The sequence below is a fragment of the Trichocoleus sp. ST-U1 genome, from assembly GCF_039961835.1.
Lineage (GTDB): Bacteria > Cyanobacteriota > Cyanobacteriia > Cyanobacteriales > FACHB-T130 > FACHB-T130.
This window is the reverse complement of the sequence record NZ_JAMPJZ010000002.1, coordinates 115,343-205,560: the sequence shown is the minus strand read 5'-3', so window position 1 is coordinate 205,560 and position 90,218 is coordinate 115,343. Positions and strand designations below refer to the sequence as shown.

Sequence of the window (90,218 nt, the reverse complement as noted above, 5' to 3'; positions counted from 1 at the left end):
AAAATGGTTGATACTTTGCTTGCTACTGCACTTGATTTAGTCAATCCAAAACACCTACGCAACTGGTTCACAAACTGCTGCTACTGTACTTCATGAACTTGCAATCTGCTGTAAAGAGGAAGAAACTGCCTTCAAGGTTGCTTGGAGTGCGTAAAGCGCGATTACGAAAAGGGAGATGATGGGAACTGGCATAAAAAGCCGGAATAGATATGACAACAATAAAATCAGGTTTGCCTGAATGGAGCTTATAGGGAGCTTTTTCCAGGTAAATGGGCGCAATGCGCGATCGCTCTCTCATGTTTGCGAGCGATGCGTAGAAAATAACATCGACTGGTTTATCGATGCGATCGCCTCCTGAAGAGCCAGCTGAAGCCGCTCAAGCAGAAGTGACAACAGCTCAAGCCGAAGCTGCTGCGAAGCAACGAACAGCACTTCATGCAAACGCGATCGCAGTAGAAAGAGATGCGCTCGCGCTTATTAACATCTGCAAACAACTCTGGAGTCTGGTTCCTCCAATAGGTAGACAATAGTGCTTCATACCCAAAGTACAGAGGTCACAATGTCTGAACCCACAAGAAGTCCCCAACCAATCATTTTAATTCGAGGTTTTGGTGGACTCGACGTTGCCGACGAGAAAAAAGACACCTACCAGAGATTTAATGTTGGTACCGTTTACCCTCAAAAACAAGGTGAAAACTACATCTACGAGGGGCTAATTCTGCGGTTTATGAAGTCGAACTGGAAGTACCAAGACACCACTAACGTCGTCGGGTACTACGGTAAAACTTATGCCTACGAACCGCTGCTACCGGAGAAACTGAAGCGCTCCACAGATAAGGATATCGTGGAAAAATTTATGCGCTTGAAGGAGTTGGGCTATTTTTCTGGCAATAAGATCATTATCGACCCCGGCATGGCGCTACATCTGCTGGAAACGGTGGAGCAACCCTGGCAAACTCTCTGGGTATTTCGGTACTACGACTTGGACGAGCGAAAATTTAACGTGTATGGTGAAGCTCTCGTTCGCTTGATCGACTTTATTCGGGAACTCACAGTCCAAAAGGAAGGCTTTAAGCCCAAGGTGAATATCATTGCCCATTCAATGGGTGGACTCATCGCACGCGAGGCAGTTCAACGCACTTATCCAACCTCGAAGCAACAGAAGGCAGAGAATTACATTAACAAAATTGTCACCCTCGGTACGCCGCACCAAGGCATCAGTTTCCAAATTCTCAAAAATTGGATCAATATTAGTGCGGAAGATGAGTTAAAGCATTTTAATCCTGATTTTCAAAAAGACCCTAGAAATGATGCGGCTTTCGTTAATTTTCACAACTATTTTCCCGCAGAACGACTGCTGACAGTGGTTGGAACAAACTACCGTAGCTACGACGCCGCGATCGCATCTCGGTTAAATCGCGCCTTCTCCCTAGAGGGCGAGTATGGGGCAAACTACAATCGCAGCGATGGTTTAGTCAAACAAACTTCGGCGCAAATCCCCGGCACACCGCGCACTTTCGTCCACAAGTGCCACGGGGGTGACGACTCGCTGATTACTTCACGAGAAGCGTTTGAAGTGGCAACCCGCTTCTTTTTTGGGAACGTGCGATCGCGTCTGCGCTTGGTGAAGGGAAAAGTTACTCGTGGTAAGGATTTCTTCGGCAAGAGCGAATTTTTTCTGGGCGTTTCTATCAAGCCGCGGGGTGTAGATTTCGAGCTTTTCCATCAAAGTAAAGATGCCGAAAATTGCTATGGCCCCTTTAGTCAAGTTGATCCACTTGACAAAAATGTTAACTTTTCGGAAGCCAATCAGAGTCTCGGTTTTCCTTGGGCAGATACTAACAAACTCATCTGGCAAGGATACCTCGACACGAAAAAGAGCCTCAGTACCAAAGATATGGTGTTGCGCGTAGAATTTTATATTGGCGAACGCGATCTTTATGGCTTTGGTTTCTCGGACAACAAGATTTTCAACAAGCAGTACTACGTCCGTGCCTTGCTACCAACCAATCTACAGCCCAACCTGAAACTCTACCTCCATGCCGATGAGCAGTTTATGCGGGAAGGCTTCCAGCCTTCGCCGCAGGAGGAGATGCAGAAGGTGAACGGCGGCTGGCAGTTTGATGTCAGAGAAACCGGGTTCGAGGGGACTTTCCGGATCGAACTGGATAAAATTCCCGAAAATGGTCAGCCAATCCCGTTTGTATAGGTAATTCTTGTCACCTTTCCCCAACCTCTCTCCAGAATGGGAGAGCTTTCAATTGTCCTCCTTCCCATGTAAGGAAGGGGATTAGGGGGTTAGGTGTATCTTAAGTAGCGATCGCAGAGTGGGGGCTGAGGACAGTTTGCTTTTCTTTACGAAACTCACAACACTTTTGGTCGGATCTACCTCCAGAATGGTTTTGAGTAACAACGCCGATTACAGCAATCATCATGTCTCAGCCCACAATAGAATCCATCCTTCAAGAAAAACGCTTATTCCAGCCACCGGCTGAATTTTCACAAAAGGCACATATTAAAAGCCTGGAGGAATACCAGCAACTTTATGACCGCGCGAAGGCTGACCCCCAGAAGTTTTGGGCAGAACTTGCAGAACAAGAGTTGCACTGGTTCCAGAAGTGGGATACGGTGCTGGATTGGCAACCGCCTTTTGCCAAGTGGTTTGTGGGTGGTAAAACAAATATTTCCTACAACTGCCTGGATAGACACTTAACTACCTGGCGCAAGAACAAAGCCGCTTTAATTTGGGAAGGGGAACCGGGCGACTCGCGGACCCTGACTTATTCCCAGTTGCATCGGGAAGTTTGTCAATTTGCGAATGTTTTGAAACAGTTAGGCGTGGAAAAAGGCGATCGCGTCGGGATTTATATGCCGATGATTCCGGAAGCCGCGATCGCGATGTTAGCTTGTGCCAGAATTGGGGCAGCCCACAGCGTCGTTTTTGGCGGTTTCAGTGCAGAAGCGTTGCGCGATCGCTTAATCGATGGACAAGCCAAAGTAGTTGTCACCGCTGATGGCGGTTGGCGCAAGGATGCGATCGTTCCCCTCAAAGAGCAAGTTGATAAAGCTTTAGCTGATGGCGCTGTCCCCAGCGTGCAAAACGTCCTAGTTGTCAAACGCACTGGACAAGAAATTTATATGCAGACAGGCGGACGCGACCATTGGTGGCATGAGATGCAAAAGACTATCTCCGCCGATTGTCCCGCCGAACCGATGGATAGCGAAGATTTGCTGTTCATCCTCTATACCAGCGGCAGTACCGGCAAACCGAAAGGCGTTGTGCATACCACTGCTGGTTACAACCTCTACACCCACATGACCACCAAGTGGATTTTTGACCTTCAGGATACGGATGTCTACTGGTGTACTGCTGATGTGGGCTGGATTACCGGACACAGCTACATTGTCTATGGTCCCCTATCCAACGGTGCCACCACCGTAATGTACGAAGGTGCGCCTCGTGCCTCGAATCCCGGCTGTTTTTGGGATGTCATTGAAAAACACGGTGTCAACGTTTTTTATACCGCACCGACGGCAATTCGCGCTTTCATCAAGATGGGCGAAGACTTACCCAACGCCAGAAATCTCTCTTCCCTACGATTGCTGGGAACCGTAGGCGAACCAATTAACCCGGAGGCGTGGATGTGGTATCACCGCGTAATTGGTGGCGAAAAGTGTCCGATTGTCGATACCTGGTGGCAAACTGAGACGGCTGGCATTATGATTACGCCGCTACCTGGGGCAATTCCCACTAAACCCGGTTCTGCTACCCTTCCTTTTCCTGGAATCCTCGCTGATATTGTGGATTTGGAAGGCAACCCAGTCCCCGCCAGCGAAGGTGGATATCTGGTCGTTAAGCATCCTTGGCCTGGGATGATGCGAACCGTCTACGGTGACCCCGATCGCTTCCGCCGCACCTACTGGGAACACATCCCCCCCAAAGATGGGCATTATGTCTACTTTGCCGGAGATGGTGCCAGACGCGATGAGGATGGTTATTTTTGGGTGATGGGGCGTGTGGACGATGTGCTGAATGTGTCAGGACACCGCTTAGGCACGATGGAAGTGGAATCCGCTTTAGTTTCTCATCCTGCGGTTGCTGAAGCTGCGGTTGTGGGTAAGCCGGATGAACTCAAAGGTGAAGAAGTAGTCGCTTTTGTTACTTTAGAAGGTACGTATAGTCCCAGTGAAGAACTGAGTAAAGAACTCAAAAAACACGTTGTCGCGGAGATAGGCGCGATCGCGCGTCCCGGTGAAATTCGCTTCACCGACTCCTTACCCAAAACTCGTTCGGGTAAGATTATGCGGCGACTGTTGCGAAATCTCGCTTCTGGTCAAGAAGTCTCCGGCGACACCTCTACGCTAGAGGATCGCGGTGTGTTAGATAAACTCCGAGAAGAAGCGTAATTTTTTTAACGCAAAGGTACGCAGTAGGGGCAGGTCTTAAACCCGCCCCTACCCCAAAGGTTCGCCAAGGAAATTCTCTGCGAACCTCTGCGATTTCCTTAGCGTACCTTTGCGTTTAAAAAAGTGTTGGCAGACATTGCCCACTCTACAATTCAACTATTTTGAAAATAGACTATTTTGGCATAGCTTCATAAGAAGCTAAAAAGCCACTGGAAGTCAGCATTTATTCAACCCCTTATCTGCATAAGTATCGGCATCCTTGCGGGAATCAGCATATCCCCTGTAGTGCTGGTTCAAACAAGTGTTATCTCTGAGAATGGTGATAGATATTTGTTGTCTTACCCATGTGCAACAGAAGATGCGATCGCTATCTTTAACTCCACTTCAGAGGGGAGAATTAGCGAAGTTAGCACAATGCGTTGTATCTGATTCTGACCCTAATTAAGGCAGAGATTTATGTCCAAAAAACTGGTACTCATGGATCACGATGGCGGCGTTGATGATTATCTTGCCACGATGCTGCTGATGACAATGGATGACGTTCAGCCACTTGGCATCGTTGTGACGCCAGCAGATTGCTATGTTCAGCCAGGGGTGAGTGCTACGCGCAAGATTTTAGATTTGATGGGGCGTTCAGAAGTGCCAGTGGCAGAAAGTACAGTGAGGGGGATCAATCCATTTCCACGCCTATTTCGCCGCGATTCGTTTGTTGTCGATCATCTCCCAATTCTTAACGAACGAGAAACAATTCAGACACCGCTAGTGCCAGAATCGGGTCAGAAATTTATGGTGCGATCGCTCCAATCTGCACCCTCACCCGTAACACTGATGGTAACTGGCCCTTTGACAACAGTAGCCACTGCACTGGATATGGCACCGGAGATTGAAGGGAAAATCGAGAAAATTGTTTGGATGGGAGGTGCATTAAATGTTCCGGGTAACGTTAGCCGCGATATCGAACCAGGACAAGATGGTTCGGCTGAATGGAATGTCTACTGGGACCCCATCTCAGCAAATCGAGTTTGGGAAACATCAATCCCCATCGTACTTTGCCCGTTAGACCTGACTAACAATGTGCCGGTGACATCAGAAGTAGTGTGCCAATTAGGTAAACAGCGGCGCTATCCTATTTCCGATTTAGCAGGGCAATGTTATGCGCTGGTGATTCCTCAAGATTATTATTTTTGGGATATTTTAGCTACGGCTTATCTTGCCCATCCGGAGTTTTATGAAGTGTTAGAAGAGGAGACAATAATTATCACGACTGGCCTTAGCCAAGGGCGAACCAAAGTGGAGCCTAGCGGGCGGAAAATTCGGGTGATGCAAAAGGTAGATAAGGAGCGATTCTACGATTACATTTTGCAGCAATGGGCGCGTTAAGGAAAATCATTCCAAGTTTCTGAAAGTAAATAAAAATAGAGGGTTTCCGGAACGGGGCTTTCCTAAAGAGAAGAAAAAATATATATCAGATTCTCGTTCGGAAACCTCTATGTTTACCTCTATTGATTTGAGTCTATCTACCTTACCTAATGGCGTTGCTTCTGGGGATACAACACAAACCTCAACCGTTTTGTGGACACGCAGCACCGCCAAAGGGACAGTTTTCTTTGAATACTCAATTCAGCCGAACTTCTGCACCATTCTTGGCACTGCCAGCGGCTTAGTTACCGATTCCAACCAACCTATAAAGGTAGAGTTAACTAACTTAAAGCCTAGGACAACTTATTATTATCGAGTCACCGACGCTGCTGGAACGTGTGCTGGTGGTCAGTTCCGTACCGCCGCTGAGTTGGGGACTCCTGCTGGTTTGCGGTTCGGGGTGGCGGGGGACTGGCACGGCGATTTAGCACCCTACCCAGCGATCGCTAATGTACCAGAACGTCAACTAGAGTTCTTCGTTGCACATGGCGATACTGCTTATGCTGACCTGAAGACGCCGGATTTAGACAGACCCGCTTCTACCCTTGACGAGTTTCGCATCAAGTTCAACGAAGTTTATTCCGCCCGTTTGGGGTTAAATACATGGGCGGATCTTCGCGCCTCTACTTCCATCCTCGCTACAATTGATGACCACGAAGTTGATGATAATTTTGCAGGGGGCGCACCAGCATCCTCTCATCGGAATGTGCGCTTCGGCACAGGTGGCGAGTTAATTAACAATACCGAACTGTTTAAAAATGCTCTACAAGCATTTCAGGAATACCATCCTCTACGCGATGAATTTTATGGGGAAACGGGCGAAGAACGCACGACAAATAAGCGCAAGCTTTATCGTTACAACACCTATGGCAGTGACGCGGCTGTTTTCATCCTAGATACCCGCTCTTTCCGCGATGCTAATTTGCCGCTTTCTTTTAACCCTACTAAGGAACAAGAAAAAGAGTTTTTAACTCGTTCTTTTGAGCCAAATCGCACGTTCTTAGGTCAACAACAACTTACGGACTTACAACGGGATTTGCTAGATGCCCAAAATAACTGCATTACCTGGAAGTTTATTTTGATTCCCGAACCCATCCAAAATTTGGGCATCCCCGTTGCCAACGACCGCTATGAAGGTTTTGCAGCAGAACGCACCCAACTGCTGCGTTTTATTAAAGAAAATTGCATCAAAAATGTTGTGTTTATCTCTGCTGATTTTCATGGCACAGCGGTGAACAATCTCACCTATCAAGAGTCTCCCGATGGGGTTCAGATCCCGGTTGATGCCTTTGACATTATGACGAGTCCGGTGGCATTCTATGAGCCGTTTGGGCCTACTAGCGTAAGATTTTCCAGCCTCACGTCAGAGGAAAAAGCTGCTTATGAGGCTCTGCCAACTATCCACGAGAAGGATGAATTTGTCAAAAATTTAGTGGATGCCCGTCTTATCCCCTTCGGCTACAATCCTCTAGGGCTGGAAGGTTCGGGAATTGATGCTACCCTGCTTAAAGGTAGCTATGTGGCGGCTCATGTCTATGGCTGGACTGAGTTTGAAGTAGATGCCTCCACGCAACAATTGCGCGTAATAACCTATGGAATTGAACCCTATTCCTTAGAGCAACTAACAGCAAATCTCAGCACTATTATCAGCCAGACGCCCATTATTATTAGTGAGTTTATCGTTAATTCTAAGAATTAGAAAATAAGCGCGATCGCTTTCAGCATCTTTTTTTTGGGACTCACTCACTAGCTAAACTCAAATCTTCTCAAAACGAATCATTACAGCAATATAAAACACTAGAGACGCGATTAATCGCGTCTCTACTCATAAATAGACGATTCGGTAACAAGCGGCTTAACTTAAAAAGTAATTCTTCCCTCATTGAGCAATTTGTAGCCGCCAGCCAAAGCAGCAAATCCGACAAAGAAGTTCCAGAGGCTAGTTTGTCTTAAAATTACGCCACCGCTCATAAAAACTAGCACAATTCCTAAACCCAACAAAAATGCTCCAAAGGTGCCCGTTTCTCTTCTAAAAAACATCAGACAAATCACACCGCCCATAATGGCTAAAACGGAACCCATTGCTGGTAAGTTCCGCCAATAGTAAGGGAAGTAGTGACTAGCAAAAATAATATTTTTACCTAAAAAGTAAACTCCAGCCAGAAGCAGGATGAATCCTATTAATTTGATGAAGAGTCTAGTCATAATTTTGGCTATGGTTTCTAACTAAAGTTATTGTATGCAGCCGAGTCAGTACCGCAACCCTTAGTTTTACCGAACTCTTATCTCAGGTTGTAACTTCCGGTAGAGGAAATTACTTAAATGTAACACTACATGATAGCTAGCCAGAGTGAAGAAAGGGTGTAGAACCCTCTGCTGGACAAATAAATCAGCAAATTTATGAGAATCGTTGATTTAAGTTAACATTCGTAAATATTTGTTCTCCGATTGTCAGAAATCAGTAAAAATACTGAATACTCAATCTTAATTAAAGAATTTGTATAACTTTTGTAAAAAGTTGGTAAAATACAAAACCATTTTCAAGTTTTGTATTTTTGGCAACAGACTCGGATAACCCTACTGTGTGTTAGCTTGATTTTTCCAGATTGAGAAACCTTGGCTGAATTGCCTTGGATGGCTAAATTTCCCTTTTTTTAACAATTTTGGATTTTGTGATGACTCCCTCATTAGCATCTGCTCCGGCTAAAGTTCAGTCTCCTCACGTTGCAATCCGCAACTCATCAAAATCGAATGTTCATTCTCTGGCAGCACTGTGGGCACGAAAATACTATCGTGCAGTTACAGTGGACTATGATACCGAGCATCTAAGACAAAATGAATTTTTAAAAGAAGTAACGTCCAAGGAAGGTCGAGCTTGCACAGCGAACAAGCTAATGCAAAACCTGACTTTGGCGAGTGCTAGAGCCTGGACTAAGACAGAAACGCTGTTATCGGAAGAGATTCGGCGTCATGGCATCAACCCAGACTTAATCAATCCATTAGAAATTGCTGCCGATACTCGCTACTTATTTCAAAAAGTTTTGAATGGTTATGCTGAGCGAGCTACAGCACAACGGGTGTCAGTGATTGCAGGTAGTGACTTTGGGCAGGTACGCGACAAATACACTAACGTCGATCCCCGTGCCATCGGCTTTGTAAGTATGCAGTTTCATTACACAGGTCAGATGTTACTGGAGTGGCTTTCGCCGCCAGAGAAAGCGCTGTGGATGCCGTACTTAAAAATGATGGACGATCATATGTATATGCCGCTACGAGCTGCCTACTCAGCAGCGGCTAACTATAATTATGATTCTCCAGTTTTAGCCGCAGTTCAGCATCTTCTACCGATTAGTAGCAAAATTGCCGAAACGGTTTGTAATCAGGTTTGCCGCCTACATTCCAACCATCGCACTTACAGCGGATCTCTGAGCGAAGCAGTCGTCAGAACCGCCAGCATTCGCGATGCTGAGATGTTTCAGGTTTATCTGTGTTTATGCGTTTTGGAACATGATATCTGCTCCGTACAGCGAGAACTGTTTCCTTTATGCGTGATGTTATATCCTCGCTTAAATGTGAGCTGGAGATTGGTGCAAGATATGCTTCAGGCAATGGGTTGGGCAATGCACTCCCATCTGAGCGCTGATGATATGGCAATCTTGTTACCTTATTTACGGACGATGACGGAAATGTTTTCTTTGGAAGTGTTTCAGGGCGGCTGAGGTGATGAGTAATTAGTGAGTAGTCATTCTTAACGAATGACTACTCATAACCTTCTAAGCTTTCCGAAAAGCTTATGTATTACCGATAAGTTTCACAATCCTTTAGCTGCAACCCTGCCAGATTTCAAGAGATGTGGGTCATGCATAGACCGAAAAGCGATGAGGGAGAATATCGATACCCTTTCGCCTAAAGGTCGCCACAAATAAATTTTTGGAAGTGCCTACTGGCAGAGATGGAATAACCCTAAGGAGTTCACAATTTGGATTGAGAACTCGAAAATCTAAAACGCAGTTCCTTTATCAATTCACTTCAACTGAGCGAATAGAGGCAGCGTCTTTAAATTGCTTTGTCTCAGCCAATCCGCCCGATCCTGATTTTGAAGAATAAACTCCTATCAAGCTTGCATCATTAGCATTTCCAAGACGGAAGGAGATACTCTTAGCTGGTTGATTGGCAAACCGGACGTATTCTCTGCCTTCATTGTCAAGGTTGTAAGACAAGGTAGCGTCTCCGTAGGCTGCCTCTGCTTGTTTGAGAGAGGTTCCGGGACCAACTCCTTTTTCAGTTTTATAGTTAGAATTTTCGGTTACTAAAGCATCGATTTTGCCCGAATCAGTGAGGGGGTTCCCGGCTGGGTAGAGGATGTAATATTGCACCTTTCCATTTTGGCTGACAGCGATCGCATCAAAATCCACGATGTAAGGCGACTGCACCTTAAATTCAGCTTTTGAACCCAGCTCTTTTTTGAGTTCGCCTAAAGTCATTCCCAGCTTAGCCGGGCCAATCCCTGTGGCTGAAATTTTTTGGCTTTCAGAAATTGTTTCCGAAACTGGGCTAGGACTTGGAGATTCCGTAGCCGGGGTGGGACTAGGCGACCCTTGTACTGTCTGAGGTGTCGCTGTGCTGGTAGGTGAAACGGATGCTTGTGGAGTTGGCGGCGTCGCCGTGCTACAACCCACGAGTGTCATGAGCAAAAGCAAGGAACTAGAGAGAAAAAATCGAGCTTTCACGGGCTAAACCTAACGCAATTATGTATCGAGTCTGTTATTGAGATGAGGTAATGAGTAATTGTCATTTTTCCTTAGCCCTTAGTGCTTATGTTGCTACTAACTAAGAACTAAAGGCTAATAACTAATTTTAGGGTTCATCTACTTCTTTCTCCTCAGTTAGAGCTTCAGCCGGAATTTCTAGCGCTAACTGATAGAGGTGGCGGCGGGAAAAAGAGGTGGCTTTTGCTAACTGGCGACTGGCTTGCGATCGCGAGATTCCTGCTTGCAGGAGATGTTGTAACTCGGCTTTTAGCGCCTCTTCCGACAGCATTGGCATCGTTAACTCGGCACCGGCAACGACGAGGGTAAATTCTCCTTGGGGTTCGCGGGTGGCATAGCGATCGCTTCCTTCCCTAATGGTGCCCCGCCAAAACTCCTCGTGCAACTTGGTTAACTCCCGCGCCAGTACAATTTGGCGGCTGAGTCCCAATACAGCCCCTAAGTCTTGCAGCGTTTGTCGTAACCGATGAGGAGCTTCGTAAAATACAATCGTGCGGTTTTCGCTTTGTAAAGCTTCCAAACGTTCTTGCCGTTCTTGACCTTTTGCGGGTAAAAAGCCTTCAAACACAAATTTGTCTGGGGGGAGTCCGGCGGCACTTAAGGCAGTCGTGACGGCAGTACAACCAGGGACGGGAACGACGGAAATGGCTGCTTCGATACAAGCTTTCACCAGTTCGTAGCCTGGATCGGAGATTCCCGGCATTCCGGCATCGGTGACAAGTGCGATCGCTTTCCCGATTTTGAGTTGTTCCAACAACTCTGGAATCCGCTGCTGCTGGTTGTGTTCGTGGTAACTCCACTGGGGAGTTTTAATTTGAAAATGCTGCAACAGCTTCCCCGTGTGGCGCGTATCCTCGGCTGCGATCGCGTCCACCGTTTGCAAAATTCGCACTGCCCGAAAGGTCATATCTTCCAGGTTGCCTATCGGTGTCCCGACGATGTAAAGTGTCCCCAATTTTGGCTCAGTTTGCATCAAATCAATTAAAAATTAACAAGTAAAATTAAAAAAGAACAATTTCCTTTTTAATTTTACATTTTTAATTGAATTCTAGTGGCTGGGGTTTGGCAATGACATAACCTTGGGCATAATCTATTCCTAAAAATTTTACCTTCTCTAAAATCGAGTCATTCGTGACAAACTCAGCAATTGTTTTCAGACCCATGACGTGCCCAACGCGGTTAATCGCTTCCACCAGTGCCAAATGAATTGGGTCATCGGCAATATCTTTTACAAAACTTCCATCAATTTTTAAGTAATCTAGTGGCAGATATTTGAGATAAGCAAACGAGGACATCCCGCTGCCAAAATCATCTAAAGCAAAACGACACCCTAAAGCTTTAACTTCCTTAATTAACCCTGAGACTTTACTCAAATTTGCAATCGCAACACTTTCAGTAATCTCAAAGCAGATCATCTGTGGGGGGATTTTATAGACGGAAAACTGCTCTTTAAGGAATTCTATAAACTGGTCGTCATTAACGGTAGCACCAGAGAGATTGATAGTATACAGGGGAAAAGATGAAGGAGGAAGGATGTAGGGTGTTAGCGGAGGCGAAGTGGCAACATTGCTAGCACCAGCAACGAAGGAGTTGCGAATCCTTCCCCTAGGGTAAGATGCAAAATTCTGAAATTGGGGTTCTAAATTCTGAATTTCTGATTGGTGAAGCATCGCCAAGAAGGTACGGATCACCCAGCGGTCTATTGCAGGCATTAGGTTGTATCGCTCAGCGGCGGGGAGAAATGCCATTGGCGGGATCAACTCGCCTCTGTCATCCACGAAACGCAGCAGAACTTCGTAATGTTCGCCGGTGGTTAGTTCGGCATTCAAAGGGGCAATCGGTTGGTAGTACAAGCAGAATTGATTCTTGGCTGGTAACGTATTTTCAGGAGTAGCCAAAAGCTTCACAGACCCGCTTTGCGCGATCGCTTGATTCAATCGGCTCAACCATTGCACTTCATTGTGCTGCTGCGCCAGTTTTTGATCGTCAGCTTGGTAGACATACACGCGATTCCGTCCCCGATTTTTAGCTTCATAGCAAGCTGCATCAGCAGCACTAACAACGCCCGACAAACTGGAAGAATTGGCGTCAAATGTCACGACACCAATACTGACACCGACCGTAAAAGTTTTATCCTGCCACGCAAATCGAAACTCCTGAATGGTCTCCAAGAGCGACTGAGCAACTCGTAGTGCTTCATCTGTCGGACATTGGTACAGCAGCACGGCGAATTCATCACCGCCCAATCGTGCCAGAACATCAGTTCTCCGCACCCGGCTTTGTAACAAACTACTGATTTGACGCAATAATTCATCGCCAGCAACATGACCGCAAGTATCGTTAACAATCTTGAACCGATCGAGATCCAGATAGCAAAGCGTGTGTTCTTGGTTTTGCATTCTGGTATTTGACACCGCTTCCTGCAAACGTTGCTCAAATTCGTGACGGTTGGCGATTCCCGTCAGTGGATCGTGGTTTGCTTGCCAGGAGAGCTTTTCGTTGACTTTGGTGAGTTCGGCAGTTCGTTCTCCCACCACTTTTTCTAGATGTTCTTGGTACTGTTTGAGTGCTGCCTCTGCTTTCTTGCGGGCGGTGATATCTTCCACCAGGCGAATGCCAAATTGCGGTTTGCCCTCAGCGTCCCGCACTTGGGAAACAGTAATGTTGCACCACAACAGCTGCCCATTTTTTCCCAGGTAACGCTGCTCCATTTGATAGCAATCCCGACCCCAAATCAGATGTCCGTCCTTTCCCAGATAACGCTTCGCCATCTGAGAATAGTCATATTTGCCGATAATTAAATTGATGTAACGATCCCAACCCATCTCGTCTGGAGTGGTATTTTCTTGAATATATCCTTCGGGCAATTTATCCTCGTTGCAGCCCAGCATCCGTTGGAGCGCCGGATTCGTTGTCACAACATGACCTTCCATGTCTACGATCGCGATTCCCATGCCTGCTCCCTCAAAAATTGAGCGAAAGCGAGCTTCGCTATGCCGCAATGCTGCTTCTGCTTGCTGGCGTTCGATGACTTCCTGACTGAGTTTTTGGTTCGTTGCTTCTAGTTGTGCCTGACTGGGAATTGCCAGTGCTTTGGGAATCAAACGAATCAGTTCGACAGCTGTGTAACCGGAAATGATAGCGGTAATCACTTTGACGGCACCCGAAAGCCAATAAGCTGGATGCCAGAGAGTCCAGATTTCCATCAGGTGGGTCGTGCCACAGGAAACAATGAAAGCTCCAAACAGGAAAAATATCCTTCGGAAGGGCAAATCCTGTCGTTGGTGGATGAAATAGAGCAAGGCGAGGGAAATCGAGTAATAGGCGATCGCAATCAACGCATCTGCCACAATATGCAGCGAGACTAACCCTGGTTGCCAGAGATAGCCGCGCCCGTGGGGAATAAACCAATTTGGAGAGATTAAATTTTTTAAAAATTGCAGCATTAGTCGTGAATCCTTAAGGATTAGCGGTAGGTTTGATTAATCTGCAAGGATGTTCAACAAAGGTTCCCGCTACTTTTAGGATGCCCAAAAAATTTGCTGCATTTCACAATTAATTGGCTTTCTAGATAAACTTTTGAGTTAATTTTTATGTGTTAATCGTTGTCGGTAATAATTTTAGCAACTAGCATTTAACCCACTTGTCCGTAGAGAATTGGGTCAGTCGGAACAGGAAAAATAATCAATGGCTTTTCAGGGACTTTTTGTAGGATTAGTTACCTTAGACCTGGTGTATTTAACGACGGGTCTACCCGAACAAAATCAGAAAATTGTTGCATCTGACTATACGGTGGCGGCAGGAGGCCCTGCGACCAATGCAGCCGTGACTTTTAGTTATTTGGGCAATCGAGCAAGTCTTTTAGGTATAGTTGGTATTCATCCAATTAATTGCCTGATCCGGACTGATTTGGACAGTCACTCAGTGACGCTGATAGACCTGTCACCTAGCCAATCTGAACCTCCGCCGGTATCTTCTATTATCACGACTCAGGCAACAGGCGAGCGCGCGGCAATCTCGATCAATGCGACGAAAACACAAGTTAGCGGTGAATGTCTGCCCCTCAATATTTTACAGGAAATTGATATTGTACTCATTGATGGGCACCAAATGGCAGTTGGGGAGAAAATTGCCCGATTAGCTAAAGAAAATCAGATCCCTGTTGTCATAGATGGCGGCAGTTGGAAGCCTGGATTTGAAAGAATATTGCCCTTTGTAGATTACGCCATTTGTTCGGAAAATTTTCATCCCCCAAGTTGCGATCGCGCACAGCAGGAAGTTCTTTCTTATCTATCCGCACTAGGGATTCCTCACATCGCTATCACTGGCGGAGAGAAACCTATCCAATATCTTTCGCAGGGTACAAGCGGATCGATAGAAGTTCCCCAAATAAATCCCGTTGATACGATGGGTGCTGGGGACATTTTCCACGGTGCCTTTTGTAACTATATCCTACGGAAAAGTTTTGCCGATGCGATCGCATCGGCGGCAAAAATTGCCTCTCATTCCTGTCAATTTTTTGGCACTCGTCGATGGATGCAGAAAACAGCACCAAAGTAATCAGAATTAACCAATCTTAAACTTGGGAGAGGGAACCGGCAGCATATAATAAATCAACTGGCTTAAGACAGAAATTCTCAGAAATGGAAAGCACTTATCAAAAAAGCGGTTTGACCCGCAGACAACATCTTTGGATTGCTGGTAGCCTCTGGACGCTAGTAGGCTTAGGGCTTTTTAGCATGGGGTTGGTATTCTGGTTTAAATTCCCTTATTTGGGATTGTTAGATGGACAGCATTTGGGGTGGGGTGCAGCAGCTTTTAGTCTTGGTCTAATTAAAGGGAAACTGATTCTCGATCGCACTGCAAATCGCGTAATTAATAGGGTAGAAACACTACAGGAACCAAACCCGTTCAAGAGCATTTTCCAAATGTTTGGAGTCAAAACCATTGCTTTAATTGTGGCAATGATGAGCATTGGTATCGGATTGCGACGTGCGGGTGTTAGCTTTGAAGTGAGGGGTTTAATTTACATAGCGGTTGGCGCTGCCCTGCTGTGGAGTTGTCGCCGCTACTGGATAGCCTCCACCCAAGTGCCGACAGCCGAGGAAGCTTAAAGTGACAGTATTAAAATCGTTGGGCGAAAACCGATATGAGGGGCTAGAAGAAATTGTCGCGATCGCTCGAAGTGTAGGTTGGGGTGCCGCCGATATCCTCCAGTCTTACTATCGCGGCGATCGTAGCACCGATGATTTGGAAGTTGAAAACAAAAAAGATGGTCCTGTCACGGCAGCAGATGTCGCCGTCAACGAATACATCCTCTATAACTTGCAGGCGTCTCTCAACAGCCCGGATTTCGGATATTTAAGCGAAGAAACCTATAAATCTCAGACACCAGCAGTAGAGCAACCTTGGGTTTGGATCGTTGACCCCCTCGATGGAACGCGAGACTTTATCGATCGGACGGGTGAATTTGCAATTCATATTGCCTTAACGCACCAAGGGCGTCCCATTCTGGCAGTGGTCGCGTTGCCAGAGGCAGGAAAATTGTATTACGCAACCAAAGGCGGCGGCACCTATATGGAAACTCGTGAAGGCCAACCCAAGCCAGTTCGCGTATCGGAACGCAACGCCCTTGAAGAACTCACCTTAGTCGTTAGTCGCACCCATCGAGATGAGCGTTTCAATCAGCTAGTGCAACACCTGCCGTTTAAAAATAAACACTATGTCGGCAGTGTCGGCTGCAAAATTGCCACCATCATCGACCACCAAGCAGACGTTTATATCTCTCTGTCTGGTAAATCTGCTCCCAAAGATTGGGATATGGCGGCTCCAGAGCTAATTTTGACGGAAGCAGGCGGACAATTCACCCACGCTGATGGCACTCCCCCCAAGTACAACCAGGGGGATGTGAATCAATGGGGTTGTCTAATTGGGAGTAATGGTCACTCTCACGACACGCTTTGCGCCCAAGCCTCAGAAATTCTGGCTCAATTGGACGCGCCCGCTTAGGTTGCACCGTGCGATCGCGTCTAAAACGCCATTAAAGCGCGATCGCGTTTCCCACCAGTAAAACCATGAATATTTCTTAGCACCATCATCAATTAAAAATTAGAAATTAAAAATGCCAAGTTTTTAATTTTGCATTTTTAATTGATGATTGAGTAGTTTTACTAAGAATCAATCAGATTACCTAGGAGTTAGGTGTCTCCGGGGACCAATACCTGGATTGATAACGGCTGCCAACTCCTCCTCAGATAAATTCTCGATTTCATTATTCAGTTCTTGAACCGTGAAGTCATAGCCACGTTCACGGGCAATCTGGATGAAGGTTTCTGGGTTAGTGGTTGCTTTGAGTCTTGCTTGTAATGCTTGATCTTCTTTAACTGCTTTGAACAAACTGGCAGCGCTTTCCTGTGCCATGACAATACATCTCCATTAAATATGTGTGATTTAAATGCGTGATTCCGATGCACTAAAGATATTGAGATAGTGCATCGAGTCGGCATCACAGCTGAGGTGAAACAAGTCTCTACCCCGCATGTCATGTCGGCTGAACCTAGTTACCTTTTAGGATAAAGATTTCTGTGATACAAGTCACAAAATATTGACAAAAATTAAAGCTGCCGGTATCTGCAAATACCGGCAGCTAAATACACTTGTGCTAATACATACCAGTGCTAATACATACCAGCACGAAGATTTTAAATTTCGGCGGAGGCGCGTTCAATCAAGCGACGAGCCAATGTTTGAGTGCCTGTGTGTTCGTAATAGTTTGTTGTCACATCTAGGAAGGCACCCAGATAGTCCAACTTGTCACCAGAAACTTCCACAAAATTTTGCAAGTTACTGACAACTTTTTGTGGAGTTAAATTGTGAGAGGTGACAAAACCACTCATCCAGCCTTTCACTGAATCAAAGCTTTGACCAATAAAGTTGAGCTTACCTTCCGGACTGCCGCCAGGAATCAAATCGTGGACACGCTGGTAAGTCTGATTTCCTTCTAACTCTGCGGGACTCGCTTGATTCAATCCGGAGGTAGCTTTGAGGAGGAAGTCAGAGCCAAGGGGAACTAAACCATCAAAGCTAATCAAAGCCACCATCCGCATCAAAGATTCGCCACTATAATCACCTAAAGAGGCGACGAAATCTCCAATGCTGTCTCCTGGGATACCGTTGATTTGGCAAAAGGCAACCAACTCAACCACCAATTTTATACACAAATCAATCGTTTGAGCTTTGTCCGCTTTGGGAGTGATGTTGTTTAAAAAACCGAAAAGCGGAATTTTTTCGCCTACTTTGTTCGCCAAGGCGGCTGTACCGAGAGCTTTATCTGCACTATCAACAGTTTGATAGAGCCACATGGCTCGCTGATATCCCTGCGATTTGTCGTTGTACAGATAGACGGCGCGTTCGCCAATTTGCTGAATTAACGCTTCATCAGTTTCGCCAGTGACAGCACGAATTGTGTTGTCAAAGCCAACAATATTTTGCCATTGCCCCGGAACGACAAAATCAAGCGATCGCAAAGCCATCGTGGTGATGTTATTGGTTGGTAGCTCATCAACCAGTTCAAAAATCGATTTGCTCACAGTCGTAGTCTCCTTGTTTTTTCAGTCGTCATTCATCAGTAGTCAGCAGTAATCAGTCATAAGTCATAAATTGCAAACGAATGACTCATGACTGATTCCTCAGGACTACTTACTTTAGTCGAGACAGACCATTGAGATTGAATTTTTGCAGCCAAGCTTCGCGATCGCTCTGAGTAAAGGAAGCATCGCGGGATTGAATTTTGACTTGGTAGCGATCGCCTACTAAAACAGCAGTGCCATTATTCCCCTGATTCACCGCTGGATAGCCAGCGATTGTTTTACTGCTGCTCTTAAATTTTGCTGCGGCTGTGGGGGTGCTAGTGGTATCAGAAATAGACAGTACGGCAACATCCTTGCCGTCTTTTTTCAACTTATACTCAGCAAAGCCTTTTTTCTCTTGAGCTGGTACAGTTTGGAAGCCACTGCTACTTTTTGGAAAGAATTTATTAAAGCTGCTTCCCTGTTCAGCCTGTTTAGCAACTGCTGGAGGAGCATTCCTCTGAGTGCTTTCCTTTTGCGCTTGGTCATAACGAGAGGGAGTTTGGGTTGCACAAGAAGTTACTAGCAGCAACATCGAGAGCAACATCGCTGCGAAAATTCTCCGCCCATTTTGAAAAATCATTACCGCCTCCTGATAGCTTGAGGTTTCATTTTTATCACCATCTTCACATTTTTGGCATCTAGCTATGGAGAAACTTAAGCGATTCTCAAGCGGTTCACTCACTTAAGCTGTGACAAGTCTCAACCCCAATTCTTCTTCTCCCTACATTCTACTTGCGCGAGATTTTACATCAGAATTCCCCAAACCCCTTTTTCAGGGGGACAGAGAAGTGAAGTGTAGCGCCAATCAAGCGGAGGGATTGGGTGCCTCGGAATCCCTGTGGAGAAAGGGGGAGGAGATTCTGCCGCTTAAGAGCGGTGAGCAATGACAGCGTAGAAAGGATCTCCCCCACTGGCACCCATCCACTGTAGGAACTTCGGGGCGGAGGATTGGTGAGTAATGACTTCTGGGGAGCTAAATCCGGGGATTGAGGTGAAGTAGCTTTTCACTAGCTCAACCCGGCTAGCTTCGGAACTATCCCGCCACGCAGCGATCGCTTTTTGATAGAACATCCGGTTGGAAAAGCTGATAATTGCGATTCCACCCGGCTTGAGGATGCGGTAAATTTCCGCAAATACAGCATCCGGATATTGCAGATACTGCACCGAGACGCAGTTGAGAACGGCGTCGAAATCTTCATTCGGTAGGGGTAGCTTCGGATTTTTGTTGATATCTTGAACAAAATAACGATCGAAGCGGGGATTTTTCGCCAGTTCCTCTTCGTTCAGTCCGTGTCCTTCGATGTGAGCAAATTTCATCTCCTCTGGTAGATGGGAAACCCAGCTACTCATCATGTCCAAGATGCGGGTATTCGGCTTCAAGCGATCGCGGTATAGATCCGTCAGTTGTTGAATAAACCCTTCGTCTACGTGGGTCACAAAGCGCGGATAGGAGTAAAACTCCTTATCATCGGTATCATCTAACTTAGTGCGTTGATTCGGTCGCAGCATCATCACCTAAAATTGAAGCTATCTTTACATCACCAGTTTAGAAAAATTACGAACTGTAAAGATATGCCCGTAGGCTAAAGCCACACTCTTGAGCGTGACGGCTGTTCACTTTAACTTGGCATCCCTCTGCGCCCCCTTGGCGTTCTTTGCGTTAAAAAACCCTCTTTCAAATCCTGGCGGGGTTTCCCTTGCCAGCAACCGAGAAACAAAGCTAAATTAATATTACGCACGCTAAATAATTAACCAATGTCTTCTACATCTGCTGAGAGCAAGCCTTTTGAGCAATGGCACGAAGTAATGGCACCCTATAGTTTGGGCTACCGGATCAAACTGCTCTCCCAGGTGTTTAGCCGCAAGTTTCAGGAACGGCTGGAGCCTTTGGGACTGACTCCCTTTCACTGGGTTGTATTGTGCTGTTTGTGGGAAGAAGACGGCTTAGCCACTTGCAGTATTGGGGAAAAACTACAGCAAGTCGGAGGCACGATCACCGGGGTGCTAGATCGGATGGAAGAACGGGGGCTGATTCGTCGGGAACGTGACCTTCGCGATCGCCGGATTTGGCGCATTTGGTTGACGGAAGCAGGCAAGCAACTACAAGAAGTCCTACCGCCAATCGCGCTAGAAATTCGGGAACAGGCGATGAAAGGGATTCCGATGGCTGAACGCGAACATTTTTCTCAATTGGTAGATCAAGCGATCGCGAATCTCTCTTAAGGCTTGTAGAAGATAGTGGCAATCTTCATCCGGCTGAGTGAAGCAGGGCATTAAGGATTTATTTAAAAATATTACGTATACGAAGTAAATGCTGTTTACCAAAAATTTCACAAATATTACATATACGGAATGACCGCTTATTAAATACTTTGCCGAGCAGGTAAAAAGTGATCACAACAAACTGAACCAAGGACAGATGCCTCTCTAGAGGAGCGTGTTGGTCTAGTAGCAACAGCCCAACAGACAGTAGATAGGCAATCAGAACTACTTACAAGCAACCCCTGAATTTCAAGATTTATGAAAAAAAACGCCATCAAGTTCATGCCAGTTTTACCGGCATTGAGATCGAGAAACTATCAGTTATTTTTCGCCGGTCAGGGGCTTTCGCTCGTTGGAACTTGGATGACGCAAATCGCCACGATTTGGCTAGTTTATAGTCTCACGAATTCAGCCTTATTACTGGGTATAGTTGGATTTGCAGGACAATTTCCCAGTTTTATACTGACTCCATTTGGTGGGGTTGTAGTCGATCGAGTCTCTCGTCATCGGCTCTTAGTCATTACTCAAAGCCTCGCCATGCTCCAGTCCTTAGCGCTAGCTTTTGTAGCGCTAACCGGAATCGCCCAAGTCTGGCATCTAATTGTTTTGAGTATATTTCAAGGAATCATTAACGCCTTTGATGCCCCCACTCGTCAAGCTTTCGTACCAGAAATTATCGAACGAAAAGATGATTTAGCGAATGCGATCGCGCTGAATTCTTCCATGTTTAATGGGGCGCGATTGATTGGTCCTGCCATTGGAGGGTTGCTTGTTGCCTCAGTTGGAGCAGGTTACTGTTTTTTAATTGATGGTCTCAGCTATATTGCCGTCATTGCCGCTTTATTAGCAATGAAGGTAAAGCCCAGTAAAATAGCAGTCTCTCACGCTCATCCTTGGCAAAGATTGAAAGAAGGATTTGTGTATACCTTTGGCTTTCCACCAATTCGTTCTATCATCTTGCTGCTAGCGTTAGTTAGTTTTATGGGAATGCAATATACCGTTCTCACACCAATATTTGCCACGCAAATTCTTCATGGAAACGCTGAAACTCTGGGCTTTCTGATGGCGGCGGCGGGAGTAGGAGCGTTAATTGGTGCAGTTCATTTAAGTACGCGGAAAAATGTTTTAGGCTTAGGCAGATTGATTGCTTATTCTCCGGCTTTCATGGGGATGGGATTGATTGGTTTTTCTTTGTCTCGCGTGCTGGGACTTTCTTTACTAATGATGTTAGTAGTTGGCTTGAGTTTTACTTTGCAATTCACCTCTAGTAATACAGTTCTCCAAACGATTGTTGAGGATGATAAGCGTGGCAGGGTAATGAGCATCTACACGATGGCTTTTTTTGGCGTCGTTCCCTTAGGAAATTTATTTGCGGGTTCTTTAGCAAGTCAAATCGGTGCGCCCAATACGTTAATGATGGGGGGAATCTTTTGTATTCTCGGTTCTTTCCTATTTACAAAACAGCTTCCTGGCATAAGACGCTTGGTTCGCCCTATTTATACGAAAATTGGCATTCTTCCCTAGCGATCATAAAAAGAGTGTGATTGAACCGCAAAGGCGCGAAGTAAGAAGGGAAGAAAGAAAGAAAAAAGAAAAGTTTATGAATGAATTCAAATGGCTATATTGGTTGGTAATCCTTCAATTTAACCTGGAGGAAACCAGTGGCGGAACCTGATGCAGTTCGGAAGCAACGCCGGCAACGCAGCAGCGACTGGAACAGTTGACTCAGTTTTTTGTCAGTCGGGGTGCGGATCTGAGTACCGCTCAAAATCAAGCGATCGCTACGATTACGAATACCGTCCGCCGAGAAGCTTATGTGATGGCTTTCAATTAGCTCCAAGTGAATCGGAACGTTGCTCCAGCGCCTGCTGCAGACTCCACCCACACCCGTCCACCGCGACTTTCGACAATTTTCTTAACCACCGATAGACCGATGCCTGTTCCTTCAACTTTGTCCCTCGCTTCCAGTCTTTGGAAGATGCCCCAAATCTTCTGATGGTATTTGGGTTCGATTCCTTGCCCATTATCAGCGACTGAGAACTCGTAGTATGTTCCCAGTTCCCGAACACTAACCTGAATACACATATCCGAGCGATTTGCGTACTTGATGGCGTTGCCGATCAAGTTCATAAACACCTGCTGTAGTGGCACCCGTTCGGTTTGCAACGTTGGCATAGACTCTACAACAATCGCCACTTCCGGCGGTGGATCGAGCAGTTCGATGACTTCCGATAGCAAGGAGGACACATTCACCGCCTCTATCTGTTGTTGTACCCTACCCGCCCGCGAATATTGCAGAATGCCGTTAATTAAAGCTTCCATGCGATGAACTCGTCCCCGCAATAAATTCAGATGTTCGCGGGAGTCTTCAGTCAGTTTATCTGCGAGGTCTTCCTCAATCCATTCTGAAAGCGTAGCGATCGCTCTTAAAGGTGCTTTCAAGTCATGAGATGCAATGTAAGCAAATTGGTCTAAATCCCGGTTACTGCGCTCTAGTGCTTGGGTCATTTGAACCAGTTCTTCCGCCTTCTTCTCAATTTCCTGACGCGATCGCACTTGTTCGGTCACTTCAACCGCGTGGGTCATAATGCCGTTGACTTTACCATTGGCATCTACTAAGGGTTGGTAGACGAAATTCCAAAAACTCTCTTCTAGAATGCCATCGCTGTTGCGGTCGAACATCGCCCGCATCTCGTTGCCGACAAAAGGTTCGCCACTGGTATAAACCTGGTCTAACAACTCGAAAAAGCCTTGCCCTTGCAAGTCCCAGAACGCCTCGCGCACGGGTTTACCAACGATATCCCGCTTTTCCACAATCTGCATATACAGTGGGTTCACTGTTTCCGTGACATGGTTCGAGCCACGGGTGATGGCAATTGCCGCCGGTGCTTGCATGAAGACTCGCTGTAGTTCAGCACGGGCTGCTTGGGCTTCGGCTAAAGCGCGATCGCGAATCTCCCGCTCTTGCTTGCGTTCGCTGATGTTGCGAGAAACCCCTACAATCTCAACAACGTTGCCATTGGTATCGAAAATTGGGGATTTAATCGTGTGAAAGAAGCGAGTTTCGCCGTCAGCGCGGACATTCGGCTCTTCTAGAACTTCGATTGGCTGACCTGTTGTGAAGACTTGCAGATCGTCTTGCAGGTACTGCTGAGTGTAATCGAGTTGATTGTAGGGGACATCCGTGATGCCGTGCAGCTGCTCAAGGGTCATTCCATAATATTCGCAGGCAGCTTTGTTGGCGTACACGACAACTGAGCCAGGAGCCTTACAAAACACCATATCCTGCACGGAATCGAGAATCTGGGCATAGCGGTGTTCGCTCTGTTTCAGGGCTTCCTCGGCACTTTTGCGATCGCTAATATCGGTGTGAACGCCAATCCATTCCCGAATGCTGCCGTCCGCTTCAAATACGGGGACGGCGCGCACGCTCATATATTTATAAATACCGTCGGAACGCCGCAGACGATGCTCGATTTGGTAAAGGGTGCCATTGGCAACCGCATTCGACCACTCTTGCACGGTATGTGCTTGGTCATCTGGGTGAACGGCATTGAGCCACCCCCAGCCTTTTAGCTGTTCGTAGGATTGCCCGGTAAACGCACTCCAACCCGGCTGTGGAGTGACAAATTCTCCCTCAGCTTTGGTGTCCCAGATAATTTGAGCTGTGGCTTCCACAAGCGAACGGTAGCGTTCTTCACTCTTGCGGAGTGCTTCTTGCACCGTTTCCACCTCGATTCGTGCTGCCTGTTCGCGCAATAGAAGCTGAGTTTTTTCCTCAGCTTCCTTCTCCTTGGTGATATCGACCATCACGCCGCGCAGCAACTTGGGGCAACCTTGTTCATCGCAGACCACGCGCACCACATCTTTGAGCCAGACGACGCGACCATCCGATGCGATCGCGCGATACTGAAATTCGTGGTCTTTTGCTTGATTGGTTGCACTCACGCAAAAATTAACGCACCAGTCGCGGTCTTCCGGATGCAGCAAGCAATCCTGCCAAAACGTCGGCTCATCTAACCACTGACCGATCGGATAGCCGAGAATATCTTGAGCGCGATCGCTAACAAACGTGAATTTCCACGTCACGGCGTCCATTTCCCAGACAATCGCATCTAGTCCTTGCACTAACTCGACAAAGCGCCGATGTGCCTCTGCTGCACTTCGTGCCGCTACTTCCTGCTCAGCCGCTTCGCTAATGCTAACAGCTAGCGCTGTTGTTGATGCCTCAGCGTCTCGCTGTGCCGCTTCTAACTCCGTCTCACTCATCCTCAAGTCTTCTTTTCAGTACGACCAGCTCAGGATGCCCGACTGTTTGCCTAGGCTCCAAACGTTCCAGCAGCTTACTTTTGAGTAAATTCCGGCGCAATCCGATCCGTCTTTGCCGCCATTATAAAGTCGTTCCGGTGCAAACCAGAAATTGCGTGAGTCCACCAGCTCACCGTCACCTTCCCCCACTCCGTCAGCAACGCCGGGTGATGCCCTTCCGCTTCCGCCGCTTCGCCGACTTTATTAGTGAAAGCTAACGCCGTCTGAAAATCTGCAAACTTGTAGGTGCGCTTGAGCCGCGATTCTCCCTCCTCTTCCACAATGTTCCAATCTGGAATCTCTGGTTTGAGTTCTGCGATATCCGCCTCAGTAACGCGCGGCGCATCTTTATGACAGGCAATACACTTTTCTTGTGTCAGATTTGCCATATTTCCCTATTTTCGGCACTTAAGTTGTCTGATTTTACCCAAGTGTCTGTTTTCCCACGTCTGCCATAATGCGGATTTTGAGGGAAAGGATAAGTGGGAGCGATCGCTTGTGATACAGAGGCAATAGCGCAGTCTCACACAAATCGGAAGATGTATCTCTCTTGAAGAGATACGTCATCAGCCGTGGTTAGATAGACAGTGGGGGTCGATGGCTCTAAACGTACTAATTGCAAATCTATTGAGCAACTATTTATGACCTATCTTCCCTACATTTCTGATGAGGCTCTTAGAACTGCCGTCAAAGCAGTTTTTGACTGTATTCTTAGAACTCAAGCAGAAGCAGAGAACGCAATGTATAGAAATGTTATAGATCCCTTCTCAGCAATTTTTGATGGTGCAGTTCAAGGCTTGACACTAGAGGAGTGGCTGCTACGGGAAAGAGCTAGACAAATTCAAAAAACCGTACAAAATCAAATAGGTTTATTTCATCAACATATATTAGGTAGTCTTCCCGGCTGGCAAATACTTCCTCAAGGATTGGATATATGTAACAATGAACGTCTAATTTTCGCTGAGATTAAAAATAAGTATAATACAGTTAAAGGAAGTGATAAAGTCGGAATATACGATTATTTATTGGTTCACTTAAACCAACCAAATTATCAAAGTTTTACAGCCTACTATGTAGAGATTATTCCTCCCGGTAGGAACCCCTACAATAAACCTTTTACTCCTTCGGATAGAACTACTGGCACGATAAGACCAAACAATGAAAATATTAGACAGATAAGCGGTCAAGCCTTTTACGATTTGGCAACGGGTGAACCAAAAGCATTAAGTATGCTTTTTGATATATTGCCTGATGTAATAAGTGACGTTTCAGGATTGGATAAGCTTAGTGAACAACAAAAAACAAGTTTTAGAAGCCTATTTGATAAAGCTTATTGAAGTATAAATTAATTTGATGTACTTGATAAAGCGTTAATTATCGATCGTCCCAGGTGATAAGCGAAGTTTACCGGAACTGCATTTCCAATTTGCTGATACTTAGAGCCTGTACCACCTATGAATCCCCAATCATCGGGAAACGTTTGAATTCTGGCGTACTCTCTAACTGTAAAAGGTCTAGTTTCGTCTGGATGACAGCGTTCTGTTTGCTTTTGTGAGGGTGAAGTTGTAAGAGTTAGACTCGGCTCATCCCAAGAAATTCGACGTGCCATGCCAGTACGTCCACCTGTGAGATAATAGCTTTTCATCATGTAGCTTTTCTGAATATCTTCTGGCAAATCTCGCCAGCATCCTCCAGGTGGAACTAACTCCATTACTTTAGCTCTTTTAGGGCTATATTTCATTCCCTCAGAAAGTGGGACATCTTTCAGCGCATCTCTTAAAGTAAGTATCTTGGCAGAAGGAGCAGGGTACTGAAAGCGAATATCTGAACGAGTCCCAACAATAATTACTCTTTCTCGCTTCTGGGGAACGTCATAATTTACTGCATTTAGCAAACGATACTGAACGTTATAACCAAGAGAGCCAAGAACAGATAATACTGTTTTAAGAGTTTCACCTTTTTGATGACTAATTAAACCTCTTACATTTTCAGCCAAAAAAAGCTTAGGTTGTACTGTTTTAACACAGCGGGCAAACTCGTGAAATAAAGTACCACGGGTATCTTCAAAACCTAAACCTTTACCTGCATAGCTGAAGGCTTGACAAGGAAAACCGCCTGTTACAACATCTGCACTTATGCCCTCAAAAGACACTTTAGAGACATCAGCATGAATTACATTCCACTCAGGGCGATTATGTCGAAGCGTCGCCACAGCATCTTTGTCAATCTCAATTAGAGCTTTGGCTTTTAGTCCGGCTTTTTCTAATCCAAGTGCTAAACCACCAGCCCCTGCAAATAGCTCTATCACAGTCGTTGTAGTTGTAGTTGGTGCTTGAATCTTTCCCTCGGTATAGGGCATTTCAAATAAATCTAGCTGCTTATACATAGTCAGGCATGGTGAACAGTCTGGTATTTATTAAAATAGCTAATTAGCTAATTGTCAACATGGCTAATTAGCTAGGGTACACTAGAAAGCAAAACTATTTACTTAAGATAGGGCAAATGGCACAGACACAAAGAAAGCCTGTATATGTACAGCCCGAACACCACGAGATTCTGAGGCGAATCGCATACGAGCAGCGATGCAACCTCTCGGATGTATTGGATGTGGTGTTAGAACAGGCAAATTGGGAAAAAATTGCTCAGGAGGCAAGCGATAAGCCTGTGCAAAGAGCTATGGAACGAGGAGGAAGCTACAAAGTTTGATGATGAGCTAAATTAGCTCGATTGAACTCAGCTTTTAAAAGCGATCGCACTTTTCCACCTCGCATCCCAAAGCACGCTCGCATCCTCTCCAACACAAAGCGAGATCACATCTCTCAGCCTCGCCTCCAATTAACAAAGCTTACTGCTAGCTATAATCAAACCATCAAAGTGTTTTTAAATCTAAATGACAATACCTCTTCCTCCACAAATTCGTAGCCTACCAAATAGCCTGCCAGTAGAAGGTGCTGTCCGAATCGAACTGGAAGAAGGAGTACCCATTTTTCGGGCTTCTAGTTTTGTGCAAACTCGAATAGAAGAGTTATTGTCTAAACAAAAAGATTCCCCTCTTAGTAAAGCAGAAGAACAAGAACTTGATAGCTACGAAGAAATTGATGATTATCTGAGTTTTCTTAATCGCACTGTTCGGAATCTTTTTCTAGCTCAAAATCAAGGACATTTATAAAGTTGCCTTCTCATCGTAAAATAAGCGAAGTTGTTCGGCAGCAGGTACGTCAGCGAGCCAGTAGTTTGTGCGAATATTGCCACGCATCAGAACAATGGCAATACGTGCAATTCACAGTAGATCATGTAGTTCCAATTGCTCAAGGCGGAGCGGATACTATCGAAAACTTGGCTTTAGCTTGTTTTCATTGCAATCGGAGAAAAGCCGATAAAATAACAGCGATAGATCCTCAGTTTGATGCACAAGTTCTACTGTTTAACCCCAGGCAAGATATCTGGAAGGAGCATTTCATTTGGTCTGCTGATGTACTCTCAATCGTTGGTATAACACCCACTGGTAGGGCTACAGTCGTTGCATTAGGATTAAATCGCGAATGGGTTATAAATATTCGTGCCGCCGATCGAGCAATCGGGCGGCATCCACCAATAGGCGATCCAATTCAGCAAGCCGAGTAAATGATAAACGCGATCGCATCCTTCCAAACGCAACAAGTGCGATCGCGTGATTTTAATTCCCCGGCACTTTTAGATCGCAAACCCCAAAACAACATTTAAGCTAAAGCGAATCTGTTCCCAGTATTCTTCCTCTAGCACACCCACCAAACCCAAAACGCGACGATGATCGACAGCACGAATTTGCCCGACATCAATAAAACGGTCTTGGTCTAATCCATTGGAGGGTGTTGCTTTGACATTTACAACGTAGGGCGCTTCTTTCTTTCCCGGTCGAAACGGCATCACAATTGTCAGAAGTCCATACTGGTTCATAATGTCATTTTGCACAATCAACCAAGCGCGGGTTTTTTGCGCCTCAGCCCCTACTGTTGGATCGAGTGTTACGCAACGGATTTCTCCCCGCCGATAAGTTAAATTACTCGCTGGCATTAATGCCATCCCCAGCTACACTATCCCAAACTGCAATTTCAGCTTGGTACTCTGGATCATTAGCATCCTGTTGGAGGGCGGTAATCATTTGTGCCTCCAAAATACGGCGGCGGTGTTCTGCCAGCAAATCGTTAATATAGGCGCTGCGGTTGCCTTTTGCCTGCCGATCGACAAATCGCAGGATGTCATCTTCTAAAGAGATTGTAACTTTCTGCATCAGTATGACTCCTGGGTATGGTAATTTCATCATACCCAAGATGGTCCCTGTTCATCTCCGGTACCGCGTGTGCAGCGAACAGAGCAAACCCAGTAAATTGCATCCTCGCCAATACAAAGCGCGAACTGACAAGTCAGCGCAAGCTATCGGGCGTTGCTGAATAGTGGGAGGAATCAAGCAGGAATCGGGACATCTCCAAATCTCAAGTAGTGAAGTAACAAGCGGATTGAATGTCTCAGCATTTCTTGGGATTTGGAATAACACAATGTTTTGCGATGTAATCGTGCTAGATAGTGCCGCAAACGTGTATTCTCACCTTCGACTCGTGTCATGTAGGTTTTGCTCACAATCTGATCTCCCAATGGAATAAATCCTGGATAAACACTCCAACCATCAGTGACATAGAAATAACATTGCCATGCTCCAACGATTGCCCACAACGGTGCAAACGTCTTTGCACTATGGTCACCTAACACCCAACCTAAAATGCCTGCTCTAAAGTGGTCTACCGCTGTCCACAGCCAGATTTTGTTTTTTTAGCCCCGATAAAGGTTTCCAGTTCATCAAGTTCACCGACTTGTGGAACCACTTCAGGATCATACGCATCAGGCAGGTGTTCTCCAACCTGTTTGACCCAGTAGATGACAGTCGTATGGTGAACACCTGTCACTCGTTCAATCCCTCGAAAGCCCATGCCATTGACATACATCCGTAAGCATTGCTGCTTGATGTCGTCACTGTATCCTTGAGCCATAGTGTAGCGCTCGATAAACTGACGGCGACAACTAACACAAATGTAATTTTGCTTACCCCTTCTCTTGCCGTTTTTACGGATATGAGTAGATTGACAGTCTGGGCATTGCATCAAAACCAACCCTAATTCATCCCTCTATTATGCAATGCCAGCTATCGCTTATGTTCGCCACTGGTTCAGCCAGCGTACTTGCCCGATCCACTCAGATGCGTGTGTCTCTGACAGCAGGCGATCTAGAGCAGCAATTAAATCCGAGAGTGTCCAACTGCTTTGAGCCGCCAGGATAATGCCGCCATGTTGGGGGTATTCGGCTAAAATCAAAAAATCGCGGATGTTAAAGGTAAAGATACACCGTCCTTGTGCAGTAGCCCCTAATAACTGAGCCTCATCGCTGGCATCTAAAGGCATCCAATCAGTTGGTGTTCGGGTGACATCGTGACCGCGAGAAATTAAGGCTTGATGTAGGGCTTTAATAGATGTATCGGCATCAAGGTGCAACAGCGGTTTAGACATTTGCCGCTTCAAGAGTTTCTTCAGATGCGATCGCCATCTCTATTTCCGCCGCGTGCGCTCCAAAGTAAGCTAGAGCCTGCTTCACCTGAGCCTCACTCAACCCATACTCAGCAGCAATCTCCTTCGGGGATAAACCCCAAAGTTTCGCAGCAACTACCACTGTCTGCACGCGCAAGCCAGTCCCGCGCAGAAAAGGCATTGGCTGACCGCTAGCGCCGCGACGGTATGTAATTTCAGGAAATGCCGGATCGTCGAGTTGCTGGCTTAGCGCCCCTACCTTCTCTGCCACAGCCCACAAAATGAATTGATTTAGCGAAACACCTTGGGAAGCTGCATATTTTTCGGCATCTTGCTTTAACTGAGTCGGTAAGTTCAAGGAGTAACGTGCCATTGATTCTTCCTCAGTGTGCCCATATTACACACATCATATATTACATCGTATGATACGTCATTCAATCTACAAGCGTCGTCAAGACAACTGTTTGGCAATCCTAATTTGTATCGGCACGCGATCGCATCCTCGCTCCGTCACAGCCAAAGCGATCGCATTCTCCGCAACATAAGAAACGCGATAGCTTGCACTGACTTGTCAGTTCGCTTTTTATCGGGTCGGTTAACCATACTGGGGGATTCGCGAGTTCTATGAGCAAAGTAAGAATAAGGAGATCGAGTAGTAAGAGGTAAAAATGCAATCAACTATTGAGCGATCGGCAACCCAACTACCGCCGCTGATTCCCCGCGAGATTCTTTTCGGCAACCCAGAACGCACCAGTCCGCGACTTTCACCGGATGGTAAGTATCTGGCGTACATCGCCCCCGACGACAAGAATGTCTTGCAGGTGTGGTTGCGGACAGTCGGACAGGAAGACGACCGCCAACTCACCGCAGATAAGAAGCGCGGTATCCGGATTTTCTTCTGGACTTATAACGCCGACCAGCTGATGTATATGCAAGACTCAGATGGCGACGAAAACTTTCACCTCTATTCGGTCAATATTCACTCCAATATTGTCCGCGACTTAACGCCATTCCAAGGGGTAAAAGCACAGCCAGTGGATCTTGACCCCAAGTTCCCCGATCAAGTGCTGGTGGGGATGAACTTGAAGGACTTGCAAAAGTTTGACGTTTACCGCATCAACCTGGCTAACGGTGCGGTTGACTTATACGCCGAAAACCCAGGCAATGTCGTTAGCTGGACAGTAGACGCCCAATTCCAGGTACGTGCCGCCACTGCTGCCACGCCTGATGGGGGTTCCGATCTATTATTCCGGGAAACAACCCAAGGCGATTGGGAAACGCTGCGTCACTGGGGGCCAGATGATGAAGGCGGTGCCGTTAGCTTCTCAGAAGATGGCAAAACCCTTTATATCAGCGGCAGTCACGATGCCAACGCTAGCCGCCTGATTGCTTTCGATGTCACTACTCGCGAAGAAACAGTCATTGCCGAAGATCCGCAATACGATCTAGGCGGCATCGTCATTCACCCAATCACGCGAGTTATCCAGGCAGTTTCCTTCTACAAAGAGAAACAAGAATGGCAGGTACTTGACCAAAGTATCGCCGCAGATTTTGAAGCGATCGCCCAAATTCGTCCCGGAGAGTTCGGCATTTCCTCCCGTGACCTTGCCGACAAAAATTGGCTAGTCGCTTTCCTCACCGATGACGGCCCGGTCTACTACTACGCCTATAATCGAGATTCCAAGACCAGCACCCTCCTGTTCAGCAACAAACCCACACTAGAAGGGTTGTCGCTGGCATCCATGCAACCGATTTCCTACCAAGCCCAAGACGGCTTGACGATTCACGGCTACCTGACAACACCTGTAGGAATAACCGCACAGAATTTACCAACCGTATTGCTGGTTCACGGTGGCCCTTGGGCGCGAGATACTTGGGGTTACGACCCGCAAGCGCAGTGGTTGGCAAACCGGGGTTACGCGGTGCTGCAAGTGAATTTCCGGGGTTCCACCGGCTACGGCAAAGCCTTTGTCAACGCTGGCAACCGGGAATGGGCGGCGAAAATGCACGACGATCTCATTGATGCCGTCAACTGGCTGGTGCAACAAGGCATCTCCGACCCGCAAAAGATTGCCATTATGGGCGGTTCTTACGGCGGTTACGCAACCCTAGTGGGATTAACTTTCACGCCGGATGTCTTTGCCTGCGGTGTGGACATCGTTGGTCCGAGTAACCTGATTACGCTGATGCAAAGTATCCCGCCCTACTGGGAACCGCTGAAGGCGAATTTCTACTATCGGGTCGGCAACTTGGAGACGGAAGAAGAATTTCTCAAATCGCGATCGCCTTTATTTTTCGTTGACCGCATAACTAAACCCTTGCTAATCGCCCAAGGTGCTAACGATCCACGGGTGAAGCAGGCGGAAAGCGAACAAATCGTCGAGGCGATGCAAAAGGCAAATAAGCCTGTAGAATACGCCCTTTACACCGACGAAGGACACGGTTTCGCCCGTCCCGAAAACCGACTGCACTTTTACGCGATCGCAGAAGAGTTTCTCTCTAAATATTTGGGTGGACGTTGCGAACCGCTAGGAGACATCCCCGGACATTCCGGCGTACTAAATCCATAGTCCCCATTCTTACCAATAGAGGTACGCAAAGTCTAAACTTTGCGTACCTCTACGCTTACCTTTGCGTACCTTTGTGTTTAAAACCGAACCTTTTCCACGGAATAACAGTATTCTTAAAAAAACCTACTTGTTCAGGATTTAAACTGTTATGGACGACTTTATGACAGATGCGATCGCCGAAGCTAAACAGGGGCTCAGCGAGGGGGGAATTCCCATTGGTTCAGTTCTAGTTAAAGATGGGCAAATTGTCGGGAGAGGACATAATAAGCGCGTCCAAGACAACGACCCTGTTACCCACGCAGAAATCGATTGCTTACGCAATTCTGGCAGAATCGGCAGTTACAAAGATACAACGCTTTATTCTACCTTGATGCCTTGTTACCTCTGTGCGGGTGCTGTTGTCCAATTTGGGATTAAAAAAGTCATCGTCGGTGAATCTGCAACTTTCTCCGGTGCCAAGGAATTCATGGAATCTCACGGCGTTGAAGTGATTGATTTAAACCTGGATGATTGCAAGCAGTTGATGACCGATTTCATCCAGAACAATCCCCAGTTATGGAATGAGGATATTGGCAAGTAATTTCCCAGAAAATAGCTTTTAAATTTAAATAATCAGGGAAAACTTTTTGTTTTACCCTCTAGAAGTTATTTGTTTTTTTCGATATAATAAACTTGATAAGGAAGAACTAAGCTTCAATATTTATTGAAAACGGATTTCTATTATTTAAATATACCTTGAAAAGGCAGACTTATCGTTACCAAATACGGGATTAATCATAAAAATATACTGAATATCCTTCCCTTTTTCCACTCAACTATAGAATCCCTCTGTTTCTGAGAAATGTGTCGAACGTCTCTCTATCGGGCAGAGAGGGTTGGGCACCGGCAATCGTTGCCGAAATCGCACCAGCGGCAGCACCCCAGATTACTGCCTCCCGGAGAGGATGCCCAGAAGCCAAAGCTGCTGCCAATCCCCCATTAAACGCATCCCCAGCCGCAACAGTATCAACTACCTGAACAGGGAAAGCGGGGACGAAGAATGTTTCCTCCTCTGTGGCACAGAAGACACCGCGATGGCCTAGTTTCACAATTGCAGTACCGACGCCCTGTTGACGTAAAGCTGCGGCTGCTTTGGCAGCGGTTTCTTGCCCATCCACCGCAAAGCCTACCAATTGCCCCGCCTCAATTTCGTTGGGGGTGATAATGTCAACCAACGGATATAAAACAGACGCAAAATCTCCCATCTCGATAGCAGGTGCGGGATCGAGAATCACCTGGACACCGGCTTGTCGGGCTACCCTAGCCGCGGCTACAACGGCTGGCATCGGAATCTCGAATTGAAGGAGCAATGCAGCAGCACCGGGTAACAAATCGCTAAGGCGTCCGACATCCTCCTGGTTCACGCGCCCATTGGCACCGGGGACGATGATAATGTGATTTTCTCCCCTCCCACCCACAGCGATCGCTGCGACGCCAGAATGAGCCGCCTCATCCACCAAAACAGCCCCAGTCTCGACCCCAGACGCCTGAAGCTTGGTGAGGAGTTCGCGTCCAAAATTGTCGGCACCCAGACGCCCAACGAGCTGAGTCGGAATCCCCAGCCGCGCCACTGCTACCGCTTGATTCGCCCCTTTTCCACCCGCAGCCGTAAAAAAGTCATGACCCCGTAGCGTTTCACCAGCAACTGGCAATCGGGGCGATCGCGTCACGAGATCCATGTTGATGCTGCCGAAGACAATAACTTTGGTCATTGGTCGCTCTTGAAAGTTTTGAATTTTGAGTTTTGAATTAAAGGGATTCCTAACTCAGAACTCAACATTCACCACGCTTTGGACTCGCTCACTGCACCGTAACCGCCGGTTCTAAACCCAAAGTCGCCATTAACCGCTCAATATCGAAGTTTTCAGCCATCATCTGGCGAACGCACTCGACCTTAATCGGTTCGTGGAGCCGCACTTGACCAAAGGCACGGTCAATAATTCCTACAGCTGTCAGCGTATCCAGGTCAACCGACAAAATCGGAATCTCTAAATCTTCAGCGCGGCTGAGGATAAAATGTTGTGGCGGCAATTGTCCAGTCAAGATCAGGCACTGGGTGGAAGTTTCCAAGGCGGCTAGCTGGATATCCGTGCGATCGCCTCCCGTCACCACCGCCATGTTCGTTCCCTTGCGGAAATACTTCAGCGCTGAATTTACATTCATTGCGCCAATTGTCAAGCTCTGTACCATTAAATCCAATCGATCTGGACGGCACAGAACTTCTGCTTTCAACTGGCTGACCAGTTCCCGAACGCTGACACTCCGCAGCAACTCGCTTCTTGGCAACATTCCCAACACAGGAATCCCCTGCCGCTCTAGAAAAGGTCGTACGAGCGTCTCAGCGGCTTCCAGATTAGCTGCGGGAATATCGTTTATCAAAACACCCGTTAAGCGATCGCCCAGCCGCTTTTTGGCTGACAACAGCGCATCCACCAATAGAACCGAGTGAAAACGAGCCACCAGTAAAACAGCCGCATCAACCGCCTCAGCAACCTGTCCCAGAGACAAGTCGAATAAGCTGCCTTCTTCCAAAGTTCCTGGCCCTTCTAATAAAACCATTGGGGCACCAGGCACCCGTCGATACTGCTCCAGAGACAGACGGTAATCCGTCTGGTCTTCTCCAGATAGGCGTCTTTGAATCGTCTCTTCATCCAGAGACAGCAGAGTCGGTCTGATTCGGTTTTCTGGTAATTTCAATACCTGAGCGAGTAACCGGACATCCTCCTCCATCGCATCTGTTTGCGATTCACTTAAACAGGTGCCCAGCGGTTTCCCATAGGCGATATCCAGACCTTTTTCTTTCAGCTGATGGGCAATCCCCAAGATCGTTGCTGACTTGCCACTGTAAGCTTCTGTTGACCCGATAAGCAAATATTTAGCCGCTTTTGGCACACCCTCACTCCTCATTTCTACAGTGTTCAACCATCTGCTCGTAGCAGCTTACGATAGAACGTGTGGGAAAAGTCGATTGTGCGAGTGCGCTTGAAATTCATAATTACGTCGATTAAAAAATCGACTAACTCTGAATTTGCCATCATCACTTCGTAACTCAGTTCCGCATTTCCATCAAACTGCAACCGACAACGGGTCAAATCCAATGGGAGCCTAGACACATACCAGGTGGCAACAAAAGGAATGCTATCGCCGCCTTCTATTTTGCGATTCCCTTCTAAAGACCCTTTTTGATACAGGCTAATTGCCAAGGGCAACATATTCCGCTTATTGCCCTGGTAGTAGGGCATGTAGACACTGACATCCCCTTGGTTTGCAGGCTGAAGTTGGTCAATTGACATTGTCTTAAATCTTCCTCAATTTCCGTCTGACTGGCAGTAGGGCGTTGTCCCTAATTTTCTGCGCTCTGACAGCCGATTGGGAACACAATAGCTTAGAGTTCTAGCCTTGGACGGTGGAGCTAATGGTGATTCTACCTTAATATACAGGTTCCCGCGTCCTCCCCAGGATAAATTCATTCATTAAAGGAATTAAGGACTATGTGGGAGGGAGAAAGAGCAGGAAAGAGTAGTAGAGAAATTTTCGTTTTCCTTCCCCTTTTTTCCCTTTGTAGCGAATTTTTTTCCCCTTTTCCCCGATTCCTGAGTAAAACTTCCTATCTGTTGCCGATTAGTTTACGCTGACTGAATAAAGTTAGGGAATTATTCACGCGAGAAATCTATGCCTCCTTTAGTTGCTAATTACTACTTAACTTATCGCTGCAACGCCCGATGTCATTTTTGTAACATCTGGGCATTAGAGCCACCCCAAGAAGCTGACTTTGCCACGATTCAACACAACTTAAAGGACTTGCGCCGGTTGGGTCTGAAGTATATAGACTTTACGGGTGGCGAACCCCTGCTACGTGCAGATGTTGGTCAGATTTACGCTGAAGCCAAAAAGCAGGGATTCTGGACCAGCATGACGACGAATACAATTCTTTACCCGAAAAAAGCCAAAGAAATTCAAGGATTAGTTGACTTTTTGAATTTCTCGCTAGATGGTGCAGATGCTGAAACCCACGACCATTCGCGGGGAGTGAAAATTTTTGACACCCTAGTTGAGTCGGTTGCTCTAGCGCAAGAACTCGGCGAACAACCCGTTCTCAACCACACCGTCACCGCCCAAAATTATCAGCACATTAACGAAGTCGCAGAACTCGGTCTACGCCTAGGCGTCAGGGTATGGCTCAACCCAGCTTTCACCGCCCACGACCACTACAATTCCAACAAGAATCCCACTCCAGACATGGTGGCAGCAATTCAAGCCGCCGCCAAGAAATATAAGAATGTCGGATACAATAAGGCTGCACTGGCGTTCATTGAAGCTGGGGGGAATGATACGAAAAATCCCCGCTGTAAAGCGGTAGATGCAGTAATTGCGATTTCTCCCGACGACAAGCTACTCCTACCTTGCTATCACTTTGCCCAAACCGGCGTTCCCATTAACGGTAAGCTTTACGACCTCTATCGCCAGTCAGAGGAAGTAGAATCCTACCGCCAATCTCAGGGCAAGCTGTCCGTGTGCGAAGGATGTACGGTATGGTGTTACCTGATCCCCAGCTTCTTTATGGGTGTAGATAAGTATTGGTGGTTGAATCAAGTAACCTATGCCGGAGAATTCCTGGCCCGAAAAAGATTCTTACAACGAGCTTGAACCGCTCGATTCTCTGTTGTCTGAATGTAGAGACGCAATCAATGAAGTTTCTACAGAAGAATTTGAGAGCGACTTTTTTCAGGGACTGGCAGGACGCCGACGCAAAGCGGCGTTCGCCTTAACGGTGATTTGGGGCAGCATCATTGCCCTACATCTGTTTGTTTGGGGTTCGTGGTTAGTCCTAGGACTGACCGGACTGTTGGTGATTCAAGCGTTCCGCGTCGTATTCGCGCGACCCCGACCAGTCCCAGCGCCGTTGTCGGAAGCAACAAAAGACCAATGGCCTTCTGTTTCCCTACTGGTGGCAGCTAAAAATGAGGAAGCTGTTATTGGTAACCTGGTGAAAATGCTGTGTAATCAGGACTACCCAGTAGATCGGTATGAAGTTTGGGTGATTGACGACCACAGCACCGATCGAACCCCCCTAGTGTTAGAGCATCTGGCGAAGGAATATCGCCAGTTAAAAGTCCTGCGCCGAGGTGCGAATGGGGTTGGCGGCAAATCGGGAGCGCTGAATCAAGTGTTGTCCCTGACGCGAGGAGAAATTGTCGGGGTATTTGATGCCGACGCCCAAGTGCCACCAGATATGCTGCGTCGGGTTTGCCCAAGTTTTGAGCGGCAACAGGTGGGAGCCGTGCAGATGCGAAAAGCGATCGCGAACCCATCGCTGAATTTCTGGACTCGCGGTCAGATGGCAGAAATGGCACTGGACTCCTATTTCCAGGAGCAGCGCATTGCCATTGGCGGCATCGGGGAACTTCGAGGCAACGGTCAATTTGTCCGCAGAGCTGCCTTGGAGCATTGCGGTGGGTGGAATGAGGAAACCATCACGGACGACTTGGATTTAACGATCCGCTTACACCTGGATCGGTGGGATATCGAATTTCTGATCTTTCCCCCCGTGTATGAGGAAGGCGTCACCAGCGCGCTGGCACTGTGGCACCAGCGCAATCGATGGGCAGAAGGGGGATTCCAGCGCTATCTGGACTACTGGCGTCTCCTGGTGTCAAACCGGATGGGCACCCTCAAAAGCATTGATGCGTTCTCGTTTTTGCTCACCCAGTATATTCTCCCCGCTGCTGCCGTGCCCGACTGCCTAATGGCGATCGCGCGGAATCGTCTGCCGATTCTGAGTCCCGTCACCGGAATGACGTTCACCCTCTTTCTGATGGGGATGTTCGTCGGTCTGCGCCGCACCAGAAAAGAAGAGAAATTGACTGCATCGGTCTTTTTTGCCACCCTGGTGCAAACCTTACGCGGCGTCCTTTATATGCTCCACTGGATGGCGATTATCGCGAGTACCACCGCCCGGATGTCAGTGCGACCGAAGCGGCTGAAATGGATAAAAACTGTGCATCAAGGCAGCAGCGAGGAAAGTTTCGAGTTTTGAAGTAGAGACACAGGCAGTGCCTGTGTCTCTACTCTAAAACCCTACATCATCATCCTCTTGCCACTCATTGAGTAGCTCATCGGCAGGCTCGATCATCTCTGCGAGTGGCAAGCGTGTCGGCATCGGTTCGGAAAGAGACTCTAAATCTAAAGTCTCTAAATTTTCCTCTCGCTCGTCAGCCAGCTTGACAATTTCCCCTTTGAAAAAGTCCGCGAGGCGTTTGGCAGCGATCGCGACTTCATCGTCCCACTCTACATCTGGCGGTGCGGGGGGTTGGGCTGTCGCTGCTGGAGTCCGCGAAGCTGTAGAACTGCCGTTTTTAAACTCATGCTTCGTCTGCGGTGCCATCTTAGACGGCAGCGGACTGGTTGAAGCGGGTGCTAAGTAGTTGCTAGCGCCATTCTCTTTCTTGACTTCCCCGGAAGGCTGTACGGGCGGTGATTGAGGAGCCGGTGTCCCAGACGCGATCGCTCCTACGGAATTTTGACTGGGCGATGTTCCCACAGACTTTTCAGAGTTTGGCGGCTTTGAGGCACTATTCGACTTCACCTCAGTCCCTCCGGCAACTTGAAAGCTAACTTTTACCTTAGATTGAAAGGTTTTTGAAAACGCTGCTTCCACATCTGGCAGTTTTGTCTGGGCTAACTTTAACAAACCCGTTGAACTGACACTCAGGATTGCTTCCCGACCATTAAAGTTTAGTAAGCGACATCGTTGACGCAAAAATTCTTGCGTCCCAAATAGCTGGACGCGATCGATCACCTGTTGCCAAACTCGATCGAGTTCGACTCCTCGATCCGGACCCTCCGCAGGCTGAGAAACTGGCGCAGGGGTTTCGGTCGATTCTCGCTTTTCTGGTGGCGGTGGTGCCGCTGAGGGCGGCTCTGGTGGTGCTTCCTGCTGAATCGGCGAAACATTGGGGGGAGGGGTGTCAACGACTGGCGTAGCGGGTTGGGCAGGTGTTGAGTGTTGAGTGTTGGGCGTGGACGATCCCCGATCGCCTCTTGCCTCTTGCCTCTCGACACGGGGGCGAGTCAGATTAACACTGCCCACCGCCTGTGTCTGCTGACCGCTATTCGCGATTGGCAGCAATCCCAATAGCGTCACTTCTAACCACAGGCGCGGCTGAGTCGTATTTCTAATTTGAACTTCGCTGTCCTTCAGGTGCTTTTGCCCCTGCAAAATGGTCGGGATGTCCAGATCCGCAAATTCGCACAGATGAGTCCAAGTGGGCGCGGTCACGGCGACTAAATCCGGGCGTTTGGGGGCAGTTTTGGCAATGAGTAAATCCCGGTAGAAACCGGCAAGATTTTGGAGGACAATCAGCGGTTCTCTCCCCCTGTCCATGAGGTGACGAGCTTTTTCCAGAACCGCTTCGGGATCGGAATGCGCGATCGCCTTCAACAATTCCATTAAATCTCGTTCTGGAACCGCTCCTACCAAATCCCAGACTGCCTCTACCGTCACTTGACCGGATAATAGGCTGAGCTGGTCGAGCAGGCTTTCCGCATCCCGCAAGCCTCCCTGAGCCACTTGCGACACCAAGGTAATCGCCTCGGAAGTAATGTTGATGTTTTCCAACTGGGCAATTTTTCCCAGATGCTCCACCATCGCCTCTAAGGGAATGCGGCGAAAATCAAAGCGTTGACAGCGAGAGATAATTGTCGGTAACACCCGCTGCGGGTCGGTGGTCGCCAGGACAAAGACAACGTGCTTGGGTGGCTCCTCTAGCGTCTTCAGCAAGGCATTGAACGCAGCTGAACTGAGACTATGAACTTCGTCAATCACATACACTTTGTAGCGGCACTGAACGGGGGCATATTGGGCGCGTTCGATGATCTCCCGGATATTGTCCACGCCGGTGTTGCTAGCGGCGTCGATTTCAATTACATCCAGCGCTGAACCTTTGGCGATTCCTTGGCAAACAGGACAAACACCACAAGGTTGTTCTGTCGGCTGACTATTCTGAAGACAGTTCAGCGACTTTGCCAGAATCCGGGCGCTGGAGGTTTTGCCCGTTCCTCTAGAACCCGTGAATAAATAGGCGGGGGCAATCCGTTCGGTGCGGATGGCGTTGCGGAGTGTGTGGGCGATCGCTTCTTGTCCCACCAAATCCGCGAACGTCTGAGGGCGATACTTGTGATGTAGGGGTTGGTAGGTCACGGCAGGGATTCGTCAGGCTAGACAAGCGACAGAGGTGTCGATAAAAGTGTAACGTGTTGCTCTAGTCGAACCGGATGCGATCGCCTTCTGGTTGTCTTTAGAGAATTGGTGTGGTTTTCTGGAAAGCAAACATTACGGTTAACCGATCAAAAGCTCATAATAGCCAGTAAACTGTTCAAGCCCGTTAGATAAAATCTGAGAAAGTAAGGGCGGGGGGACTCTAGCAAATGCTCAAGCAACTATGGCGATCGCTGGTAAGGTGGTTTCAGCGTTTATTTGGAACGGGCGGCAGGCGAAACCCAACACCCGCCTCGGTTCGCTCGGAACCCCCTAAACCCCTGACGGATACAGATTATGAATTTTTGTACAGCCAACTGCTCGAAGGAGTCGCGCATGGCTGGCAGCAAGACCGGGTTTTACGGTTTTTTGAGTCTCTAGGCGATCGCGGTCAATCATCCCTATGGGTGGGGTGGCTGAACCGCTTTGGGGAAAGATTATTAGCTTCCCCTGCACCTAATAATGAGTTAGCGGCGCGAATGGTGCAGCTTGGTCAGGTGGGCTGCGGAGAAATCGGGGAAGTTTCTTATGATATTGGGATGCAACTGCTGACGAGAAACGCTCCGGCACGAGCAGTAAACCCCCCACCCGTCTCTTCTATCTATGAATACGAGGAGTTCGACGCGCCGGAGGAGGAAGTCCCCGCAGTTAGTGAGGAAGGGGAGGAAGGCGGAGAACTCAAAACAGTCACCCTGGATGAGTTGTTGGTGATGTTGCAACAGGATAGCGGTTTACTTCAGCAAATTTCCGAGCAACTGCAAATTGAGACGACCGATCCGCAAGTTATTGTGCAAGCATTGGTGAATCAATTCAATGCGGCAAATCCATCCAGCGTCGAGGAAGCAGAAAATCCATCGAGTGCAGAGGAAGCCGAAGCTTGGTTTAATCAAGGCAATCAGCAAGCCAGTGCTGGAGAATTGTCAGATGCGATCGCTAGCTACGATCGGTGCTTGGCGATTAGCCCGGATAACTATATCGCCTGGAACAACCGAGGCGTGATGCAGAAAAATTTAGGACAGTTGCAAGATGCGATCGCCAGCTTTAGCAAGGCGATAGAAATTAAACCCGACTTTTACGAAGCTTGGAACAACCAAGGCAATACTTTCCAGGACTTAGACCGTTTAGAAGAAGCGATCGCTAGCTTTGACAAGGCAGTAGAAATTAAAGCAAACGACCCAGAAGCCTTCTACAATCGGGGATTAGCCCTGGAAAACTTGAACCGCTATGAGGAAGCGCTGGCTAGTTTTGACCGGGTTCTGCAACTCCAACCCAACTATTCAGAAGTCTGGATGGTAAGAGGCGAGACCCTACACCGCTTAGCTCGATATGAGGAAGCGATCGCCAGCTACGACCAAGCTTTGCAACTCAAACTGGATGACTGGGACTCCTGGATCGGTCGCGGCAAGTCGGCGCTTCTTTCAGCGAGTTTGGACCCCTTACTGAGTTCCTTAAGTAAGGTCGCTCAAAATAATCCAGCCTTGAACCAGCGCGGCGATGAAGGGCAATTGGCAAGCTATGAGGAAGGGTTGAAGTACGTTTCTCAAGACAATAACCCAGAAGGTTGGGGCAGATTGCATCAAGCAATCGGCAATGCTTACTATGAGCGATCGCAAGTTAATCCAGAACCCAATCCGTTGCGCCAAAAAGCCATAATCGAGTACGAACAGGTGCTATCAAGCCTCCCCGAAGCCGATTTTCCAGAGTTGCATCAAGAGATTTTGCAAGACCTTCTGCAACTCCAGCAATCTTTAGGACAACCCTCTGAAGAATCCTGAATAATCTGATAGGGCAGCTTTCCCTCGCTTGGAGCTGCCCGTTTTTTGTACAATAACCATTCAACCTCGCAAAACCACTTTCATGCCCTTGACTCGGACAATCCAAAGTATCTATACCGATGGTGCCTGCGTCGGCAACCCAGGTCCTGGAGGCTGGGGTGTTGTTGTCTATTTCACCGATGGTTCGGTCTATGAAATGGGCGACGCCGATCCGGCAACCACTAATAATCGAATGGAAATGCAAGCCGCAATCGGCGCATTGAAACTCGTGAACGGCCTCGGACAACAAGAACCCATCACCCTCTACACCGATAGTGAATACCTGAAAAACGGTGTTACCAAATGGGTGAAAGGTTGGAAAAAGAAGGGTTGGAAGACAGCAGAAGGGAAACCCGTCCTCAACCAAGACCTCTGGGAAATACTCGATGAACTCAATCTTCCCCGGATCGAGTGGCGGTATGTCCGGGGTCACGCAGGAAATGAGGGGAATGAGCGATGCGATGCGATCGCGCGGGCTTTTGCGACGGGGAAGACTCCTTCGCTGCAACAACCCATAGCAGAAGAGTCAATTGTTTCACGCGCGACTAATTCTATTGATAACAAAACGATACAATCGAGTGACTTGTCTTCTGACCCTCCTAACCTCGGCCTAGTCATGGTAGATTCTACTACTCCATCTGCTCTTGATTCTCAGGACAATCTGCCCCGTGAGGTGAGAGTCGCCCAGCTGCGTAATTTGATAGAAACTCTCCATGTGGCTGATGAAATTGCTGCTAAAGGCTACCTAATTACTAGCTCTGAATTAGCTGACTTGATGGATGTCAATGCCAGCGCTGTCACCAGTCGCGGAGACCACTGGGGTTGGCGCAATTGGATTGTGTCGCGGGTTCGCCGTGAGGGCAATCAAATTCTCTGGCAGCTAGAACGGGTAGATGCGGTTAACAGTAATTTCGATTCTTAAATGAGTTTTGGTTTTGGGGAATTGGGAAAAAGTTGTGAGTTTTGAGTTTTGAGTTTTGAATTAAAGAACTCTCCGATCGCTCAAAATCCAACACTCATCACTCTCATTCCCCCTTTGCTTGAGAACTCAAAACTATCCATAACTCCGACCGCGCCATTGCTTAGGAGTACGAATAGCAGACAGAAAAATCCGCAGCACGGCGAAAGGATCTGCCAGAGGGGAAAGATAAAAGTAAACAGGTAAAAGTAAAAAGTCAAAGTTCCTTTCCCGTTTACCTGTTTTTGATCCCCTAAAGCCGGGGGTTTGTACTTTGCTTTCATAAGACGGCGCGATCGCGAGTAGCAACGCAAACCGAATCAATAGCAGAAATAAATTTAACCCGACAGCAGCCACCACTGGGAGTGTCGAAGTTCCCATCACCAGCCAGCTGAGCAAAACCAAGGACGCAGGTAAAGGTAAACCCTGAACGGCGAATAGCAGCCACAAGTCCCCCCATATCTGACCCCTGGAAGCAGCGTCTTTTAGGTCAAGCGATCGCCCCCACTCTTTCCAAGTTTCGGCTGCCCCCTCATACATCCGCACCTTCAAAACCTTAGCTCCATCCAGAAAGCCCACCTTGAACCCACGGGAGGCAATATTGCGAGCAAGGGTCACATCGTCGCAAAAAGAACTCCGGGCACTGGTATAACCCCCTACAGCCTCCAAAACAGAGCGACGGCACAGGAAACACTGACCGTTTGCCATCACCCGCTCCGGATCTTGAGTATTTGTACCCGCCGGATCGAATCGGTAAAGCAGGGTCATCAAGAGTGCTGGTTGCAGCCACCACTCGCCTGGATATTTCAAGATAAACTGCGGCGACAGGGAAATCAGGTCATAACCCTCTTCTTTCGCTGTCCTGAGCAAACCGGCAACCAATCCGGGAATCGCCTGAGTATCGGCGTCCATTCCCAAAATCCACTCGCTCTGTTCGCTACTGTGCAAAAATCCGGTATGTAAAGCCCAAGGACGCCCCACCCAGCTAGGCGGTAAAGGATCGTCCGTCATTAAGCGAAACCGGGGATCTTGCTGCTGTGCCGCTTTAACTAACTCTGGAGTTCCATCCCGGGAACGACTATCAACAACGATAATTTCACGGACTTCGTAGCTTTGGCGGGTTAGCCCAGCCAGCGCTGGGCTAATTCGCTCCGCTTCATTTAAAGTCGGAACCACGACACTGACAGCACCTAAGAGTTCGGGCGTGGCAGTATCGGGTTGAACGGGCGAGCGCCGAGACGGCCCTTTCAATAGACGCGAGAGCAGGATCGCTACTGCTGGTGCCTGAACGAGTAGCAGCAGTAGCGATAGTGCGCTCTGGAGTGTTAACCAATCGACGTTCACTTCACCGCCACTTTGACTTGAGTCACTGGAATTTCTGGCTTCAAACTCGCAGGAGTTTCCGTTGTGGATTCGCGAATCTCTGCGGGTTGTGCCATTTGCCAGAGGGTCAAAGTTGGAATGACACCGACCAGAACGCCCAAGGAGACGGGTATCCAATACCCAGCTGCCAAGCTCAATCCGGCTGCATAACCAAAGTTACTTAGATAGATGATGAGCGGGAAACCTAGCCCAGAACGATCCAATAAGATTGGCGTCTTTCTCCACAATATTGCTCCCACACCGATAAAGAGCGAGCTAGTGCCAAACCAACCGGCATAGTTTCCGTAAGGTGTGCCAAAGAAGGCTCCTGGCTGTTCCCAATACCAAAAAGGTACCATTGTTTGACTCATCGCTGGCTCCAGCGCAAAGTCCCAAGAGGTGAACATCATAGCAGCTACAGCGATCGCGCCTACATAGCGAACCAAGCTCGGATTTTGCCGAGTTTTTAGACCCGCGCAGGCAATTAAATAAGAAACCAATCCCATATAAAACCAGGACAAGGGAATGGTAAAAGGTACCAGTCCACCAATCTTATACCCCAAGCCGTTCAGGTAGCTGTAGTCCCCAAATGGAAAGCCTGTACTGGTTCCCAGCAATTCGCTCCCCAAGGACAGGCACACCGCAGGCAACATGAAAGTCAGCCAGTGCCACAGTCCTAACTTTCTATAGGCATAAATGGCAACGGCGACCGTTCCCAAGACGATATTCACCACTCCACCCCAAGCCATACTCCACTGGAATGCAGTCTGCCCAGTCTCCCCTAAACTCATAATTATTTCAGGATGGGGTACGACCAGCACCAGCCCCGCCAGTCCAAAAACCATCGTTACAATATGACCAATCAGGCAGAAACGCTCGACAGTGACAAGTTGCTTCATTGCAGAATTCTTACTTCTGTATGTTCTTAATAGTAGTTTACAAATGTTTGTCAAATAACCCCATGCTTGTGCGGCTGTCGTCGTTAGTCGTGGCTTAAGAGTCCAAATTTAGTTGGAAGTCTCCCAATCTCGTGTCAGAAGTCCAATTCACCCGTTAGCACAGCGACCTCGATCAACCTTTGGAATGCTCCGAAGTTCAAGGCTGCTGCTGGACTCCAGACTTCCAGAGAAGGACTTAGAAAGAAAAAAACGACAATCAAATAAATTCTTCGCCAGTCGGCTTTTGGCTCTTCCTGGTCGGCGGTCAGTAGGGGAAAGCAGTTAAGATATTGGCAGCAACACTTAAAAGGCTTTTTCACTAAAAACCTATTGGTTGCGTTTTTAAGCTGGGCTTGCTCTCCAAGAGCAGCTCGCTCGACCCTATCGGCTTCATGGCGCATGTACTTAACATGACTTCATTTCTGCCTAAAGAAACCAAAATTGCGATCCGTCCCGTTCAATACCGCGATCTAGATGCGCTGGAACGGCTAGCCGCAGAAGATTTTGACGCAGGAGACCAAATTTACTCAACGGACAATCTGGGTAGAAAAGTTCATCAAATTCGACCCTGGTTTGGCCCGCTGAAGTTCTTGAGCTGGTTTCCCAATCCTTGTCAGCACACTTTTTGCGTTTATGTCGCGGAGCAGGATAACCAAGTTCGCGGTACGATCCAGGTTTCACCGTTCAACCGCACGCGCAGCACTTGGCGGGTTGAGCAGGTAGTTTTGGAGACAGGGGTACCGGCGGAAGTTGGCTCGCAGCTTTTACGTTATTGCTTTGAGTCAATCTTGGAAGCGCGTACCTGGGTGTTGGAAGTCAATGTTAACAACAAAGCAACACTGGCTCTTTACCGCCAGAATGGGTTTCAACCTTTGGCTCAGCTGACTTATTGGGCGATCGCTCCAGAGCTGCTTTCGTCACTGCAAGAGCGCGAACCGGATTTACCCAATCTTCTCCCAGTCAGCAATGCTGATGCCCAGTTACTCTATCAACTCGATACGGTGTCAATGCCACCGCTGCTACGCCAAGTTTATGACCGTCACATCCATGACTTCAAAACTAGCTTCGCTGGCGGGTTTCTCACCAGCTTGAAGCAATGGATCGGCAAGACAGTTAGCGTTAGTGGTTACGTATTTGAACCGCAGCGCAAGGCAGCAATTGGCTATTTTCAAATTTTTCTGTCCCGCGATGGCTCCCAACCCCATGTCGCTGAGTTGACCGTACACCCAGCCTACACTTGGTTATATCCGGAGCTACTTTCTCAAATGGCTCGGATGGCTAAGGATTACCCTTCCCAGTCCTTACAACTGGCTTCAGCCGACTATCAGCCAGAACGAGAAGAATATTTGGAACAATTAGGGGCAGAACGAATCTCCCACTCGCTCCTGATGTCTCGTTCTGTGTGGCACAAGCTGCGGGAGGCAAAGCCCATTTCCCTAGAAGGGCTACAGTTGGCTGAAATGCTTCAGGGTCTCCAACCCGCTCGCAAAGCAGTACCGGGGCGGATGTCTTGGCTAAAGTCGAAGCATAAGAAGCCGCAGGTAGAACCGCAGAAGGATTTATCGTCCTCTGTGGCGTTGCCTCCAAAAGGGGGAATCGTGCTAAATTCCCAATCCCTTGATGCCACGAAAGCTAGCCGCACAGAGCGGGGAGAAGAGAATGGAGAGAATCTCGGCACTGGGTTTGGATGTCGGTAAAAAGCGGGTTGGGGTAGCTGGCTGCGATGGCACTGGATTGATTGCCACCGGAATCGCTACGATCGAACGCACTTCCTTTGACCGGGATATCGAGCAACTGCGACGCCTGGTTGAGGAGCGACAAGTGCAAGTTCTGGTCATTGGTTTACCCTATGCGATGGATGGAACCCTAGGATTTCAGGCGCAGCAGGTGCAGAAATTTGCGACAAGAGTGGCAGCGGCTCTCCAGTTACCGCTGGAATATATGGATGAGCGGCTCACGTCCTATGAGGCAGAGGAACTGCTAAAAACAGAAAGGCGATCGCTCTCCCAAAATAAACCTCTAATTGACCGCAAGGCGGCAGCTTTGATTTTGCAACGCTGGTTAGATGAACGTCGAGCCGCAAACAAAGTCGCAAAGCAACTTGTAGAAACAACCTATATCGCGTCTGGCGCACAGATACAGACACAGGCAGAGACATCGGAAATTCCCAATTGATTCGCAATTCCCGATTCTCCATCACCGATTTCCAAATCAGATGATAATATGAGAGATTGCTGCATTCTAAAAATAGACTTTATCCATGACTCTGCCGCAACAGCGTAAACACGAAATTATGACGGAGTATCAGGTTCACGAAACTGATACTGGCTCGACGGATCTCCAAATTGCGATGCTGACAGAACGCATCAATCGTCTCAGCACTCACCTCAAAGCCAACAAGAAGGATCATGCTTCCCGGCGAGGTTTGTTGACAATGATTGGTACCAGAAAGCGTCTCCTGTCCTACCTGCAAAAGGAAGATAGACCCCGCTATCAAGCCTTGATTGGTCGCCTGGGTATTCGCGGTTAAACCGCCGATAAACTTATGTCTTCAGAAGAATCCCAACGGAATCGCTTACCGTTTGAACCCGCTAAGAAGAATCGCAAAAAACCAGCGAAAAACCAACCAACAGCCCCAAGCACTGCCAAAGCGGAAGGTCAAGCGCCTTCTCCAAGAAAGCTCGAATCTTCGGCAGTCCCAGAGGTGGTGAGCAAACGCATGGCTCGCCGGATGGCTCTTTTTTGTGGGATTCCTAGCGCTTTAGGCATTTTGACTTTTATTGTCAGTTATGTCGTGGTTAGCCAGCACTGGTTCAAGTTGCCCAACGCCGCAGTTGTACTTGTGAGTATGGGCTTCTTTGGGTTGGGCGTTCTGGGATTAAGTTACGGGGTTCTCTCAGCCTCCTGGGACGAAGAGAGACCGGGTAGTAAAATCGGCTGGAACGAGTTCACCACGAACTGGGGACGGATGACAGCAGCATGGCGCTCTGCTGGGCAAAAGGATTCATAAATCCCGCGCAAATACCAGCAGTTCAAAGGTGAGTTTTACTTATAAGTTGTTTAGAGAACGATTGCCATCGGTCTCGCTCTTTCCTGGGGTTTGAACCCCAGGCTATTTTCATTTTTTGCTGGAGAGATAAACTCGGCGGTCTATCTAGGCAAAGCTAGAGAAGTATTATCTCTGGTGACTTTTGAAAAAGGAGATATTCGGCAGATAAACAACCGAATTATGGATTTGGAAAAATGATTGTAGTCATGAAAGCTGGCACTCCAGAGGTTGAGATTGAGCGCGTTAGCGCCGAACTCGGTACTTGGGGACTGACACCAGAAAAAATAGTTGGGAAGCACAAGGTGGTATTAGGTCTGGTTGGTGAGACGGCTGACTTAGATCCCCTCCAGATGCAAGAAATTAGCCCTTGGGTTGAACAGGTTCTGCGAGTTGAGCAGCCCTTTAAACGGGCAAGCCGTGATTATCGTCACGGTGAAGCTAGTGACGTTGTGGTATCAACACCTAACGGTAATGTCACTTTTGGCGAACATCATCCTTTAGTGGTGGTGGCTGGTCCTTGTTCGGTCGAAAACGAAGAAATGATTATTGAAACCGCACGTCGAGTTAAGGCGGCGGGAGCGCAGTTTTTGCGCGGCGGTGCTTATAAGCCTCGGACTTCGCCCTATGCTTTCCAAGGACACGGTGAAAGTGCCTTGAATTTGCTAGCGGCGGCGCGGGAAGCGACAGGCTTGGGCATTATTACGGAACTGATGGATAGTCCTGAATTGGATGTGGTGGCAGAATTTGCCGACGTGATCCAAATCGGTGCCAGAAATATGCAAAATTTCTCCCTGTTGAAGAAAGTAGGGGCGCAAGAAAAGCCTGTGCTGCTGAAGCGGGGAATGGCGGCGACGATTGAAGATTGGTTGATGGCGGCGGAGTATATTATGGCTGCTGGCAACCCGAACGTGATTTTGTGCGAACGCGGTATCCGCACCTTTGACCGTCAATATGCGCGGAATACGCTGGATTTGTCGGCAATTCCGGTGCTGAGAACTTTGACTCACCTACCAATTATGATTGACCCCAGTCACGGTACAGGTAAGTCTGAATACGTGCCTGCGATGGCGATGGCATCTATCGCTGCTGGTGCTGACTCGTTGATGATTGAAGTCCACCCCAACCCGAAGAAAGCCCTTTCAGACGGCCCTCAATCTCTGACACCAGAGCGTTTCGACCGCCTGATGCTAGAGATGTCTGTAATTGGTAAAGCTGTAGGTCGTTGGCCTGAACCTGCTGTTGCTTTAGCTTAGAGTTACAAGGGTGGGCAAATGCTCACCCTTTTTTAATGGATGCGATCGCAATTTGATTCGTGATGGAATGCGATCGTTTGGCTCTGTTTGGAAGAACAGCAAGCATGATACTCTATGCCGAAATCCTCCGAATAGGAGATTTAGATGTATTACTCCATCGACAATTTCTCCTAACAAACATCGCCTTTTACACCAGCTTGCCCATAATCATATCCCTTGAGACGAATGGAGCGACGATGATGTTTGTCTGGGTTATCGGTCATTGTACTGCTGAGGCGCGATCGCATCGCTCTGCTGTTGTGCTCATTACTCCCATAAAAAAATTACCCAGCTCTAACTAGAGCTGGGTGATAGGAAAAACGGGCTAATCTAAAGTTGATTAACCCGATAGCTTGGGAACGCGCACACAAATTACTTTTGCACAACCAACTTAACGTTGGCATTTTGCAGACCGCGTTGCTTGACTTCAGCCAAGGTCTTGTTCACGGCATACTTCTGATTAATCGAGTTAATCAGTTCGGTTTGGTTGTGCTTCTTGGCGACGCCCCACAGGTCAGCAATCAGGTCGAAAGAACCGTCGCTGTTGCGAGACCAACCGAGGTCATACTCGCCTTCCAGAACTGCAACGATGTCAGAACGAACCCGCTGACCGTTATAACCCCGAACATCTGCTTCGGTCTTAACACTGATACCCAGGTCGCGGAGAGAAGCTTTCAGGATTTCGGCATCGGTGATTTTGGTACGCAGAGTGCTAAAGTGAGACATTTGGATTTCCTCCAGTAGAGAGTTAAGAGAAACGACAACTTGTGGATGTGAGTCTGCCGCCTGGACGCATTACTGGGCGGCTTTTTTTGTCAAACTGCTAGCAAACTGCTAGCCTTTCCTCCTGTTGGGAGCAGGAGAAAGCTTTTAGAACTCCAGTCGCTGATACTCGGCGACGGAGGACGCAGCAGGTCGCGCTCGCTGTCTGGCCCAGTCCCTCAGGGCCGTTACCTGCTCGTTCATGGTTCGGGAAAGCGGCAGAGTAGCTTTTATTGCCGCGATGATATCAAGCTGGGTAAATTCTCGGTCTTGGGCAAAAGCTTCGTACATTGCCGCGACCAATCCCTGCTCAATTTCTGCCCCGGAAAACCCATCCGATACCTTAGCCAGCTGGTCGAGGTCAAAACGAGAAATGTCTCGCTTCCGCTTGCTAAGGTGAATATTGAAAATCTCTTTGCGTTCTTCCGCAGTCGGCAAGTCTACAAAGAAAATCTCGTCGAAGCGTCCTTTGCGGAGAAACTCACCCGGTAGACGTTCAACCCGGTTGGCAGTTGCCATCACGAACACCGGAGACGTTTTTTCTTGTAACCAGGTAAGGAAAGAACCAAAGATGCGGCTGGAAGTACCCCCGTCTGAGTCAGCAGACCCAGAAGTACCGGCAAATGCTTTATCCAGTTCATCAATAAAGAGAATCGCTGGGGAAATTGATTCAGCCGTTTTCAGGGCATTCCGCAAGTTAGCTTCTGAGCGCCCCACCATTGAGCCGTCGTACACTCGGCCCATATCTAGGCGCAGAAGTGGCAGACTCCAGAGGCGGGCAGTGGTTTTGGCAATGAGAGATTTGCCACATCCCGGTACCCCTAGGATTAACATCCCCTTGGGTTGGGGCAGACCGTATTCCCTTGCTTTCTCTGTAAAAGCATTGGAACGTTGTCTCAGCCATCGCTTTAGCTCTTCTAAACCGCCAACCGAATCAATGGTTTCATCTTCTTCGATAAATTCCAAGATGCCGTTGCGGCGGATTAGCTGCTTTTTCTCAGAAAGAATAATATCGACTTCTGTTTCCGTCAGACGCCCGGTTTTGACGAAAGCTTTCCGATAAACTTTTTCGGCTTCATCCCGCGTCAGACCCAAGGTTGCTTTTAGCAGTTTTTCCCGAACTTCAGTTGTGGTGCGGCGAGAACGGGTTTGCTCTAACTGGCTAGATAGCACTTGGTTCAGTTCTGCCAAATCTGGCAAAGGATAGTCTAGAACGACGACTTCCTTTTCCAGCTCAATGGGGATTTGCTGAACGGGTGACATGAGAATGATAATTTTCTGTGTCCCTTTGAAGCTGGCGATCGCATCCCGCAGCCACCGCGTTGTTGCCGGTGAGTCAATAAAAGGGTGTAAGTCTTTAAAAATAAAGATACCAGGCTCTCTTTGGCGTACTACCCATTCAATCGCTGCCTCTGGGGAGACGGTGTTGTGCTGGGTAATATGGCGGGGTTGACCGTACTCGACTATGCCGTGGGTGACAGTCCAAATGTAGACGCGCCGAGCCAGGGATTTTGTCTGAGCAATATTGGCAATTGTTCGCTCCGCCCGCTCTTCTTCGGAAGTTACTAGGTAGATGAGGGGGTATTGAGCCTGAACCAGAATATCTAGCTCTTCTTTCATATCTATCGACCCATTAGAGACGGCACAACCACTAGCCAAACATTTATCAACCGCAACCAACGTGAGCAAGCGAGGAATTCAAGCAGTCTGGAGGATTTGGAACTTTAACAGGGAACCAATGCCTCTTCTCCCTGAGAATCCGTGCCGAGTTCACCTCTGGCATTTTCAAGGGTAGTCAGCTCTTCAGCGATTACACCTGGTTGATTATCCAGGGAAACCATTTCTCCATCTCGCAGTACCACAGAGCTAGTACACTCCGGACAGGAATAGACTCGATGAGTCCTTCCCTGGATTGCTTCTACCTCATCAACCACTTCTGGGTTAGCCAAGTAGAAGACGATCGCTCTTTCGACAATTGTTGACATGGGTTCCGTGTCAACAGCTGAGCGAATTTTGAGCTGGCGATGGAGACCTGGAGGAAGATACAACGTAACCTTTTGCTTGTCTTGCATATAACTTTTCAGTTGTTCTACCCGGGTATATTTCACAGGTTATCTGCCTTATTCCGGGCTGTCAAGACATCATGCCAGCATGACGGCAATATTGTTACATCGCTTAATACTTTCCGGCAGAGTCGGACGAACTGGTGTAAGGAATATAAGCAAGCAGAACGGAGATGGGTTTCGGCGGTGTCCATTGCTAAATAACGTTCCCAGAGGCGTCCGGCGTCCTAGATCGGTTGTTAGAAGTCAGAGAGTCGAAGCTTGTTGCAACTGGCGTGTTGTTGTTTATGCGATCGCACTCTGTGTAATGCTGTGGAGTTGTCGCGCCTCGGATACCCAGTCGCCAACCTGGAAAACTTATAAAAACCCGCGTTATAGCTTCGAGTTTCCTTATCCCAGTACCTGGATTGCTGCGCCAATGCCAGACAATCGGGATGGACGAGCTTTTAGAGATCCTCAAGACCCAGAGGTGGAAATATTAGGAGTGGCAGGCGATCGCCTGCCAGAAATTGAACTTGCGCCATCAGGGCAAAAAACTCCCCATCAATTCTCGCAGCAGAACTTTACTACCCAACAAGGAGTTATCGGAAAACTTTATGTAGAACTGCGTTCAGATATCAGTTTGATGCGATTGACACTGATTCAGGGAAGGATACGCTACTACTGGCAGGGGCGATCGCCCTCCAAAGAATTTCCCAATTATTATCGCTTCTTTTATTATGTTGCCGGACAATACCGCATCCCCTTGCAAGTGGAAGGAAGAGAGGGAGAGAGGTTAAGAGAGGGAGATTCCAGGCAGTAATCAGCGCGAAATCCTATAAAGCCTCAAAATTCTCTAAAAATATAGGGCTTTGGCAATTTTTAATTTTAACTTTTACTTTTTAAATTCCGGAAGGGATTAGGATTGGTCTGAGGAAATCCGCTTTATCCGAATTACCTGCCAATCCGCGTGGTTTTACCATAAGTGTAAAGTGCCATTTAATTCCATGCCCTCCGAAACAGAATCACCCCAGAATCTACCAACCGAGTCAAAGCCATTGCGAGTTTTGATTGTAGAAGACGATCCCATGATGCAGTTGGGTTTGGAGCAGTCATTAGCCGCTCATCCGCAGTTCACGATTGTCGGACAAGCCGAAGATGGCTATTTAGGCGTTGAAGCTGCTCTTAAACTGAAACCGGATCTGGTGGTTATGGATATTGGTCTGCCAAGACTAGATGGAATTGCCGCCACCCAGCAAATCAAGGCAGCGCTTCCTGATATCCGGGTAGTGGTATTGACCTCCCATACGACAGAAACCGAGATTATTGCCGCCCTTTCTAGTGGTGCGGATGCTTACTGCATCAAAGGTGCCAGTGTAGAACGCTTGCTCTCTGCGATCGCTGCCGCCCAAGAAGGTGCTACCTACCTCGATCCGCAAATTGCACGACGAGTAATTGACCATCTTAAACCGCCTTCAGTGACCGGCAGTGTTTCAACGCTATCGCAGCGCGAGTTAGAGGTATTGAAATTAATGGTAGAAGGCAAAAGCAATCCGGAGATTGCTGCTGCCCTCTACCTCAGCCCCAACACGGTCAAAACCCATGTCCGTGGCATCATGAACAAACTGTCTGTCGATGACCGGGTTCAGGCAGCTGTTGTCGCGCTTCGTTCTGGACTGGTGTAAACCAAATTCTGTAGGAATGCGATTCATTGTATTTCTACAGAAATGTCCGACGCTCCAAGTGATAAAGTTGTGCGATTTGATGTCTACTTTCCGTAAACTGTGCTGACTGTTGGTGCGTCGAAACCTGTAGTTTTGGCTCAATTAAAGACTGTCTGCTAGTCAGACGGGGAGTTTTTGTAATTGCCTCCGGGTGAATCAGAATAAACCCCATGCGTCGAGCGTATAAGTAGAATGACAACATGACCATGCACCCTTGAATTCAGTGTCAGGTCTCAGGTTAAGACGATTAGAAGCGATCGCACTTCATCCCCTTGTCTCACCCAACTGGGTGAACATCAATTCTATCTTAAGCTAGATGAAAGATTGCCAAGGCTAAGCAAACTAACTCACGAGTCTTTAGTTTAATCGTGTCCAGCTACTTAGATGGTCAACAACACTTTAAAAAAAATCCTATCTATACAATTCAACTGTTTAAAAAAACAGTAGTTATCAAAATAATATGATTTATTTTATCTACCTCACGCTCTTGATTCACCCGAATGGATGATTTTGAGAAATGCCAAGCATTAGCACTTAAATAAAAGCTTTTTTAAAAGGTGGTAAGAATCAATATCATCCAAAAGAATGAGCTAGTTGGGTGAAGTGGAAGCTGAGAGCTAAACATTACCTTAGTAAGTGTAAGGAACACCAAATCACTTCAAGGAACACTAACCATGCAAGCTCCAATTAATACTCAAGCAAATGCTAACATCCAGACCAACAAACCTGTACTTCAGCGCGGTTCCCAAGGAGCATCGGTTGAGGAACTACAAAGACTTTTAACTCACTGGGGAAGTTATAACGGTGACATTGATGGAATCTTCGATATCGTCGTTGAAAATGCAGTGAAATCTTACCAGCACCGCGTCTTTTTGAAAGAAGATGGCATCGTAGGAAATCTGACTTGGCAGGCTCTTTACAAGGGTGCGCCCGTCAATATGCCAGTGCTGCAAAAAGGTAGCAAAGGTCAAATCGTAGTCACGCTTCAGCGTCTTTTACAGACAACTGGCGATTTTACTGCTGCACCTAGCCCAAACTTCGGCCCAGCAACAGATGCAGCGGTGCGCTCTTTCCAAAGGCGCTCTGGTTTAATTGCGGATGGAATTGTTGGCGATCGCACTTGGCACGCTTTGAGTAAGATTCCTCACTAAAGAAGGAATGTCACTCTCTTGACGCCTCTCCGTTTACGGAGAGGCGTCAAGAAATTTTTCTATAAGGTTGATGAATTAACCGGATTCGATATAACTTCAAAGACTAAAAGGCTAAGAAGCATCCCGATTTAGAGGTAATGTAAACCACAAGGTTGTCCCTAATCCAGGACTGCTATTCGCTCCAATTTCCCCGCCGTGGGCTGTGATAATTTGCTTGCAAAGATACAATTTTAAACCAGTGCCAGTCGAGCAACTGGATCTCGGATCTCGGATATAAAGATCGAATAAGCGATCGCACTCTTGTTGGCTCATCCCGATACCGTTATCCTGAAGCGTACAGCGCAGTCTTTGAGACTCAATGGTGGCGCTCAGATGTAGGCTCAGTTTGGGGGGATTATGCTTCAAAATATGGTTGAATAAGTTTTCTAAAACTCGCTGTAACTGAGCTGGATCGACCATGACCAAGGGTAAATCAGCGGAAACAAGATTCGTTAGTGTCGCTTGATTTTGCGACAGCGTTGGCTCTAAGCCTTGGAGAATCTTTGCAAACAGAGTCTTTATTTGAATAGGCTCGCAGTGGAGGATAATGCCCTCTTCCTCGCTAGAATGAGTTTCTAACAAGGAATTAATCATTCCCAATTGCCGCTCGTTCCCTTGAATCATGCGTTCGACAATTGAACGAGAAAGGGTAATTTTTTCCGCTGGCTGATTGAGCAAATTTTTTAGCACCATTACAGTTCCAATTACCGAAGTCCGGAGTTCGTGGGAAACTGTATGTAAAACAACGTCCTTGAGTTGGTTCATTTCTTGGAGTTGTGCCACTGCCTGCTGTAACTGGGCAGTGCGCTCCTCGACAGTCCGCTCTAGACAGGTATTCAGAGTGGATACTTGTTCGTAAAGTTGTGCTTGTTGGATGGCGATCGCGACTTGGGTTGCCAGCGAACAGAGCAATTCAATTTCAAACTGCTGCCAATGACGCGATCCGCTGCATTGATTGGCGATCAACATTCCAAAAAACTCGTTTCCTACCAGAATGGGAACGCATAAACTGGCTTTAATTTGATATTGAGCGTAGTACGCAGTGTGAAAGCGAGATTTAATAACTTTCTCTGTATCATCAATTGCCTGAACCTGACCTTGTTTAAAGAAGGATTTAAGTTCTCTGAGGTAACGGTCACTTGTCACCCAGCCGAGAATCGATCGACAATCCGGTACCACTGATTCTGCTACAACTTTGCCTTGAGAATTGGTATCTAAGTGAGCGATGAAAACTCGGTCAGCTTGCAGAAATTGCCGAACCTCGTGAACGGTGTTATTGAGAATTTGATCGAGATCCAGCGATCGCCGAATTCTCAGCGCAATCTCTCCTAGTAAGCGAGCCGCACTCAGAGCGCAGATGCTAGCGCGATCGCGTTCTCCCGCAGCCCGGAGTTGGACTTCCGCCTCCTTTCGCTTGGTGATATCGAGAATATATCCTTCGTAGTGGGTGATGTTCCCTTGGTCATTGCGGACAACGCTGGTGAATTCATAAACCCATCGCACCTCGCCATCAGAGCGAATCAGGCGATAGTCCTGTTCCTGAAAATTTAAGCCAGCCGCATCATACGCTTGAGTCTGAGCCTCAACTTGAGCTAAGTCATCGGGATGAATAACGCTACCGTACGTTACCCTGCCACTAATGAAGTCATCCGATTGATAGCCCCACTGACTGATGTTGGGCGAGACGTATTCCACGGGTCGATTTTCTTGGGCAATCCAGCGGAAGACCGTAACCGGCCCTCTGATAAATAATCTGCGTTCTCGCTCTAGTGCTGCTTCGGCTCGCTTGCGTTCTGTCACTTCCATCAGCAAGCCATCCCAGAGAATATCACCGTTCGCCTGCTTTTCCGGACGGGAGGCGCATTGTACCCACTTAATTTTGCCAGTAGGCGTGACGATACGACCTTCCCAAGCCCAAGGTTGCAGCGTGGTGGCAGAAATATCTACAGATTCTTCATACCCTTTGAGATCGTCGAGATGAATTAAATCCTTAAGCAGTTGAAAATTCGCCTGAATATTTTCTGGTTCTAACTCAAACAATTCTTGGTACCCGGGACTGGCACAGACGATGGACTCACGACCATCCGGGCACCGCAGATACTGGTAAATCATGCCCGGTATGTTGGCAACCATTCTTTGAAATTTCGATTCTTGCTGTCTGAGCTTGTCTGTCGTTTTCTGAATCGTTTCAATCTCGCCGTCAGCCAGAATTTGTTTAAGCTTTTCAAAGGCGGCTTCGTCCCGACAACACTCCCGGATGGCTTCTAGATATTCAGGCATTCGCAATTACTTCACTTCTTTTTAACTCAACCATTTTTCAACAATTTCACTAGATTAACAGGCTGAAAACCCTGAAAAATGAAGTCCGAAGTGTGAAAAGCTACGCTTTGGGGTAACTTTCAACTTTTCTGGTTTTTCATTTTTTTATAGCCTTCATCCTTTAGTATTCCCATCCCTGCTTCAAAAATGCAGTCCATAGGTGATTGTAAGAAAACTGGCATAGAAAAGGTAAAGCCTAATCTCTTTGTTCTATCAAAAGTAATAATTTTTTTGCCACGATAACAAGCAAAACTTGATTTTCAATTATTTTCACTGATTGAGCGATCGCTCAAAGGTTTATTTTCTAATTTAAGAGGGAACCATACATTTAACCTTCTTTTAGCGAATCACCCAATCGGGTGATTCTTAACCATGCTTTAGTTATTGGTTAGTAGCCATCGTTAAGGATGTACCAGGATTCATTCATCTGGCATCTTTATCTAGTCAGCATAGGAATCTAGTCAGCACAAGAGTCCTATTATTGCGTTTCTCGGTTGGATTGAAGACGAAATACCCAACTTCTCTAAGAAGTTGGGTATCTAAAGGACTAGCATCTTATAAATTAAATCAGATTGGTCTAGTAAGCAGGCATAAAACAGCTCTTAGACTAATAACATCTTTCTGTTTATGGTGACGTTGCAAAAGGTAAAGTAAACCAGAAGGTTGTACCAGCTTTTGGAGAACTAGTCACGCCAATTTTGCCACCGTGAGCTTGTACAATCTGTTGACAAAGATATAATCCCAAACCAATACCCGTTGAGCGTCGTGCTTGCGAACCACGGGCATAAAGTTCAAAGGCGCGATCGCATTGTTCTGGATTCATCCCAACACCGTTATCTTCAATAGTGCAGCGAATCGTCTGTTCTTCAACGGTCGCCCTAAGAATCATCCTGAGTCCGGGTGGGTTATGGTTAAAAGCATTCGTGAGTAGATTTTCAAACACACGCCGCAGCTGAAGCGGATCGGCGTTCACTGTGGGCAGTTCAGAAGGAATTTGATCGATCAGAATTGCCTGATTTTTGACACACAACGGCTCAAAATCCTCAACAATCTCTTGAATGAGAGAGTTAAGTTGAACTGGTTCGCGCTGCAAGACAAAACCTCGCACTTCGCTGGTGTGAACTTCTAACAAGGAGTTAATCAAGCGGAGTTGGCGATCGCTACTTTGAATCATCCGCTCTAAAATTGACCGAGACACTGGAATTGTCTTTTGTTCATTGCCATTCGCTGTTAACAAATTCTGCAACACCAGTAACCAGCCGGTGAGCGGCGTCCGCAGGTCGTGGGAAACGGCATGGAGGAAGACATCCTTCAGTTCGTATAGTTCTTGAACTTCCTGGATTTTTTGCTCTAGTTGAGCGGTACGTTCCCGAACTTGGCATTCTAAGTTGGTATTGAGTTCCTGTACCTGTTGGAAGAGGCAAGATTGCTGAATGGCGATCGCAACTTGGGTTCCCAATTGTTCTAGCAAATCAATCTCGATCGGTTCCCAGCGCCTCGCTCCACTGCATTGATTAACAATTAATGCACCCAATAACCGATCGCCTTTCACGCGAATTGGGACAGCCACGGCGGCTTTGACGTGATAATCGCGGTAATAGGATGCGATCGCTGGGTGAACCATCGCTTGGGTTGTATCCTCAACGACTCGAACCTGATTCGCCTCAAACAAGGTTCGCATCTCCTCCAGGGAACTTCGATCGTCAAGTACCCAGTTCATAATCGGCGGGTAATTGGGTTCTACGGATTCAGCCATTACCCTGCCTTTTCCCGTCGTATCGGAAGCGATGAAGACCCGGTCGGCTTTCAGAAACGACCGGACTTCTGCCACGGTAGTGTTAAAAATTTCGTCCAAATCCAGCGATTTGCGGATTCGCAGCGCCATTTCTGCCAACAAGCGATCGCGTTCTTGCACCAAGCGCTGCCTCATTTCCGCCTGCTTGCGTTCAGTGATATCGTTCCCAATTGTCAGCAAACACGGCTCACCCTCCAAGTTGATGATTTCGGCACAGAAAAGCCCTATTATTACCCTTCCGGACTTGTTGCGAAACTCGCATTCCTGATTGCGGACAGCACCTTCTTCCTGTACCTGCTGGATAACTTTGATGCGGTCTTCTGGATTCACCCAGATATTTAATTCCAATGTCGTATGACCAATAATTTCATAGCGTTGGAAACCTGAAAGATTGAGGAAACTTTCGTTGACATCAATGTATCGTCCTTCTTTGAGGGTGGTAATCGTTATCGAGTCAGGACTGGAACGAAAAGCGGATGCGAACTTCTCCTCAGAACTTCGCAGCGCCTCCTCACCCCGCTTTCGGTCGGTAATATCCATTACCAACCCATCCCAGAGAATATCGCCATTGAGTTGCTTCTCTGGTCGAGAAGCGCATTGAATCCATTTAATTTTGCCGCTGGGAGTCTGAATCCGACCTTCCCATTTACAAGGTTGCTGTGTCGCCGCCGAAACCGCGATGGATTGTTCATAAGCCTCGCGGTCGTCGGGATAAATTAATTCCTTGCCACAATTTGCCTGAATCGCCTCCGGCTCTAATTCAAACAGTTCGCGGCAACCGGAACTGGCATAGGGGACAGCCTGGGAACCATCCGAACGCTGAAGGAACTGAAAAATCATCCCCGGTACGTTAGCGGTAATTTGTTGCAGCCGTAATTCGCTTTGCCGTAAAGTTTCAGTTGTTTGCTGATGAGCGATCGCTTTCCCGAAACTTGCTGCCATCGTTATCAAACAAGCTTCCTCATCTTTTGACCACTGGCGATCGTAGCGGCGATCGTCAAAGCCAATTAAGCCCCAAAGTTTGCCATTACAAGAAATTGGGACAACTAATATAGAGGAGATTTGCTTGTTTGTTAAAACTTCCCGTTCGTCATTTGGAAGTTCGCGAATTAAACCCCGAACTGTCTTCCCAGCTTGCAAATCTTCGTACCACCGACTGATGCGACAAGCCGCCAATGCCTGGTTTTGTAAATTGGGATTGTGAATTTGAGGCGTTACAAACTCTTTTGTCCATTCAAATCGATGGCTAAAGGCTAATTCACGGGTTTCTGGATGAGGATGAATCTCAAAAATATAAGCTCGATCTACTCCCGTTACTCTGCCTAAAGTTGCTAAAGCTTGATTCAGGCCGACTGCAAAATCGCGATTCGTCAGCAGTTGGTGAGTCGCTTCCGCCACACTTTGTAGGAGATTAGAGCAATACATGGGGCTAGTTTTCGCATACAGTCTAGTAGAAACACGCTCTTCTGAATAGGAAATTTTTTGACTCTGACTTATGGTTTTGTTCACTTTTTAACCCTTTTGTTCGATTGCAGTGGAGGCTTTCATCCTTCGTGCCGATAAAAGTCTTTTGATGGGTTGAAAGCCAAAGGCAGCAGTCAGAAGAATGAATTTTCCAAAAACATCATGAAAAATGATGAATTGGGAACAAATTCATCATCTAATCTTCAAGATTTATCTTTCCGATTTCCGAAAAAATACGGATCTATCACCCGATCGGGTTAACCAATCTGTAGGAGGGCGATCGCGCCTGCGCCAAGCGATCCTATTTATAGAGGCTCTTCACTTGAGACGCTGGCAGGCACTTCAAATGGCACTAACGACTTTAATTTCCCAAAAATTCCTCTCCAAAATTCCCCCTTTTCAACCCGTACAATTCGCGACCACTTTAGGAATTTTGTCTGCGTTGCTGCTGAATACATCTACTTCGACGTTAGCTCAGCCAGCATCCGATGTGTCTTCAGAACAACCCAACCAACAATTGACTGTAGAACAGCAATCAGGAACGTGTCCCGCATCAGTCGGACTTTGGACAGTCTTGTTACCTTCTGAAGGTGCTGCCGATCATACAGTTGTCGCTGACACGAAAGCGATCGCGAGTAATGGGAAAATTTCATCTTCAGGCAATACGTTTGTGGAATATGAAGCTCCACTGCAAGAAGCTTATGCCTCCTGTGTCGGTCAGGCCAGTTCTCCAGATTTACACTCCTACAGCTTCGAGTTTCGCAATGGCAAAGTCTATTTTCGCGTAAATCTTAATTGGGTTCCTGGCTATACCAAGATTGTTTCTAAAACCGTGGCATCTGGGCGTCCTTTCGTGCATTGGCAAGCTAGCGAATAAAGGCGTGCAAAATCGCTCAAAATCGCTTTATCTATCAGCTTTTGAAATATCGCTCGTCTTTGTGAAGTCTAGTAGTAATCAGTGCCAGTTGCGGGCCTTTGCTACTGGAGATTAAGGAAAAAGCGATCGCTTCCTGTCAAATGGGAAGCGATCGCTTTCATGAATCTTATCAACTAATTTTATTAATCCTTGGCGAACCACTCTTGCATTTTCTGCTTTGCAGCTTCTTTTACTTCAGAGTTGATATTCCAAACAATCATACCTAGGGCAGTCGTTAAGGAACCTATATCATCCCCAAATCCTACAGCAGGAAGAAAATCAGGAACAGCATCTACGGGCAATATTAAGTAAGCTAATGCTCCATATACAATTAGTTTTTGGTTAGTTGGAGTGTTTGGATGCTCAGCAGCATAGAAAAGAATTAAAGCGTTTTCAACAACATTTTTTCCAGCTTGCACTGCAAAATTTCCAAGCTTTTCCCAAAACAGATCATCTGAATAAGTAGTTTCAAAACTTGTCTGGGTATTTGCTGTTTCTGATGAAGAGAAGGGGGTGACGGGAATACCTGCTTTTACGAGAACTGAAGTTGCTTCTTTCATGGCATTAACTGCATAATCATCATTTAATCCACGTTCTCGAATCTCTCCCATCTTCTGAACAAATGCCTGTATAGCTTGCACCTGCTCATCTGTGATTTTCAGTTCTGCTTGAGCTAGCTTGATTGCTTTTGCTTCACCAGGGTTAAGAACCTTATCCACCCAAACAAGGTTCAGAATATAGAACATTAAACCAAAGCGAAGCGTATCATCTGCCTTAGACAGTTTTTTTAAAGAGTCCTCTAAGGTAGGCGGATTAATAGCATAAGACTGCACCTGACGCTTTGCAGATTCAGACATATTATCCAGATCGGGAGTATTTAAAATTAGGTTCAACTCCTCTGGATCAATTGAGCCATCTGCTGCTGCAACTGCAAAAAGCGCACCATAAAAGGCTAAGCGATCATCCTCAGACGTTTGGGGTAAACTTACTGGCTTTCTGGTAGTTTTTCCAACCGCCATAGCCGTTTCTGTTACTGCTTTACTCGCTTGTGATACAGCACTGCTAACAACTCCCCCAAAGCCTGTCGCTGTTTCTGCTGCGGCTTGAGTTGCTTGCGATGCAGTGTTGCCAACAGCTTCTCCAAGATTTGTTGCTGTCTTAGTAAGTGATTCCCAAAAATTTGGTGGTGTCATGAGTAATAGGGGAGTAGAGGTGGGATGTAACCTTTGACTCAAAGGATATCCTCCTCTCAGCAAATAACGGCTCAGTGTTTTCACCCATGTTGGATACGATCGCGCAACTGTTGTAAGTAAAAATAATCGCTTGGAAGCGCGATCGCGTCAAAAAAAACCCGCTTTCTTCAAGAAAACGGGTTTTTAAAAATACCAACTTCTATCCTAATAACCAGTAGCTGCCAAATCCAACTCATGCGCGTAAGCAACCCGTTCCACCCTAGTTTCAATCCTGCCATCTGGATACAGATTAAATAAACGAAATCCTGGCGCTTCCTCATCTAAGGAAAACTGGTGGCTATGCGGTTCAAACTGAATTGACGTAGAGGGACTACCCAAGTAATGAACCTCACCGCGCCGCCGATAAAATTCTTGATGAATATGACCAAAAACAACCAACCGCACCTGAGAATGGCGATCGATGACAGCAAATAGTTCCTCTGAATTTTGTAATGAACTGCCATCCAGCCAATCGGAATCGACGACAAAAGGGGGATGGTGTAAAGCAATTAGGGTAGGACGTTTATCTGCACGCTGTAGCTGCTGGTCTAGCCAAACTAAGCTTTCTGAAGATAGTTTGCCATAGACGCAACCTGGTACGTGAGAATTGAGCAATAAAAACTGCCACCCTCCCGCTTCAAACGACTTCTCCGGACAAATCGGAGCCTCATTTAATACCTCTTGCATAACCAATGGTTGGTCATGGTTGCCCGGTAGCCAGTAAGTAGGAATTCCCAGAGGACTCAGCAGTTCTGCCAACCGCGTGTAAGATTGCGGCTTACCATCTTGGGACAAATCTCCTGTTAGCAATAGCAAATCCGGCTGAGGGCACATTCGGTGCAATTGCTCTAAAACTACATCAAAAGACTTGGCAGTAGGAAGCCCTAGCAATTCCTTTTTGGTATCTGCGAACAAGTGAATGTCTGTAATTTGAGCAATCAGAAGCGGGTTGGCTTGAGTCATAGTTTCTGTAATGAAAAGGTATTCTGGTCGCTGCTCAAAAAAATACTTAGCAAGTCAGTACACCCAGATGGCTGTTTTTGGTCAAACCAAGGCGATTCTCCGCTTAGAGATAACCAAAGCTGACGAACTTCCCCAGCAGTAGGCGAACGTCAACCATTCCGTAAATCCACTTACATTTGGAGATTCGTATTAGATTAGCGTTTCAGATCATCAAAGACTTGCGATCTAGGAACCCCGTTCCTGTGATCGTCATCACATCAGATAACCTGCATCAGCTTTGAATATAGCGACTAGTCTTCCAATTCGTACAGAGTCAATGCGTCCGGAAAAAATTTTGGTATACTAAGAATCTGCAATTGCGGCGGCATAGCCAAGTGGTAAGGCAGAGGTCTGCAAAACCGAAGAAAGATGCTTGGTTTCCTCTAGAATACTACCTCTTAGTCTGGTTTAGTCTCATTCTGGCTACCAGATGGCTACCAAGACAGCGATAGGAATAGAGGAAAAGAACGGACGGCTAAGACTAAGACTACCCCGGTCGGTAGCTGACGGCAGTAGTCGATATATCAGCACCGGACTAGCCCCGGAAGACTTTAGGAAAGCACAAGCGGTCGCTTGGCAAATAGAAGACGACATTAAGACCGGAAACCTAGACACTAGCCTAGAACGGTATAAGTCAGCTTTCCAGCAAAAGCAAAAGGTATCTAAACTATCACCAGAAGACCTCGCTGGTCTCTGGTCTAAATATTCAGACTATATGAGACCTCAGCTAGCTGAGACGACATACGAGAAAGACTATAAGAGAAAATACAAAAACCATATAGACCGGCTACCGACTAAGGATATCAACCACGCTACAGAGATAAGGGACTGGTTACTAACTCAGCATTCTGCGGGTACGACTAAGAGAGTTTTAACCTACCTTAGCGCCTGTTGTAACTGGGCTAAGTCTTCCGGACTGATCGAGACTAACCCATTCTTAGGTGCCGCTGGAGATATCAAGAGACCAAAAGTAGATAACCAGATAGACCCGTTTAGCGTCTCAGAACGTCAGGCGATCTTAGAGGCTTTTAGGGCTACCCACTATTACAGCTTTGTGTCCTTCTTATTTGCTACCGGCTGTAGACCTGGTGAAGCGATCGCGCTCACCTGGGAGGATATCAACTCTGATCTAGACTATATTATTTTCTCCAAGTCTTATGACAGCCAGTTAAATATACTGAAGTCTACCAAGACCGGAGAGACTAGAAGGTTCCCGGTCAATAGACCTTTAAGGCTGCTAATAGAGACTATTAGACCGAACAGACCTAAACCAGACCTCTTAGTTTTTCCTAGCCCGGTCGGGCTACATATCCATAACGGAAAGTTTACCAACCAGGTCTGGCGGGGTTGTACAGTGGGCGGTAAAACTTACCGGGGTATTGTGACTAAGTTAGTCCGTCAGGGTCTAGTAGAACGCTACCGACCACCCTACAACACTAGACATACTTTTATAACTCTGGCACTAGCTAACGGGTTAACGGTCTCTCAGGTAGCTGCTTTAGTTGGCAATAGTCCAGAGGTGATACTAAGACACTATGCCGGGGCTAGCGTTAAAGAGGTGCCAGAGTTTTAAGAGACGGTAGGTATGTGCTAGCTGTTAAGACTGGGGTATAGATAGTAAGTCTAAACCCTTGTAATGTTCTAAAAGAGCTTCATTCATACCCCAGTAAGTTACATAACTTGGTGCGATAAACCCCTCAGGTCTTTTGTTAAAAGGTGGCATAATATGTACTTGCTGATCGTCTAGTATGACATCAACATCTCCATCAGGATGGGGTAGTGCGTATCTAACGTCTAACGAGTAGTAGACCCTGGTCGCTAAGTCCTTTTGTACCAAGTCGTCTAAAAAGTCCTTAATAAGGATAAAGTGCTGTACGGATATTTGTTCAGACATATAAGACCCTCTCAAGTTTCTACTATCTTAACCAGGTCAGCCTAGCTTAATAACCTATGACTGCTGACTGAGGACTGATGCCCAATATCGAAACTCCGAAACCTCAGAAACTACAGTCGCTTTTTGCCCGTTTTTAGCACTTTCAAAACTACCATTTTCGACAGTTCGATCGGCTGAAACAGTATCTAAATAAGACTTTTCGGTATTTTTCGCGGCTGTCTCAACGGCTGACAACGATGCCTCAGAAACTTTTCGACTGGCATAGGTAGCGATCGCGTTTTCCGGGCTACCCATTCTGATGGTCTGGCTCTTCATCTACCGGCTTCCGGATCACGTCTTTGTGTTGTAGCTCTTGTAGTGCCTCATCCAGTATCCATATCTGACTAGGATGAAAGCCGTTAGCCTTATTCCGGAAATAACCTTGCTCATTTTTACGGGCTACAACTTTAGGCTTCTTACCGTACTCAGCTAGATACTTGTCAGCTACCAGGTTAGCTAGGCGTTGCTTATCGCCTAAGGATAGCTCAATGTTTTTCTCTGCTAACCACTCTCCTAGAGTGATGTAGTCCTTAGCGGTCAAGTCATCCTCTTCAAACGGAAGGGTCAACTCGCACGCCAGGGCGATCGCTACGTTAGGGTTGCCAGTGGGTTTATCCTTTAGGTACTCTTCTAGGCGCTTAAGGATCTGGGTCTTCTTAAGGTTGTTCAGGGTCTCAACTTTGTTCTCACCCTGGGAGACGATATTAGCGATCAGTAGCATACGTGTTCACTCTAATGTGATGCTCATAAGAATGGACTACGCTGGCTATATATGTCAACCTAGTACAGTTGGAAGCCGGTGCGTACTTGCGATCACCAGTTGCTAGAGCTTAGACCACTTGTGTCCAGACCGCGCGCTTGTCGCTACCAGTTACCCTCCATCGGAGACCATCTGGAGAGACCCAGGAACCTCTAGCCCTAGCGTCATTAGTTACTGAGCCGTAGTCCGCATCAGAGAGCTGGTAGTGTTCCTTGAACTCTTGTCTGGACATCTGGCTAGGTACGTTAGTGGTGTCACCCAGTTGACCCGATGACACCATGACACCAAGGGGTGTCACTTTAGACTTCTCAAGTGCTGTTAAGCGATCGCTGTGCTGCCTAAGTACCGCTAGGATCTGGTCTAGCTTTTGTTGAGTAACAGGGGCGTCAGGGGCATCTGGTGTCACTGGCGTCATGGTGTCACCGCTAGGACAGTACATGGCAGTAATGGCATCAACGATAAGCTGGTTCTGACTCTTGCCCGTAATATCCCTAGCCCTTTCCAAGTACAACATTGCCTCTAGGGGTAGCCTTAAAGTTATCCTTTTCTCTTCCATAGTCTTATAGCCTGCTATGAGCCTATAGTGGCATCAAGTGGTGTCATGGTGTCATAGGGATACCCCCGGCTGACCTGAGCTAAAAGAAAACCCCTAGGCTTCTAGGGGTAGCAACTTGTGAAACTGGATGTTTACTTACAAGCTACTGATCCAGTTATTGAACTGCTGGAACCCGACAGGTTGACTCTTCTCTCTTTCTTTTCTCGACTGTTCCCAGACTTTTATCGTGGAGTCTAGATACTCTGACAACTCCTCTGGATCTAGCTGTTGGACTAGCTGCTCTTTCTCTGCCGTAGCAGTCTTAACTTGATCGCTGGTCACGCTGTCGTCTTGTAGCATTAGCTCTATCTGTGACACGAGCTTCAATGCTTTCTTGATAGTCTCTCGGTTCTTAGTTGTCTGTTCCTCGTACTGTGCCTCAGTCTGATGGATACCTAGGGTACCGTTTACCCTACGCTCAATAGACTCCTCTGCAAGTGCTAGCATCAGCGCGTCTGCTGGGATATCGCCTTTACGTTGGAGGTATTTCCAGTAGAACTTAGCAACACCCAGAGGACAGCATTTGACCAGGGTCTTAAACTTACCATGCCTGAAGTTACGGAACTGTAGGGCACTCAACTCCTTAGCCTGACTAAGTTCTGGGCTTTTACCATTGAAAAACCGTAGGGCACTATTATCAGGTTTATTTACCGCTGTACTCATACTGGTCAGCGAGATCCAATGCTGATCGCCATCAGCAAAAACATCTATGGCAGACCCAGCAAGAGAAATAGTGACGTGTTGTACTTCGTTCATAGTTTTCCTTTAATGAGTGGCACTGTGACAGTCAGACTCAGCTAGGTCAACCTAGTAGGTTTACTCAAGTTTAGTGTCGTCTAGCGTCAGCGTCAAGCGATCGCTCTCAAAGTTCAGAAGAAGGCGTCAGGTCTTCTAGTCGGGTCTGACGCCTAGATGCTCTTATGATGCTTAAGCTGTTAGCTGATGAGTCTTATATAGGTCAAATAGGTCTCGACTTCTCACGGTTCTGAGGACTTCATCAGCACGATCCTCTAGACCTTTCTCAAATAGCGAGCGGGTTAGTTGTAGGGCAACGTTGTTACCTTCATCTTTGAACTGGTTGTAATGGTCTGCCATCTGTGCCCAGTAAGCTATAACTGTGCCCAACGGTATGACCCGATAACTTCCAAATGTCTTTTCAGGGAAATATAACCTGTTAGTTTCACGATCCGTAAAAAAGAACTCTAGAGTGCCCACATCTTCACCGATGACTCTAACCACATCGTCTAGACAGGCGTATTTTGCTGGGCTTGTGGAGGTCTGAAATACTCTGATGTTGAAGACTTCGTTCAGGGTCACTTTAGCGACGTATACTTTGCCAGTTTTCATCTTAGGTCAGCCTACTATGTTTACTTCAGTCCAGTCTGAGACAGCGTCAGTCAGTAGACCAACGCCTAGGGTTTATCAGGAGTTACAAAAGAGCTGATCCAGCACCAAGAGCTGTTTATGATGATCGATACCGCTTTCGGTGAGGTTGAAACAGTAGTCCGATCGGTCAGAGTATGTCTGGCATTTACGGAACTGGTGATCAATAGCGATCTCGTAGTCCCATTCCTCTTCCAGGTCATCGTAGGTTAGACCGATGATAGTACCAGACAGGGTTTTACCATTCTCTAACCAAGAGACTTTCTGCATCATCCAGTATTTAGGCTGACCCCACTCTTCAGGGACATAGCCGATAAAGTCAAAAACTTCCTGGTCGTCTTGTAGGTTCTCGTTATGCTCTAGCATTGTTCTAGGTCTCCTAAGTTTCTTGGTGACTCAGAGTAGAGAGGCGTTTAGCCGTCAAACCAGGCGCTTCTCTCCTCTTGTTCTAAAACAATATTAGAACATCAGGTTCCACTATGTCAACCATTCAGGCTATTTGTTTGAAAACAAGTATAGGCTAGGTTGACATAGTGGGTTGGGTTTAGTAAAGTAGTGGTTAGAGATGGGGTGAAGTTCAGCGTACTAAAATATGTCTAGAACAATATACGGGTAAAAAGAATGTATAGGCTAGGGTTCGGAACCAGGAACGCGAAAGACGCTGAAGTATTTGAAGACTTTAAGGCTTTGGCAAAGCAAGCCAACATGAACCACTTTGAGTTTTTGGGGTATCTGGTAAAGACCTATAAAGATAGCCTGAAGACACCGATCATTAACGAGAGCCTTAGCCAACCAGAGCTTACCCGTATAGCGATCGCGCTAGAAAAGTTAGTGGAGAAGGCAGGATAAATGCAAGACCAAAGACGCAGGGTCAAGTACAACGGAACGCCTACAGCAGTCTGGTTGATGCCCAGAGATGGAGAAGATAGCGATCGCTATGAACTCTGGGCAAACGGTGCCATCACAGTACGCAGGAATACGCTAGGAGACTATAGGACGGCTAAGCGACTTGTTAGAAACCCACAATGACTCATTAGACCCTGGCTACTCTGGCTACCGCTAGGGTTTCTTCTTAGGCGACCGTTCTGGGTATTTGTGGGCATAGCTGGGAAGTATTATCCCAAGTTGTCCCAAGTTGTCCCAAGTTGTCCCAAAAACACCAAAACTCTGATGACATCCAATGGCAGAAAATAAAGAGACCAAAGAGAATAATAGGTTCCGGCTAAGTGACCCGGACTTAGCTCTGATAAAAGAGTTAGCCGATGTAATGAAGCTGGAGCCTAAAGACGTCCTTGCCTACCTCATCCGTCAATATTGCCCCAGAGCGATCGCCGATGTGTTGAGGGGTTTAAACAGTTCTGACAATACCCCTTCAGATCCTAGCCAGTACCCATTGAGACCGGAACAACTACCCTCAGCAACTCAGACCCAGAGCAGCTCTTAAGTCAGCTAGACGAGATACAGCAGAAGTCTATGGACGGCTGGGAACAGCAGAAGATTAGCGCTAAAGACGGTGTCTTAGACCTGATCGAGAAATACCCGGACATCGCTAGACGTTGTGTTATGGACAAGCTAGCGGTCATGCAAGACCTTAGAAAAGTTGCTGAGTCTGATGATCAGCAAGAGCTATCCTTTACGATCAACGTGGTACCGCTAAAAGTTGGCTAAGGTCTACGGCTACCTGTGATACCATAAGAAACGACTAAGAGGTTCTGGCTACTTTCTGGCTACCGAGTAGGTCTAGAAAGACGCCAGCGGCGTCTAAGGCGGCATAGCCAAGTGGTAAGGCAGAGGTCTGCAAAACCTTTATCCCCCGGTTCAAATCCGGGTGCCGCCTTTTTAATCTGGGATTCCAATCAGACCCCCGCTACCAGCGATCGCTTTGCCGATGGCATAGGCGGGGATATTTTGGGATTCAAACCAGCTGATGGTTTGGTCGGCTTGGTTTGGGGGCACAAGGACTACAAAACCGATGCCCATATTGAAAGTATTAAACATATCGGCGGGTTTGACTTCACCAGCGTCAGCAAGCCAGTTAAAAATAGGTGGAATCTCCCACGATTGAAGATCGATCTGGATGGATAGATCGGCACCAATACAGCGAGGTAAGTTTTCTGGCAAGCCGCCACCCGTGATGTGAGCCATGCCATGAATGTCAAGCCCAGCCTTCCGTGCTGCTAAAACGGGTTTGACGTAAATCCGGGTGGGAGTTAATAAAACTTCCCCAAAATTCTTACCGTCTAAAAGCGCAAAGCCTTCCCCCCTGACATCGGTTGGGGAGGCGTGCAAGTCAACGCCGCTACGTTCAACAATCTTCCGCACTAGACTAAAGCCATTGCTGTGGATACCTTGGCTCGCAAGCGCGATCGCGACATCTCCCTCTTTCACCAGAGAACCATCCAATATCTGGCTCTTTTCTACAATCCCCACACAAAAACCCGCCAAGTCATACTCGCCCAGTTGGTAAAAACCCGGCATTTCTGCGGTTTCTCCTCCCAGGAGGGCACACCCCGACTCGCGACATCCCGCAGCGATGCCATCAACCACCTGAGTCAGCTGCTCTGGGTTTAGTTGCCCTGTGGCTAAATAATCCAGAAAAAATAACGGTTCTGCGCCACACGTCAACACATCGTTGACGCACATTGCTACAAGGTCAATTCCCACGGTGTGGTGAAAGTTGAGCTGATGGGCGAGTTTTAGCTTGGTGCCTACGCCATCCGTCCCTGAAACCAAAACCGGCTCTTTGTATCCAGTTGGCAACTGAAACCAACCACTAAAGCCGCCTAAACCACCCAATACTTCTGAGCGGTGCGTACTTTTCACCAAACTGCGGATTTTCTCTACAAAACTCCGCCCCGCCTCAACATCTACACCAGCGTCTCGATAATCCATGAATTCAAACCTGTTCAGCAGCGATCAAGAGACGTATTTTACTTGGCTAAGGCGACAGATAGGACAGCGATCGCAATTTTGTACCGTTGGGCAGCACTATGCCCCGATTGCTTCACCAATTATTCACAAACTGGCTTCCTCGTTTGTGAAGTTCTGATAAAGTTCCGGAAACCTGATTTTTGTCTCAAACCATATTGACTTCAACATCATAACCGCATTTTTTCGGAAATTACTGTGTGAAGGTTTCATAAAGTTGTTGCTTCCTAGAGGAAATCCCCGATCCCCTTTTCAAAAACTTCATGGTAGTCTGTTGCAGTTCCACAGACCAGGGTGAACACAGAACGAGTACGAGTTATCGATTGGGCAAATGAGCCGTCTGGCGCTACCACTGGCATTTGGCTCTAAGCTCGACCTCCCAGTACTTTTCACAAGGACTCTATGAACCAAAGATTTTGTTTCGGAATGTTTGCAACCCTTTTAACGACTGCCCTCCTGGGTACGACTACATCTAGTTATGCGGAGTCAATCAAGGGGGTTAACCAAGCTTCCGAATCCCGTGTTTCTCAGGCGCAACAGACAAGCAAATCGAGAGTAACTAAAAACGACCTTCGGCAAGCAGTCTCTTCGCCCTTACTCTCAACACCGTCAAACCTTCAGCCGACCAACGGTGTCAAATTGGGAGAATACCAGTCTCAATCCGCACTCCGTTGCTTAGTAAAACCTTGTCCAAGTGCAATGGATCGGGCGGTTGTTGCTAAAATTCTTCCCCATGAGTTAAACGGGTATCAGGCAGCAACACTCTATGTCCGCAGTATTCCAGTTTTAACCTTTCTCGGCTCCCGTCAAGCTCCCGCAGAAAGCACGAAAGTAGGGGAAGCCCTGAGAACTTCAGACGGGTCGCGTCAAGCGGATGCCAACACTTCTCAAGACAATCCGGTTTGGCGAGCCACTACTGTTGCTGCGAAGCTGAATCAGTTGAGCCGAGAGCAAGTGGATGCGAAAGCGATCGCAGTCGTTTGGAATGGTGACAAGAGCAACTACAGCATTAAAGTGAATGGCGAGGAACTGGTGGAAGTGAACGGGAAAACAAGATTGCCCGACACCACTCGTAACGTTGCCACCGATGCCTTACAAGCAACCAATCGGCTGAGACGCCTGATGGGGAACGCGCCGCCGCTACGGGCAATTGCAGGTATACCCGTATCTAAGCCCAAGCCGCGCCAGATTGCCAAGCGCCCTAGCTCTTCCAGAGTCGCGAACGAGCGATCGCGCGTCGTGCAACAACCATCGAACGCCATTGCCTACAGACCAGTCATCTCCGAGCTTAAGGGCATGGCATCCTGGTATGGTTACGCTGGCAATGGCACTCAAAGTGCCAGCGGTGAAAGATTCAATGAGAATGCAATGACCGCGGCTCACCGTACCTTACCTTTCGGAACCCAAGTGCGCGTGACTAACACAAACAACGGGCGTTCTGTCATTGTGCGAATCAACGATCGGGGGCCTTTTATCCGGGGTCGGATCATTGACGTGTCAGCCGGGGCTGCTAGAGTTCTAGGCATGATCAGCAGTGGTGTGGCACCCGTGCGTGTAGAAATTCTGGGCAAACCGCAGAAGGTAGCAGTTGATGACAACTAAACTTTTAGCCACAAAGGTGTTAAGCCCAGACTCTTGACATTGAACCTCCTGTTCACCTAAAACGCCCAATCCTCTTTTCTGGAGATAGACTACTGGGCAGAGAGTAGTGTTAGTGGTTAGTAGTTAGTTGCTCGAAAACCAATTACTAACCACTAACAACCAAAAAAGGGGGGTTTGGTGCGCCTGTTTACGACAACTGCTGGATTGCACTGCTACTTGGATTTATACCGGCATCCCTTGAAAATCGGTTTTGTACCGACAATGGGAGCATTGCACGCAGGGCATCTTAGCTTAATCCAACACGCTCGACGCGACAACGATCGGGTCATCGTCAGCATCTTCGTAAATCCGTTACAGTTTGGCCCGACAGAGGATTTTCAACAATATCCTCGTCGGCTAGAGCAGGATTGGCAATTGTGCGAACAAGCGGGGGTAGATGCGATTTTTGCCCCCGCTCCTGAAGAAATGTACGGAATGAGGAATGTGGGAAGGACGCTTGCGCCTGTTCCCGATTCCCAATTACCCATTCCCAATGACTTAACTCAGGTAGTTCCACCGGAGAGCATGACCTCATTGTTGTGCGGTCGCTCTCGTCCCGGACACTTTCAGGGAGTGGCGACAGTGGTGGCGAAGCTATTGAACCTGGTACAACCGACTCATGCTTATTTTGGCGAGAAAGATGCCCAGCAACTGGCGATTATCCGGCGTCTGGTGGCGGATCTCAATTTGCCGGTAGAGATTGTTGGGTGTCCAATCGTCAGGGAGGCGTCGGGACTGGCACTCTCATCCCGCAATCAGTATCTAAGTGCTGAACAGAAAGAGCAGGCGTCTGTCTTGTATCGCGGCTTACAGCAAGCGCAGAAGAAATTTAAATCGGGCGATCGCGATCGCATTGTTCTCATTGAGGCAGCTCAAAAGGAATTTGCACTCGTCCCAGAGGTACAGATCGAGTATATTGAACTGGTTCACCCAACAACTCTCATGCGATTGGAAAAAGTTGACGAGGCGGGACTGTTAAGCATCGCGGCGCGGCTAGGAACAACCCGTTTGATTGATAATGTAACTTTGCGCGATCGCCAGCCGATTCTGGCGATTGATGGCCCTGCCGGAGCAGGAAAATCGACCGTAGCCCGCACGGTTGCCCAGTCTTTAGGACTACTTTATTTAGACACCGGGGCGATGTACCGCGCCCTGACTTGGCTGGTTCTGGAATCAGGAACCAGCGTCAAAGATGAACCCGCGATCGCCGAATTAGCGAGCGGTTCTCAGATTCAGCTAAGCACCAGTGACGACCTCCAGACGCCTGTGCGGGTTTGGATTCATGACCGCGAAGTCACCCAGGCAATTCGCTCGCGAGAAGTCACAGCTCAAGTATCAGCGATCGCTGCTCAACCCTACGTCCGCCGAGAACTCGTAAAACAACAGCAGCGCTGGGGAGTAAAAGGAGGCGTCGTCGCCGAAGGACGCGACATCGGCACCCACGTTTTCCCGGATGCGGAACTCAAAATCTTCTTAACCGCCTCCGCTCAAGCACGGGCGCAACGCCGTCAGCAAGACCTGAAAAACCAAGCTCAGCCAGAAGTCAGTTTAGAGCAGTTAGAGCGGGACATTCAAGAACGCGATACCCGCGATAGTACCCGCGCCTTGGCACCCCTGCGAAAGGCAGCCGATGCCATCGAGATCCAAACCGACGGTCTGAGCATAGCCGAAGTCACTGCACAAATTGTCAGCCTTTATCATCAAAGGCTGTCTGTGCCTGTCTAGCGGCTGCTTTCTGAATGTACGGTTTAACAAAAATACAAGGTTAGTAAAAACTAACTTTAACCCGGATTAACTTCTGGTTGGTGAGTATTTTGCTGTAGCCTGCAACAGGGCAGACTTCACTGCCCTGTACAAAAAATAAGCAACTTAACGATAAATGATATAGTTTCTAGCTTTTAGCGCTCTAGACAGGGATTCTAGAGACGAACAAAGGACAGTAGACGCACGTCCTCTAGCTAGCAGTCTTGCTCGCGCAAGTTGCGCCGCTAGTTGTGAAAAAATTTTTGAGAAGCATGGTGTCTGGAAGTGGCGGCAGATGAATTGCCGCCCGGATGAAAGGAGGAGTGGAGGGGACTTAACGTGGCAAAGTATGACAGATTTCTGTGGCGGGAAAAAACAACATTAATTGCTCTGGCTGCGGCTGCTAGTAGTTTTATTGCTGGTCTCATGTTGCCAGTAAACCCACAAGGTAGCGATCCAGAAATTCTTCTATCCCCTACTGAAAAAATGGGGCATCACACCCCCGAAAAAAGTGGCATTGATATCCTAGCTTTAAAGGCACAGCGAGATGAGGCATTTGTAAAGGTATTCTCTCGATTGGAACAGGAGGCACAAGACAGACGCCTGATGGTTTCTGTACCTACGCAATTTCAGGGCAAAACCTTTCAGGAAGTAACACTCAGCAGCAAAGAGAAAGTCATTGCCCTGACATTTGATGACGGACCTTGGCCTAAAAGCACGTTGGAAGTGCTGGAAATCCTCAAGAAAAATAACATCAAGGCAACGTTCTTTATGGTGGGGAAGAACGTGAAAAATTTTCCCCATTTGGCGCGTCAAGTTTCCCTGGATGGTCACGCGATCGGCAATCACACTTGGAGCCACCTTTACCATCGCTTCAACGAAACTGGAGCTTCCAGTGAAATTGACCGTACATCCGACATGATTTATCAAACTACAGGCATCAAGACAACTCTATTTCGTCCACCCGGTGGTCATCTTAAAAACGGATTAGCCGCCTACGCCCATAAGAAGAACTACGCGGTTGTGATGTGGTCTTCTGATTCAAGAGACTATAGCCGTCCTTCGGTGCCATTATTCATCAAGCACGCGCTAACTGGAATCACACCAGGCGGAATTGTCCTGATGCACGATGGAGGTGGCAATCGAGACCACACGGTGCGGGCTTTACCCCAATTAATTACCGAATACAAAAAGCGTGGCTACAGGTTTGTCACGGTGCCAGAACTGATGGAGATGCAAGACAAAGAAGTTAAGTTGGCAGCCGCTGCTAAACGAGTTCCTCCGAAAGTTCAATCGGCTGTTCCAAAACCTGAATAAGGGAAGAGAATATTCCCTCTTTTCAGGCACGATACAGAGGTGGCTGGTGATTGGGAAAAAGTTTTGAGTTTTGAGTGGTGAGCCTTGAATTAAAGAAATTTATTTTCACTCATCAATCATCACTTTCATTACTGCTGACCTGTACGATGTAGCGGCATTTATAGAATTTATAGAGAAAATTTCTTCTCTATGATGCTGGTAAGGGGAACCCGATAGTTCCCCTTGACTTTTTAGTGCTTACTGCACCGAGCTAAGCACCTTTTCTGGTGTTGCTTCAGGATTGGCTTCTGGAGAATCAGCCTCGGAAGGAGGCACAACTTGCCAGAATTTGGCTAGAGACTCAGCCCAGTTGGCTAAAATATCTTTCGCTTTCTGGCTACCTGTACGTTCGGCGTGCAGCTCAATCAGCTCTTTGAGTTGTTGCTCACCGGCAGGTGTCCTGACTCGTTGCAGCTTGACAATTTCTGGGTTTACCTTCGATGTAAAGCTGCCATCCTCATCGAGGAAGTAAGCTAAACCCCCGGTCATCCCCGCGCCCACATTGCGTCCGACTCTGCCCAAGACGACAATCGCGCCGCCAGTCATGTATTCGCAACAGTGGTCGCCTGCACCTTCGATCACCGCCATGCCCTTGGAATTGCGAACGGCAAAGCGCTCACCGGCTTGACCATTGGCAAGCATAATGCCGCCCGTGGCACCGTAGAGACAGGTGTTGCCGACAATCACGTTCTGGGCTGGATCGTAGGTGGCTGACTGGGGCGGCTTGATGACAATTTCGCCACCATGCATCCCCTTGCCTACGTAGTCATTTGCCTCACCTTCCAGGTTGAGGGTGATGCCAGGGAGGTTGAAGGCACCAAAACTTTGACCCACACTGCCTTGGAAGTTGAGGGTAAGACTGCCACTCCAGCCGGTGTTTCCATATTGAGTCGCGATCGCTCCCGCAATTCTTGCCCCAACCGTCCGGTCTGTATTTACTACGGTTACAGCTTTGGTCACGCTCGACTGATTTGCGATCGCATCCTTAACTTCCGGGTCGTTGAGCAGTTGATCGTCCAAAACCGAGCCATTACTATGAACTGCCTCGTGAACCAACCAGGAACGGTCTTCGCGGGTATCGGGAAGACGGGTCAGGCAATCTAGATTCAGCGCCTGTGTCTTGGTGAGTTTCGTTGGGCGCACCTTCAAGAGGTCGGCTCGACCAATGATGTCGTTGAGCGACCGATATCCCAACCGTGCCAAGAGACTCCGCACTTCTTCTGCCGCAAAGTAGAAGAAGTTGACGACGTGTTCTGGCATTCCGGGGAAGCGCTTCCGCAAGTTTTCTTGCTGAGAAGCTACGCCTACAGGGCAGTTATTGGTATGACAAATCCGCGCCATAATGCAGCCTTCGGCAATCATAGCAATTGAGCCGAAACCGTATTCTTCTCCGCCCATTAAAGCGGCAATAACGACATCCCAGCCGCTCTTGAAGCCACCGTCTACTCGCAGAATCACGCGATCGCGCAAGCTGTTTTCCATGAGGACGCGATGCACTTCGGTTAACCCCAATTCCCAAGGGCTTCCGGCGTGTTTAATCGACGACAGCGGAGAAGCGCCCGTACCCCCATCGTGACCGGATATCTGGATAATATCGGCATTTGCTTTGGCGACCCCAGCCGCAATGGTTCCGATTCCGACTTCTGCTACCAGCTTCACCGATACTCCCGCTTTCGGGTTAATTTGGTGCAGGTCAAAAATTAACTGCGCCAAATCTTCAATTGAATAGATATCGTGGTGCGGCGGCGGCGAAATCAACGTCACCCCAGGCTTGGAACGGCGCAGCATGGCGATGTAAGGGCTAACTTTTGTCCCCGGTAGCTGACCGCCTTCTCCCGGCTTGGCACCTTGAGCGATTTTGATTTCAATTTGCTTGGCGCTCATCAGGTACTCAGGGGTGACGCCAAAGCGACCGCTAGCAACCTGCTTAATCGAAGAAGAAGCCGTATCCCCATTCCTTAATCCTTTCAGATGCGGTAAGACCTGGGAATGACCCATTTCATCGACATCATCGAGAACTTTGTAACGAACTGGGTCTTCGCCGCCTTCTCCAGAGTTGGATTTACCGCCGATGCGGTTCATGGCGATCGCGAGGGTTTCGTGCGCTTCCCGCGACAATGCCCCTAGAGACATCCCACCTGTAGCGAAACGCTTGAAAATTTCCTCGACTGGCTCTACTTCTGCCAGTGGAATGGGGGCGCGATCGCTTTCTAGATCCAGCAAATCTCTGAGCGCCGTTACGGGTCGCCCTTGCAAGTGCTTTTGATAAACTTCGTAGTGGTCGTACTGCGGATTCTTCACCGCCTGATGCAGCGACTTGGCAACTTCCGGGCTGTTCATGTGGTACTCGCCCCCCGGACGGTACTGCACAAAGCCACAGTTTTCCAGCTTTTTGCGCGGCACTTCTGGGAACGCCGCCGAATGGAAGGACATCACTTCTTGGGCAAGTTCTGCTACGCTCAAGCCACCGAGGCGCGACGCCGTCCCCGCGAAGCCGAGCTTCAGCAAATCTCCTCCAATACCAATTGCCTCAAAAATTTGTGCCCCTTGATAGCTAGACAGTAGAGAAATCCCCATTTTTGAGAGAATTTTCAACAATCCAGCTTCTACCGCTTTGCAGTAATTTTTTTGAGCCTGCTCTAAGCTAATACTCTTGATTCTGCCCCGCTGCATCATATTTTGCGTCTTGCTGTCGCTCCACCAATGACGCACGGTTTCCAGAGACAGATAAGGACAAACCGCAGAAGCACCGTAGCCAATTAGACAACCAAAGTGGTGCGTACTCCAACACTGAGCGGTATCGACAATTAGGGATGCCCTCGTCCGCAGACCCTGCTGGATCAAGTGATGGTGTACTGCCCCTACAGCTAGGAGCGGTGGAATATAGCTGGATTCGGCACTAATACCATTCGCTATGCGATCGCTTAGAATGATTATTTCTTTCCCAGCACGGACGGCTTGAGCCGCTGCTTCGCATAAGCTTCTAACCGCTACCTCTAGCCCTTCTGGCCCTTTCTCAATTTCAAACAGCGTTGAGAACTGCTCTGTCTCGAAAGAAGAAGCGCAGATTTGCTCTAGTTGTGCTTCATTCAGAACCGGAGACTCTAACTTCAGCAACCGGGCATACTCTGGTTTCACTTCCAAGAGATTTCCCCGCTTACCCAGAGAAACCGATAGCGACATCACCATGCCTTCGCGCAGGGGGTCAATTGGCGGATTTGTCACTTGGGCGAAGCGCTGCTTGAAATAGTCATAAAGCAAATGCGGCTTTTCTGACAGCACTGCGAGGGGAATGTCATCTCCCATGCAAAATGTCGGTTCTTTTCCAGAAGACGCCATTTCCTCAATGACCATTTCCACATCTTCAGTGGTGTAGCCAAAGGCAATTTGCTGGCGCAGCAAGGTTTGATTATCCAGCTTTGGTTCTAGTGCAAAAGGCTCCGCTGCTAGATTTTGTCGGTGAGACGCTAGCCACTCTCCATAAGGATGGGTAGCGGCAATCCGTTCCTTAATCTCCCAATTTTTTTGAACTTCGTGGGTTTCCAGGTCAACGGCGATCATTTGACCTGGCCCCAAGCGACCTTTTTCCAGAATCTCTGCTTCGGGCAAATCGACTACACCGGCTTCGGAAGCGACGACGACGTAGCCATCCCGCGTGATGCTGTATCGAGCCGGTCGCAGACCGTTGCGGTCGAGGGTCGCCCCTACTTTTTTCCCGTCGCTGAATACTAGCAGTGCTGGGCCATCCCAAGGTTCCTGAAGCCCGTTGTAATATTCATAAAAATTAACAATTTCTGGACGCTCCAACAATTCCGGCTGATTTTGGTACGCCTCTGGCACCATAATCGTCAAGGCTTCCAGAGGACTCCGACCCGTGCGTACCAGTAACTCTAGTACGTTATCAAGAGTTGCCGAGTCGCTATTATCGAGATGAACGAGTGGCTTGAGGTCGTTGATGCGTTCTCCCCAAAGCGGGTGCTTCAGCTCTGCCTCTCGTGCCATCATCCAGTTAATATTTCCCAACAGCGTATTAATCTCGCCGTTGTGCCCCAAAAGCCGCATTGGTTGGGCTAGAGGCCATTTGGGCAGGGTGTTGGTGCTGAAGCGGCGGTGATAGACAGCAAAGGCGCTCTTATAAACTGGATTTTTTAAATCTGTATAAAATTCTCCCAGCACGGCGGAGCGCACCATGCCCTTATAAACGATGGTGCGGCTAGAGAACGAACAGACGTAAAAATCTTCCGACCATTCTAGATCGAGGTCGCTATTGGCCTTGAGTGCCTTGCTGATACGGCAGCGAGCCAAATACAACTTTCGTTCCAGTTCATCGCCCTGTAAATGGGTCGAGGTACAGATCAGCTGCTCGATTCGTGGCTGGTTCTCTTTTGCCTGTATCCCAAGCACCTGGGGCTGTACTGGCACCTCTCGCCATCCCAAGACAGTTAATTCTTCCTGTTCGAGAGTTTTCCGAACAATGTCCTTGGCTCTGCTGGCAGCTTCGGTATCTTGGGGTAAAAATACCATTGCCACCCCTGTCTGCTGAGTCGGGGGCATTTCTATGCTTTGAGTTGCCAACCATTCACCCAACAGTTCCCACGGAATGGCGGTCATCAAACCGGCTCCATCCCCAGAATCCTGGTCAGCACTACAACCGCCCCGGTGTTCCAGACAAGCCAGGGCAGATAAAGACTTCTCGACTAATTCATGCTCTGGCGTTCCCTGCGGATTGGCGATGAAGCCGACGCCGCAGGCATCGCGTTCCTCTACCAACCATCGCGGGCCAGGAGAGGTTTCTGCCCCCTTTAGCGTTCCCTGTAATTGATGATTATCATTCACACTCCTGTTCTCCATGAGCTGATCCACGTTTTTCCTTTACTTACTGATACAAATTTCCCGTTCTCAGGTTGCTAACCCTGTGGCAAGACTTTACTAAACAACAGGATTAAAAATTGTCAAACGATGACAAAACTCGTCGTCAATGTATTTAAACACTCATTTCAGTCTTCTCTCGCCGAGACTAGGTGATGCCTCCAAAGCCTGACTTATCTAGATATAGATGCCATTTGACCATGAAGGCTGCAACTGAATGACATTACTACTTTTTCTGCTTTTTTTGCGCTAGAGCCAAGGGTGACAAAACTGGTTGTCAGAGCGATCGCTTCCCGCAAGGTGCTGTTAAGAACCTCGTTCTAACCCGATTCCTATCCCAGCAGCCTGCAAGAGTGACGGATTAGACATCTTATCATTTTTTAATGACGCCTAATATAAATCCCCGACGCTAGTCAAGGGACTGGTAAGCGACCCCAAGACATAGAGCCAGGACAAACAAATTGTAGGGGCTATCGTCAACACCAAGTCCAGACTGGGCTATGTTTTTAGCCGCTACTTTGAGAGCGAATGCTTCGCCCTATTGAGTTGTTGAATAAAGCGTCTTGCCGAACCCTGCGGTTATGCTTTTTATTATGAAGCTAAAAAAGCAGGCTTGAGAAGATAAAGTCATTGTTTTTTGATAGTTGTGCTGCTGACGCGCTGAGTTATTTTAGAAGTCTTGACTCTGTAGACACGCATCCAGCGTTATCCAGGTGTATGGCAAATACGCCCCTACAGAAGAGCTGCCCTATTTTATTGATGTTGTCGAATGATCAGGAGAACGACGTCACAGAGTGAGACGTTCGATGGTGTGGCGGGCATAATTGCCCCCGGTCGCCTAATCGCTTTCTCGCTCCCGTCCATTATTGCCCTCTCAGTTTACATGGCGACTTCTTCCCCGGTCGGAAGCACTAAAGAGCCAGTGTTAAAGGCACGGGAGAGCGAAGAAAAGAGCCAGATAGCACCACCGACTGCCAAGCAGATACCTGTAGCCCCCCACAAGCTTCCCCCCAAAGGATTACAGTTTTATGCCGCTCTCAGCAGGCCCAACAAGTTGCCCAGTCAAGCGTTGCCTGTTGCAGCTCCCACTGGGAAACTTCAAAAATTACCGGCACCGGAATTGCCCCTAACCACACAGGCGTTGGTGCCTTCAGCATCGCCTCAGATTTCTCGGTTGGGTTATCAAGTTTCTATCAACGGTCGCACCTTGCCAGCCACTTGGAGTCAGTGGCGGCTGGGAGAGTCTGTCCGTACCGGAATTAGCGACGCCGGGATGAGTCAAACATTGGGGGTAGAGCTTTTAAATACTGGAGATGTCACCAGACAGCCGGTACAGTGGTTTTCCCAACCGGCAACGGAGCCGCTAATGTTAGCGACGCAGGCAGTGGGGTCGTATCGCTATCTAGATATTACCGATTTCGCCCAGAGAGCCGGTTGGAAGATGGAGGTAAAGGGCACCAAGCTCTTGATTTCCTCTAAGCCAGCGCAAGTGGCAGATATTCAACCAGCACTGCAACCGAGGGGTTCGCGCATGACGATCGAGATCGATCGTCCGACGCCGTGGCAAGTGAGAAAAGAGGGTGAAGAATTAGTCGTCACAATGGATGCAGTGGCTACTCCCGCTCTCCTCCAGCGTTTTTCTTCCGCTCCAGTACCGCTGCTACAGGCTCCGAAGCAAGGGAAGGTCGCAGAGAAGGACAGGGAAACAGAAGGAGAGATTCCCTCGATAGTTCCACTTCCCCATCGCTCGAAATTACCGACTCCAGTGGTGGAATCAATTCAGAACCAAACCCAAATCCGTATCAACATTCCAGCCGGTCTGTCTCCTCGCTTTTCCTCCCTACCCAACCCGAATCGATTGGTTATCGATTTTCTACCAGAGGCGATGGTAGAGCGAGATATTCTTTGGGCGAAAGGAATCCGCTGGAAACAGCAGTATGTGAGTTTGGGTTCTTCCCGATTTCCGGTAGTTGGGCTGATATTGAATCCCCGTCTTCAGGGGGATGTCAACTTGCCCTTTTTTAAAATGAAACCGATCTGGAGCCATCCTTCCAAGATGATGGGAGTCGCTCCCCTGAGCGAGACAGCCCAGATGTGGCACGCCTCGGCGGCAGTCAACGGGGGCTTTTTTAATCGCAAGAACCAGCTACCTTTAGGCGCAATTCGGCGGGATGGGCGCTGGTTATCCGGGCCGATTCTGAATCGAGGCGCGATCGCCTGGAATGATACGGGAGCGGTGAAAATTGGGCGTCTGGCGCTCCAAGAAACTTTAATCACCTCAACGAGTGCGCGGTTGCCAATTTTTTTCCTCAACAGTGGCTACGTCAAGGCAGGCATTTCCCGCTATACCCCGGAGTGGGGAGCAACCTACACGCCGCTCATTGATGATGAAATCATTGTCGTTGTCCAGAACAACCAAGTCACGAGCCTTCTACCCGGAGGGATTGCGGGTAAAACTGCCTTTCCCATTCCCCGCAATGGTTTCTTACTCACCCTACGCGCTAACCGAGGACCAGCCGCTTCTCTCCCGCTTGGTACGAAAGTATGGGTAGAGGGAGCTACTGTCCCTGCTGACTTTAACCGCTACCCGCACATTGTTGGTGCTGGTCCCCTTTTGTTGCAAAATCGGCAAATTGTGCTGAATGCCAAAGGCGAGCAATTTAGCGACGCTTTCGATAAGCAAGCCGCAATTCGCAGTGCAATTGGAACGACCGCAGACGGCAACCTAATGATTGTTGCCGTTCACAATCGCGTTGGTGGAACTGGGCCTACCTTGAGAGAAATGGCTGCCCTGATGCAAAAAATGGGTATCATTGACGCCCTCAACCTCGACGGTGGCAGCTCTACCAGCCTCTACTTAGGGGGGCAGCTCCTAGATCGCCCTCCCTCCAGTGCCGCCCGCGTTCACAACGGTCTTGGTATCTTCTTCCAGCCCACCCGGTAGTCGCTGATTTAGGATTTTTTTACGATTTAGCCAATTTGTCAACCGTTAAAACTTCTATGAAGACTTGATGTAGATTGCGAGGATTCAGTAGTTTACGGTTACAACAGCCTGGTTTGATTTGCTATGTTTGGCAAAGATTCCCTCAATGTGTCAGCGATCGCTCACTACAATTGTCCATTCTCAAAATGTATTCACCATGCTGACAAAGCAACGGTTTTAAGGAGAAACATCAATGGCTCAGGCGCAAGAAATTTCTCAAACTTCTGCCTTCCCTTTACCCAGTTCGATAGCCACCAACGGAATTGCTGCAACGGAATTGCGCCCTTGGGGTTCTTTCACGATTCTGGAAGAAGGGCGAGGCTACAAAATCAAGCGCATTGAAGTAAAGCCTGGTCACCGGCTCAGCCTGCAAATGCACTACCACCGTAGCGAACACTGGATCGTGGTTTCAGGCACAGCGAAGGTTGTTTGTGGCGAGCAAGAACTGACCCTTAGCAGCAATCAATCGACCTATGTTCCTCAATGCCATACTCATCGCCTAGAGAATCCTGGTGTCATTCCTTTGGTATTAATCGAGGTTCAGAATGGGGAATATTTAGGAGAAGATGACATTGTTCGTTTTCAAGATGACTACTCCCGCAGTCAGCAAAAAAAGTAGGCTAGGGTTCAAAGTTGGGTAGCTCGACGAGCGACTACCCGATTTCAGTTTTTTTTTGAAATCAAATTTTCTAGGGCGTGCTTCCATAATCAGGTGGGAGTCGCCCTAAATTGTTTCCAAAGGGTATGCGATCGCGCCGCAGTCCAATTCTATCTTTCATTCATCTATTGCATTCCCACGGCTCTTGTCATTCCCGGACGAGCCAGGAGTCATCTAAAGCGAGACGAGTGTTTCTACTGAGTGAGACTTGTGAAACTGGACAAGTTTCCTGATTTCTCTTGCAGGGGTGGCGGTTGGGCGTTAAAACATCTAAGGCTGGCAAGCAAAACCAGAGCCTTGGGGACTAATCTAGAATAACTGCCAGAACACTGCATCTACCTCATGCTGGGAAAAACGCTCAGTGGTCGCTACCAAATCATCAAACACTTGGGAGGCGGGGGGTTTGGTCAAACTTACCTTGCCGAAGATCAGCAGCTACCGGGCAATCCACAATGTGTCGTTAAGCAACTCAAACCCAAGGCTAACGATTCATTAACGTTGGAGGTAGCTAGACGTTTATTCGATCGGGAAGTTCAAGTCCTCTATCGCTTAGGTAATCACAATCAAATTCCTCAACTTTTAGCTCATTTTGAGGAGGAGCAAGAGTTTTATTTAGTACAAGAATTCATCGAAGGGCACGAACTCAAGCAAGAATTACCTGTTGGGAAGCAACTGAGAGAGGACTTCGTCATTGTTCTTTTACAAGACCTCTTAGAAGTCTTAGCGTTTGTCCATCAGCAAGATGTCATCCACCGGGATATTAAACCGTCAAACTTAATTAGGCGCAAGCAGGATGGCAAATTAGTCTTGATTGATTTTGGAGCCGTTAAAGAAGTTGGCACTGAGACAGTCAGTTCTTCAGGAGAGACAACTTTAACGGTGGTAATTGGTTCCCCCGGTTATATGGCAAACGAACAACTCAGCGGTAAACCCCGATTCAGTAGCGATATTTATGCTGTAGGGATGCTGGGAATTCAAGCCCTTACCGGATTACCGCCATCTCAACTGCCAGAAGACTCCAGAAACAGTGAAATTTTATGGCGCGATCGCCTGCCAGTCGGGACGCGGTATTCTGTGCCCCTACTAGATGTTTTAGACAAGATGGTGCGCTATGACTACCGCCAACGCTACCAAACAGCAATAGAAGCGTTGCAGGCGCTCCAGCAGCTCAATACTGACTTAGTAACGCAGCCGATGACACCCCCTCCTTATAACGTCAGGTCATCACCTACTGCTTCTTTGCTACCCGTCACGCAGACGCTGTCGATTCAAATCTCATCAGCAAGGCAACCGACAAGCCAAAATTCTTCTGTGGCGACATCGGTTATTCAGGAAGCACCACCAAAGTCTGAAGAAGAAGGGATTTCTGCTATCCAAAACAAGGCTCCTGTACTAATCAGAATTGGTGCAGGTATTGCTACGGCTCTATTTCTGACAGTCGGAATTTTCTATTTTCAAAGACCTCATACCATTGGAGAAAAACCACAAGAAATTGCTTTAGTCAACACCCTCCCCGGTCATGCAGGCGGCGTTACATCGATTGCAATTAGCCCGGATGGTCAGTTCCTTGTCAGTAGCAGTCTCGACCAGACGATTAAGATTAGAAACGTCCGCAGCAAAGAAATCATTCACACGCTGACCGGGCATTCAGGATATGTTTATTCTGTTGCCATCAGTTCAGATGGTCAGACCCTCGTGAGCGGGAGTGCCGATAAAACAATTAAGGTGTGGAACCTGCAAACAGGGGAACTGCTTCGCACCCTAAGGGGGCATTTAGGAAATGTGTATTCCGTTGCGATTAGCCGAGATGGACGAACCCTTGTTAGCGGGAGTCAGGACAAGACCATCAAGGTGTGGAACTTGCAAACAGGTGAATTGGTGCGATCGCTGATCGGGATCAAAGAAGGGCTAGATGAGGGCGTTCGGAATGTTGCCATTAGTCCAGATGGACAAACGCTGGTCAGTAGTAACGTTTATGACATCAATGTGTGGAATTTGGAAACGGGCGAACTGCGCCGCACCTTTGGGGGACATATCGAGGCAGTGAGGGCGATCGCGATTAGCTCGAATGGTGAAACCCTAGCCAGTGGCAGTCCAGATGGAACTACAAAATTATGGAATTTACAAACAGGCAAACTGCTGAATACGTTTCCTCATGGATCTCGATTGCCAAATGGCTCTTTTTCTGGAGGAGTGTATGCGGTTGCCCTCAGTCCAGATGGTCAGATGCTCTTTAGTGGCAGTGGTACTAAGGAAAACAGCCTAAAATTGTGGAATCGGCGGACTGGAGAATTGATTCGTACCCTGACGGGACATTCCAACACGATTTTCGCAATTGCGATTAGTCCGGATGGGCAGACGATTTACAGTAGTAGCCTGGATGGAACCATTAAGGTTTGGAGCGTGCCTTAAAGCTAGAAGCTTGGGGAAATAAGGGTAGAGAATCAAGGCTGAGGAAACAAGAGGGCGAAAAGCGATCGCGCTCATGCGAAGCGAGGGGTTAGCCTAGCGCTGACTTGTCAGTTCGCGTACTCTGTGGATTTCCCGATTCCCAAGGCTAAACTATCAGACAACTACACTGTACAAATGTCATGCTGGGAAAAACGCTCAGTGGTCGCTATTACATCGTCAAACACTTGGGAGGCGGGGGTTTTGGTCAAACTTACCTGGCTGAAGATTGGCAGCTACCCGGAAATCCACTGTGTGTTGTTAAGCAACTTAAACCCCAAGCTACCGACCCCTTAACTTTACAAGTATCACAGCGTTTATTCGATCGAGAAGCCCAAGTCCTCTACAAGCTGGGAAAACACGATCAAATTCCCCAACTTTTGGCTCATTTTGAACAAGAGCAAGAGTTCTATTTAGTACAAGAATTTATCGAAGGGCATGAACTCAAGCAAGAGTTACCTGTTGGTAAGCATCTGAGTGAAAATCAGGTAATGACCCTCTGTGGAGACATTTTAAAAATATTAGAATTTGTTCATCAGCAAGAGGTCATTCATCGCGATATCAAACCTTCAAATTTAATTAGGCGCAAACAAGATGGAAAGATCGTTTTAATTGACTTTGGGGCAGTTAAACAAGTTAGCGCTCAAAAAACTAACTCTGAAAGGAATACTACTTTAACGGTTGCGATTGGTTCGCCCGGTTACATGGCGAACGAACAACTCGGTGGCAAACCGCGATTTTGCAGCGATATCTATGCAGTGGGAATGATTGGTATCCAAGCAATTACAGGAATACCACCCAGCCAGTTACCAGAAGATCCGACAACCAGCGAGATGATTTGGCGGGATAAGGTACAAGTCAGCCAGCCGTTCGCCGATGTTTTAGACAAAATGGTGCGCTATGACCACCGTCAACGCTACCAAACAGCAACAGAAGCTTTGCAAGCACTTCAATGGGTTAATTCCCAAATGTCAACGGGGGCTTATCATGTGCCACCCACACAAACCCTAACGCCTCCAGCCGCCACGACTCAACCAATTGTCACTTCTACACTATTACCTCAAACCGACCCATCTCAGCCACAAACAATCCAGGATGCTGTTGCTGAGTTATCAACATCCTCGGTCGATACACCCATTAGCAATGCTGGTGTTGCGACTCCTCGAAATAAACCTCATTGGCTGATCGGAATTGGAGTCGGTCTTGCCACTGCTTTCGCGCTAACAGCGGGGATTTACTACTTTCCGAAACAAAATAATTCATCACCTTTATTACAAATTGCAAATAGTCCATCACCGTCGTTGCAACAACTTAATAATTCTTGGGATCGGGTAGAAAATATTGCTTTAGCCAATACTTTTATTGGAAATTCAAAAAATGTTTATTCGGTTGCGATTAGCCCGGATGGTCAAACCCTCGCAAGCGGTGGTGATGACAACACTATCAAGCTGTGGAATTTAGGGACGAGACAACAACTGCAAACCCTCAAAGGTCATTCAGACTGGGTTTATTCTATCGCCTTCAGCCCTGATGGGCAGAAGATAGCAAGTAGTAGTGGCGACGGAACCATTAAAGTGTGGAATTTGCAGTCTGGGCAACTACTGCAAACCCTCAAATCAGGGTCTGAAGATCGGGTTTATTCGATTGCGATTAGCCCAGATGGACAAACTCTCGCCAGTGGGAGTAAGGACAAGACAATCAAGCTGTGGAATCTGGGCACGGGGCAACTGAAAAATACTCTCAAGGGGCATTCAGGCTTTATTTTATCGGTTGCGATCGCTCAAAATGGACAAACCCTTGTCAGTGGCAGCGATGACAAAACAATCAAAGTGTGGAATCTGTCCA

The 90,218-nt window shown here is 47.8% G+C and carries 84 protein-coding genes, 1 tRNA gene and 2 pseudogenes (1 of these 87 cut by a window edge); 48 read left to right on the top strand and 39 right to left on the bottom strand.

The features are described from left to right. Nucleotides 1-118: 118 nt before the first annotated feature. From NDA06_RS02095 to NDA06_RS02085, 3 genes and pseudogenes are all read left to right on the top strand, one after another. Nucleotides 119-207: pseudogene (locus NDA06_RS02095) on the top strand (ChaB family protein); the annotation flags it as partial. Between the two features lie 134 nt (nt 208-341). Then, nucleotides 342-530 (top strand): hypothetical protein, encoded by a 189-nt coding sequence (locus NDA06_RS02090; protein WP_190987225.1) that lies wholly within the window; start codon nt 342-344, stop codon nt 528-530. Nucleotides 531-559: 29 nt separating this feature from the next. Beyond that, complete coding sequence (locus tag NDA06_RS02085; protein ID WP_190987226.1) at nt 560-2,209, top strand: alpha/beta hydrolase; 1,650 nt, start codon at nt 560-562, stop codon at nt 2,207-2,209. A 100-nt stretch (nt 2,210-2,309) separates the two neighbouring features. Here the strand turns inward: NDA06_RS02085 and NDA06_RS02080 are convergent, their stop codons facing one another. After that, nucleotides 2,310-2,435, bottom strand: coding sequence for a hypothetical protein (locus NDA06_RS02080; RefSeq protein ID WP_277877671.1), 126 nt, complete (start codon nt 2,433-2,435; stop codon nt 2,310-2,312). Between NDA06_RS02080 and acs the strand changes: the two genes are divergently transcribed. The 3 genes from acs (at nt 2,434) to NDA06_RS02065 (ending at nt 7,525) form a co-directional block, all read left to right on the top strand. After that, nucleotides 2,434-4,407 (top strand): acetate--CoA ligase, encoded by a 1,974-nt coding sequence (gene acs / locus NDA06_RS02075; RefSeq protein WP_190987227.1) that lies wholly within the window; start codon nt 2,434-2,436, stop codon nt 4,405-4,407. The two genes, NDA06_RS02080 and acs, sit on opposite strands and share 2 nt — an antisense overlap. Nucleotides 4,408-4,863: 456 nt before the next feature. Beyond that, nucleotides 4,864-5,787 (top strand): nucleoside hydrolase, encoded by a 924-nt coding sequence (locus NDA06_RS02070; RefSeq protein ID WP_190984666.1) that lies wholly within the window; start codon nt 4,864-4,866, stop codon nt 5,785-5,787. A gap of 109 nt (nt 5,788-5,896) precedes the next feature. Then, nucleotides 5,897-7,525, top strand: coding sequence for an alkaline phosphatase D family protein (locus NDA06_RS02065; protein ID WP_190984665.1), 1,629 nt, complete (start codon nt 5,897-5,899; stop codon nt 7,523-7,525). 161 nt (nt 7,526-7,686) lie between these two features. Here NDA06_RS02065 and NDA06_RS02060 read toward each other — a convergent pair whose 3' ends face one another. Then, a complete protein-coding gene (locus NDA06_RS02060) occupies nt 7,687-8,031 on the bottom strand; it encodes a hypothetical protein (RefSeq protein ID WP_190415267.1) in 345 nt (114 codons plus the stop codon). 470 nt (nt 8,032-8,501) lie between these two features. On the opposite strand from NDA06_RS02060, the gene NDA06_RS02055 reads away from it, so the two are divergent. After that, complete coding sequence (locus tag NDA06_RS02055; RefSeq protein WP_190415269.1) at nt 8,502-9,545, top strand: hypothetical protein; 1,044 nt, start codon at nt 8,502-8,504, stop codon at nt 9,543-9,545. A gap of 300 nt (nt 9,546-9,845) precedes the next feature. Here the strand turns inward: NDA06_RS02055 and NDA06_RS02050 are convergent, their stop codons facing one another. The 3 genes from NDA06_RS02050 to NDA06_RS02040 form a co-directional block, all read right to left on the bottom strand. Further along, nucleotides 9,846-10,556 (bottom strand): DUF3558 domain-containing protein, encoded by a 711-nt coding sequence (locus tag NDA06_RS02050; RefSeq protein ID WP_242047343.1) that lies wholly within the window; start codon nt 10,554-10,556, stop codon nt 9,846-9,848. A 127-nt stretch (nt 10,557-10,683) separates the two neighbouring features. Further along, entirely contained in the window at nt 10,684-11,568 is an 885-nt protein-coding gene (rsmI, locus tag NDA06_RS02045; RefSeq protein ID WP_190984664.1) for a 16S rRNA (cytidine(1402)-2'-O)-methyltransferase, read from the bottom strand. Nucleotides 11,569-11,632: 64 nt separating this feature from the next. Further along, the gene (locus tag NDA06_RS02040) at nt 11,633-14,041 is read right to left on the bottom strand and encodes an EAL domain-containing protein (RefSeq protein WP_242047342.1); all 2,409 of its coding nucleotides are present in this window, start codon (nt 14,039-14,041) and stop codon (nt 11,633-11,635) included. Between the two features lie 241 nt (nt 14,042-14,282). Here NDA06_RS02040 and NDA06_RS02035 point away from each other — a divergent pair, with 241 nt between their 5' ends. The 3 genes from NDA06_RS02035 to NDA06_RS02025 all read left to right on the top strand — a co-directional run bounded on the left by NDA06_RS02035 (nt 14,283) and on the right by NDA06_RS02025 (nt 16,604). Continuing rightward, entirely contained in the window at nt 14,283-15,155 is an 873-nt protein-coding gene (locus NDA06_RS02035; protein ID WP_190441162.1) for a sugar kinase, read from the top strand. Between the two features lie 83 nt (nt 15,156-15,238). Further along, a complete protein-coding gene (locus NDA06_RS02030; protein ID WP_190525620.1) occupies nt 15,239-15,709 on the top strand; it encodes a hypothetical protein in 471 nt (156 codons plus the stop codon). 1 nt (nt 15,710) lies between these two features. Then, nucleotides 15,711-16,604, top strand: coding sequence for a 3'(2'),5'-bisphosphate nucleotidase CysQ (locus NDA06_RS02025; protein WP_190430366.1), 894 nt, complete (start codon nt 15,711-15,713; stop codon nt 16,602-16,604). A gap of 177 nt (nt 16,605-16,781) precedes the next feature. Here the strand turns inward: NDA06_RS02025 and NDA06_RS02020 are convergent, their stop codons facing one another. The 4 genes from NDA06_RS02020 to NDA06_RS02005 all read right to left on the bottom strand — a co-directional run bounded on the left by NDA06_RS02020 (nt 16,782) and on the right by NDA06_RS02005 (nt 19,738). After that, a complete protein-coding gene (locus tag NDA06_RS02020) occupies nt 16,782-17,015 on the bottom strand; it encodes a Nif11-like leader peptide family natural product precursor (protein WP_190415279.1) in 234 nt (77 codons plus the stop codon). A gap of 281 nt (nt 17,016-17,296) precedes the next feature. Next, entirely contained in the window at nt 17,297-18,184 is an 888-nt protein-coding gene (locus NDA06_RS02015; protein ID WP_190814642.1) for a hypothetical protein, read from the bottom strand. A gap of 109 nt (nt 18,185-18,293) precedes the next feature. Continuing rightward, on the bottom strand, nt 18,294-18,806 hold the full coding sequence (locus NDA06_RS02010) for a hypothetical protein (RefSeq protein WP_190441150.1): 513 nt from the start codon (nt 18,804-18,806) through the stop codon (nt 18,294-18,296). Between the two features lie 287 nt (nt 18,807-19,093). Further along, nucleotides 19,094-19,738, bottom strand: a complete 645-nt coding sequence (locus tag NDA06_RS02005) for a class I SAM-dependent methyltransferase (protein WP_190525622.1) — start codon at nt 19,736-19,738, stop codon at nt 19,094-19,096. Nucleotides 19,739-19,981: 243 nt separating this feature from the next. Between NDA06_RS02005 and NDA06_RS02000 the strand changes: the two genes are divergently transcribed. From NDA06_RS02000 to NDA06_RS01990, 3 genes and pseudogenes are all read left to right on the top strand, one after another. After that, nucleotides 19,982-20,449 carry a MarR family transcriptional regulator gene (locus NDA06_RS02000; protein ID WP_190415287.1) on the top strand — a complete coding sequence of 156 codons (468 nt, stop codon included), beginning with the start codon at nt 19,982-19,984 and terminating at the stop codon, nt 20,447-20,449. Nucleotides 20,450-20,746: 297 nt separating this feature from the next. Beyond that, complete coding sequence (locus NDA06_RS01995) at nt 20,747-22,012, top strand: MFS transporter (RefSeq protein ID WP_190984663.1); 1,266 nt, start codon at nt 20,747-20,749, stop codon at nt 22,010-22,012. Nucleotides 22,013-22,181: 169 nt separating this feature from the next. Continuing rightward, nucleotides 22,182-22,319 (top strand): annotated as a pseudogene (locus NDA06_RS01990) (EmrB/QacA family drug resistance transporter); the annotation flags it as partial. On the opposite strand, the gene NDA06_RS01985 reads toward NDA06_RS01990, so the two are convergent. Together NDA06_RS01985 and NDA06_RS01980 are read right to left on the bottom strand one after the other, a co-directional pair. After that, complete coding sequence (locus NDA06_RS01985) at nt 22,319-24,757, bottom strand: PAS domain-containing sensor histidine kinase (protein ID WP_190984662.1); 2,439 nt, start codon at nt 24,755-24,757, stop codon at nt 22,319-22,321. The pseudogene NDA06_RS01990 and the gene NDA06_RS01985 sit on opposite strands and share 1 nt — an antisense overlap. 74 nt (nt 24,758-24,831) lie before the next feature. Continuing rightward, a complete protein-coding gene (locus NDA06_RS01980) occupies nt 24,832-25,185 on the bottom strand; it encodes a 4a-hydroxytetrahydrobiopterin dehydratase (protein ID WP_190415292.1) in 354 nt (117 codons plus the stop codon). Between the two features lie 252 nt (nt 25,186-25,437). On the opposite strand from NDA06_RS01980, the gene NDA06_RS01975 reads away from it, so the two are divergent. Next, nucleotides 25,438-26,133 carry an Eco47II family restriction endonuclease gene (locus tag NDA06_RS01975; protein ID WP_190984661.1) on the top strand — a complete coding sequence of 232 codons (696 nt, stop codon included), beginning with the start codon at nt 25,438-25,440 and terminating at the stop codon, nt 26,131-26,133. Nucleotides 26,134-26,141: 8 nt separating this feature from the next. Here the strand turns inward: NDA06_RS01975 and NDA06_RS01970 are convergent, their stop codons facing one another. After that, nucleotides 26,142-27,182: a DNA cytosine methyltransferase gene (locus NDA06_RS01970; protein ID WP_190984660.1), complete on the bottom strand. Its 1,041-nt coding sequence runs from the start codon at nt 27,180-27,182 to the stop codon at nt 26,142-26,144. Between the two features lie 116 nt (nt 27,183-27,298). Here NDA06_RS01970 and NDA06_RS01965 point away from each other — a divergent pair, with 116 nt between their 5' ends. The 3 genes from NDA06_RS01965 to NDA06_RS01955 all read left to right on the top strand — a co-directional run bounded on the left by NDA06_RS01965 (nt 27,299) and on the right by NDA06_RS01955 (nt 28,420). Beyond that, complete coding sequence (locus NDA06_RS01965) at nt 27,299-27,502, top strand: hypothetical protein (protein WP_190984659.1); 204 nt, start codon at nt 27,299-27,301, stop codon at nt 27,500-27,502. Between the two features lie 184 nt (nt 27,503-27,686). Next, complete coding sequence (locus NDA06_RS01960) at nt 27,687-27,965, top strand: hypothetical protein (RefSeq protein WP_190984658.1); 279 nt, start codon at nt 27,687-27,689, stop codon at nt 27,963-27,965. Between the two features lie 2 nt (nt 27,966-27,967). Continuing rightward, entirely contained in the window at nt 27,968-28,420 is a 453-nt protein-coding gene (locus tag NDA06_RS01955; RefSeq protein WP_190984657.1) for an HNH endonuclease signature motif containing protein, read from the top strand. A 69-nt stretch (nt 28,421-28,489) separates the two neighbouring features. Here the strand turns inward: NDA06_RS01955 and NDA06_RS01950 are convergent, their stop codons facing one another. The 5 genes from NDA06_RS01950 to NDA06_RS01930 form a co-directional block, all read right to left on the bottom strand. Continuing rightward, the gene (locus NDA06_RS01950; RefSeq protein WP_190984656.1) at nt 28,490-28,849 is read right to left on the bottom strand and encodes a type II toxin-antitoxin system PemK/MazF family toxin; all 360 of its coding nucleotides are present in this window, start codon (nt 28,847-28,849) and stop codon (nt 28,490-28,492) included. Continuing rightward, nucleotides 28,836-29,066: a CopG family transcriptional regulator gene (locus tag NDA06_RS01945; protein WP_190984655.1), complete on the bottom strand. Its 231-nt coding sequence runs from the start codon at nt 29,064-29,066 to the stop codon at nt 28,836-28,838. The genes NDA06_RS01950 and NDA06_RS01945 overlap by 14 nt, the downstream gene beginning before the upstream one ends. 173 nt (nt 29,067-29,239) lie before the next feature. Then, nucleotides 29,240-29,931 (bottom strand): IS1 family transposase gene (locus NDA06_RS01940; protein WP_348251671.1). Its coding sequence is split into 2 segments (ribosomal slippage): nt 29,240-29,601 and nt 29,601-29,931, totalling 693 coding nucleotides; the frame shifts between segments, so codons are not numbered across the junction. Between the two features lie 48 nt (nt 29,932-29,979). Then, nucleotides 29,980-30,333, bottom strand: coding sequence for a DUF5615 family PIN-like protein (locus NDA06_RS01935; RefSeq protein ID WP_190415305.1), 354 nt, complete (start codon nt 30,331-30,333; stop codon nt 29,980-29,982). After that, a complete protein-coding gene (locus tag NDA06_RS01930) occupies nt 30,326-30,724 on the bottom strand; it encodes a DUF433 domain-containing protein (protein ID WP_190984653.1) in 399 nt (132 codons plus the stop codon). Before NDA06_RS01930 ends, NDA06_RS01935 begins: the two co-directional genes overlap by 8 nt. Before the next feature lie 49 nt (nt 30,725-30,773). On the opposite strand from NDA06_RS01930, the gene NDA06_RS01925 reads away from it, so the two are divergent. From NDA06_RS01925 to NDA06_RS01915, 3 genes are all read left to right on the top strand, one after another. Further along, entirely contained in the window at nt 30,774-30,896 is a 123-nt protein-coding gene (locus NDA06_RS01925) for a hypothetical protein (protein ID WP_277878244.1), read from the top strand. A 123-nt stretch (nt 30,897-31,019) separates the two neighbouring features. Further along, nucleotides 31,020-32,921 carry a S9 family peptidase gene (locus tag NDA06_RS01920; RefSeq protein ID WP_190984652.1) on the top strand — a complete coding sequence of 634 codons (1,902 nt, stop codon included), beginning with the start codon at nt 31,020-31,022 and terminating at the stop codon, nt 32,919-32,921. A gap of 148 nt (nt 32,922-33,069) precedes the next feature. After that, a complete protein-coding gene (locus NDA06_RS01915; protein WP_190984651.1) occupies nt 33,070-33,501 on the top strand; it encodes a nucleoside deaminase in 432 nt (143 codons plus the stop codon). Nucleotides 33,502-33,736: 235 nt separating this feature from the next. Here NDA06_RS01915 and rbsK read toward each other — a convergent pair whose 3' ends face one another. From rbsK to ebsA, 3 genes are all read right to left on the bottom strand, one after another. After that, nucleotides 33,737-34,672 carry a ribokinase gene (gene rbsK, locus NDA06_RS01910; RefSeq protein ID WP_190984650.1) on the bottom strand — a complete coding sequence of 312 codons (936 nt, stop codon included), beginning with the start codon at nt 34,670-34,672 and terminating at the stop codon, nt 33,737-33,739. 88 nt (nt 34,673-34,760) lie between these two features. Then, on the bottom strand, nt 34,761-35,852 hold the full coding sequence (locus NDA06_RS01905; RefSeq protein ID WP_190425541.1) for a DRTGG domain-containing protein: 1,092 nt from the start codon (nt 35,850-35,852) through the stop codon (nt 34,761-34,763). A 26-nt stretch (nt 35,853-35,878) separates the two neighbouring features. Next, a complete protein-coding gene (gene ebsA, locus NDA06_RS01900) occupies nt 35,879-36,253 on the bottom strand; it encodes a type IV pilus biogenesis protein EbsA (protein WP_190425538.1) in 375 nt (124 codons plus the stop codon). Between the two features lie 379 nt (nt 36,254-36,632). On the opposite strand from ebsA, the gene NDA06_RS01895 reads away from it, so the two are divergent. Both NDA06_RS01895 and NDA06_RS01890 read left to right on the top strand, forming a co-directional pair. Continuing rightward, a complete protein-coding gene (locus NDA06_RS01895; protein WP_190415319.1) occupies nt 36,633-37,607 on the top strand; it encodes a radical SAM protein in 975 nt (324 codons plus the stop codon). Further along, nucleotides 37,561-38,997: a glycosyltransferase family 2 protein gene (locus NDA06_RS01890; RefSeq protein WP_190984649.1), complete on the top strand. Its 1,437-nt coding sequence runs from the start codon at nt 37,561-37,563 to the stop codon at nt 38,995-38,997. The genes NDA06_RS01895 and NDA06_RS01890 overlap by 47 nt, the downstream gene beginning before the upstream one ends. Before the next feature lie 33 nt (nt 38,998-39,030). On the opposite strand, the gene NDA06_RS01885 is transcribed toward NDA06_RS01890, so the two are convergent. Next, nucleotides 39,031-41,160 (bottom strand): DNA polymerase III subunit gamma/tau, encoded by a 2,130-nt coding sequence (locus NDA06_RS01885; RefSeq protein WP_190984648.1) that lies wholly within the window; start codon nt 41,158-41,160, stop codon nt 39,031-39,033. A 227-nt stretch (nt 41,161-41,387) separates the two neighbouring features. Between NDA06_RS01885 and NDA06_RS01880 the strand changes: the two genes are divergently transcribed. Beyond that, nucleotides 41,388-42,992, top strand: a complete 1,605-nt coding sequence (locus NDA06_RS01880) for a tetratricopeptide repeat protein (protein ID WP_190984647.1) — start codon at nt 41,388-41,390, stop codon at nt 42,990-42,992. A gap of 82 nt (nt 42,993-43,074) precedes the next feature. Next, nucleotides 43,075-43,953, top strand: coding sequence for a ribonuclease HI (gene rnhA, locus NDA06_RS01875; RefSeq protein WP_190525639.1), 879 nt, complete (start codon nt 43,075-43,077; stop codon nt 43,951-43,953). 132 nt (nt 43,954-44,085) lie between these two features. Here rnhA and cruG read toward each other — a convergent pair whose 3' ends face one another. Then, complete coding sequence (gene cruG, locus NDA06_RS01870; RefSeq protein ID WP_190984646.1) at nt 44,086-45,333, bottom strand: 2'-O-glycosyltransferase CruG; 1,248 nt, start codon at nt 45,331-45,333, stop codon at nt 44,086-44,088. Continuing rightward, a complete protein-coding gene (cruF, locus tag NDA06_RS01865) occupies nt 45,330-46,250 on the bottom strand; it encodes a gamma-carotene 1'-hydroxylase CruF (protein WP_190690354.1) in 921 nt (306 codons plus the stop codon). The genes cruG and cruF overlap by 4 nt, the downstream gene beginning before the upstream one ends. 449 nt (nt 46,251-46,699) lie before the next feature. On the opposite strand from cruF, the gene NDA06_RS01860 reads away from it, so the two are divergent. From NDA06_RS01860 to aroF, 5 genes are all read left to right on the top strand, one after another. After that, on the top strand, nt 46,700-47,986 hold the full coding sequence (locus NDA06_RS01860) for a GNAT family N-acetyltransferase (RefSeq protein ID WP_190674147.1): 1,287 nt from the start codon (nt 46,700-46,702) through the stop codon (nt 47,984-47,986). After that, nucleotides 47,949-48,464: a Holliday junction resolvase RuvX gene (gene ruvX, locus NDA06_RS01855; RefSeq protein ID WP_242047341.1), complete on the top strand. Its 516-nt coding sequence runs from the start codon at nt 47,949-47,951 to the stop codon at nt 48,462-48,464. Before NDA06_RS01860 ends, ruvX begins: the two co-directional genes overlap by 38 nt. Before the next feature lie 85 nt (nt 48,465-48,549). Continuing rightward, nucleotides 48,550-48,819 (top strand): 30S ribosomal protein S15, encoded by a 270-nt coding sequence (gene rpsO, locus NDA06_RS01850; RefSeq protein WP_190415339.1) that lies wholly within the window; start codon nt 48,550-48,552, stop codon nt 48,817-48,819. A gap of 15 nt (nt 48,820-48,834) precedes the next feature. Next, nucleotides 48,835-49,299 carry a PAM68 family protein gene (locus tag NDA06_RS01845; RefSeq protein ID WP_190441097.1) on the top strand — a complete coding sequence of 155 codons (465 nt, stop codon included), beginning with the start codon at nt 48,835-48,837 and terminating at the stop codon, nt 49,297-49,299. A 233-nt stretch (nt 49,300-49,532) separates the two neighbouring features. Beyond that, complete coding sequence (gene aroF, locus NDA06_RS01840; protein ID WP_190441324.1) at nt 49,533-50,591, top strand: 3-deoxy-7-phosphoheptulonate synthase; 1,059 nt, start codon at nt 49,533-49,535, stop codon at nt 50,589-50,591. Between the two features lie 411 nt (nt 50,592-51,002). Here the strand turns inward: aroF and NDA06_RS01835 are convergent, their stop codons facing one another. The 3 genes from NDA06_RS01835 to NDA06_RS01825 all read right to left on the bottom strand — a co-directional run bounded on the left by NDA06_RS01835 (nt 51,003) and on the right by NDA06_RS01825 (nt 53,464). Then, nucleotides 51,003-51,356: a DUF1257 domain-containing protein gene (locus tag NDA06_RS01835; protein ID WP_190415354.1), complete on the bottom strand. Its 354-nt coding sequence runs from the start codon at nt 51,354-51,356 to the stop codon at nt 51,003-51,005. 144 nt (nt 51,357-51,500) lie between these two features. Further along, complete coding sequence (locus NDA06_RS01830) at nt 51,501-53,012, bottom strand: AAA family ATPase (RefSeq protein ID WP_190415355.1); 1,512 nt, start codon at nt 53,010-53,012, stop codon at nt 51,501-51,503. A 104-nt stretch (nt 53,013-53,116) separates the two neighbouring features. Next, complete coding sequence (locus NDA06_RS01825) at nt 53,117-53,464, bottom strand: hypothetical protein (protein WP_190415708.1); 348 nt, start codon at nt 53,462-53,464, stop codon at nt 53,117-53,119. Between the two features lie 79 nt (nt 53,465-53,543). On the opposite strand from NDA06_RS01825, the gene NDA06_RS01820 reads away from it, so the two are divergent. Continuing rightward, nucleotides 53,544-54,257, top strand: coding sequence for a hypothetical protein (locus NDA06_RS01820; RefSeq protein WP_242047340.1), 714 nt, complete (start codon nt 53,544-53,546; stop codon nt 54,255-54,257). 184 nt (nt 54,258-54,441) lie between these two features. Further along, nucleotides 54,442-55,119: a response regulator gene (locus NDA06_RS01815; RefSeq protein ID WP_190428820.1), complete on the top strand. Its 678-nt coding sequence runs from the start codon at nt 54,442-54,444 to the stop codon at nt 55,117-55,119. Between the two features lie 34 nt (nt 55,120-55,153). Here the strand turns inward: NDA06_RS01815 and NDA06_RS01810 are convergent, their stop codons facing one another. Next, entirely contained in the window at nt 55,154-55,360 is a 207-nt protein-coding gene (locus NDA06_RS01810) for a hypothetical protein (RefSeq protein WP_190415360.1), read from the bottom strand. Between the two features lie 472 nt (nt 55,361-55,832). Here NDA06_RS01810 and NDA06_RS01805 point away from each other — a divergent pair, with 472 nt between their 5' ends. After that, entirely contained in the window at nt 55,833-56,309 is a 477-nt protein-coding gene (locus tag NDA06_RS01805; RefSeq protein ID WP_190984644.1) for a peptidoglycan-binding protein, read from the top strand. A gap of 111 nt (nt 56,310-56,420) precedes the next feature. Here the strand turns inward: NDA06_RS01805 and NDA06_RS01800 are convergent, their stop codons facing one another. Beyond that, the gene (locus NDA06_RS01800; RefSeq protein ID WP_190984643.1) at nt 56,421-58,628 is read right to left on the bottom strand and encodes a PAS domain-containing protein; all 2,208 of its coding nucleotides are present in this window, start codon (nt 58,626-58,628) and stop codon (nt 56,421-56,423) included. Nucleotides 58,629-59,292: 664 nt separating this feature from the next. Continuing rightward, the gene (locus NDA06_RS01795; RefSeq protein ID WP_190984642.1) at nt 59,293-61,971 is read right to left on the bottom strand and encodes a GAF domain-containing protein; all 2,679 of its coding nucleotides are present in this window, start codon (nt 61,969-61,971) and stop codon (nt 59,293-59,295) included. Between the two features lie 124 nt (nt 61,972-62,095). Between NDA06_RS01795 and NDA06_RS01790 the strand changes: the two genes are divergently transcribed. After that, the gene (locus NDA06_RS01790; protein WP_190984641.1) at nt 62,096-62,803 is read left to right on the top strand and encodes a hypothetical protein; all 708 of its coding nucleotides are present in this window, start codon (nt 62,096-62,098) and stop codon (nt 62,801-62,803) included. Nucleotides 62,804-62,985: 182 nt separating this feature from the next. Here the strand turns inward: NDA06_RS01790 and NDA06_RS01785 are convergent, their stop codons facing one another. Further along, nucleotides 62,986-64,077, bottom strand: a complete 1,092-nt coding sequence (locus NDA06_RS01785) for a DUF1232 domain-containing protein (RefSeq protein ID WP_242034049.1) — start codon at nt 64,075-64,077, stop codon at nt 62,986-62,988. Between the two features lie 162 nt (nt 64,078-64,239). Then, nucleotides 64,240-65,037, bottom strand: a complete 798-nt coding sequence (cpdA, locus tag NDA06_RS01780; protein ID WP_190415375.1) for a 3',5'-cyclic-AMP phosphodiesterase — start codon at nt 65,035-65,037, stop codon at nt 64,240-64,242. Between the two features lie 10 nt (nt 65,038-65,047). On the opposite strand from cpdA, the gene NDA06_RS01775 reads away from it, so the two are divergent. Together NDA06_RS01775 and NDA06_RS01770 are read left to right on the top strand one after the other, a co-directional pair. Then, nucleotides 65,048-65,179: a hypothetical protein gene (locus tag NDA06_RS01775; protein ID WP_277877673.1), complete on the top strand. Its 132-nt coding sequence runs from the start codon at nt 65,048-65,050 to the stop codon at nt 65,177-65,179. 327 nt (nt 65,180-65,506) lie between these two features. Then, a complete protein-coding gene (locus tag NDA06_RS01770) occupies nt 65,507-66,649 on the top strand; it encodes a tyrosine-type recombinase/integrase (protein WP_190984640.1) in 1,143 nt (380 codons plus the stop codon). Between the two features lie 375 nt (nt 66,650-67,024). Here the strand turns inward: NDA06_RS01770 and NDA06_RS01765 are convergent, their stop codons facing one another. From NDA06_RS01765 to NDA06_RS01740, 6 genes are all read right to left on the bottom strand, one after another. Further along, on the bottom strand, nt 67,025-67,264 hold the full coding sequence (locus NDA06_RS01765; RefSeq protein WP_190984639.1) for a hypothetical protein: 240 nt from the start codon (nt 67,262-67,264) through the stop codon (nt 67,025-67,027). After that, entirely contained in the window at nt 67,257-67,730 is a 474-nt protein-coding gene (locus NDA06_RS01760) for a hypothetical protein (RefSeq protein WP_190984638.1), read from the bottom strand. Before NDA06_RS01760 ends, NDA06_RS01765 begins: the two co-directional genes overlap by 8 nt. Nucleotides 67,731-67,839: 109 nt before the next feature. Further along, the gene (locus NDA06_RS01755) at nt 67,840-68,325 is read right to left on the bottom strand and encodes a hypothetical protein (RefSeq protein ID WP_206755333.1); all 486 of its coding nucleotides are present in this window, start codon (nt 68,323-68,325) and stop codon (nt 67,840-67,842) included. 135 nt (nt 68,326-68,460) lie between these two features. Then, nucleotides 68,461-69,120 (bottom strand): hypothetical protein, encoded by a 660-nt coding sequence (locus tag NDA06_RS01750; protein WP_190984636.1) that lies wholly within the window; start codon nt 69,118-69,120, stop codon nt 68,461-68,463. A gap of 171 nt (nt 69,121-69,291) precedes the next feature. Beyond that, entirely contained in the window at nt 69,292-69,711 is a 420-nt protein-coding gene (locus NDA06_RS01745) for a hypothetical protein (RefSeq protein WP_190984635.1), read from the bottom strand. A gap of 75 nt (nt 69,712-69,786) precedes the next feature. Beyond that, nucleotides 69,787-70,113 (bottom strand): hypothetical protein, encoded by a 327-nt coding sequence (locus NDA06_RS01740; protein WP_190984634.1) that lies wholly within the window; start codon nt 70,111-70,113, stop codon nt 69,787-69,789. A 255-nt stretch (nt 70,114-70,368) separates the two neighbouring features. Between NDA06_RS01740 and NDA06_RS01735 the strand changes: the two genes are divergently transcribed. From NDA06_RS01735 to NDA06_RS01715, 5 genes are all read left to right on the top strand, one after another. After that, complete coding sequence (locus NDA06_RS01735) at nt 70,369-70,596, top strand: hypothetical protein (protein ID WP_190984633.1); 228 nt, start codon at nt 70,369-70,371, stop codon at nt 70,594-70,596. After that, nucleotides 70,597-70,776: a hypothetical protein gene (locus NDA06_RS01730; RefSeq protein WP_190984632.1), complete on the top strand. Its 180-nt coding sequence runs from the start codon at nt 70,597-70,599 to the stop codon at nt 70,774-70,776. A 151-nt stretch (nt 70,777-70,927) separates the two neighbouring features. Beyond that, on the top strand, nt 70,928-71,191 hold the full coding sequence (locus NDA06_RS01725; RefSeq protein WP_190984631.1) for a hypothetical protein: 264 nt from the start codon (nt 70,928-70,930) through the stop codon (nt 71,189-71,191). A gap of 29 nt (nt 71,192-71,220) precedes the next feature. Further along, entirely contained in the window at nt 71,221-71,415 is a 195-nt protein-coding gene (locus NDA06_RS01720) for a hypothetical protein (protein ID WP_190984630.1), read from the top strand. A gap of 97 nt (nt 71,416-71,512) precedes the next feature. After that, nucleotides 71,513-71,584: transfer RNA gene (locus tag NDA06_RS01715), tRNA-Cys, on the top strand. Nucleotides 71,585-71,586: 2 nt separating this feature from the next. Here NDA06_RS01715 and purM read toward each other — a convergent pair. After that, a complete protein-coding gene (gene purM / locus NDA06_RS01710) occupies nt 71,587-72,639 on the bottom strand; it encodes a phosphoribosylformylglycinamidine cyclo-ligase (protein WP_190984629.1) in 1,053 nt (350 codons plus the stop codon). Between purM and NDA06_RS01705 the strand changes: the two genes are divergently transcribed. The 4 genes from NDA06_RS01705 (at nt 72,638) to NDA06_RS01690 (ending at nt 77,376) form a co-directional block, all read left to right on the top strand. Further along, complete coding sequence (locus tag NDA06_RS01705) at nt 72,638-72,796, top strand: hypothetical protein (RefSeq protein ID WP_190536997.1); 159 nt, start codon at nt 72,638-72,640, stop codon at nt 72,794-72,796. The genes purM and NDA06_RS01705 overlap by 2 nt on opposite strands. 305 nt (nt 72,797-73,101) lie before the next feature. Then, nucleotides 73,102-74,277 carry a septal ring lytic transglycosylase RlpA family protein gene (locus tag NDA06_RS01700; RefSeq protein ID WP_242034048.1) on the top strand — a complete coding sequence of 392 codons (1,176 nt, stop codon included), beginning with the start codon at nt 73,102-73,104 and terminating at the stop codon, nt 74,275-74,277. A 177-nt stretch (nt 74,278-74,454) separates the two neighbouring features. Further along, nucleotides 74,455-76,041 (top strand): bifunctional pantoate--beta-alanine ligase/(d)CMP kinase, encoded by a 1,587-nt coding sequence (locus tag NDA06_RS01695; RefSeq protein WP_190536995.1) that lies wholly within the window; start codon nt 74,455-74,457, stop codon nt 76,039-76,041. Nucleotides 76,042-76,398: 357 nt separating this feature from the next. After that, nucleotides 76,399-77,376, top strand: a complete 978-nt coding sequence (locus NDA06_RS01690) for a polysaccharide deacetylase family protein (protein WP_347276991.1) — start codon at nt 76,399-76,401, stop codon at nt 77,374-77,376. Between the two features lie 237 nt (nt 77,377-77,613). Here NDA06_RS01690 and NDA06_RS01685 read toward each other — a convergent pair whose 3' ends face one another. Beyond that, complete coding sequence (locus NDA06_RS01685) at nt 77,614-82,266, bottom strand: glutamate synthase-related protein (protein WP_190984628.1); 4,653 nt, start codon at nt 82,264-82,266, stop codon at nt 77,614-77,616. A 787-nt stretch (nt 82,267-83,053) separates the two neighbouring features. Here NDA06_RS01685 and NDA06_RS01680 point away from each other — a divergent pair. The 4 genes from NDA06_RS01680 to NDA06_RS01665 form a co-directional block, all read left to right on the top strand. Continuing rightward, a complete protein-coding gene (locus NDA06_RS01680) occupies nt 83,054-85,228 on the top strand; it encodes a phosphodiester glycosidase family protein (protein ID WP_242047338.1) in 2,175 nt (724 codons plus the stop codon). A gap of 232 nt (nt 85,229-85,460) precedes the next feature. After that, a complete protein-coding gene (locus NDA06_RS01675; RefSeq protein WP_190415385.1) occupies nt 85,461-85,886 on the top strand; it encodes a phosphomannose isomerase type II C-terminal cupin domain in 426 nt (141 codons plus the stop codon). A 381-nt stretch (nt 85,887-86,267) separates the two neighbouring features. Continuing rightward, nucleotides 86,268-88,337: a serine/threonine-protein kinase gene (locus NDA06_RS01670; RefSeq protein ID WP_190984627.1), complete on the top strand. Its 2,070-nt coding sequence runs from the start codon at nt 86,268-86,270 to the stop codon at nt 88,335-88,337. Between the two features lie 179 nt (nt 88,338-88,516). Continuing rightward, nucleotides 88,517-90,218 carry the 5' portion of a serine/threonine-protein kinase gene (locus tag NDA06_RS01665; protein ID WP_190984626.1) on the top strand. Its footprint extends 416 nt past the window's final position, so only the first 1,702 of its 2,118 coding nucleotides appear in the window; it begins with the start codon at nt 88,517-88,519; its stop codon lies off the right edge, out of view.

Excerpts from the sequence above, each read along its gene's own strand:
- NDA06_RS02090 (WP_190987225.1), top strand. The coding sequence starts at position 342 with ATGCGATCGCCTCCTGAAGAGCCAGCTGAAGCCGCTCAAGCAGAAGTG.
- NDA06_RS02085 (WP_190987226.1), top strand. The coding sequence starts at position 560 with ATGTCTGAACCCACAAGAAGTCCCCAACCAATCATTTTAATTCGAGGT.
- acs (WP_190987227.1), top strand. The coding sequence starts at position 2,434 with ATGTCTCAGCCCACAATAGAATCCATCCTTCAAGAAAAACGCTTATTC.
- NDA06_RS02080 (WP_277877671.1), bottom strand. The coding sequence starts at position 2,435 with ATGATGATTGCTGTAATCGGCGTTGTTACTCAAAACCATTCTGGAGGT.
- NDA06_RS02070 (WP_190984666.1), top strand. The coding sequence starts at position 4,864 with ATGTCCAAAAAACTGGTACTCATGGATCACGATGGCGGCGTTGATGAT.
- NDA06_RS02065 (WP_190984665.1), top strand. The coding sequence starts at position 5,897 with ATGTTTACCTCTATTGATTTGAGTCTATCTACCTTACCTAATGGCGTT.
- NDA06_RS02060 (WP_190415267.1), bottom strand. The coding sequence starts at position 8,031 with ATGACTAGACTCTTCATCAAATTAATAGGATTCATCCTGCTTCTGGCT.
- NDA06_RS02055 (WP_190415269.1), top strand. The coding sequence starts at position 8,502 with ATGACTCCCTCATTAGCATCTGCTCCGGCTAAAGTTCAGTCTCCTCAC.
- rsmI (WP_190984664.1), bottom strand. The coding sequence starts at position 11,568 with ATGCAAACTGAGCCAAAATTGGGGACACTTTACATCGTCGGGACACCG.
- NDA06_RS02040 (WP_242047342.1), bottom strand. The coding sequence starts at position 14,041 with ATGCTGCAATTTTTAAAAAATTTAATCTCTCCAAATTGGTTTATTCCC.
- NDA06_RS02035 (WP_190441162.1), top strand. The coding sequence starts at position 14,283 with ATGGCTTTTCAGGGACTTTTTGTAGGATTAGTTACCTTAGACCTGGTG.
- NDA06_RS02030 (WP_190525620.1), top strand. The coding sequence starts at position 15,239 with ATGGAAAGCACTTATCAAAAAAGCGGTTTGACCCGCAGACAACATCTT.
- NDA06_RS02020 (WP_190415279.1), bottom strand. The coding sequence starts at position 17,015 with ATGGCACAGGAAAGCGCTGCCAGTTTGTTCAAAGCAGTTAAAGAAGAT.
- NDA06_RS02010 (WP_190441150.1), bottom strand. The coding sequence starts at position 18,806 with ATGATTTTTCAAAATGGGCGGAGAATTTTCGCAGCGATGTTGCTCTCG.
- NDA06_RS02005 (WP_190525622.1), bottom strand. The coding sequence starts at position 19,738 with ATGATGCTGCGACCGAATCAACGCACTAAGTTAGATGATACCGATGAT.
- NDA06_RS02000 (WP_190415287.1), top strand. The coding sequence starts at position 19,982 with ATGTCTTCTACATCTGCTGAGAGCAAGCCTTTTGAGCAATGGCACGAA.
- NDA06_RS01995 (WP_190984663.1), top strand. The coding sequence starts at position 20,747 with ATGAAAAAAAACGCCATCAAGTTCATGCCAGTTTTACCGGCATTGAGA.
- NDA06_RS01985 (WP_190984662.1), bottom strand. The coding sequence starts at position 24,757 with ATGAGTGAGACGGAGTTAGAAGCGGCACAGCGAGACGCTGAGGCATCA.
- NDA06_RS01980 (WP_190415292.1), bottom strand. The coding sequence starts at position 25,185 with ATGGCAAATCTGACACAAGAAAAGTGTATTGCCTGTCATAAAGATGCG.
- NDA06_RS01975 (WP_190984661.1), top strand. The coding sequence starts at position 25,438 with ATGACCTATCTTCCCTACATTTCTGATGAGGCTCTTAGAACTGCCGTC.
- NDA06_RS01970 (WP_190984660.1), bottom strand. The coding sequence starts at position 27,182 with ATGTATAAGCAGCTAGATTTATTTGAAATGCCCTATACCGAGGGAAAG.
- NDA06_RS01965 (WP_190984659.1), top strand. The coding sequence starts at position 27,299 with ATGGCACAGACACAAAGAAAGCCTGTATATGTACAGCCCGAACACCAC.
- NDA06_RS01960 (WP_190984658.1), top strand. The coding sequence starts at position 27,687 with ATGACAATACCTCTTCCTCCACAAATTCGTAGCCTACCAAATAGCCTG.
- NDA06_RS01950 (WP_190984656.1), bottom strand. The coding sequence starts at position 28,849 with ATGCCAGCGAGTAATTTAACTTATCGGCGGGGAGAAATCCGTTGCGTA.
- NDA06_RS01945 (WP_190984655.1), bottom strand. The coding sequence starts at position 29,066 with ATGCAGAAAGTTACAATCTCTTTAGAAGATGACATCCTGCGATTTGTC.
- NDA06_RS01935 (WP_190415305.1), bottom strand. The coding sequence starts at position 30,333 with ATGTCTAAACCGCTGTTGCACCTTGATGCCGATACATCTATTAAAGCC.
- NDA06_RS01930 (WP_190984653.1), bottom strand. The coding sequence starts at position 30,724 with ATGGCACGTTACTCCTTGAACTTACCGACTCAGTTAAAGCAAGATGCC.
- NDA06_RS01925 (WP_277878244.1), top strand. The coding sequence starts at position 30,774 with ATGATACGTCATTCAATCTACAAGCGTCGTCAAGACAACTGTTTGGCA.
- NDA06_RS01920 (WP_190984652.1), top strand. The coding sequence starts at position 31,020 with ATGCAATCAACTATTGAGCGATCGGCAACCCAACTACCGCCGCTGATT.
- NDA06_RS01915 (WP_190984651.1), top strand. The coding sequence starts at position 33,070 with ATGGACGACTTTATGACAGATGCGATCGCCGAAGCTAAACAGGGGCTC.
- rbsK (WP_190984650.1), bottom strand. The coding sequence starts at position 34,672 with ATGACCAAAGTTATTGTCTTCGGCAGCATCAACATGGATCTCGTGACG.
- ebsA (WP_190425538.1), bottom strand. The coding sequence starts at position 36,253 with ATGTCAATTGACCAACTTCAGCCTGCAAACCAAGGGGATGTCAGTGTC.
- NDA06_RS01895 (WP_190415319.1), top strand. The coding sequence starts at position 36,633 with ATGCCTCCTTTAGTTGCTAATTACTACTTAACTTATCGCTGCAACGCC.
- NDA06_RS01890 (WP_190984649.1), top strand. The coding sequence starts at position 37,561 with ATGCCGGAGAATTCCTGGCCCGAAAAAGATTCTTACAACGAGCTTGAA.
- NDA06_RS01880 (WP_190984647.1), top strand. The coding sequence starts at position 41,388 with ATGCTCAAGCAACTATGGCGATCGCTGGTAAGGTGGTTTCAGCGTTTA.
- rnhA (WP_190525639.1), top strand. The coding sequence starts at position 43,075 with ATGCCCTTGACTCGGACAATCCAAAGTATCTATACCGATGGTGCCTGC.
- cruF (WP_190690354.1), bottom strand. The coding sequence starts at position 46,250 with ATGAAGCAACTTGTCACTGTCGAGCGTTTCTGCCTGATTGGTCATATT.
- NDA06_RS01860 (WP_190674147.1), top strand. The coding sequence starts at position 46,700 with ATGACTTCATTTCTGCCTAAAGAAACCAAAATTGCGATCCGTCCCGTT.
- ruvX (WP_242047341.1), top strand. The coding sequence starts at position 47,949 with ATGGAGAGAATCTCGGCACTGGGTTTGGATGTCGGTAAAAAGCGGGTT.
- rpsO (WP_190415339.1), top strand. The coding sequence starts at position 48,550 with ATGACTCTGCCGCAACAGCGTAAACACGAAATTATGACGGAGTATCAG.
- NDA06_RS01845 (WP_190441097.1), top strand. The coding sequence starts at position 48,835 with ATGTCTTCAGAAGAATCCCAACGGAATCGCTTACCGTTTGAACCCGCT.
- aroF (WP_190441324.1), top strand. The coding sequence starts at position 49,533 with ATGATTGTAGTCATGAAAGCTGGCACTCCAGAGGTTGAGATTGAGCGC.
- NDA06_RS01835 (WP_190415354.1), bottom strand. The coding sequence starts at position 51,356 with ATGTCTCACTTTAGCACTCTGCGTACCAAAATCACCGATGCCGAAATC.
- NDA06_RS01830 (WP_190415355.1), bottom strand. The coding sequence starts at position 53,012 with ATGAAAGAAGAGCTAGATATTCTGGTTCAGGCTCAATACCCCCTCATC.
- NDA06_RS01825 (WP_190415708.1), bottom strand. The coding sequence starts at position 53,464 with ATGCAAGACAAGCAAAAGGTTACGTTGTATCTTCCTCCAGGTCTCCAT.
- NDA06_RS01820 (WP_242047340.1), top strand. The coding sequence starts at position 53,544 with ATGACGGCAATATTGTTACATCGCTTAATACTTTCCGGCAGAGTCGGA.
- NDA06_RS01815 (WP_190428820.1), top strand. The coding sequence starts at position 54,442 with ATGCCCTCCGAAACAGAATCACCCCAGAATCTACCAACCGAGTCAAAG.
- NDA06_RS01810 (WP_190415360.1), bottom strand. The coding sequence starts at position 55,360 with ATGTTGTCATTCTACTTATACGCTCGACGCATGGGGTTTATTCTGATT.
- NDA06_RS01805 (WP_190984644.1), top strand. The coding sequence starts at position 55,833 with ATGCAAGCTCCAATTAATACTCAAGCAAATGCTAACATCCAGACCAAC.
- NDA06_RS01800 (WP_190984643.1), bottom strand. The coding sequence starts at position 58,628 with ATGCCTGAATATCTAGAAGCCATCCGGGAGTGTTGTCGGGACGAAGCC.
- NDA06_RS01790 (WP_190984641.1), top strand. The coding sequence starts at position 62,096 with ATGATGAATTGGGAACAAATTCATCATCTAATCTTCAAGATTTATCTT.
- cpdA (WP_190415375.1), bottom strand. The coding sequence starts at position 65,037 with ATGACTCAAGCCAACCCGCTTCTGATTGCTCAAATTACAGACATTCAC.
- NDA06_RS01775 (WP_277877673.1), top strand. The coding sequence starts at position 65,048 with ATGAAAAGGTATTCTGGTCGCTGCTCAAAAAAATACTTAGCAAGTCAG.
- NDA06_RS01770 (WP_190984640.1), top strand. The coding sequence starts at position 65,507 with ATGGCTACCAAGACAGCGATAGGAATAGAGGAAAAGAACGGACGGCTA.
- NDA06_RS01765 (WP_190984639.1), bottom strand. The coding sequence starts at position 67,264 with ATGGGTAGCCCGGAAAACGCGATCGCTACCTATGCCAGTCGAAAAGTT.
- NDA06_RS01760 (WP_190984638.1), bottom strand. The coding sequence starts at position 67,730 with ATGCTACTGATCGCTAATATCGTCTCCCAGGGTGAGAACAAAGTTGAG.
- NDA06_RS01755 (WP_206755333.1), bottom strand. The coding sequence starts at position 68,325 with ATGGAAGAGAAAAGGATAACTTTAAGGCTACCCCTAGAGGCAATGTTG.
- NDA06_RS01750 (WP_190984636.1), bottom strand. The coding sequence starts at position 69,120 with ATGAACGAAGTACAACACGTCACTATTTCTCTTGCTGGGTCTGCCATA.
- NDA06_RS01745 (WP_190984635.1), bottom strand. The coding sequence starts at position 69,711 with ATGAAAACTGGCAAAGTATACGTCGCTAAAGTGACCCTGAACGAAGTC.
- NDA06_RS01740 (WP_190984634.1), bottom strand. The coding sequence starts at position 70,113 with ATGCTAGAGCATAACGAGAACCTACAAGACGACCAGGAAGTTTTTGAC.
- NDA06_RS01735 (WP_190984633.1), top strand. The coding sequence starts at position 70,369 with ATGTATAGGCTAGGGTTCGGAACCAGGAACGCGAAAGACGCTGAAGTA.
- NDA06_RS01730 (WP_190984632.1), top strand. The coding sequence starts at position 70,597 with ATGCAAGACCAAAGACGCAGGGTCAAGTACAACGGAACGCCTACAGCA.
- NDA06_RS01725 (WP_190984631.1), top strand. The coding sequence starts at position 70,928 with ATGGCAGAAAATAAAGAGACCAAAGAGAATAATAGGTTCCGGCTAAGT.
- NDA06_RS01720 (WP_190984630.1), top strand. The coding sequence starts at position 71,221 with ATGGACGGCTGGGAACAGCAGAAGATTAGCGCTAAAGACGGTGTCTTA.
- NDA06_RS01705 (WP_190536997.1), top strand. The coding sequence starts at position 72,638 with ATGAATTCAAACCTGTTCAGCAGCGATCAAGAGACGTATTTTACTTGG.
- purM (WP_190984629.1), bottom strand. The coding sequence starts at position 72,639 with ATGGATTATCGAGACGCTGGTGTAGATGTTGAGGCGGGGCGGAGTTTT.
- NDA06_RS01700 (WP_242034048.1), top strand. The coding sequence starts at position 73,102 with ATGTTTGCAACCCTTTTAACGACTGCCCTCCTGGGTACGACTACATCT.
- NDA06_RS01685 (WP_190984628.1), bottom strand. The coding sequence starts at position 82,266 with ATGGAGAACAGGAGTGTGAATGATAATCATCAATTACAGGGAACGCTA.
- NDA06_RS01680 (WP_242047338.1), top strand. The coding sequence starts at position 83,054 with ATGATCAGGAGAACGACGTCACAGAGTGAGACGTTCGATGGTGTGGCG.
- NDA06_RS01675 (WP_190415385.1), top strand. The coding sequence starts at position 85,461 with ATGGCTCAGGCGCAAGAAATTTCTCAAACTTCTGCCTTCCCTTTACCC.
- NDA06_RS01670 (WP_190984627.1), top strand. The coding sequence starts at position 86,268 with ATGCTGGGAAAAACGCTCAGTGGTCGCTACCAAATCATCAAACACTTG.